The organism is Pedobacter sp. W3I1 (assembly GCF_030816015.1).
Classification (GTDB): domain Bacteria; phylum Bacteroidota; class Bacteroidia; order Sphingobacteriales; family Sphingobacteriaceae; genus Pedobacter.
The window spans coordinates 1,324,979-1,440,321 of the sequence record NZ_JAUSXN010000001.1 but is presented as its reverse complement, the minus strand read 5'-3'; the positions used below and the strand labels follow the sequence as shown (position 1 = coordinate 1,440,321).

Sequence of the window (115,343 nt, the reverse complement as noted above, 5' to 3'; positions counted from 1 at the left end):
TACAGTCTTTATTGTTTCTCTATTTTTCTGTTGATAACGAATAAGGGAAATCAGCTGGGTTTGAACCTCTGGTTTTATTTGGCATCGCTGTCATATTGAAATTTAACACTGCACCTTTTTGTAAACCACTATGGCTAATCCAGTTTTTAGAATATAGTTTACCATTCATCTGCAATGACTGAACATAACGGTTGTTATCGCTATTCGCTGCTGCATTAATTACAACAGTTTTACCATTTTCTAAAGTAATGGTTACCTTTTTAAACAAAGGAGCACCTAAAACATACTGATCTACCGCTGGTGTTACCGGATAGAAGCCCATTGCCGAGAAAACATACCAGGCAGAAGTTTGTCCGTTATCTTCGTCACCACAATATCCATCAGGTGTAGCTTTGTACATTCTGTTCATGGTTTCTCTTACCCAATATTGCGTTTTATAAGGAGCACCACCGTAGTTGTACAGGTAAATCATGTGTTGGATCGGTTGGTTACCGTGTGCATACTGGCCCATGTTTGCAATCTGCATTTCGCGGATTTCATGAATTACACCGCCGTAAGCACTTTCATCAAATACCGGAGGCATAGAGAAAACCGAATCCAGTTTGGTTACAAATTTACTATGACCGCCCATTAATTTGGCTAAACCATCAACATCCTGAAAAACAGACCAGGTATAATGCCAGCTGTTGCCTTCGGTAAATGCGCCGCCCCATTTAAATGGGCTGAATGGGCTTTGGAAAGTTCCATCCTGATTTTTCCCACGCATTAAACCCGAAGCCGGATCGAAAAGATTCTTATAATTCATGGCTCTTTTTTTGTAGATATCAATCTCAGATGCTGGTTTACCTAAAGCTCTTCCCAACTGATAAATGGTAAAATCATCATAAGAATACTCTAATGTTTTAGCCGCATTTTCGTTCTTTTTCACATCGAAAGGTACATAGCCCAATTCATTGTAATATTTAACACCATCGCGACCAACGGCTTCCATCGGACCTTCGTTGTTTGCACCATGTTTTAAAGCCTGCCATAGCGTTTCGATGTCGTAACCACGCAAACCTTTAATATAAGCATCAGAAACTACCGAAGCAGAATTATTACCCACCATAATATTTGCATAACCCGGGCTGCTCCACTCGGGTAACCAACCACCTTCTTTATAATCGTTGATTAAGCCTTGCTGCATTTCTTTATTGATTGAAGGATAAACCAGGTTTAAGAAAGGATATAATGCCCTAAACGTATCCCAGAAACCTGTTCCGGCAAACATGTATCCTGGTAAAACTTGTCCGTTGTATGGACTCCAGTGTACAATCTGGTTTTGTGCATCAACTTCATATAATTTATTAGGAAAGAACAAGGTACGGTACATTGCCGAATAGAATGTACGGGTTTGATCAATCGTACCACCTTCAACTGCAATTTTACTTAATGTTTTGTTCCAGGTTGCTCTGCCTTTTGCTTTTGTGGCATCGAAACCATCGTTAGCCAGTTCCCTATTTAGATTTAAATCGGCCTGCTCAAAACTGATAAATGAAGAGGCCACTTTTGCAATTACCTGCTCGCCTTTTTGTGTGGCGAAACCAATAACAGCGCCGGCATGATCTACAGTTAATTCTAAATCCTTATCATTAAGTTTTTTATCATCCCAGGTTTTAGCCAGCTTGAAATCCTTATTGAAATAGATTACAAAGTAATTTTTGAAATTTTTAGGCAGTGGACCACGGGCATATTTAGTAGTATAACCAATAATTTTTCTTTCTGCCGGAATAATTTTAATGTAAGAGCCTTTATTCTGTGCATCTACCACCACATAAGCACTATCCGTTCTAGGGAAAGTAAACCTAAACTGCGCCGCACGTTCTGTAGGGGTAATTTCGGTGGTTACATCAGCATCTGCTAAGTACACACTGTAATAATATGGCTTGGAAACCTCTGCTTTATGGCTGAACCAACTAGCACGATCATCATCTGTAAATCTTAATTTGCCAGTAACCGGCATAATGGAAAAAGCGCCATAATCATTCATCCATGGCGAAGGCTGATGTGTTTGTTTAAAGCCACGGATTTTATCAGCATCGTAAACATAGGCCCATCCATCGCCGCTTTTACCCGTTTGTGGCGTCCACATGTTCATTCCCCAGGGCAAACCAATTGCCGGGTAAGTGTTTCCGTTAGATAGTGATGGCTTGGATGCCGTTCCCATTAAAGGGTTTATCCAATCTACCGGATCTGTAATTTTGCCTATTGTTTGCGCGAAGCTGGTTGATGCCGCAACACTCAATAAGGCGATAAATAATCTTTTCATTTGTTGTGTTTGTGTTTTTTATGTGCTTATATTTATTTTAAACTTCCGAATTTTTAACGTAATCTGCCCAAAGTGCATCTAAATCTTTACCCGTTAATTTTGTCCAGATATCTTTGGTATAAGTATGGTCTCTTAAAGAAGCATCAACGGTTTTAATAATACCTGGCTTTACACTTTTCTCCATCCAGGCAAAAAAACCTGCTGTAATGCGGTAACTATTTTTATAGCTATGCTCTGGTTTTAATGCAGGCAGCGACCATTTAGCGCCGGCATTATCAACACCAAATTTATAACGGGCATAATCGGCAATACCTTCTGTTAACCAGCCCGGGCCAACGCTTCGGCCATAGTCTTGCACAATGTGCATCACCTCGTGGGTAACCACATCTATATCTTCAGGATGTTCTATCATCCACATTGAACTGAAGGTTACTTTGCCATCAGCAGTTGCCGCCACACCTTTGTAAGCCGTATCTACAAAAAATTTCACTTCTTTTATGGTAGCTGGATTATACTCTTTGGCCAGTTTTGGATAAACTTCGAAAAAAGTTTTAATTAATCGTTTCTTCAATTGAGGGTCTAATTCCTTAAAATTGCTCTCGAAAGATAAGGTATAACCACTCTTCTTTGTTATTTCCTGTGCCTTTAAATGAGCTGAAAAAGCCGAAACAAGCATTACGAAAATCGAAAAAGTAACTATTTTTTTCATCTGTTTATATTTTATTGGTGACGGGTTTTTAATTTGGTTAGCGTGTTTAGTTCTGCAAAATAAATATAATATGTAAAACGATTTAGTAAATGATCAAAAATTTTACTTTGGTCATGATTATTTTTACAAACACGCGCTAGAGGATGCAAGTTTATTTGCACATACCTTGTAAAACTTGGCTTCTTTGTAATTTTCTTTTAAGTGGTCGTCATTTCGAGCGGAGTGCAACGGAGTCGAGAACCCGAAGGCTCTGCGAAGCAAAATCTGTCTAGATGGATCTCTCCATTCCACTGCGTTTCAGTCGAGATGACGATCTTTCTATGTAGATAAATTTCTTATTTTTTACTGCTATAGGCAAGGCTTATTTTTTGGGGTTCTTTACTGTAATCTTCCCAAAGCTGATCGACAGTTTTTCCGGTTAGAGCTGCCCAGGACTGCTCGCTGTATTGGTGCGCTCTTAATTGTTGATCTAAAGTAGCAATTAAGCCCGGTTTAACATTTTGTTCTAACCAGGCAAAAAACCTTGCAGTAATGCGGTAGCTATTTTTATAACTCTGTTTTTCATTATAATCTGGCAAACTCCATTTCGAGCCCACATTATCAACACCATATTTATAGCGCACATAATCGGCAATGCCTTCAGTTAGCCAAACCGGTCCGGCGCTATAACCATAGCCCTGAACAATGTGCATGGTTTCGTGTGTTACTACATCAATATCGGTTGGATGTGCTTTCATATAACCAGCACTAAACAAAATTCTATTCCCGCTAGCTTCTGCCACCGCTTTATAAGCTGTATCCACCACAAATAACACATCGTGCGTAGATTTATCATTAAATGTTTTAACTAAGGTTGGATAGATTTCGAAATAAGTAGCAATTAACTTCTTTCTTACCGTTGGATCTAAATTTGGATCTTTGCTGATAAATGTTAATTCATAGCCCTTGTGTTTTTCTTTACTGTAAGAAACCCAGTTTTTTGAAAGTGCAGTAAACATTTCCTTCTGAATTTTCTTTTGCGATTTGTTTTTAACCCATTGACTGTTTACTTTAATTTCTCCGGCTTTGGCTTGTATTGTTGGTGTTTCTTCCGTTACCAAATCTAACACGACATTTCTTTTGGTACGGTATCCATCTGCCTGGGCAAATTTTGGATAAACCTGAAAAAAAGCAATCTTAAGTTTGGCATCTACAATGGCATTGGTTGTGCTGTCTTTATCATTGATGGTAATTTTGTATTCTCTTTCTCTATTTTGAGCGAAAGTATTAGCGCCTATAAAGGATATTGACACGAATATTAATAACTTCTTAATCATGATTTGTTGTGTGAGTTTTTGAAAAAGCAGAAATGATTCTGCTGTTGGCAAAATCATTTCTATTGGTTTATTGTATTGTAATTTAATAAGTGATGGCTGGGAAATCTGTTTTGGCTTTGGCCAGCATTGGAGCCCATTCTGCTCCTTTTTCGTCCTTTGGTCCAAAAGCCGTTAATGCAAGTGGTGCCAGATCTGCTTTCGCGGCACCGCTCCAAAAGTGAATAAACTCGCCAAAATTCATTTTTCTGGTGTATTGTTGATAGCTTTTGCCCTGCACTGTAATTTGTTGTTTAGGAAATTGTTGAGACAATAAGCTAAAGAAACCATTTAAAACCTTTGCTTTACCATAGTTATCATAAATTGGAAGAAACCAATTCTTGAACCATTGTGTTCCTGTCTTAGGATAATTATCGGTAACAGTCATCATTTTATTGTACCAACGTTGTGCATCGGTGGTTCTATTTAAGCCTAAATACACATCATATTGATAAATCTCCATCCACTTACTATCATGCCAGATATCGAAAGCCGGCGATTCTTTTACCCCTTTTGATGCTCCTTCTACGATGTGACCGATTTCGTGGGTAGACAAATCAATATCATTATCAACGCCGGTAGTCCAGGCATCGAGGCTGCTGGCACCGCAATCGGTTACGTTTCTATAGTCATGACTGCCATCAAGATATGTACTTGGGTGGCCGCCGCTATATTTGCCAGCATGATAAATTACAAATAAGCGGCTATCGTCTCCAAATTTGCCATAGCTTTTTTTGGTGTAATTCCAAGCCTCAGCCATATATGTTTTTGGCCATGCAATTGTTGGTTTAACATCACCATCATAATAAACAACTACACTGGTATCATAATAAACGCGGTTAAGCAATTGAACATGCTCAAACCAATGCTCTTTCCATGTTTTTGGTGGTGCATCCGGCGGATCTACAGCTTCTACAAGCGGAGGTGCAGGTTTTACAGTATCTAGTGGTTCTTTTTTGCCGTTGCAAGCAAGTACTGCAAATAGTACAATTGCTGATAAAGAGAAAATGTATTTCATAGCGTTAGCATTAATTGGTTAAAAAAAGCACCGGGTGAAACACCCGGTGCTATATGTATTTTACCAGCCTGTATTTTGTACAATTACAGGAACTTTTTGAATTTCGCCATTTGGTATAGGCCACAAATAGTGTTTCTTTTGGAAAACCCTATTTTCGGTAACAACCGGTGTATAAAATCCTGGTGCATTTTGGGCAATATTTAAACCTTTAATCTGCGTATCAGTAGTTTCTGCAATTTTCCACTCTCTGGTGTAGAAATAACGATCTAATTCGAAAGCCAACTCTACGCGTCGCTCTCTACGGATGGCATCTCTCATATCTGTTGGTACAGGTAATGCGCCAGCACCACTTCCATAAGGTGCAATGCCTGCTCTGGTACGGATTCTGTTTAGATAGATTAAGATATCAGGGTCTGAAGGATTTGACTCTTGTAATGCCTCGATGTAATCTAAATAAATCTCAGCCAATCTGATCGTGGTGAAAATAGTTCTACCAGATGTCCAGCCTGCAACCGTCAAATGCTTTCTTGAAGTGTAACCCGTTTTGGTATAATCGTTATTCGCGATAGCTCCTTTACCGGCATTACCACTATTGGTAAAATCGGTAATAATATTCGAAGATGTGTTAATCCATTTACGACCAGTATAGGTAATATCTGCATAAAAACGTGGTTCACGGTTAACAAACATATTGCTAATTGCCCTTGTCGCATTTTGATCGTTTGGATCTGGTGCCTGATAACTTGATGTTCCGTTAGCAGTATAAGCTGGATCGCTTTCGATAGGTAAACCATTTACGGTAAAGAATGCATCAACCAATTGTTGAGATGGTGATAAGAACGAGCCACCTTTATCGCCACCAGAAGCACCGTTATGATTAGGGGCTAATGAATATTGATAAAGTGTTACATCACCTCCTCTACCGAAAATGATCTCAGAGTTCCAACCATTTAAAAACACATCCCTTGTTGCGATAAAAGCTCTGTTGAATGCCGTATTTGGTAAACCAGCTGGTGTAGCGGCAACACTATAAAGCGCATAGCTAGAATAGTTTGGGTTATTTAAAAATGCTTTAGCAGCAGTAGCCAATCTAGTCCATTTTGCAGCACTAGCTGTTTGACTGATCAATTGTTTACCATCCTGATTTTTAAGACCCGCATAATCAGTATTACCGTTAAACAATGGGCGGGCAGCTGTTAACAACGCTTTGATTTTATAGGCGTCAGCAACAGATGATGTAATGTGTCCATAATCTTCACTTGCTTGTGGGGTAGCAGGAAGACGTGCGCTTGTAGCATCTAATTCACTTACAATGTAATCAATACATTCGTCCATAGAGTTACGTGGTTTACTTATTTCTACTAATGGAGCGTCAGATGCAATCGGATCATTTCCTAATAAAACAACCGGACCATATTGCCTAACCAAATGGTAGTAATAAATAGCTCTTAATGCCCTGGCCTCGTTGTAATAACGGTTAACAATATCTATACCTCCAAGATTACAATCTGTACACTTGGTTACATTTGCCATGAAGGAACTTGCGGCCTGGATACCACGGTAAAAGTTTTGCCAGTGGTAGTTTACTTGTCCGCTTGTTGCATCCCATGCACCTGTATTTACATTTTCACTAAAATTGGGCAGGGTATAATCTGCTTCATCAGAAGCAGCAGTCCATGGGCCAATATTTCCATTTACTGATGGTGCACGATCCTGATCCTGATCAGGGAGTGTAGAATAAACATTTGCTAATGCACGATCAACAGTAGCCTTTTTTTCGTACATCTGATCGAAAGTAAGCCTATCATCAGGTACTTGATTTAAAAATTTCTTACAGCCATAATTGCCTACTACCAGCAATGCGCCAACTGTATATATCAATATTTTTTTCATTCTTTTTATTTTAAAAATTAGCGGTAAGACCTAAAGAATAATTAGATGTTAATGGGTATCTGGTACCATTATTTGTACCAAGCTCTGGATCCCAAAGTTTGAATTTACTAATGGTAAAGACATTATAGCCAGTTGCATATATCCTTAAACGTTTTACACCAATAGATTTAATACCTTCCTTAAGGGTGTAACCCAAGTCTGCATTTTTTAATCTTAGGAAGCTGATATCACGTTTCCACCAGGTACTCGACTGATAATTGTTGTTATTGGTACCACCATAAGATAAACGTGGGTAAACAGCATCTTGGCGAGGGTTGGTTGGAGTCCAACGATCTGTAGCAACAGCAAGCATATTACCTAAACCACCTGAATTGGCGAATGAAGGTATATTTAAGAGAATATCTGCATTATCCTGTCCCTGGAAGAACAAGCCGAAATCGAAACTTTTGTAAGTTAACGAGAAACCGAAACCATAAGTTGTACTTGGAATATCGCCTCTACCGATTATAGTTTGGTCAAATGAATCAATTTTACCATCACCGTTTAAATCTTTATACTTGATATCTCCTGGCATTAATGTACCAAATTGTGTAGGGCTGGCATTAATTTCTGCCTGGCTATCAAACAACTTCTCGGCAATATAACCAACGCGTGTAGAAGCCAGCACATTAAGACCACGTTGCTCCATCCACGGATAAGCTTTTGGCGCCTGATCGTTCTCAATTACTTTATCTTTATTGAAAGTAAGGTTAGCTCTTAAATTAAGTGTTAAATCTTTACCTAACTTTGCATCATACTGCAAGGTACCATCAATACCTTTATTTTCTACAACACCTAAGTTACCAATCGGCGTGTTAGCCAAACCAATATAGTTTGGTACGGTACCTCTTGAGATAAATTGATCTTTTCTTCTTTCTTTAAAGAAATCGACAATTAAAGACAGGTTATTATTTAATGTTTTTAATTCGAAACCTAAATCCTGTTTACGTGTTTCGGCCCAGGTTACATCTACTCCATAAGCAGTTACACCTAATCCGTTATTCCCAAGATTTCCGTTCTGCCCAAATGTATAACCACCTGCATCACCTACTTTTGTTAAATAATAAAAACGATCGCCCTCACTACCAGCATAGCCAGAACCACTACCACCACTACCAACAATACCATCAGAGTAACGGAATTTAACCATTTGGAAGGTATTTTTAAGCGGCTCGAAGAATTTCTCGCTAGAAAGCAACCATCCAATACCTATTGCAGGGAAGAAACCATAACGTTTATCTGGCGCAAAGTTTTCTGAACCATTATAACCTACGTTAAACTCGAAAAAATACTTATTATCGTAAGCATAGGTTGCACGACTCGCAATACCTTGTAACCTGTATGGAAGGGAAAGAGTTAAATTACCTGCAAATGGATTGGTGTTATCATTTTGATTGTACAAAAACAAACCACTTACCGCATGTTTACCAAATGTACGGTTGTAGTTTACAGCAGCTTCAAAATACATTTTCTTATCACCACCATTGGCAATGCCATAATTTAAGAAATCTTGTCCCTGAAGAACTAAACCATATTTATAACCAGATGCAGCATTGCCCGCAACGTTATAAGGATCGTTAGGGTTAATTCTATAAATGGTTTCTCTCTTAGTTCTATTGATTGAATTGCTATTATTAACGTCAAAAGAGAACATTGTAGTAACCGATAAACCTGGAGTTACCTCTTTTAAATCTTGCGTTAAACGCATATTTGAATACAACTGGTTGCTGTAACCTACTCTATAGCCATTTCTGGTCACATCACCATAAGGATTACGTTGATCGGCCTGCGGACTAATACCTGGCAAGCTTCCATTTGGATAAAGTACTGGAAAAGAGGTTGGATTAATCAAAAAAGCCTGGCTAAAGATATCCTGTGCGCTGAAGTTACTTGGGTAGTTGTTTTGCGACAAAATACCTTTGATACCTAAATCTAATTTAGTAGTACCGGTAATATCCCAGTTTAAGTTTGCACTAACATTGTAACGGCCATAGTTTTGTTTAACTGCAGAATTCACGGCGTCGTCAGTTTTAAATAAACCATCTTCACCATAATAACCTAGTGATACATAGTATTTTGCATTACTTACACCACCCGATAGGTTAGCTGTTGCTGATCTGTTTCTACCAAAATCATTATAAATGGCATCAAACCAGTTTACGTTCGGGTAAAGGATAGGATCTGTACCGGCAGCTGTTTTCTGAACAGCATCTATAGAATATGCTGGTGTAAATGCACCTGCAGCACCACCTCTTAAATAATCTGAATATTTAGCCTCATTAGCTAAGTTCATGTAATCTACACCATCAATTAATTGTGGTCTTTTGGTGAAACGGCTCACGCCTTCATAATATTCCACATTAATTTTCGGCGTACCAATTTTACCTTGTTTGGTATTGATTAAGATTACCCCGTTTGCACCACGGATACCATATACCGCTGTTGCGGCAGCATCTTTCAGTACGGTGAAGTTTTCCACGTCATAAACACTGATATCATTCAGGTTACGGTTAGGAACCCCATCAATAATTACTAGCGGGCCCCTATCACCAGCTGTTAGTGAAGATATTCCCCGTATAAAAATGTCGGATCCTGTTGCGCCTGGTTCACCATTTCTAGAAACGTTAATCACACCTGGAATACGACCAGCCAATAACTGACTCATACTAGAAACTGGTTGTTTTAAATCAGCAACGTTTACTGATGATTGCGCACCAACCAAGCTTTCCTTCTTTTGTGTACCGAAACCTACAATGGCGACCTCTTGTAAATTAGCACCAACCGTTTCTTTCAAACGGATATCCAACACGGTTTGCGTGCCCACCGTAATCTCTTTAGAATCATAACCAACATAAGTTATAATTAAAACTGTATTTTGATCAGGAACGGTAATAGTAAATGCGCCATTCACATCTGCAGCCGCACTGGTAGAACTGCCTTTTACCTTAACGCCTGCTCCTGGTAGTGGTGCACCTGTTTCGTCTTTAATGATACCGCGTATCACAATATCGGCTTTAGCTTGAGTAACTGAAACCGAACTGCTTATATTAATAGCTGAAGCATTAGCTGTTGCATAAAAACCACTGCTTAAAGCTAAAGTAAAAGCGATAGCCTTAAAAGCACAATCTTTAAACTTGAGCCTGCCCTCAGTTAAATTTGTAATTCTTTTCTTCATAATTATTTTATTATTAACAGAATACTGTTATTAGGTCTATTGATCAGTTGAAATAAATTTTATTGTCCACCGGTTAAATTGGCAGACTATTGTTGCTCCTCTGGCACTTCAATTACACGCCACTCAGACAACTGGAACAGAGAACCGTTATTATTTGCCGTAATACTAAGTCTGTAGTATTTATACAGGACTTTGTTTTTGAAATTGTAGGTTTTGGTCAGGTTACGGCCAGAAAACGCTTCACCTGTCCTGGTATCAAGATCTACCCAGTTGCTACCATCTGTAGAACCGCTTAATTTCCAGTTTTTAGGATCCCTGTCAGGCGCATCGCCACCTGATGTTAAAGTATAAGATGCCACTTGTTGGGGTGAAGGAAAAGTTAACTGGAGATAAAGGCTAGACTGATAAGGATTGATCAGGAATTTCGAGTTAATATCATTATCCACGACCTTTAAAGATCCTTCTCCGGCAGAGGCCCCGCCAGCGTTTTCTACGTTAACAGAGAGTGTGGCTTTTGCCGTTACATCAACTTTGGCTTTCCAGGTAAAAAGATCTACTGAGGGGTATTCTTCTTTACCGCACCCAAGAAGCAAAACCAGGACCATACAAAGTCCGATAGCGCTCCTTGTAATTTTTAAAAGAGTCATAATTAATTAATTTAAGGTTTATTAGTTAGTAAAAAGTGTAATGATGGGGGCCAGAATAATGGATATTCTGGCAGTTAAATCGGTTTTTTGGAAGTAGTTACCTTCCTACAATTAGACCGAAATATTGTTGCAGGCTGTAGTACCTACCCATAGCTGGTTTAGTAATTTTTTGTTCATCTTGAGTTTTAGTTTGGTTTGTTATCCGCTGGGAACGGGATGGTTTTTTAATAGGTGTAAATTTTAGTTCATAGTAAGTCTTCTTTGTTTATTGATTAGCAAATAGTTATTTTAAATAATACTAAAACGTTTTAGTTACTTGTCTCAAAAAAAAGCCTCAATCATTAGATTAAAACTTTTCCTGATATATTAAATAAATGGGATGTAGCTAAAGTTAGTTTGTTAATAAGCTAAAACGTTTTATTAAACAATTATAAGAATATTATTGCAAATGAAAAATTAATTTCAATCTTTTTAAAAAAAATTACAATATAATTCTTGCATTTAGCTCTAAATGCGACAAAAACAGGCAATTATGATGGATTATATTACCTGTTTGTAAAAAAATGAAGGATAAATAAAGAAAAGCTACAGAATTATTTTATTAAGATTATAATTCCGTGGCTTTTGATAGAAATTTGCTTTAATAGTTTCGGCGCTTAAACCATATTTAAGTTAAGCTCAAATCGCAACAGCTTGCGGCACCAATTAATGCTGCATGTTCTTTTAGTTCTGAAATTTTTATTTGAGTATCTATTCCATTGCCTTTAAGTGTTGCGATTAATTCGGGAGCGAATGCACTAAAAGATTGTGCAATATTACCACCAACTATTACAGTATCTATTTTGTGTTCCTTAATAATAGGGATCAGGAACTGTGCCAGATTATAGCCGAATTCCATAAAAACCATGGTTGCATGATGATCGGTTTCTACAATTTCTACCAGCTCTTTAACCCCGGCAACTACTTTTCCACTTAGTTGATTAAAACGTTTTACGAACCAGCGCGTAGATAAGTAATCTTCAGCAATTCCGTCTAAAAATTCGGAGTTCCAGAGATCAGCATCAAAGGCTTTATAATTGAGACAAAGCGATGAGCCTAGTCCCGTACCAAGCGTTAAGCCCAATACACTGACATTTCCTTTGGCAGCACCAGCAAAAACTTCGCCCTGTAAAAAGCCAGCAGCGTCATTTATAAAATGAATATTTTCGACAGGAATATCCAATCGTTTAGCCAACTCTTCTTTCACATTAACCTGGTAAAGCGATTTAAACTTATCCTGATCTTTAATTAATGAAATTCCTTCTTCATAGTTAAATGGCCCGGGCATGGCTATGCCCACATTCCTAGTGCCGTTTATATTCTGAAAAGCTTTATTAATAATATCGCACCAAGCCGATAAAATCACTTCTTTGTTCTCCTGTGAGTTCACAGGGCTACGTTTGATAGAATTCTTCACCAAAGTTCTTGTTTCCAAATCCACCAATGCGGCTGTAATATGCGAGCCGCCAATATCTACACCTAATGCAACAGGCTTTTCCATTCTATATATATATTTCTGTTATCTATTCTTTATTAATCTGAATTAATTCGCCAAAAGTAGCAATTCAATATCTATTTACTGAGCGAAAATGGCTTATCTTCTTCCAATAACCCTCTATTTAACGAAGGTTTAACATTCATCTCTAATTTTAACACCCCTCCTTTTAACAAATCGCTATGGTTTATAAAATTTTTGGTGTAATTTTTACCATTTAAGTTTGCCGATTTTATATAAACATTGGTAATATTATTGGCAGGTGCCTCAATGACAAACTTTTTGCCATTTTCTAAATTAATGGTCGTTTTTTTAAACATAGGGCTTCCTAAAACATACTCTCCTGTACCCGGCGTTACACTATAAAACCCTAGTGCGCTTAACACATACCACGATGAAGTTTGCCCCTGGTCTTCATCTCCCGGATAACCATTTTCTGTAGCATTGTAAAGTTTACGCATCACCTCACGAGCATAAAATTGTGCTTTCCACGGCTGGTTAGCATAATTATATAAATAAACCATATGTTGTATAGGTTGGTTACCATGGGCATATTGCCCCATGTTAGCCATTACCATTTCGGTCATTTCATGAATCATCCCTCCATACGAACCTACATTTACTTTATTAGGTTCGCTAAAAACAGAATCGAGCTTTGCCGTAAAATTGTTGTATCCGCCCATCAGATTAATCAGGCCTTTGGTATCCTGAAAAACCGACCATTGCCAGTGCCATGCATTTCCTTCGGTAAATGGCCCTCCCCACTCTGTTGGGTCGAAATTTGGAGACCATTTTCCCTCCGCGTTCCTACCCCTCATAAAACGGGTAGATAGATCGTAAACATTTTTATAATTGAACATTGGTTTCTCAAAAACATCCATATAATGTTTATCGCCAATCATTTTAGCCAAATGGTAAGCGCAATAATCATCATAAGCATATTCTAATGTTTTAGCGGTAGCCTCCCGATATTTTGGATATGGTACATAGCCCAATTGATTATACTCGGTTACGCCATCCCTGCCATTTGCCGGGCCCCATGGCCCCTTGTTCATTGCTTCGTGATAATAAGCATCTAGCGCTTTTTTCGGATCAAATGTTCTGATTCCTTTTGCCCAGGCATCGGTCAATAAAGAAATAGCGTGGTTCCCAATCATGCTTCCTGCCTCGCTAGGAAAAGACCAGGACGGCAACCAACCGCATTGCTCGTAAGCATCGAGCATGGCCTGCATATAACGACCGTGCATTTCTGGCTGCACCAGTGTATTTAGTGGAAATTGTGCACGAAAGGTATCCCAGAAACCCGTATCAGTAAACATATATCCATCATGTACTTTACCATCATAAGGACTAAAATAATATGGTTTTCCGGCTTCATTTAGCTCGTAAAACTTCCTGGAGAACAGGCTTGCCCTAAAAAAGCAAGAATAAAAAGTTTCCATATCTGCTTTCGATCCGCCTTCTACTTCTACCTTACCCAGCGATTTATTCCATACCGCAGCGGCATTGGCTTTGGTATCTTCTAACGTTTTATCGTTGCCCAATTCTCTTTTTAAATTGAGTTCGGCCTGTTTTAAACTGATGTAGGATGAAGCCGTTTTAACCTGAACTTTTGATCCTGATTCGAACTGAACAAATGCACCTTTTCCCAACCCTTCGGCTGAGAGAGAGTCTTTATTTACCGTATTACGTTTGTTTTCCCAGGTGCCATAAGATTTAATTGGTTGATCGAACTGGATTACGAAATAACTTTTCCAACCTCTTTTAAAACCTTCGCCGTTGTTTATCCAGCCAGTTATTTTATTTTCTTTGGGATAGAGCTGAACGCCGCTCAATCTGGTATAACCATCTAAAATCAAAAAACTTCTTTTGCCTTTTGGATAGCTGAAACGGAGGTGCGCACCACGCTCTGATGGCGAAATCTCTGTGGTGATCTCGTTTTCGAACGTTACTTTATAATAGTTTGGTTTGGCAATCTCATCTTTATGGCTAAATTTTGCTTCGCGTTTATTTTCGTCAACTACTAGCTCATCAGCCATTGGCATTAAAGAAAATACGGCATAATCCCTTGTCCACGAGCTGCATTGGTGTGCCTGCTGAAAACCTCTGATTTTATCTTTAGCATATTGATATTTCCAGCCATCACCATTTCTACCGGTTTGGGGGGTCCAGGTATGCATTCCAAAAGGCAAGGCAGTTGTTGGGTAGGTATTCCCCCGCGTGAGTTCGTGTTTAGAATTGGTTCCCTGCAGTGTGTTAACATAGTGAACCCAATCCTTTTGCTGCGCCAATAACCCTTTGGCGGCAATGCAAAATAAGATTGATGTGATTAATTTAAGTTTCATTTGTGTGTGTTTGTGTTTATTATTTTAAGCTGATGTTAACGGTTACACCCTCGCTATAATTTTCGAATCCCAAAAGCAGTGTTTTCGATTGGTTATCCCACTCATTTTTACTGAGCACTAAATTTTTCCCATTAGTTTTTGCGGTAATTGCTACCGGTTTTGCAGGTAATAAAATGCGCATGATGTTGTTGGTATTTGCCGGACTCTTCGCGATAAAGCTGTATCCATTTTGATCAATAATCTCACCAGTTACTCTTGATGCGGCGGCTAAAACCTGTGGTTTATTTTTATTTTCGATTTTATTGAGGTCGAAAAGATAGGCTTGTGTTTTTGGATCGATTACTTTCTGGTTTAAGATCGGCAATTCAGGATTGAAAAGATCGATATAACTTCCAGATAGCTTTAATGGCTCTTTGCTTGGACTTTCATCTACTACAGCGGCAATAACAAAAGGCCCACGGTTTAACACAAAATTGTTTTTGATGATTAGTTCTCCAGCTTTTGCATCCGTTTCGTAAGCGGCTTTAAGTGTGGAGATGAAATCGGTATCTCCATTGGCTTTCATGACCAATTCTTTTGGATCTTTCCTGACCACATATACTTTACCATGACCCACTTTATAGGCCGAATCGGTAGTTGTTGGGTTTATTCCCAACATACCGAAAAGATGTTCAGATGGAGCCCTGAATGTATTTCCGTTTGTATTCCACCACTCTTTAATGTTTTGGAAAGGATCATTATCTCTTCCAAAATATAAAAGTACCCCCCCACTTTTAACCCATTTTGTCAATAGCTCATGATATTCGGCACTTAAAGGTTTCATGTTCGAATAACTCATGATCAATACCTTGATGTCTTTCAAGGTATTCTTATTGGCGAGGTTTTCGATGTGCACTGTTTCAACCGGAATACCATGTTTTAATAATGGAACAGCCAAGCCGTAAGTATTGGAAAGATAAGGATCGCTGTAGCCCTGGTGTGTTGGAAAATTCTGGAACATTAAAGAGTTTGATAGCAAAACACCTATCCCCTGACTACCGTTCAATTTATTTTTAGACAAGGGCATCTGGTTGAGCGAATTCACCATTACCTGCATTTGTGTGGCATAATCAGGCGAAATTGGTTGTTTTTCTTTCATGCCTTCTACAACAAACTTACCTTTATAAATGCGGTTTGGCCATGGCATTACCTCATAATTATCAACCATAGGGTACAATAGTTCTGCGGTAAAAGTGGCCTGATAATTCACTTTGTAATCGTCCCATGATCTTGCCCTATCCTCTATCGGGTCGGTTAAAAAGAATATTTTTCTTCCTGTTGGGGCGGTCATCGAAACCATCGATCCATATTCGAGAAAGGCGTTTTCGAAAACACGTTCTTTACTTTTTCCATTGTAGAAAACAGGCTCACGTGAAGTACCTGTCCATACCTGAGCGATATAACCATCCATGCCATCAAGATTAGCTAAACTGGCTTCGGGACTTACAATGTGCCAGGAAGAATAATTGAGTAAGGAATGGGTGGGCACGTAACATTTAACGCGTTTGCCCTTGCTTAAACTATAACTTTTAACATAGCTAAAAACCTCTTTTAAGGCATTAAAATAAAGCTGATATTTTAATTTTGAAGACAGATAGGTTGCTTCCGGCGATTCGTGCTGGGGCATCCAGGGCGTACCATAAAATTTTTGCCATTCTTTTTTGAAAGCTTCACCGTAACCTGCTCTTGCCCAAAACTCAGGTTCTTCCAGATAAATTGCACTTACACCAGCGTCAATTGCCCTTTTTACATGGGTTTTCATATAAGCCCGATAACTTGCCGATGGAACAGTATAAGGAACATTATTCCCATGCCAGATGGTTTCGCCATTCTGCATGACCTGGCCTTCATCTAAATGGTTTTTTCCATCCCACTCCCCCAGGAAATAATCTTGATACTGCCCCCAGGCAATACCCGTCATAAACTGAACTTCATACCCTTTATCCCGATAGCCTTTTACACGTTCTTCGAAACTCACCTTGCCATCATTTATGCCATAAACCATTGCAATATCCGATCTCACATCATAATCAGGACTCCAGGGTGCTGAAACCTGGAAAGAAGTTTTTTCTTTAGATTTTACCTGTGCAAAAACATCGTTATGCAAAGCAAAAGTAACAATGGATAACGAAATTAATGTACAGGATTTAAAGAAGATCATATATTTATACTTTAAGGTTTATGCTTGCAACGGCTATTTAATATTCCATTTATCGGCTAACATTTTGATAAAATAACCACCAACAACACTTCTCGCCTGAAAACCTGTCATTTTTCCATTGGTGGTTTCATGCCAGTCGCTCAACGGCACTTTACTTTCTGTTTCGGTAGCAAAACGGTATATCGGACTGATAAATTTTTGAAAATCGACTTCGTTATCGGCCAAAGTAGCAGTCCACATAATCCAGTCAGATTTGGTGTAAGTTCTACGACTATCCAATGGTAATCCGAAATCTTTTTGTTTGGTTAAATAAAAGTTAATCTCCTTTTTATAAACCTCTTTTGGAAAAAGATTCAGTTTTAAAAGTTTATCCCAAACCAAATTATATTTCTGGCTCCAGGTATTTTTATCATTGAAGGTTAAGGCATAATGGTCACCATCATCGGCCATTTTCATCCAATTCTGTGCCATTTGCAAAGCAGCAGATCTATATTTGGTTGCTACATCGGTTTTACCCAGTTGCTGTGCCATTTGTGCATAGGCACCCAATGCCACAATCGCCTTTACCGATAAATTTGCATTACGGGCTAAATGACCGGCAAAATCATCGGTACAAAGCTGGTTTGCAGGATCAAATCCTTCCCTTAATAAATAATTAGCCCATACCGACATTACCTCCCAATGTTTCTCGGCATATTTTGCATTACCTTCTGCCCTGGTAATTGCAGCAGTTAATATGATCATATTTCCAGCCTCTTCTACAGGCATATCTTCACCATAGGTTTGGCCGTTTGCTAATGGATAAGTACCTAAATCGTGTGCTGCAAACGGTTTCTTCCATTTTCCGCTTTCTGAATAATAGAAAATACCATTCAACATTCCTTTTAACAATTCAGGATTGTAAACTAAAAATTGTGGCGCTGATGGATAAGTTACATCTACCGTATTGATTGATCCATTACTAAAATTTTCTTTTGATAGGAACAGGATATCTCCATTAGGAGCGTATACGATTTTGTGCGCTGCAATAGCTTGTCTATAAGCTAATTTACACATATCAGCATATTCTTTTCCCCCTGCTTTTTCTGCGTCGGCATATAATTTAGCATCGAAAGTGGCGCACTTAGTTTTTAACAAAGGGTATTGAGCATTGGCCTCGGCCAATTGATCTTCAAACTGTTGACTACCCGAAAGTCTCCAAACTGGTGGCAGCTTTTCGCCAAAGTATTCAACCGATTTTAGGTCATCATAACCCAACATCATATACTTATCTACCGGGGTTGAAGAAACCGAACCGAAAGGAATAATACTGCTTAGGTTCAGGTTTTTCGAATTTAAAACCTGTGCTTGTGTAGGGTATTTGGAATCGACGAAACTTTTTAAGCTTTCGTTTTGCGTAGCTATAAATTGAGTGGCATTAAACCTGGCAGGAACGGCAACATATAAGTAGCCCCAATCAATACGCAAATCGTCTCCCCGTTTCTTTAACACCGGCTGCTCTACGGTTCCTATTTTTAAGATGGAGAGATTGTTTTTCGAATTCTTCCATGCCGAAACACTTTGGTTTGGCGTATTTACAGCCAGGTTAGATGATGCACCAAAGAAAATATCTACGCCGTGCGACTTACCATCTGTTGATTTTACAGCATAATTGATGTAACTGATTGGTCTGGCGGTTAATTTGATATCGTTAAGCAACAATGGCGAAGTAAAACTCACCTGCAATTCTATATTACCTGCCGCAAAAGTATATTTTGTAGTGGTAGCCTCGATGCTTACATGGGTTTGGGTAGCTGAAGCAATTTTTACATTCTGTGCATCTTCTTCTACAATTCCAGCATCTAAATGCCTGCCACCTGCTGTATTTTTACAATGGATTGCCAATACGTTTTTTCCTGTTTTTAAGATACCATCCTCAATGGGTAAGTAGATATAATCAGAAACCCATCCGTTCTTTTTGTAAATTACTTTACCGTTTAAATAAACAATTACATTATCATCATGATTGAGTTTAAGGTATTTTTTTGCAGCCGATACATTGGCTATATCGAAGGTTCTCCTAAAGTAAAGATCGTCGCTATTCCATTTTGTCCTGGCAGAATTATCGTCTCCAAAAGGGGCTTCAGCTTTTTTCCAGGCATTATCATTGTAACTGTTATTTTCCCAGCCCGCTTCAGGTTTATCGAAACTGTAACTAGCCTGGTATTTTAATGCATCAGCAGTTGGGAGTATTTCTTTAAAGGTTTTGCTTTCTTCGCCTAAAAACCGGTAAAATTTCCCATCTACCTTAATAATACCCAGCAAAGATTGCTCCTTCCCTGTCCAATGTTTAGTTACCGATTGATTAAGCCCATCACCAAAAGACCAAATACTGAAATAAGCATCGTGCGTAATTAACGGATAGGCAGGTGCCTTATCCTGAGCTTTTGTAATTAAATTAAAAAAAAGACAAAGCGCTACTAAGGAAAAGTTTCTCATAAATTAATATTTGGTTTCATTCATAAATCGTTTTACTTAAACCTGTCAGACAATTCTTTGTTCCGGAAAACAAAAAATTGTTAAAATGACCGCTAGATTAAGGATTACTACTGCTTGGCGCCGATTAAAGTAAAACGTTTTACTAATTCAATATTAGAGAAATAAAAATCATATTAAAACAGCTTAATGTAACATTTAAGTTACCAGCTTTTAATCCCTTATAATTAATTTAGCCGGAATAATGATTTCCTGTTTCTCCGGTTTAGTTTTGGTCGACAATTGTTTAAGAATTAGCTTAATTACATTTTCTGCAATTTCTTCGAGTGGTTGTTGAACCGTTGAGATACCAGGCGTATGCAGTTCAAAAGCTTCATGATCATCGTAGGCAATAACAGCAAAGTCGTCGCCTATTTTCTTATTGATCTTTTTTAACACTTTTAAGCCACTAATTGCCAAATAATTGGTTGCAAATAATACTGCATCGATTTGTTTATTTTCTAAGAGTTCTTTAATCTGAGCAATGGTCTCGCTCTCTTCCTGATTAAAATGAATCTTTAAAACCAGGCTGTCATCATATTTGATTCCGTTATCCTCTAATGCTTTTTTATAACCATCGTATCGCTCAATAATTTGTTCCACATTTATATCAGTGGTAACCAAGGCAATATTCTTTTTACCTTGATCGATAAAACTCTGTATGGATTGGTATGAAGCATTAAAATGATCGGCGCCAACGTAGCTGGTATTAATGTCCGGCAAATTTCTATCAAACAGGATTACCGGGTTTCCATCATCAAGAAGCATCTGAATATCCTCTTCTATTCCTTTTATGGGAGAGATGATATAGGCATCAACTTTTCGCGATTTGAACATGTTAATCAGTTCCTTCGCTTTTTCGATACTGTTTTCTGTGCTGGAATAAATGATTTTATATCCTCTTTTATAAGCTTTATCTTCGATTAACCTTGCAATCCTGGAGAAGAATGAATTGGAAATATCTTCGATAATTAGACCAATAATATTGGAGTTACCGGTTCTTAAACTTCTTGCAATCTGATTAGGCTTATAACCGCTTTCTTCGATAATTTTTTCTACTTTCTCTATTACTGCTTCGCTTATCGATTTCTCTTTTGCTTTACCGTTAATAATGAACGAAACTGTGGTAATGGATACATTTGCTTTTACGGCTATATCTTTGATAGAAAGCGATTTCATTTGGTTGGATTTCTTTTAAGTTAATCAATTCAAAGCTAAATAAAAATTGCAGCTTTTAAATTTTGCATATTATAGAAACGCAATTTAACATTTTTTATGTTAATCGTTTTAGAAACGCTTGTGAAAGGGCGGCACAGCCTAAATATGAAGGCTTAAAACAACAAAAGGCGCTATTTGAAGCGCCTTTTGTATCAAAATTAATATCCGGGGTTTTGGGTGAGTTTCGTATTTAAGTCTCTCTGTCTTTGTGGAATCGGATATAAATTCCTAAAAGCTGAGGATGGTCTATGGTCCCACCACTCAGCTGTAGTAAATTTGCCGAAACGGATCAGATCGTCTCTTCTAAATCCTTCGAAAATAAATTCTCTTCCCCTTTCGGCCAACAGTTCATCTAAAGATAATGAAGCAGTTGTATACTCATGAGATGGCCAGGTAGCTTCAGTATATGCCCTCTTTTTACAGGTATTGATTAATGCTACAGCATCGGCAGTTGCAACACCACCATTTTTACGCATGATTGCTTCTGCTTTGGCAAAATAAATCCAGGTAAGGCGGTAAATGTTCCAATCGGTATTGTTATAATTCGGATCGGGCTGAACGGCAACAGTATCTGCACCGTTAACTACAAAACCAGCAATTGAATTACCCAACCTATATTTATTAAAACGAACACCACTATTTTCTTCACCTTCGCTCATTGTAGAAACAGTTGAATTTTTTGAGTTCTTTTGAATATTATCAACAAAAACAAGGGGTTTACCAGCATATTCTACCGTTCCCTCTACAGGTTGCTTTGGATTAGAAAATTTAAACTGAGGACCAATAAGTAACCATTCTTTTTTTCTTAAATCTTCATTCTTAAAAGTGTTATAAACACCAGGAATCACAACCACCCCATCGTTACCATTTCGGCCACCACCATAGATATCTTTTTGGGCGAAGTGAAAAAAATCTGCAGCAAAAGCTGGTTCAAAATTGGCTCTTTTATAATCGTAAGCCACCGAAAAGATAACTTCCTTCGATAAATCGTTGGTATTCTTAAATTGATCTAAAATATTTGGATCCAAGGCCATAGCTCCGTTTTGACCACCAGCCTCACCGTTGATTAGCTTATCTGCCGCAGCAATACAATCATCCCAACGGGCAGTTCCGGTCCAGGCTTCAGCATTTAAATAGAGATCCACGAGCATCGCATAGCCCCCTGCCTGAGACATCCGGCCTAACATCTGCCTCGAGAGTTTAGGCGCCTTATCGATATTTTCTTTTATTTCTTTTTCAACAAAAGCAAAAACCTGTTGTCTGCTTGATGTTGCCGGGTAATCGCTCGTGGGTACACTACCAACAGGTACCGTGGTACTAATTGGAATATTCCCCCATAAATCCATCAGTTTCAAATAGTGAAATGCCCTCAGAAGTTTCAATTCTGCAATAAAAGAATCTTTTTCCGCTTGGGTAATCCCCATTTCGCTAATACTTCTGCTTTCCAAATTTTGAATCGGACTGTTACATAAGCCCATACCCCAGTACATTAAATTCCATGCATTGTTATATCCATCTTCGTCTACCGTCCAGGTATGATAATGTAACCTTTTCCACTGACCGCCATCTTCTCCATGCGGGCCTTTAGTGGGCCATGCAAGTTGATCGGCAGAAAGTTCGGCCATGCGCCACCATCCATTCTGTCCTGACGGTGTAACCCAGGCGTTGGCATGGGTATAAGGACGTAAAACAGCAGATAATACTTCATTTTTATTGGTATAAAATTTATCAGCTGGGATTTGATCGTAAGCGTTTTCATCAAGCTTTGTACAGGAAAATGTAAATCCCGCAAGCGCAAGCAATAAAATATATTTTAAATTAGTTTTCATAGTAGTAAGTTTAGAAGCCAAGGTTTAAACCAAACAAGAATGACCTGGTACTTGGATAAGCATTTCGATTATCAACACCTGGGCCTAAGCCGGTATCCAAAACAAAATCAGGATCGTTACCTGTATAGCCGGTTATGGTAATTAAGTTTTGTCCGGTGGCATAGAGGCGCAGGTTGCGGATAAGCTTCGTTTTTAATTTAAAGTTGTACCCAATAGTTATTTCATCGATTTTTAAGTTGGTACCGTTTTCCAGATAATAATCAGAGTACATGTAGGTATCGTTAATTTGGCTGTACTTATCAAAAGCTGAGGCTAGATAATTACTACCTTTTATAGATGGGTTTCCGTAAGAAAGTGCCGTAGTATTTAATATCTGATAATCAAATTTCCCTCTTACAAACATTCTGAAATCCCAGTTCTTATAAGCTAGATTAGCAGTAAACGAGGCATAATATTTCGGGATTGCATTACCAATCAGCGCTAAATCGGTAAGGTTCGGATCTTTTGAGTAATTAATCTGATCGTTATGTACTGCTTGCCCATTGCGGTTATAGAACAGCCATTTTCCAGCAGCATCGAAGCCGGCAAAACGTTTACCCCAAAACTCACCCAATGGTGCACCTTCGTAAGTGGTAATAGCATCACCTAATGCACCTGATCCACCAATACCTCCGAAAGTTTTGTACCGGACGTCGAAAATATCGTTAGAATAAGTTACCAGTTTGTTACTTAAGGTACTTCCGGTAAAGTCCATGCTAAAAGTAAAATCCTTATTTTTTATTGCCTGATAACTTAGGGCCAATTCAATACCTTTAGAAGATATGGTACCTACATTAGCATAAATGTTAGACAATACATACGGAGGTTGTGGAGTGGTGTACTGATCCAACAGATCTTTTGTTGTTCTGTTAAATAAATCCAACGCACCTGTTAATTTGCTGTTAAACAAAGTAAAATCGGCACCAATATTTAACTCTCTTTTGGTTTCCCACTTTAAATCAGGGTTAACATTGGTTGTTGGACCATAAGTTTCCCTGTACGAACCATCAGGATAAAGGTATCTTCCTCCACCACCTAAAACTACCCTCGAAGCATTGTTGGCAAAACCAGAATTACCGGTTACACCATAACCAGCCCTAAGTTTTAAGTAATTTACCCATTTTACATTTTTCATGAAGTTTTCGTCAGATATATTCCAACCAACCGAAACTGCCGGGAAATTTCCCCATTTGTTGTTTTCTCCAAATTTTGAAGAGCCTTCACGTCTCAATATCAATTGTAAAAGGTATTTATTGTTGAAGGCATAGTTAACTCTTCCAAAAAATGCAATTAAAGTATTGTCATTTTTAAAACTTGTAGCCGTTGCTCTCCCGTCAGTTAATGCAATACCTGTCGTTAAATTATCTTCATGAAACTGATCATTGATAAAACCACGGTTACTTGCCGACTGGCCTTCTTCTATATAATAGCGGTAACTATAACCAGCTACAGCAGAAATAGAATGTTTTTCTTTTAAAATGGTATTATATTGTAGTGTCGGTTCAAGTGCAAAACTTTGAGAAAGAAAATTACCTTTACTGGCATAGCCCCCGCCAGGATAATCAGCATCTTCTACAGAACGTTCAGAAAAAATTGATGCCCATGCGCCGTCGGTATAGCTATCACGCTGTACCGAACCAAATACTGATCCCTTTAATCCTTTCGCAAGGTCTATATCTGCTTTAATATCTGCCGAACTTGTTTGCTGTTTTCTTTTGTTCCGTTCTTGCTGTAATCTGGCATATTGATTGGTACTTTGATTATCAAAATAAAAAGTTCCGTTTGGGTTATAAATCCGTTTGGTTGGATTTTTAACCAGTTCTTCTTCCCAACCACTTCCACCTAATGTATTTGCATTGTTAAAGTTTGAAGCCAGGTTCATTTGAACATTCAGCTTATCATTAAAACCTTTCTGGTTTACATTTAACCTAACGGTGTATTCTTTTCGTCCATTTTCCAGTCCAATCCCTTGTAAATCCCGGTAGTTTAAACTTGCACGATAATTTGTATTGTTCGTACCTCCAGATAATGATAGGTTATGATTTTGTGACAAGTTATCTTTATTGATTAAACTTCCATACAAATCTTCGCTTGCTCCATAATCCTGAGCATCTAATACTCCTGAGCTAATTTTTTGCCTGAATTCATCTGCAGTTAAAAAGTCTAATCTATTTTGGATGAATTCTTTACGGAGATAAGATGAGTAATTAAACTGTGGCGCACCTGGTTTCCCTTTTTTAGTGGTGATCAGGATTACACCCGCATTTGCACTGGTACCATAAATTGCAGCACCAGAACCATCCTTAAGTACATCAACCGAGAGTATATCATCTTGCTGCAAGAGATCGGGGTTACCGCCAGGTATTCCATCGATAACAAATAAAGGGCTAGAGCTTCCTGTTACGGTTACTGCCCCACGTAGTTGTACATTAACCCCGGAATTCGGATTTGAACCACTCGTTCGAGTGAGGTTTAAACCAGCAACTTTACCCTGGATCAGATCGAGTGGATTCCGGGCGCCACTTTGCCTAAATTGGGAAGTATCTACGTGGGCAACGGATGAAGTAACTTCTTTTGTTTTTAATGTGCCATAACCAACCACCACTACTTCATCTAATTTTTGAGATTGCGACGGTACTAAATTGATGGTTAACGGCGTTGCTCCATTACCAGCCGGAACAGATTTAGTCTGGTAACCGATGTAGCTAAATAACAGCACATCGGTTGGGGCAGTAACATTGATACTGAATTTACCATTTTCTTGTGTTACGGTACCACCTGTTTTGCCCTGGATCTTAATCCCAACGCCGGGCAAACCGATTTTTTGCTCATCCACAACGGTACCGGTAATTGTTTTTTGGGCTGCCGATGCTGCAGGAGCAGTGCTCGCAGGCGTAGCAGGTGCTGTTGTAGTTGCGGCAGGTGCAGGGGCAGTCACCGGGCGCGAACCACCAAGCGGGTTTGGTGGTACTTTTACCGAATCAGCAGGTTTAGCCACCGGAACTTTTTTTGTTGTGTCTTGTTTTTTAGTTGTATCCTGCTGAAAATAGTAGCGGTTTAAATTCTTTTTTTCGCTCGTAATTTTCGCAAACAACTGGGGGCTTGAAAGTAGGACAAGGCATAGGAATCCTGTCGTCCTGAGTAAAATGTTTTTCATTGGCACTCACTAGTTTAGTTTATAATTAGTTACGCAATGCGGCCAAAATTTTACTAAATTAATAAGAGCTACGAGATTAATTAGTTATAGTTAAGATTTCCGCAAAACGATTTAGTAACGTCTTAAACAGGGTTTTGTTTTAAAAAAAATGAAAAACCCTTAAAATGTTACGTTTGCGGAAATATAAATTTACTGTAGATATGTAGAAATTAATCTGGCCGTTTTTGCTGAAGCACCTGGCTTGCCCATAAGTAAAAGAAGCTCATCGTAATGTTTTAACATCTCACTCCTGCCAGTTCCTGCCAGGATGACTTTAAGCTCTTCGTTTACTTTTTGAGTGCTACAATCTTCCTGGATGAGTTCGGTTACAATCTTCTTATTTACGATCAGGTTAACGAGTGAAATGAATTTAATTTTCACCAACATCCTGGCTATGGCAATTGAAATAGTTCCTCCCTTATAAACCACCACCTGCGGAACTTTAAACAAAGCAGTTTCTAGCGTAGCTGTTCCAGACGCCACGATTGCAGCATGGGCATGGCGCAATAAATTATAGGTATTGTTAAAAAGCAAGTGAATCTTTTTATCTCCTGTAAACTGGTGATAGTAACTTTCGGTAAAAGTTGGTGCAGCAGCAATGGCAAATACATAATCGGGATAACTTTCAGTAATGCTTAACATCACTGGCAATAAACGTTCTATTTCCTGCTTGCGGCTACCAGGCAAAAGGGCAATAATTTTCCCACCTCCCAATTGATGGTTTTCGCGAAAATTCAGCTCCGGTGTAAACTGCGCAATTTCATCTAACAAGGGATTGCCAACGTAATCTACCTTCATCCCCCATTCCTTATAGAAATCTACTTCGAAAGGTAAGATACAGAACATATGATCGACAACCTTTTTGATTTTAAGTACCCGTTTTTGGTTCCAGGCCCAAACTTTAGGCGAAATATAATAACATACTTTTATGCCATTGGCCTTTGCAAACTCCGCGATTTTTAAATTAAAACCTGGAAAATCGATCAGGATCAGCACATCAGGCCTCCATTTTAAAATATCATCTTTACAGGCTTTGAGGTGTCTGAAAATGGTTCTTAAATTTAGGATTACTTCAGTAAAGCCCATAAAAGCCATATCAGCATAATGTTTAACCAGCTCGCCCCCCTCGACTTCCATTTTATCACCGCCGAAATACCTGAACATAGCTTCACTATCCTCAGCTTTTAAGGCTTTCATTAAGTTGGCGCCATGTAAATCGCCTGAGGCTTCTCCGGCTACGAGGTAGTATTTCATAGTTATTATTTTACAGCAAATCTATCATTAGACGTAAGATAAAAAGTGATCGTCATTCCTGCGCAGGCAGGAATTTTAAAGCAAATAGCATTAGGATCCTGAAATGAATTCAGGATGACGAACTGACTTATATACTTCTGCATTTTTAAAAAACCTTATACGCAAAAAATACAAAAGCGCACAAAAACGTTGCGGCCAATATACCTCTACCTATATTTTCTTTGTTGTATTTAAAAAAGTATTGCATGGTATAAGCATTTATGGCAATACCCCCAATATATAACAGATCTGCTTTAGCAAGGGAAGCCACATGGTTAATAATGTACCAGGCAATAGCACAAAATATTGCTGGCACAAGTAAACCAATGCCTAAACCTATCCATACCGAATTATTTAATCTTTTTAACTGATCAATCATAACAGTTAGCGCTTAACCTAAATTAATGCCATCAGGCGCCGAAACTTTAGTACCCACAGGTTTCGAATCAGCATTACCAATAAATTCCCAACTGTTAAGGGTTTGTATGGCATGATGCGCCGTTAAATCGAACTGAACCGGAACGATAGAAACATAATTGTGTTCTAATGCCCAAACATCGGTATCTTCCCCTTTGTCAAAATTTTCAAAAACACCCGTTAACCAATAGTATGGGCGCTTGTAAGGATCTGTTCTTTCATCAAATTCTTCCATCCACTTGGCATTAGCCTGACGGCAAACTTTAACGCCTTTTAGGTGATCACCTTTCGGAAAATTCACGTTTAAAAGCGTTCCTTCTGGCAAACCATTCGTCAAAACCTGCTCGCAGATGTTTTTAATGTATTTTTTGGTATGACTAAAATCGGCATCGGCCGCAAAATCATCTAAAGAGAAACCAATAGATGGAATTTTTTCTATTGCACCTTCTACCGCAGCAGACATGGTACCTGAATAGAGCACATTAATCGAATTATTTAGTCCGTGGTTAATTCCTGATACGCACAGATCAGGTTTTTTACCTTTAAAAATCTTATTTACCGCAATTTTAACGCAATCAACCGGGGTTCCGCTGCATTTATACATTTCTACACCTGCATAAAGATCAACCTTATCAAAACGGATCGGTTTACCTATGGTAATAGCATGCCCCATTCCACTTTGCGGACTATCGGGCGCAACCACCACCACATTGCCCAGCTCCTGCATTACCTCCATTAAATTTTTGATGCCTGTAGCGGTAATCCCGTCATCATTTACAACCAAAATAGTTGGTTTTGTGCCCTGCTTTGTCATGCCGGTAAAAATACAGATTATAAATTCAAGGCACAATAAAGCATGGTTTATATGCAAAAATCATTTATTCCTATATTTTTAGTTCTGAAAGCAAAAATATTTCGTTAGATACGAGAAAGCATATATATTTGAATAAATAACTTATTAAAAATGAAGGCAGTATTTGAGATCAAGCTTAAACTACCAGATACGCACTCATGATCATAAACCAAAACCAAGCAATGAAATTTAAACTATTTACTTTGGCTTGTTTTCTAATTACAGGTTCTTTAGCGAAAGCGCAAACTACCTACCAATGGAAAACAGGAACTTCTGGTGGCTTTGCCTACAAGTATGTAACCAACGACCCGACCAAAACACGTTTTTATACTTTAAAAAACGGTTTAACTGTAATTTTATCTCAGAACAATAAAGAGCCGAATATTACTTATAAAATGGCGGTAAGAGCGGGTAGTAATACCGATCCACGTACCAATACCGGTTTAGCGCATTACTTGGAACACCTTTTATTTAAAGGAACGGATAAATTCGGAACGCTAAATTATGCCAAAGAAAAACCACTTTTAGATAAAATCGAGGCACTTTACGAAACCTACAATAAAACTACCGATCCGGCTAAACGTAAAGAGATTTATAAGGAAATTGATAAAACTTCGGGCGAAGCTTCTAATTATTCTATCGCAAACGAATACGATAAAATGATGAAATCGATCGGAAGTAATTCTACCAATGCCCACACCTCGGTAGAAGAAACCGTTTATGAAGAAGACCTTCCATCAAATGCCATTGATAAATTTTTGGCGGTACAGGCAGAACGTTTCCGCGCCCCGGTTTTCCGCATCTTCCATACCGAGTTAGAAGCTGTTTACGAAGAGAAAAACATCGGTATGGACAATGATGGCCGTAAAATGTATGAGAAAATGCTGTATGCTTTATTCCCAACACATAACTACGGACAACAAACCACTATTGGTACTATTGAGCATTTAAAAAACCCATCGTTAATCGAAATCAGAAAATATTACAACAAATATTATGTGCCCAATAATATGGCCCTAATTATGAGCGGCGATATTAATTATGATGATTTAATTAAAAAGATAGATAAAGAATTCGCCTTTATGGCACCTAAACCTTTGTCGCTTTATAATCCTGCACCAGAAAAACCATTAACGCAGGTTCAAACGGTTGATATTTACGGTCCAAGCGCCGAAAACTTATACGTTGCCTACAGAGGTTTTGCCCAAAATACTCACCAAAGTTTATTACTGGATTTAATCGGCAGTATCCTGGCAAACGGTAAAGCGGGTTTAATGGATATCAACATTAATAAACAACAAAAAATGTTGAGGGCCAGTGCCGGTTATAATTCCATGAAAGATTATGGAATCTTCATTTTATCTGGCTCGCCTAAAGCCGGACAAAGTTTAGAAGAAGCGCAAAAGTTATTGTTAGAGCAGGTAGAGTTGCTTAAAAAAGGTGAATTCGATGAAAGTTTGATTAAAGCAACTGTTTCCAACATTAAACTGGCCGAACTCCAAAGCTTTGACAATAATGATGTTCGTGCAGATTTCGCTATGAATGCCTTTATCCAAAACCGTGGTACAGAATGGGATAAAACCCTGGCATCAACTGATGCAATGGCTAAAGTAACCAAAAAGGAAATTGTAGACTTTGCCAACAAATTTTTCATTAACAATTATGTTTCTATCTTAAAACATAAAGGCGAAGATAAGAGCATTATTAAAGTAGAAAAACCAGCCATTACTGCAGTAAAAACCAACGTAAATGAGGTTTCTCCATTCACCAAAAATATTATTGCTGCTCCGGTAAAACCTATTGCACCTAAATTTTTAGATTATACAAAAGACCTTAATTTCGGTAAAGCAGGCATTGCTGATGTAATTGCAATTCAAAACACCGAAAACGGAATCTTCCGTATGAGTTACCGTTTTGATATGGGTTCTTACAACTACAAGCTATTGCCTTACGCTGCTCAGTATTTGGCTTTCTTAAGTACTGATAAATATTCGGCAGAGGATATTAGCAAAGCATTTTACAACATTGCCTGTAGTTATAGCATAAATGTAGGTACTGATGTAACAACAATTTCCATCAGCGGTTTACAAGAAAATTTTGATAAAGCTGTTGCCTTGGTAGAAGATGTTTTGGCCAATTGCAAACCAAACGAAAAAGCCTTAGAAGATTTGAAAGGTCGTTTGTTAAAATCGAGAGATAACGCAAAATTAAATAAATCATCAATTCTTGGTGGTTTAATGAGTTATGCACAGTATGGTGCAGATAATCCTTTTAATTATGGATTAACTAATGATGAGATCAAAAACATGAAATCGACAGATTTGATTTACATCTTACACAACCTTACCAATTACAAACACACCATTACTTATTACGGCCCTAAAACTTTAGCGGCATTTTCTGCTGATATTGTTAAAGCACACCCATTGGCCAAAGAATTTACAGATGCTGCACCAATTAAGAAATTTGTGTACACCAAAACCGATTCGAACAAAGTTTACTTTGCTGATTACGATATGGTTCAGGCAGAAATCCGCTGGGTACGTAATGGCGGGTTATACGACCCGGCTAATGCTGCAAAAATTGCTTTATTTAACAACTATTTCGGCGGTGGCATGGGTTCAGTTGTATTCCAAACCATTCGCGAATCTAAAGCCCTGGCTTATTCTACATTCGCAGTATATTCTTCTCCAAATACCAAAGAGAAAGAGAATACCGTTATCGCTTATGTAGGTACACAGGCCGACAAAATGAACGAAGCAGTTGCAGGTATGAATGAGTTGTTAACCACTTTACCAGAGTCGGATAAATCATTTGCCCTATCTAAAACAAATTCATTAAACGGCCTGGAAACCAGTCGTATAACTAAAGATGGAATTATCTATAGCTATTTGGCAGATAAAAAATTAGGTTTCGATCACGACTCGAGAGTTGATGAATACGCGAACTTAAAACCATTAACTTTTAATGATGTAAAATCATTCCATCAAACCAATCTTTCGGGCAAGCCATACAGCTATTGTATTGTTGCTTCAGAGAAAAAAATCAACATGGCCGATTTAGCAAAATTTGGTCCGGTAACTAAATTAAGCCTGGAGCAGATTTTTGGATACTAAAAAGGTGGAAGGTAAAAGGCAGAGGGTTTAAGGTAAGCCCAAAGCTTTAGATTAAATACTTACAAGCGATTCCCGAAAAACGGGAATCGCTTTTTTATTTAGTTGCTTAGTTCAATGTCTAAAGGGTTAATTGTTTAAACCAGTTAACTAAACGCCAGACGCTAACCGCTAAACACCAAACTTAAAATGTTTTCCAGATCATTGAACTGCAGGTTCTTAATCCTACCCTGGATTGGAAAAGCAGGGTCCCGAAAGTTTTATTAAGTGTTTCTTCCGGCTTTTCGATGCGATCTTTTTTGCCCAATACCCACGCACTTGGCCGCAAAAAAGGATCTCCCCTTCAATCCGGTTTAAAAACGAAATTTTGTGGTACTATTTAGGGCTGTAATGCGTATAAAAATACCACCCAGCCTAGCTAAAAATTCATTGATTCATTAGTTACAAATTATAGAAAAACGAACTTCGTATCTTGGTAAAAAAAAGTAAAACAATAAAATTCCGTGCTCATCCGTGCTTCTGTGGCAATAAAGTTCATTAATCATTAGTTCATTGGTTGCACGATACAAAAAACTGTGCCTTCATGTTTTAGTGGTAAAAAACCAGTGCCTCCAAAATCTCCTTTATCGAAAATTTAGCCCCACAAACAAATTCATCAGCCGCTCCATAGTAAATGGTTAGTTCATCACCGTTAACGATGTGACCGTTTGTAAACACAACCTCGCCAAAGAAACCATGCAGTTCGTAATCTGCTGCTGGTACCATAATCGGTTCTTCGGTTCTGGCCAATACTTCACCTGGATTATTTAAATCCATTAGAAATGCGCCTAAACAATATTGATGTTTTTCATTTGCGCCGTGATATATTTCGAGCCATCCTTCTGCGGTTTTTATGGGTGCTGCACCGGCGCCCACACGGGCACTATCCCAGAGGTTAGATCTGGTTTTAATAATACACCTGTGTTTGCCCCAATGGATTCCGTCGGGAGATTCGGCCAGCCAGATATAATTACCACCCAAAGCTACACTGCTAGGGCGATGCAAAGCATAAAATTTACCGTTAATGCATTCTTCAAATATCGCGCAGTCTTTATTATGGGGTGGGATAATCATGCCATAACGCCGGAAGTTTTTCCAGTCTTTTGTAGTCCGCAGCCCCACACCAACGCCATGCTCAGAAACGGCAGTATAAGTTAAATAATAGGTATCGCCAATTAAAGATACGCGGCAATCTTCTATTCCAAACGTTTCATCATTGCCTTCTCCCTGAAGTAAAGGGTGACCTTCTGGCTGATAAAAATGAATGCCATCATCGCTACAAACCAATCTTAAATGAGAAAGTGTGGTTAAGTAATCGGCACCTTTGTAATTAATTATCCTTGGATCGGTTGCATTTAAATATGGGTCATTTTCTTCAACCGCTAGAATTTCTATTCCGTGTTTCTTTAAAATAGGAAAAGAGATTATACCTTCCATTTGTTCAGGCCTTTCGGCTACACGGATCAGTAGCCATATTTTTCCTTCAAACTTAAAAACGCCGGGGTTTAGTAAACAAACGATCTCCAGGCCTTTCCTACTGGGTAGCAGATCTTTTGGAGATAATATCGGGTTTTGATGAAACCGTTGAGCAATATCGGCCATAAAAATATTTTTAAAGCAAACAGGCGACCAAAGATTGACCGCCTGTTTTATTATTGAATTGATATTATAATGAGTTTATCCACTTCACAAGTTCATCTCTTCCTTTTCCTGTTTTTTGTTGCAGTTTCCCCAACAATTCATCGTCTTGACCTTCTTCATGTTTTAAATCATCGTCAGTTAAATCACCATAAGCTTGTTTAACCTTTCCTTTTATTTCATTCCACTTTCCTTTTAATTCTAACTTATCCATGTTCGTATTTTTTTGATTTAAAAAAAGTAACTTCTAAATCTATGAACAGATTTTGCCACCTTTTGTTTTCATTTGAGTGCATTAAACCAAACAACGGCCTTATTTTATCTTAATCCGCAAGGTTTTCTACTTATTTTTAGTTACATTAAGAGTATCATTTCTATCAATTATCAAACATCATTAACTAAACTAACAATTTGATGAAAAAACTACTCTTATGTATGATTTTATCTCTTAGTGTAATTTCGTTTGCTTTCGCACAAGGCAAAGTAATTACCGGGAAAGTGACGTCAGCCTCAGGACCAATTCCTGGCGTCAGCGTATTTGTAAAAGACTCACCATCAACCGGTACGCAGAGCGATGCCACCGGAGCTTTTAAATTAACGGTTTCGGAAGACGCCAAAACACTCGTTTTTAGTTTTATCGGCTTCAAAACAAAAGAAGTACCCATTAGCGGACAAACCATCAATGTAAATCTGGAGGAGGAAAATAACACCTTATCTGATGTGGTTGTGGTGGGTTATGGAACACAGAACAAACGTGATGTAACAGGATCTGTAGCTTCTGTTAAATCGAAGGATCTGGAGAACCTGCCGGTAACAAGTTTCGAACAAGCCTTACAAGGAAAAGCAGCTGGTGTACAGATTGCAGCGCAAAATGGAAAGCTGGGTCAAGGCATAACGGTTAGGGTAAGGGGCGCTGCATCAGTAACTGCAGGTAGCGAGCCACTTTACATCGTTGATGGAATCCCAATTACCTCAGGAGATTTTTCTAGCACCACTGCACCAACCAGTGCTTTAGCAGATATAAACACTAATGATATCGAATCCATAGAAGTATTAAAGGATGCATCAGCATCGGCAATTTATGGGGCAAGGGCTTCAAACGGTGTGGTTTTAATCACCACAAAACAAGGTAAGGTAGGCAAAACACTAATTCAGTTTAATGCGCTGGGTGGAATAAGCTCACCTTCTAACCATAGGGATTTTTTAAACGCAGAGCAATATGTTCAAATAGAGCGAAGAGCTGGGCAAGGCCAGGCGAATCAGGATTTCCTTAATGGAGATTATGCAACCCTGCAAGAAGCGCTAGATGACTATAGCGCAAGTGTAGAAGCGCGTTTAAACCGGTATTCGGCTGGCAATAGCGATTATCAAACTTATAAGGTAAATTCTAACTGGGAAGCTGCGTCCTTTCAGGATAACCCGGTTACACAGCAGTACGACCTGAATTTAACAGGAGGAAATGAAAAGACAAAATTTTATATTGGCGGCCAGGCATTGGATCAAAACGGAATTGTAATTGGAAACAGTTACAAACGTTATAGCGGTAGATTAAACCTGACCAATAAAGTAACTGATTTTTTAGAAGTTGGCGTTAATCTTAATTTCTCAAATAGCATTAATAACAGGTTATCAAATGATAATGCTTTTTCAAGTCCGTTACAATCTGTTGCACTCTCACCTATCACTCCGTTTATCGATCCCAGATCGGGTTTAATTAGCGGGACCTTACCAGGCGCAGCGTCAAACTATCCAGTATATTACAATCCATTTATCAGCGTTGACAATGCTTTTTACAAAGCAACAGTCTACAGAACAATTGGTAAAGCTTTTGCGAATATCAACATTGCTAAAGGATTAAAGTTCAGTACTGATTTTTCTATTGATAACTTAAATCAAAACGAAGAAAGTTATTATGGTTCATTAACCTTTAGGAATACAGGTACCTCAAATGGCTATGGGCAAAATATTTCAACCTTTGTAATTAATGCCAATACCAATAATTTCTTTAGTTATAATACAACCGTTGGAAAGAGTGCTTTTGATCTTATTTTGGGCACGAGTTATCAGAAATCAACTACAAAATATAGTACCATCGAAGGGCAGGATTTCCCTAGTGATTCTTATATTAAACTGGGTTCTGCTGCAACAAAGGTGATTGCAACCAGCAATGAAGGTGCATTTAGCTTTTTATCTTATTTTTTTAGAGCTAATTATAAATACAACGACCGTTATTTGGTGGGCTTTAGTGTAAGGGCTGATGGTTCATCACGTTTTGGGGCAAATAATAGATATGGGTATTTCCCCGCAGGTTCATTGGCCTGGATTGCTTCTGAAGAAGATTTCTTAAAACAAAGTGAAACCATCAGTTTATTAAAATTTAGGGCAAGTTATGGTTTAACAGGTAATGCGGAAATTGGTAATTATTCTGCCCGTGGTTTATTCGCTGGAACAGGGGCATATGGTGGTTTGCCTGGGCAAGTACCTTCACGAATTGCCAACCCCGATTTAACCTGGGAAAAAACCAAACAGCTTGATATAGGCTTAGACTTTGGTATCTTAAAGAATAGAATTACAGGAGTTTTTGATTTCTACCAAAAGAATACCACCGATTTATTATTGGATGTGCCTGTTCCACAAACAACAGGTTTCTCTACCAAAACTCAAAATTTAGGCTCCTTAAAAAATACAGGTTTCGAATTAGGCATTAACACCGAAAATTTCGTAGGCGCTTTCAAATGGTCAACTGCCATAACTGGGGCAGTTAACAACAATAAAATCACCAATTTAGGTGGACAGATTTTAAACAGTAATGAAATAAATGCAGCCATTTCAGGTCAACCAATCGGTGTATTTTATATACCAGAATACGCAGGCGTAAATCCGGCAAATGGAGATGCGCTTTATTACCTCAACACTACCGATGCTTCGGGTAATGTAAATAGATCAACCACAACAGATATTAATCAGGCACAAAGAATATTTGCTGGAAACCCTAATCCTAAATATACGTTCGGTTTAAACAACACTTTTTCGTACAAGAATTTTGATTTAGGTATATTTTTTCAAGGCGTAAAGGGCAATAAAATTTTTAATGCCGGCGGTCAATACATGAGTGCTAATGCTTCAAATGGTTATGATAATCAAACTGCAGATCAAATGACCTATTGGGATAAACCGGGTGATATTACATCTGTTCCAGAGCCCCGTTTGTTTGCCGGTAACGGAATCGGAAACTCGACCAGGTATTTATCTGATGGTTCTTATGTCAGACTAAAAACCTTAACACTTGGTTATACTTTTCCCACTTCAGTATTAACTAAAATTAAATTAAGCAAATTAAGGTTATATGCTACGGCTCAGAATCTGCTTACCATAACTGGTTATAAAGGCTGGGATCCGGAGGTTAATGCCGATTATCAGTCAACAAACATTAATCAAGGGGTAGATTTTTATTCAGCACCACAACCACGTGTAATTTCATTTGGTATTAACATTGGCCTATAATTAAAAAAGAATCAAAATGAAAAAGACATATATAAATAATATCATATTTACTTGCATGTTTTTGATGGCTTTATCATCCTGCAAGAAAGCACTCGATATAAATCCTGTTGATACCATTGAGCAAAAGAATGCTTTACTCACCTCAAAGGATGTTGAAGGAGCCTTAGTTGGTGCATACTCAGATCTCGGTAGCCGTAATTTTTTTGGTGGCCGTCCGTTTTTAATGACTGATTTCTTAGCAAATACCGATGCCATTGAATGGTTCGGCACCTATGAGGAGCTAACCCAGGCAATCAACAAATCGTTACTAAAAACAAATACTTTTGTCGATAACGTTTGGGCATCAGGATATACCGCAATTAATGATGCCAATAACGTAATTGCTGCCCTTGATAAAGTAGAGGCAGCTAAAAAAACCAGAGTTGAAGGAGAAGCCAAATTTATTAGGGGCGCGGCATATTTTGAATTGGTTAGATTATTTGGGAAAGCCTATAATGATGGCTCTCCAACTACAAATTTGGGTGTACCTATAGTATTAACACCAACTAATCTCATAAGCGAAGCAAATTATGTAAGTAGGGCCACTGTAGCCGCTGTTTACAATCAAGCTATAACTGATTTAACGGATGCAGAAGCTAAACTTCCGGCCACTAATGGTTTTTTCGCAACTAAATCTGCAGCAGCTGCAATGCTAGCGAGACTTTATTTACAAATGGGTAATTATAGCGCGGCCGGAACAGCTGCAAACCGGGTGATTGCTTCTGGAAATTATCAACTAACAGGTACATACCTTGATGCTTTTCCTAAAATGCCAGAAAGTGGAAGACCCGCAAAACCTGGAGACAATTCTACTGAAGATGTTTTTGCCATACAGGTAACAACTTTAACCGGGTTTAATGGTTTTAATGAGTTTTATGGTTCATCAACATTTGGTGGCCGTGGAGATGCCGTGATATCACAAGATTGGATTGATGCAACTTATAGTACAGATGACGACAGGATTAATGCTTTTTATGACGATGACGATATGTTTACGGCCAAATTTGGAAATCAATTTGGGAATGTACCTGTAATCAGATTGGCAGAAATGTATCTAATCAGGGCAGAATGTAATGTCCGCTTAGCTCCGGCTGCTCCTATTGGAGGCGTAACACCATTGCAAGATTTAGCCACTGTTAGAAGCAGGGCTGGCTTAACAACACTAACTGCTACCCTGGCAAATATCCTTAATGAAAGAAAACTAGAATTTGCTTTTGAAGGCTTTTCATTACATGACGCGAAAAGAACTCAAACCAATATTGGTAGCCTACCCTGGAACTCTACCAGATTAGTATTCCCAATTCCACAACGTGAAATTGACGCCAACAAAAACTTAGTTCAAAACCCAGGTTACTAGAAATGTAGCATTATAACAGAAATGGCCTGAGAATTTCGGGGCCATTTCTGTTTCTTTAAAACTATGATTAAAGCTTTTTCGCTGCTGCTATAATTTCTTCTACAACTCCCGGATCAAGCAGCGTAGAAGTATCACCTAAATTACTGGTTTCCCCTTCAGCAATCTTACGTAGAATCCGACGCATAATTTTGCCCGAACGTGTTTTTGGTAAGCCTGAAACAAATAATATTTTATCAGGCTTTGCTATCGCACCAATTACACGGGTAACCGTTTGTAAAATATCTTTTTTAGATAATTCTGCTTCTCCATGCATTTCAGGATAAATAACAAAAGCATAAATGCCCTGCCCTTTTACATCGTGCGGATAACCCACAACAGCACTTTCTACCACGCCAGCATGCATATTAATGGCATTTTCTACCTCAGCGGTACCAATTCTATGTCCTGATACATTTAATACATCATCAACACGACCTGTGATTCGATAATAACCATCTTCATTACGCAAACAACCATCGCCCGTAAAATATAAATTCTCGTAAGTAGAGAAATAAGTCTGTTTGCAACGCTCGTGGTCGCCATAAGTAGTACGCAACATTCCCGGCCAGGGAAATTTAATACAAAGATTTCCCATCACCCCATTTCCTTCAATTTCATTACCATTTTCGTCTACCAAAATCGGCTGAATACCTGGCAAAGGCAGGGTAGCAAAACTCGGTTTGGTTGGTGTTACTGTCGCAATAGGCGAAATCATAATCCCCCCGGTTTCCGTTTGCCACCAGGTATCAACAATAGGTGCTTTGCCATGACCGATTTTCTCATCGAACCAATGCCATGCTTCTTCGTTAATGGGCTCTCCTACCGAGCCTAAAACGCGGATTGAGCTTAAATCTTTACCGTTAAGTGGATCTTCGCCATAACTCATTAAAGAGCGGATAGCCGTAGGCGCGGTATATAAGGTATTTACTTTATGTTTTTCTACAATATCCCAAAAGCGAGATGGACTTGGATAAGTTGGAATCCCTTCGAAAAGTACAGACGTTGCACCTTGCGAAAGCGGCCCATAAACAATATAAGAGTGGCCGGTAATCCAGCCAATATCAGCAGTACAGAAATAAACCTCACCAGGCTGATAATTAAACACGTTAGAGAAGGTGTAACCTGCATAAACCATATAACCGCCACAGGTATGCACCACGCCTTTAGGTTTACCGGTAGAGCCAGATGTATAGAGAATGAACAGCATATCTTCAGCATCCATTTCTTCCGCTTCGCAAATATCATTTACGTGTTTAACCTCATCTTCCCACCATACATCTCTACCTTTTAACATCGAAACAGGCGTACGGATATGGGTTAACACGATACATTTTTCTACAGTTGGGCAGCCGATTAACGCATCATCAATTACATCTTTTAAAGGAATCTGTTTATTACCACGATAAGAACCATCGGCAGTAATAACTACTTTACACTGCGAATCGTTAATCCGGTCGGCGATAGATTTAGCAGAAAATCCACCAAAAATAACCGAGTGAACGGCACCAATTCTGGCGCAGGCTAAAACAGCAATAGCCAGTTCGGGCACCATTGGCATATAAATACAAATACGGTCGCCTTTTTTAGCGCCATTACGTTTTAAAACGTTAGCAAAACGACAAACGCGTTCGTGCAACATTTTATAAGTATAAGTAACACTTTCTTCTTCAGGGTTATTAGGTTCCCAAACAATAGCTGGTTTATCTCCATTGGTAGCTAAGTGCCGATCTAAACAATTTTCGGTGATGTTAAGCTTTGCACCTTCAAACCACTTAATATTTGGTTCCTTAAAGTTCCAGGAGAGTACCTTGAACCACGGCTTGCGCCATTGAAAGTTCTGCGCTACTTCGCCCCAAAACTGCTCAGGGTTTTCTACGCTTTTCTTATAATCTTCTTCGTATTGCTTAAAAGATGTAATTTGCATTGCTCGTTCTATATTTTGGATTAGTTGCGGCTAATTTAAATAAATAATAATTAGGAGAAATAGTTTAATCGTATCAAAATGAATATCAAACGTTTGATCAGAAATATTTATTTTTAATATAGGCAGAATTTAATATTAGGCATGAACAAACATGACACAAACCTTTTCCGCTTATAATATTAATTGTAAAAATAATTAGCTAGGCTATTGCTGTTTACAATTATTATTCAGATATTTGCACACTCTTAAAAAAATTAAGCGGACGATATTAACAACTATATTTACAAGTCATGTCAAGAGTTTGTGATTTAACAGGAAAAAAAGCAATGGTAGGTAACAACGTTTCTCACTCAAACGTTAAAACCAAACGCAAATTTTACCCAAACCTACAACTTCAGAAATTTTATATTCCTGAAGAAAACCGTTGGATTACGTTGAAAGTTTCTACTTCAGCGATTAAAACCATCAATAAAGTGGGCATTAGCGAAGCAATTAACCGTTTCGTAAAAAAAGGATTTTTGTAAAAAACATTAACTGTTGAGATTAACAGTTTTCAATTTATATTAAAATGGCAAAAAAAGGTAACAGAGTTCAGGTTATTTTAGAATGTACTGAACATAAAGAAAGTGGCATGCCAGGTATGTCTAGATATATTTCTACCAAAAACCGTAAAAACACTACTGAGAGATTAGAATTGAAAAAATTCAATCCGGTATTGAGAAAAGTAACCGTACATAAAGAGATTAAATAAGACTGAAGGTAAAAGGCTTAAGGTTGGGGGTTTAACCGCTCATTCAATCCTTCTATCATTCAATCATTTAAAATTATAAGAACATGGCAAAGAAAGTAGTTGCAACCCTTAAAACAGGTACAGGTAAAGAATATTCGAAAGTAATTACAATGATAAAATCACCAAAAACTGGTGCTTACTCATTCAAAGAACTTATCGTACACAACGACCACGTAAAAGATGCTATTGCATCTAAATAAGGTTAATATTTTTTAATATTAAAAATATTAAAGGCCGTTCCGTTTTAACCGGAAGGGCTTTTTTTGTTATATAAAAATTTAGATATGGGTTTATTCGATTTTTTCAAAAAGAAAGAAACTGCACCTGAAGCTCAGGAAGCGCTGGATAAAGGTTTAGAGAAAACTAAAGACGGTTTCTTTAATAAAATTACCAAAGCCGTAGCAGGAAAATCTTCTGTTGATGATGAAGTGCTCGATAATCTGGAAGAAGTTTTGGTCACTTCTGATGTAGGTGTAAGCACTACATTAAAAATTATCAAACGTATCGAAGAACGTGTTGCCAAAGATAAATACCTCAATACCTCGGAGCTAAATTTTATCCTGCGTGATGAAATCCAATTGCTTTTATCTGAAAACAATAGTAACGATTTCCGTCAGTTCGAATACGGCGATCATAAACCTTATGTAATTATGGTAGTTGGCGTAAATGGTGTGGGCAAAACCACTACTATTGGCAAACTCGCACATAAACTTAAAGAATCGGGACTTAAAGTAGTATTAGGTGCTGCCGATACCTTCAGAGCTGCGGCCGTTGATCAGATTAAACTTTGGGGCGAACGCGTTGGCGTGAGGGTTGTGGCGCAGGCTATGGGTTCCGATCCTGCTTCAGTTGCTTTTGATACTTTACAATCTGCCGTGGCTAATGACGAAGATGTAGTAATTATCGATACTGCCGGACGTTTACACAACAAAATCGGCTTGATGAACGAGTTGGGTAAAATTAAACAGGTGATGCAAAAGGTAGTACCAGGCGCACCGCACGAAATTTTATTGGTATTAGATGCCTCAACCGGTCAAAATGCTTTTGAACAGTGCAAACAGTTTACCGAAGCTACTGATGTTAATGCATTGGCCATTACAAAATTAGATGGAACAGCAAAAGGTGGTGTAGTAATCGGAATTTCAGATCAATTCAGAATTCCGGTTAAATATATCGGTGTAGGAGAAAAAGTTGGCGACTTACAGCTTTTTGATAAGAAAGAGTTTGTGAATAGTTTGTTTAAGTAGCACTTCGTGGGTTGATTTCATCGAGGGTTCACTTCGTGGGTGATTACACAGATTTTTATTAATTTCAGTAATGGAAGAATATGAAAATCATGAACTTACGGGTATTATAATTGGTTGTTGCTACAGTGTCCATTCTCAATTGGGACCAGGATTTTTAGAGAAAATTTATGTCAACGCACTTAAAATAAAACTTAGCCAGGCTGGGCTAAATTTTGATGTTGAGAAAGAGTTTATAGTGATGTTCGAAGATCAAATCATTGGCAAATTTAGATGTGATTTAGTAGTGGAACAAAAAGTAATAGTGGAGCTAAAGTCAGTAACTGGATATCAGCCCAAATTATTCCAAAACCAACTTATCTCTTATTTGAAAGCCAGTAAAATTAAAACCGGATTATTGATTAACTTTGGCAACACAAGTTGTGAGGTCAAAAGAATATCTGTTTGATCCTTTAAAATTTCCACATTACAATCTGTGGAATCACCAAATCTGTGGAATCAAACCGCAAGGAAGGTGTAAATCATTATAATATGAATACCAAAATAGTAAAAAGTAAAAGCGCAATTAAGCAACCTAAAATTAATGTAATTACATTAGGTTGTTCAAAAAACATATACGATTCGGAAGTATTGATGGGGCAGTTGCGTGGCAACAATTTAAATGTTGTACACGAATCAGACAAAATGGGCAAAGATGATATCGTTGTAATCAATACCTGCGGTTTTATCGATAATGCTAAACAAGAATCAATCGATACCATTCTACAGTTCAGTGAACTAAAAGAAGCTGGTAAAATTGGCAAAGTAGTGGTTACAGGCTGTTTATCTGAGCGTTACAAACCCGAATTAGAAGCTGAAATTACAAACGTTGATGCTTTTTTCGGCACCAACGATTTACAAAATATATTACGTGAGTTAGGCGCTAATTACAAGCACGAACTTATTGGCGAGCGTTTATTAACCACCCCTTCTCATTTTGCCTATTTCAAAATTGCCGAAGGCTGTAACCGCCCATGCTCTTTTTGTGCTATTCCTTTAATGCGTGGCAAACACTTGAGTAAACCAATGGAAGAGTTGGTTAACGAAGCTAAAATATTGGCCAAAAACGGCACTAAAGAACTGATTTTAATTGCTCAGGATCTTACCTATTACGGTTTAGATCTTTATGGTGTGCGCAAGTTAGATGAATTGATGCGTCGTTTATCTGATGTTCCCGGCATCGAATGGATCCGTTTGCAATACGCCTACCCTTCTGGCTTCCCGATGGAAATTTTAGATGCCATGAACGAACGCGACAACATCTGCAAGTATCTGGATATGCCATTACAGCATATTACAGATAACATGCTAAAATCAATGCGCCGGGGCACTACCAAACAAAAAACCATCGATTTAGTGAACCAGATCAGAGATAAAGTGCCAAATATCGCCATGCGTACTACTTTAATCTGCGGTTACCCAGGCGAAACTGAACACGATTTCCAAGAAATGAAGGAATGGGTTGCAGAAACCAAATTCGACCGTTTGGGTTGCTTTACCTATTCGCACGAAGAGAAGACACACGCGCATACTTTGGTTGATGATATCTCCGATGAAATAAAACAACAACGTGTGGATGATATTATGGAAATTCAGCAAGGTATTTCTTTCGATATTAACCAGGAAAAAGTAGGTAAAACTTTTAAAGTACTGGTTGATAAAAAAGAAGGGGATTTCTTTGTCGGCAGAACTGAATTTGATTCACCTGAAGTTGATAACGAAGTTTTAATCGACGCAGCAACAGGTTATGCCGCTAATGGAAGTTTTGTTAATGTGAAGATAGACAGGGCTGAAGATTTCGATTTATACGGAACTATAGTATAAACTAAATAAACCTCGAGGTTTATCTAAAAAAAGAAGTCAAGTTTTTAAAACTTGACTTCTTTTAAAATTACACTTTACTATTTCTTAGGCTCAGGTCTGTTTTTAATCTGACTGGCTTTTAACCAAATTTTAGCACCTTTCGAGTTTACATAATATTTTTCATTTTTTGCATTGATATAAACATCAGAACCATCTGGTGCCATTTTACCTTTCCAGGTTTTATCAGCAACTTTCGAACTGCCTTTTACCGCTACTTCAGCAGTTTTATTACCTACAGATTTAGCACCTTTACCAATTGCTTTTCCGGTATGATCTAATGCTTTACCTACTTCAGTTTTTTTCTTTTCTTGTGCATTTACATTTAAGGCTACACCTCCAAACAAGGCCAGCGTTAATAAACCCATTACTAATTTCTTTTTCATGACAGCTATATTTTATTTACGTGATAACAGTTGACCGCAGCTTTTGTTTTACAGCTAAGTACTTATTAAGTAAATCTTATTGTAGGAATTGTTTGAAATTGAGAAACCTAAAGTTCAAAATCTTTTTTGAAGGGTAGCGTATCGATTCAGCTGTATTATTTTTTTGAGCGCAAGGGCAGTGACAACTATTAAAGGGTGTTCCCGTTCTCCGCTATATCCTTTCGCTACGCTTCAGGGATGCCGCTTCGACCGGGGCTAAAAAACTTCTGTACTGCAAGAAAAAGACAAAAATCACAACAAAGTAAGTATCGCAATTGTCAGTCTGAGCGTAGTCGAAGACTTCTAGAGGCTGATAAATTAAAAAAAGAGGCCCTTCGACTACGCTCAGGGTGACATCTTTTCTCGATTTCGCCCTAAATTAATAGCATTGGTCCGACCGGGGACGGCTAAACAGTTACCACTGTAAGGAAGCCACATGTAACAGCCCAGGCAAGAATTTATTCTGTTTCCTTATACTGACCTGATTTCAATAAACCTTATTGCAGCGGTTATCTTTTTTGCTGCAAGGCCAAACAACCAGCAATAACATTCACAAAAAGATAATAGCGGAAAGAAGGACTACCCGAACCGAAAAACTCAGAACCTTGCTTTACATAAAAATTAAAATCTTTTTTTGGAGCACAAGAACAGGGCAACTATTAAAGGGTGTTCCCGTTCTCCGCTATATCCTTACGCTGCGCTTCAGGGATGCCGCTTCGACCGGGGCTAAAAAGCTCATGGCTGCAAGAAAAAGACACAAATAACAACAAAGTATCGCAATTGTCAGTCTGAGCGTAGTCGAAGACTTCTAGAGGCTGATAAATTAAAAGAGGCCCTTCGACTACGCTCAGGGTGACTCTTTTCTCGATTTCGCCCTAAATTAATAGCATTGGTTCCGACAGGGGACGGCTAAACAGTTACCACTGTAAAGAAGCCACATGTAACAGCCCAAGCAAGAATTATTCTGTTTCCTTATACTGACCTGATTTCAATAAACCTTATTGCAGCGGTTATCCTTTTTGCTGCAAGGCCAAACAACCAGCAATAAAATTCACAAAAAGATAATAGCGGAAAGAAGGACTGCCCCAACCGAAAAACCCAGAACCTTGCTTTACATAAAAATTAAAATCTTTTTTTGGAGCGCAAGGACAGGGCAACTATTAAAGGATGTTCCCGTTCTCCGCTATATCCTTTCGCTTCGCTTCAGGGATGTCGCTTCGCCCGGGGCTAAACAGCAACCGGCTGCAAGAAAACATGAAGCTCGCGACAAATTTAAGTAGAGCGGTTGCCAGTCTGAGAAGAATAAATTAAAATAAATCCTTAGACTATATTGGCATTAATAGATTTCGATAGAAAAATCGTCATCTCGACCGAAGCACCGCGGAGTGGAGAGATCTTTAAACTTTATTGTTGAAATCAAATTTAAAGATTTCTCCACTACGGTCGAAATGACGATACTTCTAATTGACTCACCTCTTTAAATTCTCCTGTAATTTAAATTGATTTTTATAAAAAATTACCGCTCAGGGTGACATTAATTTAATTTCTCGGCTAATAATTTCATTTCGATATGGGGCGAACGGTTTTCGTAAATAATGCTATGCACTGCTTTACAAATTGGCATATCTACATGGTATGCCTGATTTTTGATATGCATGCATTTCACAGCATAATAACCTTCGGCAATCATGTTCATTTCCAACTGTGCAGATTTTACAGTATATCCCTTCCCCTATCATATTACCAAAGGTGCGGTTACGGCTAAATTGCGAATAAGCGGTTACCAATAAATCACCAAGGTATGCCGACTCCATAATATCTCTATTGATGGGATGAACAGCATCAACAAAACGTTTAATTTCGCGAATGGCATTGCTGATCAACACCGCCTGAAAATTATCGCCATAACCTATGCCGTGGCAAATGCCGCTGGCAACGGCATATATATTTTTTAAAACTGCTGCATATTCTGTCCCGAAAATATCGTCTGATACGTTTGTTTTAATATAACGGGTGTTTAAAAATGAAGCGAAAGTTGATGCCTTTTCTACATCAGTACAGGCTATGGTTAGGTATGATAATTTTTCTAAAGCTACTTCTTCGGCATGGCATGGTCCGCTAACCACCAAAATATCATCATATGGGATATTATAATTTTCGTGCAAAAATTCGCCGATAATCAGATTATCTTCGGGTACTATGCCTTTTATAGCTGAAATGATTTTTTTGCCCTTTAAATCTTCGGCGGTGATGGAAGCTAAAGTGTTTTTTAAAAATGCCGCCGGAACGTTTAAAATTACAAATTCGGCTGACTTTATTATGGAGTTGATATCTGAAGAGATATGGTCTTCTTGAGTAAGTTTAATCTCAACAGAACTAATATAATTAGGATTATGTTTAAATTTTTTAATGTGCGCTATAGCTTCCTCGTTGCGCATCCACCAAAAAATTTCCTTTTCAGATAAATTATCTGCAAGCATTTTTACAATGGCAGTCGCCCAGCTCCCGCCCCCTATCATTGCTATTTTAGGTACCATGTTTTAAAGAGGTATAAGGCTTAAGGTAAAAGGCATAAGGTTATTATGTCCTAAGTACTAAAGCTCAAGGTAAAAGATGTAAAGTTTGGTTGAAGAACTATATCCCACACCCAAAATCTTATATCTCAAGCTCGCAAGTTACTATTTCTTGTAGATATTTACGATAAAAAGTGTGAGGTGAATAGGCAAAACCCTACACCTCACACCTTTAACCTTACACCTAAAAAGGCTACTTCTTAGCGTCTTTGTTAAACAACTGGTCTTTAGATGTTTTCTCTACAACCATTCCGTCTTTTAATTTGTTTTGGATAGCCGAATAAGGGCCTGTTACAATTTCTTGCCCAGCTTTAACACCAGATTTTACAATAATGAACTGATCGTTTTGGATGCCAGTGGTTACCTCTGTTTTTTTAACCTTTTTGGTTTTAGCATCGTAAGCATAAATGTATTGTTTCACCTTTTTATCGGTTAATTTAGATTTTTGCTTGTCGGTATTTGCCTGGTTACCCTGGTTTTGGCTAGCATCAGCAGATTTTGCATTATCAGTAAATACCGCCTGGATTGGAATAGCCAAACCCGTTAACGATTCACTTTCGATATCAACCGTAGCCGACATACCCGGGCGGAAGATAGATTGTTGTTTACCCGCTAGTTCTTCTGTAATTCTGATTTTTACTGAGAAATTGGTTACCTGATCTACGGAAGTAGAAATCGCAGTACCAACAGCTGTTGATGAACTTGCAATTTCGGTTACTACACCTCTAAATTTCTTGTCAGAGAAAGCATCAACTTCAATCGAAGCTTTATCTCCCACTTTAACGCGGGTAATATCATTTTCATTAACATCAACGTTCACCTCCATTGTTGACAGGTTGGAGATACGCATTATTTCTGTACCTGCCATTTGCGAAGTTCCTAAAATACGATCGCCCAATTCGATTGATAGTTTTGAAACCACACCATCAACCGGAGCGTAGATTGTTGTTTTAGCTAAGTTTGCACCTGCTTCTTTAACGTTTGCACCCGTTTGTTCCAAGGTAAATTTAGCACCTGTTACATTCTCTTTTGCACTGGCTAAATTTGCTTTGGCTGTTAAATAGGCGGCTTTAGCTGCATCGAACTCAGATGCAGAGATTACTTTTTTATTAAACAGTTCAACATTACGTTTATAAGTTGCTTCGGCGTTTACGAAGTTGGCCTGGTTTTGTATCAATTGTTGTTGTGCTGCAGCCACACTAGCTCTCTGTGCATTAAATGTAGCCACCGTTCTTTCGTATCCCGATTGCAAAACATCCGGACGTACTTTACAAAGCAACTGACCGGCTTTAACAATGTCTCCTTCTTTTACTTTTAACTCTACTACCTCTCCCGATACCTCAGAACTTAATTTAACCTCGGTTTCTGGCTGTATTTTACCACTTGCGGTTACTGTTTCTACAACAGTTTTATCTGATGCCTTTTCTGTAGTTACTTTTTCGGTTTTATCTCCTCCAATAACTCCGGCCAGCTTTAGTATGACTAGAAGAGCTACGATAGCAACTACGGTAATAATAATATGCTTCAGTTTCATAATTTATTGTATTTCGTTTGTTTGTATTAAAGTTGTAATGCTTGAAAGTTTAAAAGTTAAACCTATCCCTTCTTTATTTATCCTATTTATTTATCCTAAAAAACAATTTGTTTACCTAAATAGTAATCAATTACTTTTGCCCTGAACAAAAGATCGTATTTAGCCTGGATAAAATCTATCTCCGCTTTATTTCTATTGGTTTGCGCTGTGCTGTAATCTAATGAGTTTACTAAACCAACATTATAACGCTGCTCAATTACATAAAAGGCATCTTTTTGCGCCTGAAATGCATTCTGAGTTGATGAATAACGGCTTTCTGCGGCCTTTAAATCATAAACTGCCTGCGAAATCACCTTACTTAAATTATTCTTGGTAAGCTGCTCCTGTACCTGTGTATTCTGATAGTTAATTTTTGCTTTTCTAACATTTGTTCTTGCCTGGAAACCATTAAAAATAGGAATCGAAAGATTTAATCCAACATATTGATTAAAGTTATCCTCTATTTGAGAACCGAATGCCTGTTTGCCTAAAACAGTCACAAAATCTGGTGTAACAACAGATTCGTTAGTCGTTAAGGTTCTTCCAATTTCAGAGAATCCATTTGGGGTAATAGAAACTACTTTACTCCTGCCACTGGAAAAGTTAGACCCTAAACCGGCACCGACAGATAGTCTTGGGTAATAAGAAGATTTAGCTACACTAATTCCTCTTAATGCAGCTTCGGTTCTTAACGATGCTAACTTAACATCAGGGAAACTAGTTACCGCACTGGTAAAAATTGTATTAATATCATAACTATTCTGTAAAGAATAGTTTTCTGCAATAACCGGTGCCTTTACCTCAAATCTATTTTCTGGTTGCATTTCCATCAATTGATTTAAAGTTAAATAAGATACCGATAATGTATTTTGAGCATTTGTAGTATTCAACTCGGCAGTAGCTACCTGAGATTTTGCCTGCGAAATATCGGCTAAGGTCTTATTACCCGCATCTAATAAGGCCTGCTCTCTTTTTAAGGTCTGCTTGGCAACTTCTAATTGTTGTTGTGATGCAGCTAATAAATCTTTGTTGTACAAAATCTGCATATATGAGGTAACCACCTGTAAAATTAAATCGTTTTTGATTTTCTCTACATTGGTTTGATCGGCAGCAAGCAAAAGTTTGTTCTGTCTGATCTGATTAATTTTCTGAAAGCCCTGAAAAAGATCGGCACTTGCACTTAAGCTACCGTTGGCTGATGAAAATTGTTGTGAAATAAACTGATTGGTTGATGGATCGATACTACGACCGAAGTTTTTATTATAACTTGCTGCTCCGTTAAGCGTTGGTAAAAGCGCATTTTTAGATTGACTTAGTGTTTCATTACTTAGAGCGGCACTAAAAGCAGCCTGTTTGATCTGTAAATTATTTCTAAGGGTATTATCTACTGCCTGTTGGATGGTTAAAACTTGCTGGGCATTAGCATTACTGGCAAAACCGAGCGCAATAACAAAAGCAAAACCGGTAACTAACTTATTCTTGGTAAACATCTTCATAATTTGTTTCAAATCTATATAAACAACTTTAATAATTTCAATCTGTACAGGCATTTAGTAACTTTGTAGCTAAAATGTACCTGATCAAATCACCGCTTCTGCTAAAATGGTATTATCCATCACTATTATGGAATAAATCCCGCACCGAAAAAGTTATTTATTTGACCTTTGACGATGGACCTATACCCAATGTTACAGATTTTGTATTAAAAACTTTAAAAGCCTTTAATGCTAAAGCTACATTTTTTTGCATTGGCGATAATATTGTAAAACACCCCGAAGTTTTTGAACGCATAAAATACGACGGACATGCAATTGGCAACCATACTTTCAATCATTTAAAAGGCTGGAAAACCGATAATGAAACCTATCTTCAAAATACGCTAAAATGCCAGAAACTTACGCAAACCCACCTTTTCCGCCCACCCTACGGACGGATTAGGAAGAGTCAGATTACAAGTCTGAAGTCTGAAGTCCGAAGTCCAAAGTCCATATTCCAAAGTCCAAAGTCTGACTCAGGACTCGAGACTAAAGACTCAGGACTGAACATCGTAATGTGGGATGTACTTAGCGGCGATTTCGACACTAAACTCCCACCCGAAAAATGTTATCAAAACGTGATTAAACATACCGAAAATGGTTCAATAATTGTATTTCACGATAGTTTAAAAGCATTCGACCGGTTATCTTACGCACTTCCCAAAGTATTGGCTTATTTTACTGAAAAAGGTTTTACGTTTTCATCATTGTAGCACTTAGCGATAGTTGTGCCATTATTGCCCATAACCTATGGTGATTTGGAAAGCGCGATTTAGCGACGTACCGTTAACAGGTTGCGTTCGTAATTGAACAATTCTGTTCGATAATGAACAGTAGCTTAGGTATTAAATTCTATCATTTGTAACTGCTTTTTACCTAACTAACAGCAGCCAACGCAATCGTCCTAAACTTGATTCATCTTTCCTGCTAGATAGGATCTGAAATGAATCCGATGGCTATTGGATCAGGGTGACGGTTATAATATAAGCTGTTAAAAATGGAGATTTTAAATTATGCCGGACATTCACAAAACACCTACTAATCATATAAACGCATCCATAATTTATACGTTTTTATGACCTTAAATTCATATCCTTTCTCGTAATTTAGAATAATTCCAAATTACTGAATCGCCTGCTTAAATTACATTTAAAGATTGCTTTTTGTTATTTTTGCTTTGACCATAAAACTCAGTTTTTATAGTTAATAACCACAAATTAAATGTAAACCACCGTATTCTTCTTGTCAAATTGTGCCTGTTTGTATGCACAACCTATAACAAAAGAATAAAATAGCTAAGATGAGTATTTATAACGATTATATCCAGGAGATTGAAGAAAGAAAAACACAAGGTCTTCACCCTAAACCTATTGATGGAGCTGAATTATTAAGTGAAATCATCGATCAAATCAAAAATGTAAATAATTTTAACAGAGCAGATGCTGTTAATTTTTTCATATATAACACCTTGCCGGGCACTACCGGAGCAGCTGGTGTAAAAGCAGAGTTTTTAAAAGAAATTATTTTAGGCGGAACTATCGTCGCAGAAATTACACCTGATTTTGCTTTCGAATTGTTGTCGCACATGAAGGGTGGATCTTCTATCAAAGTGTTATTAGACATTGCTTTGGCCGATAATGGTGATAAAGCCCATAAAGCCGCAGATGTCCTTAAAACGCAGGTTTACTTGTACGATGCCGATACGGATCGTTTAAAAGAAGCCTACAATAATGGCAACGATATCGCTAAAGAAATACTGGAAAGTTATGCCAGGGCTGAATTCTTTACTAAACTTCCTGAAGTAGCAGAAGAAATCAAAGTGGTAACTTTTATCGCGGGTATTGGCGATATTTCTACAGATTTATTGTCTCCAGGTAACCAGGCACACTCCCGTTCAGATCGTGAATTGCATGGTAAATGTATGATTACGCCAGAGGCACAAGAGGAAATCCAAGCATTGCAGGCACTACATCCGGATAAAAGTGTGATGCTGGTAGCTGAAAAAGGCACCATGGGTGTAGGTTCCTCACGTATGTCTGGTGTAAATAATGTGGCACTTTGGACGGGCAAAAGATCTAGCCCTTATATCCCATTTGTAAACATAGCCCCAATTGTAGGTGGTACCAATGGTATTTCTCCAATTTTCTTAACAACAGTTGATGTAACAGGCGGCATTGGTATCGATCTTAAAAACTGGGTAAAGAAAACTGATGAGAATGGAAATGTTATTCGTAACGAAAATGGCGAGCCAATTTTAGAGCAGGTTTACGCTATAGAAACGGGTACGGTGCTTACCATTAATACAAAAACTAAAAAATTATACAATGGAGATCAAGAGTTGATCGACATTTCAAAAGCATTGACACCGCAAAAAATGGAATTTATCAAAGCCGGCGGTTCTTACGCTATTGTTTTTGGTAAAAAAATCCAAACTTTTGCAGCCAGAACTTTAGGTATCGAAGCTTCAACAGTATTCGCCCCGGCTAAAGAGGTATCTATCGAAGGGCAGGGTTTAACCGCTGTAGAAAAAATATTTAACAGAAATGCAGTAGGTTTAACACAGGGCAAGGTTTTACATGCCGGTTCTGACGTTCGTGTAGAAGTAAACATTGTTGGTTCTCAAGATACAACAGGTTTGATGACCGCTCAGGAATTAGAGGCCATGGCCGCTACAGTTATTTCTCCAATTGTTGATGGCGCATATCAGTCAGGTTGCCATACCGCATCTGTTTGGGATAAAAAAGCACAGGCAAATATCCCTAAACTGATGAAGTTTATGAATGATTTTGGCGTGATTACTGCCCGTGACCCTAAAGGCGAATATCATTCAATGACCGATGTTATTCACAAAGTATTGAACGACATCACTATTGATGAGTGGGCAATTATCATCGGTGGTGACTCGCACACACGTATGTCTAAAGGTGTGGCTTTCGGCGCAGATTCTGGTACGGTGGCATTGGCATTGGCAACTGGAGAAGCTTCCATGCCAATTCCTGAATCAGTAAAAGTAACATTCAAAGGTCAAATGAAAGAACACATGGATTTCCGTGATGTAGTACATGCGACACAATTGCAAATGTTACAGCAGTTTGATGGCGAAAACGTATTCCAGGGTCGTATCATCGAGGTACACATTGGTACTTTATTAGCCGACCAGGCCTTTACTTTTACCGATTGGACAGCCGAGATGAAAGCAAAAGCATCTATCTGTATTTCGCAAGACGATACTTTAATCCAATCTTTAGAAATTGCTAAAAATCGTATTCAAATTATGATAGACAAAGGTATGGACAACCATAACCAGGTTTTACAAGGTTTGATCAATAAGGCAAATAAACGTATTGAGGAAATAAAAACGGGCATTAAGCCTGCTTTAATGCCAGATGATAATGCTAAATATTATGCTGAGGTTGTAATTGATCTGGATCTAATTGAAGAACCAATGATTGCTGATCCGGATGTGAATAATGTAGATGTTTCTAAACGTTATACGCACGATACCATTAGAGACTTAACTTTTTACGGTGGCGATAAAAAAGTAGATCTTGGTTTCGTAGGTTCTTGTATGGTACATAAAGATGACTTGAAAATCGTTTCTCAAATGTTGAGAAACGTAGAGACACTAACGGGTAAAGTAGAGTTCAAAGCACCATTGGTCGTTGCAGCCCCTACTTACAATATCATTGATGAGTTGAAAGCAGAAGGCGATTGGGAATACTTACAAAAATACTCTGGATTTGAGTTCAGCGATGCCTTACCTAAGGCTGCAGCTCGTACCGAATATGAAAACATCATGTACTTAGAGCGTCCGGGTTGTAACCTTTGCATGGGTAACCAGGAAAAAGCGGCTAAAGGCGACACTGTAATGGCCACGTCAACCCGTTTATTCCAGGGCCGTGTGGTAGAAGACAAGGACGGTAAAAAAGGAGAATCTTTATTGGCATCTACACCAGTAGTGGTTCTTTCGGCTATTTTAGGTCGTATTCCAAGTATTGAAGAATATAAATTAGCGGTAGAAGGTATTAATTTAACCAAGTTTACGCCAATTTCTACAAAACAATAAGAAACAAATAAGCATATTTTATTGTTAATAAAGCATCAAGGCTATCCGATAATCAGATAGCCTTTTTATTTACACTAATGATTGGATAGAATGTTTTTAAATAACACAATTTGACAATTCACAAAAACAAGTCTATTAAAAATTGTTTAATTTAGTCAGTGTTGTTATTGACAATAATATAAAAAAAACAAAGTATGGCTTTTGATATAGACATGATTAAAAAGGTTTATGCAAACTTTGGCAGCCGCGTTGAGGCTGCACGTAAAGTAGTTGGCAGACCTTTAACATTATCTGAAAAAATATTGTATGCCCACCTTTGGGATGGAGATCCTAAAACGGCATTTAAACGTGGTTCTGACTACGTAGATTTCGCACCAGATCGCGTTGCGATGCAGGATGCAACGGCTCAAATGGCTTTATTGCAGTTTATGCAGGCTGGCCGCCCGCAAGTGGCTGTTCCTTCTACAGTTCACTGCGATCACTTAATTACGGCTAAAGAAGGTGCTGCAATAGATTTACCGCATGCCAAAACCGAAAGTGCCGAAGTTTTTGATTTCTTATCTTCTGTATCGAACAAATACGGTATCGGTTTCTGGAAACCGGGTGCGGGTATTATTCACCAGGTGGTTTTAGAGAATTATGCTTTCCCGGGCGGAATGATGATCGGAACCGACTCGCACACGGTAAACGCAGGTGGTTTAGGTATGGTTGCGATTGGTGTTGGTGGTGCTGATGCCTGTGATGTAATGGCGGGTTTACCCTGGGAGCTTAAATTCCCTAAGTTAATTGGTGTAAAATTAACTGGAAAACTAAATGGCTGGACTGCTGCTAAAGATGTAATTCTAAAAGTTGCGGGTATCCTTACCGTAAAAGGTGGTACTGGTGCAATTGTAGAATATTTTGGCGATGGCGCTGTTAACTTAAGCTGCACAGGTAAAGGTACCATTTGTAATATGGGTGCCGAAATTGGTGCTACTACTTCAACTAACTTTCGGATATGATGAAAGCATGGAACGTTATTTACGTGCTACCGGTAGAAATGAAGTTGCTGATGAAGCAAATAAAATTGCGGCATATTTAACAGGTGATGAGGAGGTGTATGCTGATCCTGAAAACTATTTCGACCAGGTTATTGAGATCGATTTAGATACTTTAGAACCTTATTTAAACGGTCCTTTTACACCAGATTTAGCTACTCCGGTTTCTCAAATGAAAGTGGAGGCGGAGAAAAATGGCTGGCCTTTAAAAGTAGAATGGGGTTTAATCGGTTCTTGTACCAACTCTTCATACGAGGATTTATCAAGAGCAGCTTCAATCGTCAACCAGGCTATAGCAAAAGGTTTAGTTACAAAATCGGCTTTTGGGATCAACCCGGGATCTGAGCAGGTACGTTACACGGCAGATCGCGATGGTTTCTTAAAAACTTTCGAAGATTTAGACGCAACTATCTTTACCAACGCCTGCGGACCATGTATTGGCATGTGGGATCGTACAGGTGCAGAGAAAGCAGAAAAAAATACGATTGTACACTCGTTTAACAGAAACTTTGCTAAACGTGCCGATGGCAACCCTAATACTTTCGCTTTCGTAGCTTCACCAGAAATGGTTGCTGCAATTGCAATTTCAGGTAACTTAGGTTTTAATCCATTAACCGATACCCTAACAAACGATAAAGGCGAACAGGTTAAATTAGATCCGCCTACCGGTTTTGAATTGCCAACAAAAGGTTTCGCGGTAGAAGATGCAGGTTATCAGGCACCAGCGGCTGATGGTTCATCCGTTCAGGTTTTGGTTTCTCCAACTTCACACCGTTTACAATTACTAGATCCATTTACTCCCTGGGAAGGTACCGACTTAAAAGGTTTAAAACTTTTAATTAAAGCCAAAGGTAAATGTACAACAGATCACATTTCTATGGCTGGTCCATGGCTAAAATTCCGTGGTCACCTGGATAACATTTCTAACAACATGCTTATTGGTGCGGTTAACTACTTCAACGATAAAACAGATAACGTTAAAAATGAATTAACCGGTGAGTATGGCCCTGTTCCCGCAACCCAACGCGATTATAAAGCCGCTGGTTTAGGATCTATAGTTGTGGGTGACGAAAATTATGGCGAAGGTTCATCACGTGAACATGCGGCTATGGAGCCTCGTCACTTAGGTGTTCGTGCGGTATTGGTAAAATCTTTTGCCCGTATTCACGAAACTAACCTTAAAAAACAAGGCATGTTAGGTTTAACCTTTGCTGATAAAGATGATTACGATAAAATCTTAGAAGACGATACTATTGACATTATAGGTTTAACAGAATTTGCTCCAGATAAACCATTAACCCTGGTATTACACCATGCTGATGGCACTGAAGAGCAGTTTCCGGTTAACCACAGTTACAATGCGCAACAAATTGAGTGGTTTAAAGCGGGTGGTGCATTAAACATCATCAGGGCCGAAGCCGCAGCCAAAGCAGCGCTTTAATTAGTCTGAAAGTCCGGGTCGGTAGTCCGAAGTTTGGATGTTGATAATATCAATCCCGTTTTGTTAAATCAGAACGGGATTTTTTGTTCTTTTACTAGATACCGCTTAAAATGATGTCTATTTATCCAATTTGTCACATTGAGCTTGTCGAAATGCCTTAAAATCATTTTAAAAAGTCCTTCGACAGGCTCAGGATGACAAATCTATTATTTAGGATTAACCTCTTTCTTTTTTGGAAAGCAGTTGCAGTAGTTCTTGGGATGGGGTTAGTCCCGCTAATGCTGCTGCTGGTTGAAGAAACCAGCATTCGCGTATATCGGGTTTAGATGGCAGAGACAGGGTACTAATACATCCGAAAAATGCATTACCCCGTAAGGACATGATTAAATAGTATGGGGGGTAGATTTACCTTCCTTGCAGAAAATGAGCTTTCTAGCCCCGGGCGCAGCGGCATCCCTGAAGCGCAGCGTAAGGATATAGCGGAGAACGGGAACAAACTTTAATAATTGCCATTGCCTTTGCGCTCCAAAAAAAGATTTTAATTTTATGTAAAGCAAGGTTCTGAGTTTTTCGGTTGGGCAGTCCTTCTTTCCGCTACAATCTTTTTGTGAATGCAGTTTCTGCTTTCGACCTTGTACAACAAAAAGGATAGCCGTTACAATAGTTTATTTAATAAAGGCCTGTGCAATAAAGCCAGGGAAAACCGCGAGAGGATTTATCTAATGAATGGTCTTCCTTGTAGTATAGAAGTTCCTAGCCCCGGGCGTAGCGGCATCCCTGAAGCACAGCGTAAGGATATAGCGGAGAACGGGAACACCCTTTAATAGCTGCCACTGCCTTTGCGCTCCAAAAAAAGATTTTAATTTTTATGTAAAGCAAGGTTCTGAGTTTTTCGGTTGGGGCAGTCCTTCTTTCCGCTACTATCTTTTTGTGGGCGTTGTTGCTGCTTTCGAATTTGTACAACAAAAAGGATAGCCGCTACAATAAGGTTTATTTAACAGAGGCCTGTGCAATAAGCCTGAATACGATCGCTAACAGGTTTTATACATTTGGCCTCCTTGCAGTATAGAAGTTCCTAGCCCCGGGCGCAGCGGCATCCCTGAAGCGCAGCGTAAGGATATAGCGGAGAACGGGAACACCCTTTAATAATTGCCATTGCCTTTGCGCTCCAAAAAAAGATTTTAATTTTTATGTAAAGCAAGGTTCTGAGTTTTTCGGTTGGGGCAGTCCTTCTTTCCGCTACTATCTTTTTGTGGGCGTTGTTGCTGCTTTCGAACTTGTGCAACAAAAAGGATAGCCGCTACAATAAGGTTTATTTAACAAAAGCCTGTGCAATAAGTCTATAAACGACCGCTAACAGGTTTTATACATTTGATCTTCCTTGCAGGAAATGAACTTTCTAGCCCTGGGCACAGCGGCATCCCTGGAGCGTAGCGTAAGGATATAGCGGAGCACGGGAACAAACCTTAATAGTTGTCACTGCCCTTGCGCTTCAAATGATGTTTTAAATAATTGCTTTAATTTTTTTGGAATTATTCAAACTCATAACCGCAATCGTAGCAATGATGACATTTATTGGCTTTAATGGGTGTAGTTAGGGTTAAAAAGGCAAATATAGTTGCCCAAATACTATATTTTTTATCGGTAGCCATTCCATAACCTACATTAGTAGACCCACATTGCTCACAAACCGTTTTATCTTCCACTGATTCATCTTCACCAGCAATTTCATCTGATGATTCGAAGCCCAAACTATTGTCTTCAGCCAGTAGCGCATTAATAGCCTCTACATCTCTTTCAAAAACAATGAGTTTAACACCACCAATGGCCTGATTGTAAAGTGGATTTAAGGTTGCAACATTTTCATCAGCCAAAAAACAGGCAAATCCACTATCTTCCAATTTAGCCTTAATAATATTGGCCTCCATTGGATTGTAATAGGCGCTGTAAACTACTGTTCTATCGTTCATAAATCAAACTTAAGAATTTGTTTAATAATGAAGGAGAAAAACAGCAAACTATCAACTAACTTCTCAGGAAGTTTTGCCACCAATATCCAGAATCTTTAATGGTGCGTTCCTGAGTTTTAAAATCGTTATAAATCAGCCCAAACCGTGCTGTAAAACCCTCAGCCCATTCAAAATTATCCATTAATGTCCAGGCCATGTAACCGGTTACATTTATGCCTTCCTTTTTCAGTTTTAGCAGTGCATTTAAATAAAGTTTAAAATATTCAATGCGTTCAGGATCTTCTACCTTACCATTCATCAATTTATCGTGATAAGCAGCGCCATTCTCGGTGATCAGGATATTTTTGATATTTGGATAGGCTGCAAACTGTTTAACAATATTATAAAAGCTATCTGCGTTTACCTCCCATCCCATTGCCGTATGGGGCTTCTTTCTACTTTTAGCTTTTACCTCCCAGGCCTGAACAATGGGAATAAAGGCATTGTACTTAACCACCAAAGGAAAATAATTTTGAAGACCAATAAAGTCAAAATCGAATTTCATTCGTTCGTGAAGTCGCCAGGTACCATATTCGATCTGAAATTTCTCTAACACATCCCAATTGGCAGTCGGAAAACCCATACCCTGAGTGGGTTCTACAAAAAGACGATTCATTAAGCAATCAACCCTTTTGGCTGTAAGTATATCATTGTCGCTTTGTGTATTTGGAATCACCTCCGAACAAGAAAAAGTAGTTCCAATATTAGCCTTGCTAATTTCTGCTCTTAAAATTTTACCTCCATCTGCCTGGGCCAGTGCAGTATGTAATACTGCTGGAAAGAAATTGCTTAGCCCTGTTTTCCCCGGGGCATGAACCCCAAGCATATAACCTAAAGAAGTATAACCAAAAGGCTCATTTAACACGATCCAGTTTTTTACCTTATCGCCGTATGCTAAAGCGCAAATACTTACAAAAGCATTAAAGGCAGCGTTAATGCTAAAGCTTGTCCAGCCGCCCTCATCTTCTAAAGCCTGCGGTAAATCCCAATGATAAAGGGTTATGTAGGGCGTGATTCCATGGGTTAAACACTCATCAATAAGGTTGTGATAAAAACGGATACCTTCCTGGTTAATCTCTCCCCTACCTGCAGGTAAAATTCGCGACCAGGCAATAGAAAATCTAAAAACTTTAAAGCCCAGTAGTTTAACCAAAGCTATATCTTCGGCATACCGGTGATAAAAATCGCAAGCAGGATCTAATTTATGGTTCTTTTTTATCTTCCCGTTTTTCGCTGTAAAGGTATCCCAAATGGATGGTCCCTTACCATACTGTGTGGCAGTACCTTCTATCTGGGCTGCAGCAGTAGCTACACCCCACAAAAAATCTGAACCGAAATCGCTTGCCTTAATCATTGCTATTCATTAATTGCCATAAGTTCCGAGTTTAATATTAATAAATCATTAACAAATGAAATGATTCGAAATGAAAACAATTTTTAATATTTTTACCATATGCGCTACTTCTCATTAATTTCTTTTTTATTGGTATTATTAAACCTCACTGCCTTTGGAAAACTTATCCCACCTATTAATGACGAACTGATAAATGCCATAAATATGACCAATACCAGTGCATATTGTAGTGGCGATGCCGAATTTAATAATTTAGAAGCAACCCCGAGCAATTATAATAAAGCCTTAAACTGGCCGGCTGTGGGAAAAGATGTTTGGTTTAAGTTTACCGCATCTAAATTTGATGTAAATATTTCTGTTAGTGGTAAAATTAATGCCGGCAGTACAAACACTTTAATTGATCCATTGCTTGCTTTATATTCATTTGATGCCGCAACTGGTTTTATAAGCGAGTTACCTGGCACGCAAGCCACATCAAATAATGTTATTTCTTTATATAAAGGCGCTTTAACGGTTGGGCAGGTTTACTATGTTAGGGTAAGCGCGACGAACGATGTTACCGGTAGCTTTAAACTTTGCATCGATAATTATTTCCCACCAATACAACCAGGACAAGATTGTGGAACATTTTCAGTATTGTGCACAAAAGAAACATTTACCCAATTGAATGTAACTGGCTCAGGGGCAAACAATCACGAATCGGCAGGAACCTGCCTGGGTACAGAGTCGAACTCGGCCTGGTATATGTTTAAGGCATCTGCACCCGGCGACTTTACTTTTGTTATTACACCTACAGTAACCACAAACGACATTGACTGGATTTTTTACGATTTAGGCGTGAACGGGGATTGTAGTAAAATTGGTGCGGCAAATGCCATCCGGTGTGCCTCGGGCAGTGGGGTAACATGTAGCCCTGCCTATTATAAAACTGGCTTAAGTATGACTGAAACCGATTTAACTGAATCAGCGGGTTGTCCGCCTGGTCAAAATGGCTTTGTAAAATATGTAGATCTGGAACAGGACCATGTTTATGCCATATTAATCGATAATTATTCTGGAGGGAATAATGGCTTTACGATAGAATTTGGCGGTACTGCTGACTTTGCGGGCCCAACTGCCGAGATTGATGTTCAGAAACTAAATCCATGTACCGACAGCCAGGCGTACGTCTTCGAAAGCAGGGCGTCCAATTTTGCTTCTTTAAAATGGTCTTTTGGCGAAGGGGCAAGTTTGGTATCAGCTACCACAGCCGGACCATTTACCATCACCTATAACACCCCGGGAGAAAAAGTTGTGGTTTTAGAAGCCAAAGGCACAAACGGGTGCAATGTAGTGACTACTCAAACTTTTATTGTAGCAAACACACCCGAAAAACCTGCAATAATGGCTTCGAATGTTAATTTGTGCCAGGGAGACATATTAAAATTATCAACTCCTTTTTTAAATTTAGCAAGCTATCACTGGTCAGGACCAAATGGTTTTAGTTCAGCACAACAAAATCCTGAAATTCCAGTAAACGGACCAGAGCTAATTGGAACATACAAACTTTATGTTCAGGTTGGAGATTGTGTAAGTGAGGTAAATTCAATAAACATTTTATCAGTCGATTTAAAACCTGAGGCAATTTTTTCAATTGAGGTTAATAATAAATGCGAAATAAACCAGTCTTTTTCGTTTATCAATACTTCTAAAAATTACACGAAGCTTATCTGGGATTTTGGCACAGATGTAAAAAGTCAGGTTGCAACGAATAACGACAGCAAAATCTTAACCTTTGCATCGGTTGGGCTTAAAACAATCACATTAACCGTTGAAACCAATAATGGCTGTATTGCTACACTTAAAAAAGATATTTTGGTGGAATTGAAGCCGGAAAAACCAGAAATCACTAGCAATCAGGCTTTGTTTTGTTTAAAAGACGTAATAAAACTAACTGTGCCTGCACAAGAAGGTATTTCTTATGCCTGGAGCGGACCAAACAATTATTCCGCAAGCACAAATGCCATTGAAATTCCGGTAACAGACCTTAATCTGGCAGGACAGTATCAGGTTATATTAACATCGGGCACTTGTAATTCCGAACCAGCAACGATCGTTATTCCGGCCATTGCCAGAATTCCAATAGCTAAATTTTATACGGAACCTACCTTTGACGTTAAATTTTCTGCTCCAGTACCCATAACATTTACCAATACCTCACTCTATGGAGATTTTTATGAGTGGAATTTTGGCGATGGTTTTACCTCTTCAGAACAAAACCCTACCCACATTTATCAAACGGATGGATTATTCCGAATTACTTTAACTGCATTTTCTAAAAACGGCTGCGCTAATTCAATCACCCAAGGCGACCTCATTATCAAAAAAAATGCATCCACATTTGTTCCAAATGCATTTTCGCCAAATGGTGATGGGATTAATGATGAACTGGTTGTTGGTGTAACAAATCTCAAGAAATATAACATTCAGATTTTTAACCGCCTAGGCACCCAGGTTTTCTTAACCAATAACATATTCGAAAACTGGAACGGCACTTTTAAAGGCAACGCACTCCCTGTTGGCGTATACTATTATATCATATTAGGCACTAACCTATCAAATAACAATGTTAAATATTCAGGTTCGATAACGCTAATCAGGTAATTTAAAAATGTAACTCCCTATATAAACTTTAAGGTGCTTTAAATACTGTGGTATCTTGGGCAAGTTTGGGTAAAGTGTAATTTCCGGTATCTAAACTTACTTTAGGCAATAGTTTTTTTATGCTGGCCAGGTCTGTTTTATTTACCCCCGTTTGGTAGATATACAGAAATTTTAAATTTTTAAGTTTCTTTAATTGATTAATTCCTTTTGCCGTAATTTTTGTCCCAACCAAACTCAACGATTGCAACTGATCCAGATCTTTTAGCGATGCTAAACCAGCATCCGTTATCTGGGTATTATTTAAGTTTAACCTGGTTAAGTTTATGCAATCCTTTATTGCAGTTAAGGTTTGATCGTTTACCTTATTGTTTTCTAACTTAAGCCAAAGGAGCTGTTTTTCGATTGATTTTATCAGATCCAAAACATCTTTATCTAACGATTGTGCATTGATAAAATTGGCCGAAAGATAATTGGTATTCTGGGCAACCGGAAATACGCTAATCCCTGCATCGGTAAATTTTTTCAATACTTTATTATCAACTGCCGAAACCTCTTTGGCTGGAATATCGCTGGCTTTGATTTGCCCGGCCCCACTTTCACCTTTTTGCAGGCTGGCTAAAATTGTTTTTATATTTTCTGGTTGAGGGAGATCTTTAAATTTCTTTTTAAAATCGGCACCATTATCAATCCACCATTTTAACAAGGTAATTTCGTTGGGGGTGAGTTGAGGCTTTTCTTTTGGCGCCATATGATCTTCATCATTCAACGGCAATAAAATCCGCTTCATTAGCTCACTATCGTCGGCTTTACCCTTTACAATCGTGTGTCCATCTTCTCCGCCCTTTAAAATATATTCTTCCTGATCCAACCTTAGCTTGCCTTTCTGTTTTTCGCTGCCATGGCAACTATAACATCTATTTTGAAAGAGGGGTTGAATGGCATTTTGGTAAATAAAGGCTTCCTGAACATTGGGAATTGGTGGAATAGCTGCACCGCCTTTTGTACTGCCCGATTTTAACGGTGCGGTTAAATAATCAGAACCATGGGTTAAAGAACCGCCTAAATGCCCTGTAATTGAAATGAGCACGATGAGAACCACAGCTATTGTGCCTAATATTGCATTTGATTTAACCTTCAGGTAAATCATCCACAATATAAAAGATAATACAGCAACGCTGATCCCCATCCATTGGTGATTACTCACCAGTTTACCGTCATAATCGCCACCATTGGCCAATAAATAACCAGTGATGCAAGATACAACAGCACTTAACGCACCCAAAAGCAGCATAATAGGAATGGCTGGCTTTAAATTGATAAATTTTGCAGCAAATGATAAGAGAATACAAATACAGCCAAGTAACAAAATTCCAATAGGAAGGTGGACAAAGACTGGGTGAAAGCGGCCAAAAAATTCTAACATCTTATTTATATCTCTTTCTTAATAAATTCATCATGTAAACATTTATTGGCCATTGATCGGCAAGGGGTTGGCGCGTATAAGGCAGGGTAGGCATATAATCAGCCGGACCAAATTCGGTGAGAATAGTCATACGCTCGCCGTTTTTCTTTTTACGTGCTATAATTTTGTCCCACCAGGCCAGGTGTGCTTCTACCACTTTTGCCCATTCCGGTGCCCGCGGATCGTTTACCTGTGGCCCTTCGGGGTGCCCAACCCGCGAGTGGATATGTTCTGTCTTTCCTAAAATAAAATCGATGGTTTGTTTCTGGTCAGATAATAAACTCTCGTGCACATTGCACCAATGTGAAATATCTAAAGTAAACCTTAATTCTGGATTTTTCTCCGCAAAATTTTTGGCAACATGTACGGCGAACATCATGCGGCTACGATGCGTTTCGTGATAAACCGGTATACCGGACGATTTGCTTTTGGCCGTTGCGTAATCGATAATCTGTTTATTCTCTTCGTAACTGAAATAATCTTTTCCCGAATGGCAATTGATGTAAACTGGTTTTTGATAAGTATTAGCACAAATGGCATCTAAACTTTTTTTGAAGGAAGCTAAATGCTCAGTTATGTTCGACTCTGATCCGGCGCATAAAAACCCAATTTCCAGTTTATATTTCTTAACCGCATCAAAAAGTTCTTTTATCGCCTTATCCTCAGCTGGCCACCATACTTCAATACCTTCGTATCCTTCTTTTTTGGCTGCTGCGCAAAACTCATCTCTTGTGCCTCCAAAACCCCAATCGGTTTGCATAAATAATAATTCGTAGCCAGCTTTTGCTTTTATATTTTTAAGTTCGTTAGCACTCATGTTTTGGATGGGGGCTAAAATAGATGCTGCCGTTACGACAGCTGTATTTTGTAAGAATTTTCTTCTGGTTTGGCTCATTGGTTTATTAGTTCATTGGTTCACTGGTCATTCGTTCATTAGTCATTGCTAACTGCCCATTGAAAACTGGTTATTGGTTCACTGGTCATTCGTTCATTAGTCATTGCCAACTGCCAATTGAAAACTGGTTATTGGTTCACTGGTCATTCGTTCATTAGTCATTGCCAAATGCCAATTGAAAACTGGTTATTGGTACACTGGTCATTCGTTCATTAGTCATTGCCAACTGCCAATTGAAAACTGGCTTTACATCAAATTATCCATCTCTTTAAAGATCCTTCATTGCCTTCAGGATGACAGATCACTAGACTTTATCGCTTCCGACTTTGGACTCCGGACTTCCGACTCGCAGCTAAGCTACAATCTCTGAGATCACCTTACCTGCCACATCAGTTAACCTAAACGGCCTTCCCTGAAAAGGATAGGTAAATTGTTCGTGATCGAAGCCCAATTGATTTAAAATAGTAGCTTGAATATCGAAAGCATCAACTTTTCCACTTACAGCACTGTAACCAATTTCATCTGTTTCGCCGTGTGTAAATCCTTTTTTTATACCTCCACCGGCCATCCATATCGTAAACGCTTCTGTATGGTGATCTCTACCTTTAAATGGATTTTGAATACCATTTCTGTTTTCCATCATTGGCGTACGTCCAAATTCGCCGCCCCAAACCACCAGGGTTTCTTCTAATAAACCACGTTGTTTTAAATCGAGCAATAAAGCCGTAATGGGCCTATCTATGGTTCTGCATTTATTCTTCAGTCCGATGTTAAGTGAATTGTTTGGATTATCGCCATGCGCATCCCATCCCCAATCGAACAACTGCACATAACGTACCCCCTTTTCTACCAATTTACGGGCAAGCAACACATTATTGGCAAAACAAGCTTTACCGGGTTGTGTACCATACATTTCATGAATATAGGCCGGTTCATCATTGATATTCATCACCTCTGGTGCCGATATTTGCATACGGTAAGCCATTTCATACTGGGCTATACGCGATAAAATTTCAGGATCGTTATATTCTTGATATTGTTGCTCGTTGGCTTTATTAATGGCTTCGATAGATGCTTTTCTCAAATTCCGGTTCATTCCGTCCGGATCTTTTATAAACAGTACCGGATCTCCCTCGCTTCTACATTGTACACCTTGATAAACAGATGGCAAGAAACCACTTCCCCAAACACTTTTTCCGGCATCGGGGAAACTCCCTCCGCTGGTCAATACTACATACCCCGGTAAATTCTGGTTCTCTGATCCTAAACCATAAGTAACCCAACTTCCCATACTTGGCCTGCCCAACCGTGGTGAACCCGTATGTACCAACAGTTGCGCCGGAGCATGGTTAAATTGATCTGTTTTTACAGCTTTCAAAAAGCTTACCTCATCTACCATGGTAGAAAAGTGCGGTAAATTATCACTCACCAAGGCACCCGATTGGCCATACTTAGCAAAACTGGCCTGTGGACCCAGCATTTTAGGCACCCCTGTTATAAAAGCAAATTTTTTCCCGGCGAGTAATGATGGAGGGCAATCCTGGCCATCCATTTTCATTAATTCCGGTTTAAAATCAAACAATTCTAATTGAGATGGAGCACCTGCCATGTGCAAATAAATTACGCTTCGGGCCTTACCTACAAGTGGTGGCGATTTTGGTAGTAATGGATGTGCCGGATCGTAAGCAATTTTGGTTTGCGGACCCGAAAAAAGATTGCCACAGCTACCCAATAACGAACCCATTGCCAAAGCACCCAAACCCATCGCACTTTCTTTTAAAAAATGGCGCCGCGAGTTTAGGCGTGCATTTGCTTCATGTGCTTCTTTAATTAACCTATGCGCGTTTAATTCGTCTCTTGTCATAACCGATCAAATCAATTTTTGGTAACCACTTCATCCAGGTTAAGCATTGCATTGGCGACTAATACCATTGCCGCTTCTTCTGGCTTAAATTTCTTTTGTTTATCGCCCATAAATGCCGATACACTTGCCGAATTTTTTCTAAACTCCCCAAAAGCCTTGGCATACAGGTCTTCGAATACTTTTAACCTATTTTGAGGGATCGTTTTATATAAAATCAATTCATAACCCTTTGCAATTTTAGATTTGCTGGTGCTTCCCCCTACTTTTTCCATACGTACCGCCAGTTTCCTGGCCAGATCGATATAAACACTATCATTTAAGGTTACCAGCGCCTGTAAAGGGGTATTGGTTCGGATACGGCGCGGACTGCAAACCACTCGTGATGCACCATCAAAGGCGATAGCTGATGGATATGGGGCTGTTCTTTTCCAATAGGTATAAATTCCCCGGCGGTATTGTTCTTCCCCACCACTTGATACCCATTTGGCGCCATTATAAGGCGAAAACCAGATCCCTTCAGGTTGCCAGGGCATTACCGGTGGTCCGTACATTTTATTACTTAATACCCCACAAACAGCAAGACTCTGATCTCTTATTTGCTCAGCACTTAACCTGATCCGCGAACCCCTGGCGTAAAACTTATTAAACAGATCTTTTTCTTTCAGTTCTTCGGTTACCTTACTGTCCTGCCTGTAAGTAGCCATCATCACGAGTTCTTTCAACATCTTTTTAATGCTCCAGTTGTATTTGTACATCAACTGATAAGCCATAAAATCTAAAAGTTCCTGGTGGGTAGGCGCCATTCCCTGGGTTCCCATATCTTCTAAAGTTTCTACCAAACCTGCTCCATACAACTGCTCCCACAATCTATTCACCATTGTTCTCGATACGAGTGGATTTCTTTTATCGGTAAGCCACATGGCTAAACCCATTCTGTTATTGGGTGCATTTTCAGGCATAGCAAAAGCTAAGGAATTAGGTACACCTACTTTAACCTCTTTGCCCTTCGAAGTCCAGGCGCCACGCTCAAATACATAATTTTTACGTTGCATGCTCAATGGGTTTTCGACCATAATTGGCGTGGTAGGCACATTTGCATTCATTAAATCGGTAAATCTTTTTTTATTGGCCACATACTCAGGTTTGCCCTTTCCAGGAAACTGCCTGGTAAAATAAAACCAATCGAAGTACACCATAAATTCGTCAGGATTTTTTACCGAAGGGTTGGTGTACTTTAAATACACATCTTTTATCCCACTTTGCTTTGCAAAATCTATTTCTACATTCTCATAACCTTTAGTTTGGGCCAGTTTCCACGATTTTACAACAGGGCCATTTGGCGAACCTAAATGCAAGCTCATGGTACCATTCGGTTTACTGCAGTTGAAGCGTAAAATTAAATGATCAACATTATTAAGATCGACTGATTTTAATCTGGCTGAAGAGCTATTTTTAAAAAATAACGCAATGTTATGGTTCCCAATTACCGAATTATCCAATTCATCGGCCGTTGTAGAATTTATTGCTGGCTGACCGGTTTTTAAGAATAAATCAACTTCGGCAGCTCTTTCTTTACCCGCAGCAGTTTTGATCCAGTGGGTTAAATGATTGAGCTCGTTTTTAAGGCTATCATTAAAACTTTTAAGTAAAGGATATTCTGCTGAGACGTCTTCATCCCTCGTATTGTTAAAATACGACATGAATTTATAATACTCATCATGTTTAAAGGGATCGTAAGGGTGGCTATGACATTGTACACAGGAAAAAGTTGTACTCATTAACCCTTCCCAGGTGGCATTAACACGGTCTAAAACCGCCGCCGTTCTAAACTCTTCATTATTGGTACCACCCTCATCATTCGTTGGGGTATTTCTGCTGAAGGCTGTAGCGATGTATTGGGCATCGGTTGGATTTGGAAATAAATCTCCGGCAATCTGATCGGTAATAAATCGATCATAAGGCATGTCTCGGTTAAAGGCTTTAATCACCCAGTCACGATAGCTCCAGATGTTCCGATTAGGATCGCTTTCGTAACCTTTAGTATCAGCATAACGGGCTATATCCAGCCACATCGATGCCCAGCGTTCACCATATTTAGGCGAAGCCAGCAAACTATCAACCAACACATTGTAAGCCACCTGCTCGTCTTTACTATTTAAATAAAATTCGGCCAGTTTGTCTGAAGGATAAGTACCGATCAAATCTAAACTGACTCTCCTCAATAAGGTAGCTTTATCAGCAGGTTTAGAGGGTTCCAGTTTATTTTCTTCTAGTTTTGCAAAAATAAATTTATCCAGATCATTACGTACCCAATCATTATCAACATCTGGCAATTCGGTCGGTTTTACACTAACATAGGCCCAATGGTTGCCCCATTTTGCACCTTGTTTTATCCAACCAGTCAGAATATCAATTTCATCATTATTTAAAGCCGGGTGCTTATATGGCATTCTTTCTTCAGGATCGTTAGATTTTAAGCGTTTAATAAATTCACTATCCTCCGGATTACCTGGAATAATTGCCGGCTTACCACTTTTGGTTTTAGCCAACGCCTCATCCCTAAACAATACACTAAAACCACCTTGTTGTTTAACACCTCCATGGCACGAAATACACTTTTTATTCAAAATAGGTTTAACCTGTGAATTAAAATCAATTGGTTTCTCTGAAGAAAAAAGTGAAAAGGCAATTAAAGCGATTGCAACCAGCACAAAGCCAGCGGCAAATAGTATTTTCTTATTCAATAACATTTGGTTAAAAATAAACTTAAGTTAATTTTTAGCAGTTCTGTATTTATATACGAAGCTAAATATTAATCGAGGAGATAAGAATTAGCCTTAATCGCTAAATTGTTGTTTCCTTTAACCAAAGATGAAAAAAATATAAAACATAAAAATGTACTAACTTGCTCAAAAAATGGATTATATTACTTTTCATTAAGGATTAAACATGAAGAAGCCACCGGAAAAGCTGAAAAATAATTTTGATTTGCTAAAAGCCATCATCATTCCTAAAAATGTACTGATAAAACAATGCACGGAGAATGTAATCATAAGCAATATGTTCATTACCGATTTGGGCTATTACCGTAAGGCACTGAACCACTATGCACAAAGGAACAATGGTGCAGAACAACATATTTTAATTTATTGTGTTGAGGGAATGGGAACCGTAGAATTTCTGGGCACCGTATACCATATCGAAGCGGGAAATTTTATCATCGTCCCTAAAAAAACACCCCATACTTATCAAGCTGACCCCATCTTACCATGGACTATTTATTGGTTCCATTTTTCAGGGAGCGGAGCCGACCAGCTTGTGGCCTCCTCACAGCATTATAAAGCTTATGCCGGTTTTAGTGAGGAGCGGAACTTGTTGTTCGATATGATTTATAACCGGTTGGAAAGAGGATTTAGCAGAGAAAATATTATTTATGCCAATTTAAGTTTCCACCACTATATTGCTGAAATTATTTACACCGATAAACTTCCTAATAATGATAAGATTATGGAACCTGATAAAGTAGAAGAGGCCATAGACTTTATGCGGAATAACCTCGAAAAGGCACTTACCTTAAAGGAAATAGCTTTGGCTGTCTACCTTTCACCTTCCTATTTATCGGCCATTTTTAAAAAGAAAACCGGAACCTCACCCATCGATTATTTTAACCAGCTTAAAATTCAGAAAACTACACAATATTTGCTCTTTACCAACCTGCGGATTAACGAAATTGCACTAAAAATAGGTATTAGCGATCCTTATTATTTCAGCAGGCTTTTCTCCAGCGTGATGGGTATTTCACCAAAGCAATACCGTGATAATAGGTTTAATTGATGATTTTTGTGGACAGTCGGATATTCGATGTGTAGTCGGATGTTACCATCCGACTGAGTACTCTTATCATATTCATCATTTCAGTGCTTGCATATGTTTACCATCTGCCAGCATATTTATTTATAATTATCATTTACCTGTGCAGTCAGATGTTACCATCTGACTGGCAGTAAACACATGCGATTTAAAGCCTTAAACTTAGCATCAGTGTCAGATGGTAACATCCGACACCACGAATACACCACATCACTAAAATCAATCCAACGTTAAACCAATTTCTTTCAATAAAATAGCTGCATTAAAAGTCTTACAAGGTCCATGTTTTAATAAATAATCAAACTTCATTTCGCCTTCGGTAATCTGGATATCGAAATGAAAATTACGGACGGTTTCGGGGTAATCAACAATTAAATCAGCTAATTGTAAATCGTGGGTAGCAAAAAGGGCAGGTGTCTTTTCAGTAATTAGCTTCTGTACAAAAACCTTCGATCCCAAATATTTATCCCTGCTGTTTGTACCGCGCAGCATTTCGTCAATCAATACAAAAGTATCTTTGTCTTTAACCACGTTATCTAAGATCATTTTCAACCGGTTTAGCTCTGCCTTAAAGGTAGAGGTACTTTCGTTCAGCGAATCTTTAATCCGCATGTAGGTATTAATCGAAAAAACAGATAACTGCATGGCTTTGGCACAAACCGGTGCACCTGAATACGCCAATACCATATTAATACCCAAGGTACGTAGAAAAGTACTTTTACCCGCCATGTTAGAGCCCGTTACAATATCTACAGTTGGCTTCGCTTCTAAGTGAAAATCGTTATTCACTCGTATTTGCGCGCTAATAAGCGGATGACCAATTTGAGTGGTGGCTAATGCAAACTGATCCGTAAGCACCGGAAAAACCCAATCTGGTTGGTTATAGGCCGTTGTGGCCAATGAAATCAGCTCTTCAAAATCGCCTAAATGATCAAGGGCCGAAATCACATCCTTTGATGAAGATTTATACCAAATATCTAAACTGATGCAGCATTTTAAATCCCAAAGCAAAAGCGCATTCAATATACCACCAACCAGGATATTCAACCTGGCATCAAAATTCTGGATAATTTTAGACAGTGCTTTAATTTCTTTACTTACCGGAATTTTTGAGTCTAGTAAACTTAAGGTATACGAACTTTTCCAGCTTTGGTTTTCCGTCCATAAAATAGCGCTGGCATAACCATTTAACAAATTCGAACTTCCACCAAAGGTGTAAAAAACCTTGTTAATTTTTGAACCTAATAAAACGTTCCATCCTGTGTGGATTACAAATAAAAGTGCCAATATTTTCCAAAAAGCAGCGCTAATCAGAAGTGCCGCTAAAATTAAACCAACAGAAATATAAGGTACCAATTTAACGTAAAACCGCAAAAAACTGCCCTTTACAAATTCCAGTTGTACACCCAACTGGTGTTTTAGCTGTATTTTAATCTGCTCAATTTTATTAGGATCGTAACCATGCAGATTAGCCCTGAAACCATAAGTTTCTGTTATCTTATCTCTTATTTCTTTTATGGCTTCCTGACGGCGTAATATCTGATCTCTTGTCGATTTTTCTGCGAGATTTTTAGCCAGGAGGTTATTTCCGCTTTTAGTACTACAACGGTTAATCAAGGCAAACAGAGATGCGGCCCCAAAAATATCAAGATCGGAAGTGTAAGGATGCAGTTCAGATTCGAAAGCTTTACCATGGTCGTATCCGTTAGCAGTACCATTTAAAATATTCCATTCGTTCTGATAAACCCATAAAAGTTGTTTTTTATAATCGATTTCGCGGTCGAGCTGGCTTTGTCTGCGCACAATAAAGGCGAAAGCTAATACCGGCAGTAACAAACAAATCTGGATTAATGTACGCAGGCTGTCGTCTGCCGAGCGCAGCAGCAAAACGAAAAATAAAATTTCAGCTAAAAATAAACCTATGCGCAGGAAAGAAAGCTGATCAATCAGTTTTTTGGTTTGATCTATATCTGCAGTAACCTGCTTAATTTCCTGGTCGTAGTTGACTATTATTTTTGCTTGTTGTTTTAACATGGTATCGCTTCGGTATATCTATTTTCGAAGGTATAAGATCGATAGATTGTCTTTTTTGTTACAATTTTCTCTAAGTTTGAATCTCGAAATTCTAAAGATAGGCAAAATATTAAATGAAGATTACACTGATCGCCATTGGCAAAACAGAAGATAAATATTTAATTGAAGGAATTGATAAATATATCAACCGTTTAAAGCATTATATTAACTTTAGTTTTGTGGCTTTACCAGATGTAAAGAATGTTAAAAACCTGAGTGAAGCGCAACAAAAAGCAAAGGAGGCAGAACTCCTGCACAAACAAATTAATAATGGAGATGTTGTTATTTTGTTGGATGAGAAAGGAAAAAAATATTCATCCGTGGAATTTTCAAACTACTTAAATAAACAGATGATTGGTAGTGTGCAGCATTTAATTTTTATTATTGGCGGCCCATATGGATTTGATGAAAGCATTTACAAAAGAGCAAATGGCTTAATTTCGCTGTCTGATATGACCTTTTCACACCAAATGATCAGATTGTTTTTTGTAGAGCAGCTTTACCGCGGATTTAGCATTTTAAAGGGCGAACCTTATCATCACGCTTAGAGATGGAAAATGGTTGAGGTAAGATGGACAATGTTAATGATTATGGAAAAGCTGAACCAAAATCATCATAAAATAAAAGAATTATGTTACTAGATAAATATAAAAGGGAATACAGATATAAAAGCAATCAGAATGGCAACAATAAATACCTATGGATCAGCATTATTGCATCGCTGGTCATTGTAGCTTTGCTTTATTATTTCTTCGACTAAACCCCAAAAAAAACACCAGACAAATTGCCCGGTGTTCCCTATAATTTTGTAAATAAAGCTTAAACGCCTTTTTTACTCGTCATGCTTGCTTTTTTAGCTGGAGCTGAAGTTTTAGTACTTGCTTTAGCGCTTGCTGATGCTTTAGATCCTGTAGCTTTTTGTTTTTTATCTGAAGCTGCTTTTTCTTCTGATAACTTCACTTCTGCTGGTGTACCCGGAGTTTCCGGCGTTTCTTCCGTAAACAAAGGCAGGTCTTTTAACAAGTTATACCAGGTAATGATTTTCTTCATATCAGAAGCATAAACTTTCTCCTGATCGTGGCCTGGTGCTACTTCAAGGAAATAAGCACGTAAATCGCCTTTTAAATCAGGAGTAGATCCTTTTGCAGAAATTTTAGCAAAAATATCGGCCAGTTTAATTTCTTCATCTTCACCATACACGGTAATATCTTCTAATGAAGCTAATTTTGTGTTAGTGATATTGGCTACAACTTTAGTTTTTTGAGCATCTAAGCCCTCTAAGATGTAACCTACTTTATTTTGTCCAACCAGTTTAAATAACCCTGGTCTGCCAGATACGGCAACAATTCCTCTTAAATTCATATTTTTATGATTTTGCATGGTGCTTGGTGCTGAGAGCGCTATGCTCAAAACCCCATGCCCTTTGCTATTTAATCTTCTAAAACTTCAATGTTTAAAATCTTATCCCCCTGACGGATATCATCTACAAGGTCTACATTCTCAACAACTTTACCAAAACAAGTATGGTTACGGTCTAAATGAGCGGTATTTGTTCTGCTATGGCAGATAAAAAACTGTGAACCACCGGTGTTACGGCCGGCATGAGCCATAGATAAAACACCACGATCGTGATACTGATTTTCGCCGTCTAATTCGCAATCAATTTTATAACCCGGGCCACCGGTACCTGCTAAATGCGCTTTAGCCGGATCTTTTGAATTTGGGCATCCGCCCTGAACCATAAAGTTAGGAATTACACGGTGAAAAGTTACACCATCATAAAAGCCTTCTTTAGCTAATTTTTTAAAGTTTGCAACGGCTTTCGGCGCATCATTGTCGTAGAATTCTACAGTCATTTCGCCTTTTTCTGTTTTTATTATTGCTTTACTCATATCAATATCGGTACTAATTTTAAATTTTCTTCTCCTAAAAAACAATCGTATTTTTTTAGTAGAGGGCAAAAATAACAAAATTGTATAACTTATAACATCATTAAATTTTTCTATACAGTTTAAATGCGGTATTTTAGTGTTTTAAGCGTATCGATTTGATAAAGAAATATTATATCCTGCTCATTTGCCTGCTTTGTTCTTTGGGGTTAAGGGCTTCATCGTTGTTGATTTACATGGATGAAGACCAAAAAAACCACCTTAAAGCTTATGGAATTGCCTATTGGACAATCAGCAAACAGCTGGAGGTAGATTGGCTGCTAAATTACCGTGGCGGCAGCTTTTTAATTAAGTATAATAAGACTGTAGAAGATGAACTTAAAATCCGCGGGGTATCTTATGAAGTATTGGCCGATGGAAAGGTAACCAACCTTTTAAACGAAATCAGCGATCCTGCTGTAAATATGGAAATGGTTAAACTCGAGAAAACACCAAAAATAGCGGTTTACTCTCCAAAAAGCAAATTACCATGGGATGATGCCGTTACACTCGTTTTAACCTATGCCGAAATTCCATACGATGTAATTTATGATGATGACATTTTACAGGATAAATTGAACAAATACGATTGGCTACACTTGCATCATGAAGATTTTACTGGACAGTACGGCCGTTTCTGGGCTAATTTTAGGTATGCAACCTGGTACCAGGAAGATGTTAAAAACCAGGAAACTTTAGCCAAACGCATGGGCTATAAAAAGGTTTCGGAAATGAAATTAGCCGTTGCCAAACACATTAAAGAATATTGTGCTGGTGGAGGTTTCTTGTTTGCCATGTGCTCGGGCACTGATAGTTTCGATATTGCCCTTGCTGCTGATGGCGTAGATATTTGTGCCCAGATGTTTGATGGTGATGCTGCAGATCCAAATGCACAAAGTAAACTGGATTTTAACAAAACACTGGCCTTCCAGAATTTCAAGTTAGACAACAACCCGATGAACTATGAGTTTTCGGATATCGACGCTACTCAAACCCGGACACTAAACCAAACCAACGATTATTTTACTTTATTCGATTTTTCGGCCAAATGGGATCTTGTTCCAACCATGCTTACTCAGGATCATGATAAAGTGATTAAAGGTTTTATGGGACAAACCACGGCTTTCAGAAAGAGTTTAGTGAAAACAAGTGTAACTGTTTTGGGCGAAAATAAAGGTGCAGCAGAGGTAAGGTATTTACATGGAGAAATTGGCAAAGGGCAGTTTACTTTTTATGGCGGGCACGATCCGGAAGATTATCAGCACGCGGTAGGCGATCCGCCAACAGATTTAAATCTGCATCCAAATTCTCCAGGGTACCGCTTAATCCTCAATAATGTGCTTTTTCCTGCGGCAAAAAAGAAACCTCAAAAAACATAATCCGTCGGAGTTTAGCTTTTTGGCACTATTTCGTTCAGGTTTAAAAAATTGTTAATTCTCCGCTAAATTCCTGTTATGTATACAGTAAATCGCGCTTGATACCATTTCTGGTTCTTATCATAACTACACTTTATTATCACAAAAAGCTTACTGAAAACCAATGCGTTAGCCAATCAATTGTAACACAGTTGATACTTTGGCACAGCTTTTGGAATTGAGACTTGTAATTAACAACAGGTTAAAACCTGAAATTTTTAAACAAGATTCTTCTAAAAGAAAATATTATGAAAAAGTTACTATTAAGTGCATCAGTTTTATTATTAGCTACAGGTGCTTTCGCTCAAACAAAAATGACCGGGGAAACTTCGCGTTTTGGAATAAAAGCTGGCGTTAACCTTTCAAAGTTTCATGCCGGAGGCGATGATGCCGCAGCCAATGCTTTTAATGATAATGCAAAAAACAATGTTGGATTTAACGTGACCGCATTTGGTGATTTTGGCGTGGGAAATAATTTCTTTATCCAACCAGGTGTATCATTACAGAATAAGGGTAATAAATTTGAATCCGTAAACACAGCAACGGCTGGGAACAATACCATTACGACCACATCTTCTATTAAAACCAATTTAATGGCTATTGAGGTACCCGTTAATGCGGTATTACGAATCCCTACAGGCGATGCTGGTGCGGTTCAGATCAGTGCTGGTCCGTATATCGGTTTTAACATCTCTGGTAAAGATAAAGGTGAAACTACGGTTACAACACTTAACAACTCTAACAATACCAGTGCTACCGTTACTAATTCAAACGATAGAGACTTGTCATTTGGTAGTGCCAGCGATAAAAACTATAACAGTACCGAATTTGGTGCAAACTTTGGTTTAGCCTACCGCACAAATTCAGGATTTTTAGTGGGTGCCAACTATGGCTTAGGTTTAACAGATTTAACACCTAAAGACAGACAGGCCAATTCTAATAAATTAACTAACCGCGTGTTAGGATTTTCAGTAGGTTATTCATTCTAAAAAAAGCCTTAAAAACAAAAAACCTTCCTGATGTAAAATCAGGAAGGTTTTTTTATGCATTATTATTTAGTCGTAAAAATTCCAGCTTACCCCAAATTTTAATAGGGCATCTTGCATTGGGTATCTATTTACAGTGTAATAACCTGGCTGGAATAAGCCCTGATTTACAAAATCGTATTTAACAAAAATATTAGCCCTCTTTAAATTGGCCTTAAAAAAGACATCAATTACGGGTTTTGAAACCAGGTTTGTTGGATTGCGCTCATCGATATAAAACTGCGCCGTTGCAGGTGAATATAAATAGTTTGCATATTCAGAATTGTACCTCACATCAAATCCCACATTAGCCTTTAATACCTTGAAAAAAGTATTATCAAAATAAATACTGTTATAAGTATAAAGTTCTGGTGTTCTTAATACTGCATTTTTATCTGTTTTTTGATAAGCGACATAGTTTTCCATTACAAACTTACCAAACCTCGATTTCTTTGATACATCCAGTCTGATTAAGCTAATATCAGCAGTAGCTTGTTTCGGTAAAATGGCATTTGTACCATTGCTATGGTCGGCAGCAAAATAAACGTAGTTACTGGTTAAGAAATATTTGGCTCCGGCAGTAAAACCATACTTATCATTAATATAGTTAAATGATAAATTGGCAATTTTAGTGTTCTTAAAATCACTGTTTGTCCATTGGTAATGATTGCCATGATAGTAATTAAAAATAGCTGCTGGCGTTTGGTTTTGTAAATAGGCCCCCAACTCGATCCTTCCTATGGTTTTACCTAAAAGAATTTTACTTTTTGCCTCATATAAATAATCGCCTGCATTTTCACCCTGCAAAATTTGCTGTACATCTAAATTGAAATCGATATTGTTAGAGAACCGATAGCCCGCTGCGCCTAAAATGGTGATGTTTTGATAAGCAAATCTACTGTGTTCGTAATTGGTTGCATCTTGTTTTATCCCAAAATATTCATGCTTGTAATAATCGTGCCTTACGCCCGCATCAACCTTTAATTCATTTTTAATAACCGAACTATTTTTTGGCCTTAAAAAGAAACTGTAAATAAATTCATTTTTGATATGTTTTACATGGGTCGAGTCATTCGTGAATATGGTGCTCGCAATCCCGGGAGGCAGTACATGATTAACATCCGTTCCATTTTTGTAAAAATCGAAACTGTCGTTATTATACTCAAATGTATACGAAACCTTATTGGTTGGTAAAACAGCATTGTTCACATTTGCAGAGGTATCTATCCTGCCTACATAATAGGTTTGCTTTAAGAAAATGGTGTTTTTACGGTACATATTTCTGGAGTCTGATAAATTTACAGGCTCAGCCTCTCTCGCAATTTTAGAATAGCCAGGATCGAATAAACCTGTAGCGACTGTAGAACCATTCTCGTAGGCGCGCATGGTGTTAAAAATTGCCGATGCCCACATATTATAACGTTTACTTGGCGATTGGTACCATGAAAATACCGCAACATTCAAATTATCGCCACGCTGCCTTGCGTAAAAGCCTTTAGAATCACCACGGTTAAAATTAACCCCAACGTTCCAGTTTTTTTTAATATTCTGCGTGTGGATAGCCCTAAAAAGCTGTTCTTTTTGACCTGCACTAACAAAATACAGGCTGGTAAACGGCGTTCTGGCCTGATAGTAAATAATATCTTCGGGTGTTAAAGCATAATAATCAAGCGAATGAAATCCTGCATCAAAGCCAATCCTTTTACTAGGCTCGTACAATAAAGACCTGGCGGCCAGGCCCATGTTACCATTGCTAATGGTTGGGTGCAGGGGTTGTAAAAGCGGACTGTAATTCTGAATATTCGTGGTGGAAGTATCTAAAGGCAGCAATACAATACTATCTTTCGTTAGCGACAACTTGGTAAACCTGATATATTTTGCGGTAAAAACAACAGAATCCTTTCCCGAATCTAATTTTTTCCGGACAGAATCGAGTTCTTTATTGGTACCGACACTTGTTTTTAAATCTTGTGCAAAGGCTTTGTTAATGCCTAACAGCAGGAAGAGAAAAAAACAGATTTTAACGACTTTATGCATCTTATAGTTCAGAAATTAAGCGGGTTAAAATCTCGGTCATTTTAGGCTCGGCTTTAGCCGCTGCTGCTAAAATTTCATCTAAATTAAAAGGCTGCAGATCCTCCGGAAAACCCTCATCGGTTAACACCGAGATGGCAAAAACAGGTAAACCAGCGTGGTTGGCTACAATAACCTCAGGCACCGTACTCATGCCAACGGCATCAGCACCAATTAAACGCAAATACTTATACTCGGCTTTGGTTTCTAAATTCGGGCCAGAAACGGCTACATATACTCCTTTATGGCAATTAATATCAACATCTTTGGCTATTTCCAGTGCTTTGGCTATGATATCGCGTTTATAGGGCTGGCTCATATCTGGGAAACGGGGGCCTAATTCACTCTCCATTAAACCCCGCAATGGGTTATCTGGTTGCAAATTAATATGATCATCAATAATCATTAAATCGCCCTTTTTAAACTCAGGATTTAATGAGCCCGCAGCATTAGATACAATTAAGTTTTCGATACCCAAACCTTTCATTACCCTCACCGGAAAGGTGATTTGTTGCATGCTGTAACCTTCGTAATAATGTAAGCGCCCTTGCATCGCAATAATTTTCTTCCCGTTCAATGTTCCAAAAATCAGTTTCCCACTATGAAATTCTAAAGTAGAAATTGGAAAATTTGGAATATTAGAATACATCAACTGATGTTCAACTTCGATTTCTTTTACCAAGCCGCCCAAGCCAGTACCTAAAATAATCCCAATTTCTGGCTTAAAGTTCTCTGTTTTACGTTTTATATATTCAACGGTTTCTTCTATTGCTCTTAACATAGTTTAAAATGAGTTCGTCAAAGGTAATCTTATCTTTTTCAAATAATTCAACCTCAATGGGTAAATAATATACAGGTAAATCTACCAGTAAATCTTCAAATCCGGTAGCTCTTAAACGCTTGCTATCCTTTTCTGTTGTGATAATGATTTTATCTTTTTTAGCACTGGCCATAAAAACCGATTTAAACTTCTTAATATCATCATTTTTAAAAGCATAATGATCTGGAAATTCTTCGTGTTTAATGGTTTCAGCATATTTTTCAAGCTCTTCTATTAACGGGGCTGGATTTGCAATTCCGGTAAGCAGGAAAATTTCAAAACCTTTAATCGACTCGAGTGTGCGGCTTTCGTTGTGGTATAAATGGATAAGATCGCCATACTTTAAATAAGAATGTAATACGGGTTGATTTGCATTTGGCTGTAACTCATTTATAGAAGCCTGCTGCGCAATAGGTAACAACGGAACTGGCGATTTTGTGACCAATAATACATCGGCCCTTTTACGCGAGGAGAAAACATCTCTTAAATTACCGGCAGGCAATAAAAACTGTAAAGTACCCAACTTTCTAAACTCGAATAGCAAAACATTAAACCCTGCATTTACCGCACGGTGTTGAAAGGCATCATCAAGGATAATTAAATCATGACTGTCTTTCAATTGCTTAATCCCGTTCACACGGTCTTCACAAACCGCAACGGTAACAGCTGCAAATTTCTGATGGTACTGTAGAGGTTCATCCCCTATCGTTTCGGCAGTTGCAGCGCTATCGGCAACAATAAAACCTTTTGTTTTCCGTCCATATCCCCTACTTAATATGGCTATTTTATAATCGGCCAGCAACCTCACCAAATATTCCGTTGTTGGTGTTTTGCCCGATCCGCCAACGGCTAAATTGCCTACGCAGACTACCGGCAAATCGAACTTTACAGCACGCATCAATCCCCAATCGTAAAGTTTTTTACGGAGGATAATAGCCATTCCATAAATGATTGAAAAAGGAAGCAGTAAAAGACGTAGATAGTTAAGTAGCATATCGTGGTTTCAAAAATACTGATTATTTAAAAAAGAAAGGCATGGCTAAGCCGATACCCAATAAAGCAACCATTAGTCTGATGAAATGGTTTGTGGGAAAATGATTTAGCCTGGAGTCCGAAGTCCCGAGTCCATAGTCAATTAACGGATTAACCAGTTTAAAGTTGATCGTTTGGCATTTGGAGCCAGTTAACCGATTTAAACAATTAACCGATTAAATTCTAGTCAATAAAATTTAAAATTGTTCCAATATATCTTTATCTGATTTATACGTTTCTACAATTATCTGGGGAATTGTTAAATTATGTTTTTGATAAAGTGCTGCCCAAAACTCGGCATTGTTCTTTTTAGGATACTGATAAAAATCCTGTCTAAGTTTTAGAGTAGAATAGTTGTTACTGTTTTTTAGTTCCGGATCGATATTTTCCAGAAAAATCAGTTCCATCTCAGCCGAAGGTTCTCCTTGCGAAAATAACCCAGCCACTACATTACACTTTAAATACGTAGAAGATAACTTCGACAAACCATTATTGATGGTATAGTTTTGCCTGTTTATCCAGATCATGCTTTTGTTTATCGTAGCGATATTACTTTCCATTCCTTTAATCAGGTGTTTATCTACCGTGATATAAACCCAGCCATTCTTGCGTTTGTACAATGCATTTCTCTCTCTTGTGAAAGAGATCTTGTAACATTTCGTCCCTTCATATTCAACCTGTCCTTCAATTTCGTAATCATTATCCTCGCTGAGCATATTATCGTTAAGATTACTTACAAAATAAGATTTAAGCTCAATTCTTAAATCAACAGCGTAATTAATCTTCACACCTCCTGTTTTTTTGAGCTCCTTAAGCCTTCTTAGTCCCTCTAGCTGTAACCTGATATCATTTTTATATTCATCGGTATGAAGGTTAAATAACCCCTCGGCATAACTATAATATTTGCCATCTTTTACCATATACTGCCTACACAACAATTTTTCGCTCACCACACCGGTATCGGCAAGGTGCGCGACCGCATTTTTAATTAAGGCAGAAGCAAAATTGGCAGCATAAATATGCACATCGTCCAATTTAGTGTATTTGTCTTTTAGCTTAACAACAAGGCCAGTAACACTTGTTTGCTCATCAATTCTAACTGAACGGTTTTCGTAACCCACCGAACTAAATGAAAGGATTTGACCTTTATTTAACGAATCTACTTTAACAATAAAGTTTCCGTCAGGATCACTTAGGGCAATCAACTTCTGATGATTATAAATCGATACAGATGCGATGCCTTTATTGGCTTCATTAACAATCTGGCCCTTAATAATCTTTTGAGCCCAGACAGGTGGCAAGAAGAAAAAACAGCATACAAGAATGGGTAATATGATTTTTGAGCGATATGGCATAGATATTTGTGGCGTTATTTAGCTAGTATTTGGTTATTAAAGGTGTAATTTAATTATTCTCCTTAAATAACAAAAATATACAGGCGAACCAGACTAAGTTTGGAGTTGGGCGTTTCGAGTCAGTTAACCGATTTATTTCGACTTTCAAACTATCAGACCATAAACTATCAACCATTAACCAACTAACAAAAGTTATTCGATCATATTTTATCTTTTTTTATTATCATTGTTGTCTATCAAAACATATTTAATGTCTCCGAACAAACGATTAGTAGTGGGCCAAGGCCAGATTAGTGGGTATATTTCTATTTTTTTAGCTGTATTGGCACTTTTAGGGATCCTGTGTTTTCATTATCCAGAAAAGCTTACCACGCCCGAATTCCGCGAAATATACACGAAAAACAGCATGGAAGCTTTAATGCTCGGTGGCGTTATAGGGTGTTTCTTCTTTTCATTATTAAGCCTGATCCTCAGTAAAAAACTAAAATGGGCCTGGCCGGGCTTTGTGCTTGGCGCTTTAGCCGTAATATTAGGCGCTTTAAGTGTAGAAGGGAGAGATGTAGCCAAATCGGGCTGGCATTTTGGCTTAGATTGGATGATTTTAGATCTTCTTTTAATGGTTGCCATTTTTGTCCCCCTAGAATTATTCTTCCCAAAAAATAATGAGCAAACCAAATTCCACGAAGAATGGCGCACCGATTTAACCTATTTTGTAATCAGCCATCTTTTTATTCAGTTTTTTGGTATCGTAACCCAAAAACCTGCCGTATTATTTTTTGGTTGGATCGGTTTAGATAAATTGCACACCTGGGTACAGGGTCTCCCATTTATAGTGGCGCTCTTTTTGGCTTTTTTTAGTACCGATTTGTTTCAATATTGGGCACATCGTTTTTTCCATACCCGGGTATCCCTTTGGCGCTTCCATTCCATACACCATTCTACACAAAATATGGATTGGCTGGCTGGAAGCCGCACCCATTTTATCGACATCTTTTTCACCAGGGCAATGACTTTCATCCCGCTTTATGTTTTGGGCTTTTCGTCTACCGTTTTCAACGTGTACATTATATTTATTGCCATACATGCGGTGCTCATCCATGCCAATACCAGAATTAATTTTGGTCCGTTAAAATACATTTTTACTACGCCTCAATATCACCACTGGCATCATTGCGAAGATCCTAAATACTATGGACATAATTTCGCTTCCATATTTCCTTTTATTGATATGCTGTTCGGCACCTATTACTTGCCTGGCAAAGAATGGCCCGCCGGAACGGGCGTACATGAAGCTTCCTATCCGAAAGGTTTCGTTAAACAATCCATTTATCCATTTACAAAAAGCCCTTTTGATACCGATTTAAATATGGAAGAAAGAAGTGATAGATAGCTGCTAGCGCTTGTTTTTTAACGAGCGTTAATATCTCGTTGTTTTAAACGATGAACTCATATAGCTATTGATGCACACTTTTGGAAACAAGCGCAAGCAAGGTGATATATACCCTGAAGATTGTTTAGAAAAGCAGTGCCTGTAAACATCATTAATGTTAGTCGGGCTTTTCGCTAAATCTTTTGTTTTTGAAGCAAAACAAAAGTATATCGCTGCAATCCCGTTTAGTCAGTAATAGTGGTGCTACTATTAAAGGTTTTTGAACCTAATCAAAGAAAAGATAAAATAACAAAGCTATTTCTGCACGCATTTGAAAACAAGCCAATCGGGGTATTGCTAAGGCGATCGAAAGAGATTGTATCATAAAGACAATTTCTCTGCAAATTTGTTATGTTGAGCCTCCCGATGAAAATCGGGACTAGTAGTCGAAACACATACAGGAGTATTTAATTAAGCCCTTCGACAAGCTACCATTGACAGAATCCATTAGTGTGGTCGTCATTCTCGCGCAGGCGGGAATCTTAAAGCGCTTGCATTAAGATTCCCAATCGAGTTGGGAATGACGATCCCTCGCAGCCTATCAACCCACTAAAATCACGCTGTCATTTATATTAATTTTTATACAATGAATTATCCCTCAATATGATAATTTACATTTATGATACAGCCTCCAGGCCTCACTCTGCACCTCTGTGCTTTTTCTCTCCATGATCGCTGCTGTTAAAGACCTTTAAATGGAACAAACGCCCATTTAAAATGTTATATTAGGGTTCCATCTTATAATATGCAAGCCGAAACAGAAATTTTAATTATTGGTGGTGGATTGGCTGGTTTAACAGCGGCACTTCACCTGAATAAGCTGGGTTTAAATGTTACACTGATCGAGAAAGATACTTATCCGCACCATAAAGTTTGTGGCGAATATATTTCGAATGAGGTGCTCCCCTATTTTGAATGGCTCGGTCTGGATATCGAAAATCTTGCCCCTACATTTATCAGCGATCTGCTTTTCACCTCAAATCTTGGCAAAAGTATACAGACAAAATTGCCGCTGGGTGGTTTTGGTTTAAGCAGATATACCATTGATCATTATTTGTATACTGAACTGATCAGGAGAAAGGTAAACGTAATTCATAATCGCGTTGTAGAAATAAATTTTGCCAATAACCAATTTACAGTAACAACTGCAAACAATTCTTTTGTTGCAGCCTACGTTATTGGCGCTTATGGAAAAAGATCGTCCATTGATATTAAACTAAACCGCAGTTTTATCAATAAACAATCGCCCTATCTGGCCGTTAAAGCACATTATAAAGCTGATTTTCCGAATAATCTGGTTAGCCTGCATAATTTTGAAGGTGGCTATTGTGGCGTTTCAAAAGTTGAAAATGACCGGTTGAATATCTGTTATCTGGCCAACTATGAGCGTTTCAAAAAGTACAAAAACCTGCTTGCCTTCCAGGAAAACGTTCTTTATAAAAATAGCTATCTGAAAGCTATTTTCGAAAATGCCACCAGTTTATTCGATGTTCCGTTAACCATCGGTCAGATTTCTTTCGAGGGTAAAGAACCTGTGCATAACCATATTTTGATGATTGGTGATACTGCCGGGTTAATTCATCCACTTTGTGGAAACGGTATGGCCATGGCCATTCACAGTGCCAAAATTGTTTCAGCACTTTTGCATCAAAAAATCGAGGGTCAGATGAGTTCGCGTGCAGCACTGGAAAAAAGTTATACCGCACACTGGAACAGGGAATTTAAAAGCCGCTTAAAAATGGGTAGAGTGTTGTCTTCTTTGCTGAGCAACAATAAATTCGAAAGTTTAGCTATGAATGCGTTGATTAAAATGCCCTTTCTGCTCCATAAAATAATTAAACAAACACATGGCAAACCCATTAGAATTTCATTATAAATGCGAGTAGATACTACATATAGAAGCACAGCACCAGAGATTATGGATGATTTCGCTATGGAAGGTGAAATATTGCGCGATGCACTTGACAAAATAGCCAGCATTAACCAACTCCTTGGTGGTAACAAAGTTACGCTCGATGGGGTTAAAACCTTAATCGCCAGCAAACCATTGGATCAAGTTATACGTATTACTGATATTGGTTGTGGAAATGGAGATATGTTACGCACTTTGGCCGATTACGCAAAAAAACGAGGTTTACATTTTATTTTAAAAGGGATAGATGCCAATAGATTCACCATAAATCATGCGCAAAGTTTGTCTGCAAACTACCCGAATATAACCTATGCCTGTAGCGATATTTTTGACGATTTAAATAAAACAGAACCTTGCGATATTATGCTTTGTACCTTAACGTTACATCATTTTAAAGATGAAGAAATTATTAAGCTGTTAGAAAATTTTAAAAGATCAGCAACAATGGGTATTGTAATAAACGACCTACAAAGAAGTGCAGTAGCCTATTACCTGTTTAAAGCTTTATGTTATGTTTTCCGTTTAAATGATATGTCGCGAGAGGATGGCTTAGTATCTATTCTACGTGGATTTAAAAAAGCAGATTTGCTTAAATATACCAAACAATTAAAGCTAAAATCGAGTTCGATAAAATGGAAATGGGCTTTCCGCTACCAATGGATAATTAAAACAATATGAGCGTAACCGTAAAAGCAGTAAGTAAAGCCTTGCCCGAATTCTGGAGATCGACCGAAGAGATTTTACCTTTTCTGGATGTTTGGTTAAAAGATCAGGATGATCGCTTTATCAGGAAGGTAAAAAAGATTTTTGAAAGCGCCGCAGTAGATAAAAGATACTCGATCATGTCGCCCGAAGAGGTTTTTAGTGATTTAAGTTTTGAGGAGCGAAACAACATTTATGTAAGAGAAGGGATTAAGTTGGGTGCTAAATGTTTGGAAACCGCGCTCGAAAAAGCCAACTGGCACGCTCAGGATTTAGATTACATCATTACGGTAAGCTGCACCGGAATCATGATCCCTTCATTAGATGCCTATCTGATCAACTTACTAAAACTCCGCCAGGATATTGTTCGTTTACCGGTAACCGAAATGGGTTGTGCTGCTGGTGTATCAGGCATGATTTACGCTAAGAATTTTCTGAAAGCAAATCCAGGCAAACGCGCAGCAGTTATTGCGGTAGAATCGCCAACGGCAACCTTTCAATTAAACGACTTTTCGATGGCCAACATTGTAAGTGCAGCAATATTTGGCGATGGTGCCGCCTGTGTATTATTAAGTTCGAATGAAGAAGATACCGGGCCGGAGATTTTGGCAGAAGAAATGTACCATTTTTACGATGCTGAAGAAATGATGGGATTTAAACTCACCAATACCGGACTGCAAATGGTACTGGATGTAGCAGTTCCTGAAACCATCGCCAGTCATTTCCCCAACATCATCCATCCATTTTTGAAGAAAAACGGATTCGGGATTAACGATATAGACCATTTGATCTTCCATCCGGGCGGAAAAAAGATTATCCAGATTGTTGAAGAATTATTTAATCAGTTAAACAAAAATATAGATGAAACGAAAGAAGTTTTAAGGCTTTACGGAAACATGAGCAGCGCAACAGTTCTCTATGTTTTAGAACGGATTATGGACAAAAAGCCAATGCCTGGAGAAAAAGGACTGATGTTAAGCTTCGGCCCGGGCTTTTCGGCACAACGCATACTTTTACAATGGTAAAATTCAATAATTCATTCACGCTATCGTCCAATAAATCTGTCATTCAATCATTCACTCCTCCAACCATGACTACACAAGAAATAATAGATCAACTGCCTTACGGTAAATCTTTTCTTTTTGTTGATGAGTTATTGCATGTTGATGAAAATGGAGCGAAGGGAATATATACTTATAGGAAAGATCTTCCCTTTTACGAAAGTCATTTTAAAAATCACCCCCTTACCCCTGCAGTGATCCTCACCGAAACCATGGCACAGATTGGATTGGTCTGTTTAGGCATTTACCTGTTAAAAGATATTGATCAAAATGTATCCATTGCCATGACGTCAAACGTTATTGACTTTTTAAAACCGGTTTACCCTGGTGAGCAGGTTACGGTAACGAGTGAGAAATTGTATTTTAGGTTTAATAAACTGAATTGCAAGGTAAAAATGGAAAATGAAGCAGGCGAAATGATTTGCAAAGGAAATATTTCCGGAATGTTAATTTCGAAAGAAAATGGATAACAGGGTTGTAATTACAGGTTTAGGCGTATGCGCACCAAATGGTACTACTATCCATGAGTTTTCTGATGCGATAAAAAAAGGACTTTCTGGCATCCGCCATCAGCCCGATCTGGAAGCCTTAAATTTTTCTTGCCAGATTGCAGGTAAACCAGCACTTAGCGAAGAGCGGATCAGCCAATATTTTACACCGCTTGAATTACGAAACCTAAACAGTACAGGAATTATATATGGTGTTATTGCCGGTTTGGATGCCTGGAAAGACGCAGGCTTAACCATCGAAAATAATGACGAACCCGACTGGGATAGCGGTACCATTTTCGGAGCGGGTACTTCTGGTATAGATAAATTTAGATGGGCAATTAATAAAATAGATGCACTTGAAATTAAAAAATTGGGAAGTTCTGTAGTGATACAAACCATGGCCAGCGGCGTAAGTGCTTTTATCAGTGGCAAGCTCGGCCTGGGTAATCAGGTGACTACCAATTCATCTGCCTGCGCAACAGGAGCAGAAAGCATATTGCTGGCTTACGAAAGGATTAAAACAGGTCAGGCCACAAGAATGTTAGCAGGCAGTACCAGCGACAGTGGCCCCTACATTTGGGGCGGTTTTGATGCCATGAAGGTTTGCACCTTTAAACACAATGATGAACCGGAAAAAGGTAGCCGCCCTATGAGTGCAACAGCAAGTGGCTTTGTACCCGGAAGCGGGGCAGGAGCTTTGGTGTTAGAATCGCTCGAAAGCGCAGTGGCAAGGAAAGCCAAAATTTATGGCGAGGTGCTTGGGGGGCATATCAACTCTGGTGGTCAGCGTGGCCTGGGCACCATGACTGCACCAAACCCTGCTGCTGTACAGCGATGCATTCAAAAAGCATTAAAAAATGCAGGTATTGAAGCCCGAGAAATAGATGTGATTAATGGCCACCTTACCGCAACAACTAAAGATGCGCTCGAAATAGAAAACTGGAAAACAGCACTGCAATTACCTGTTGACGATTTCCCGTACATTAACTCTTTGAAAGGCATGGTTGGTCATTGTATTGCAGCTTCAGGAAGTATAGAATGTGTAGCCTCGATGCTTGAGCTTTCAGAAGGGTTTATTTTCCCCAATATTAATTGCGAAGACTTAAGCCCTGAAATTACCACTTTAATTAATCCGAAATGCATTCCACAAACCGTAATTCATAAACCATTTAATATCTTAGCTAAAGCCAGTTTTGGTTTTGGTGATATTAATGCCTGCATTATTTTTAAAAAATACGCCCATGAATAAAGAAGAGATCATCGAAGCTTTAAAAACAATTGTTGAACCTTACAGCGAAGAGGTAGCAGCCCTGGCAAATATTGACGAAAACACTGATTTTATAAACGATTTAAAAATAAATTCAGCCAACCTGGTTGATATTGTTTTAGATATTGAAGAGAAATTTAACATCGAAATAGACAACGATTCGATGGCTAAAATGCTTACAGTAAAAGCCACAACTGAAATTATAGCTCAAAAACTGGAAGCGCATGCTGGGTAACGATATCGTTGATCTGGATCTGGCTAAAATTCAAAGTAACTGGAAGCGCAAAAATTACCTCGATAAAATTTTCACGGCTGAAGAACAGTTACTGATTACATCAGCAAAAAAACCTGATGAAATGGTATGGCTGTTATGGAGCATGAAAGAATCGGCTTATAAAATCCATAACCGTAAAACAGGCATCCGAAATTTTGCGCCTAAAAGTTTAAACTGTACCATTCATTCGGATAGCGATCAGATACATGGTGCTGTAACTATTGATGAAAATACGTATTTCACCAAAAGCGATATACAAGTGGCATATCTTCATACCATTGCCTCCCCTGTTTATAGCAAGTTGGAAGAAATTAAAGTAGCCATTTACGAATCACCAGATCATCCATGTGATTATAAACGTACTCAACCAGGCTGTGTGAGTCACCATGGGCGGTATTTGGCTTTGGTTTATTAATTTCATAGTTGACAACTTTTCTTAACAACTTGCCCATAAAGTTATCAACTCATTAGAGAAATGAAGGTATTATCAAACTTGTTAAATCCTCATCACCAAATTGCTGTTTCCATAAATTAGCATAATGACCATTTGCGATCATCATTTCCGTATGACTTCCCTCCTCAACAACCTTTCCTTTATCTAATACAATAATCTGGTCAGCTTTTCTAACCGTAGGTAACCGATGTGCAATGATGATGATTGTTTTCTTTTGCATCCTTAACAAATCTATTGTTCGCTGCACATACTGCTCAGAAGCTGAATCTAAAGAGGAAGTAGCTTCATCCAGAATTAAAATTTCAGGGTTACGGTACAGGGCCCTTGCTATGGCGATCCTTTGTTTTTGTCCGCCCGATAAAGAGGCTCCGTTTTCACCTAAATAAGTCTGGAAACCTTCTGGCAAAGCTTCAATAAAATCGATGATCCCCAATTGCGTACAAATACTAATAATCTGTTGCATATTGGGTTCATAATCGCCAATGGCAATATTTTCAATTACATTACCAGCAAAAAGATCAATTTTTTGCGGCACAACGCTCAGTAAATTTCTTAAAGAGGCATTGTTCAAATATTTAAGCGCATGATTACCAATAAAAATATTGCCCGATTGTATGGGATAAATATTTTGAAGTAATGACATTAAGGTAGATTTACCAGATCCACTCTCCCCTACAATAGCCGTAAAACTCCCGGCCTTAATCTTTAGATTTAAATCTTCAAACACATTAACACGACTGCCATATCTAAAGGCTACATGTTCAAACCTGATATCGCCCATTAATTCTTTGGCCAGGAAAATACTCGATGAATTTTGTTCAATCTCCAGATCCATAATTTCGAACAAACGATCGGAGGCGATCATGGCATCCTGGATAGATTTATTCGCGCCAATTAACGAAGTAGCCGGACCAGTAAAATAACCAATAAGCGTATAGAAAGAAAATAATTCCCCTGGAGTAATCTCACCATCTAACACATAACCTGCACCCACCCAAAGCAAGATGATAGTAAGCATACGGGCAATAACCTCAGTTGATGTGCCAGAGAAAACTGAGTTTAATCCTGATTTATAAATTGTTCTAAGCAGGCCAATAAAGTGCGTTTCTGTTTTTTCGTTGGTAAACCTTTCCAAGCCAAATCTTTTAATTGTGGCGACGTTATTTAAACCCTCAACCAATTGCGATTCTAACTCAGCCGACTCCTCCATCAGCTTCCGTTGCATTTTCTTGTTTAGCTTATTACTGATGAAATAAATTAATAAATACAATGGAATAACTGCTAACATCATTAAGGCCAGTTTCCAATAATAACTGAACATTAAAAGAAAAGAGAATACCACAATAAAACCGTTCACCACCAGGTTAATGGAAACATCATTTATAAAAGCCCTTATTTTAACCGCATCGTTTACCCTTGAAATAATTTCGCCTACCCGCATGGTATCGAAAAATTGTTGAGGAAGCTTTAAGAGGTGTTTATAATACTCCAGTATCAATCGGGCATCGATCTGTTGACCTGTACGGATGGTAAAAATAGTTTTAGCGGTACCAATAAATAACTGTAAGGCCAAAATGGCCACCATCATTAAGCTCATTAAGTTGAGCAGGTTCCGGTTGCCATCAACAAGAACGTGATCGGTTATTTTTTGGACAAAAACCGAAGTAGACAGTCCCAGTATAGTATAAATTAAGGCCCCAAAAAGTGCCTGTACTACAATGCTTTTATGCGGTTTAATCAGGTTCCAAAAACGGCTTCCGGTATTAACCTCTTCATTTCCCTGTTTAAAACTTTCATCTGGCAATAACAAAACCAATACACCTGTCCACTCTCGTATAAATTCGGCAATGGTTTTACGGTGCTTTTTTCCATCACCAGGATCCATTATTTCAATGTATTTATCGGTTACCTTATAAATCACCACATAATGTTGCAACTGATTTTTAACCACAACATGGGCAATGGCTGGCAGTGGAATTTTAGAAAGACTATCTAAATTGCCCTTTACGCCTTTTGCTTCAAAACCCAGTTTATTTGCCGCTTCTATCAAACCTAAAACATTGGTTCCTTTTTGATCGGTACTGGCCAATTGCCGGATGCGCGCAACAGGCATTTTCAGCTTATAAAATGCAGATATAGATGCCAAACAAGCAGCACCACAATCGGTAATATCGCGTTGTTTTATGAGTGTAGACATTAGAGGTGAGATATTAGATTTGAGACTGGAGAACTGAGATTGGTGATTTGAGAATTTTCGGCTTTGGTCTTTCAGCTTTAACCTTTTAGCTTTTAACTCCATTCGGATTTAACCAATCGTCAACTTTATCATAAAGCAATTGATACAAATTTCGTTCTGCAATGGTAAAGTGTGCATTAAAGGTCATTCCCTTTTTCACCTGCCCTTTATAACCATTTTTTAACCTTAAATAATCTTGGTTCAGTTTACACTTCACTTTAAAATAAGGGTTCTGGTTAATCAACATAATATCGTCTGAAATGTCGGCTACAACACCATCAAGCAAACCCCATTGGTTATAGTTAAAAGCATCAATCTGAAATCTGACGGTTTGACCTGCTTTAATTAAGCCTATATCAGCAGGTTTAATATAACAGATGGCCAGCAAAGCACTATCAGGAGATATTTCGCCAATTTTCTGGTTAGCCGAAATAAAAGAACCCAGTTGTAAACCCGATAGGTTTTGTACCGTTCCGGATATGTGGGCGGTTAAATGATATAGTTTCTCCTGCTCTGTAAGTTGGATCTTTTGACCATCAAGATCTTTCAGTTCTTTTCTATATTGATTGGATTCTGTTTGCCATTGTGTTTTGTACTTTTTAGCTACCAGATTAAAATCAGACATGGCCTGATCATAGTTAAATTTAAACTGTTCATACTCTGCTTCGGTAACTACTTTCTTGCTATACAGTGTTTCGTACCTTTTATAAATTTTGTAGGCCTGCTCGCGGGCATTTAAAGCATTTTGAATTTGCTCTTCATATTGCTGCCAGCTGGCAGCATACAGGCCGGTTTGCAATGCAGGTTGCCCTGCATTGCTTAAATCGACCATTTTTAAGAGGAGGAGCGCATCATTTAATAAATCTTTTAATTCACGGGAGCGATTATTTAAAATCACATTTTGTGTTTCAGGTATAGTGGGGTCTATATTTAAAAGGAGTTGTCCTTTTTTTATTTTTTTGTTATCAGTTAAATTAATCAGCGTAATTTTCCCCGCCACTGGTGCCAGCAGTTCTGTTCGTTCGATATTACTCTGCAAAGAACCATTCCCCTTAACACTTACTGTAGTGTAAATAAATGGTAAGGCAGCAAAGGCAAGAAGGATAAATAATATCGTGGCAGAATAAATAATTTGGGTACGTACCCTGGTATGGTGTAAAAAAATGATAGAGTTATCTTCGAAATTTGCGTCTTCTGTTAAAGGCATAATCATCAATTGGCTTGGTTAGGCCAAGTTTGTGATTATTAATTTATACTGGAAAAAAGATACACGAAAAGGTGTATTGTAGGGATAAACCACTCTTTACTAAACAAAAAACCCGACCAGCATGAGATGCAGATCGGGAAATTATCTTTGAAGGATTTATTCTATAAACTTTTTTTATAAGCTCTGCCAGCCGACTCAGCAATTTCGCCAGCTAAGTAAATTACGCCTGCAACAGCGGCCAGTACTGCCCAGAAACCACCATTAACTTGCTTCACTTCTTCTGCTGTAAGCTCTTCTATTCCGAATTTATTAATTTCTATCTTCATAATTATTTAATTTAAAACGTTACACTCACAACCTTTTTCAAATTTCTCTACCAAATAGGCAGTTCCTGGAGCAACAAAATAAAGCCATAAAGGAACTTTTCCACCCTCTATATTTATTATTTCATGCTCACTTAGTTCAATAACTTCAAAAGATTCTAATTCGATTCTTTTCATCTGAGATTAATTTTTTCAAGCATTCTTACTCATTAAAGGCTTTTCAGATTCCGCCTATGTTGGCCTAACATAAAGCAAGTATCTAATTTTAGAATTTGTAGAGCAAAAAAGATACACCAAGGGGTATTTCCTAAGGACGAAAAAAATAGAGCATCGATCCGATTAACGGTATAGGTATAAGAGAAGAAAGTTCTTAATCACAAAGCAGAAAGTTAAGCTAAGAAGACTAGCCATAGATTAATTTAATAGATATAAAGGCTTTGGAATTGAGAGTCGAGGAATCTCCAATAAAAAACCTACGAAATATCTACGTATTTCATAGGTTACATACGTTCGTCAATCTAAATCGTTCTTTGAGAGAGAATATTACTTCTATCTACTCATCACTAATTTAGATTACATAACTCATTACTTAACAAAATCGTTTAACCCTGCAAGCACTCCATTAAAAAATTCCACCCTATTATCGTAGAGGAATATAAATAAGAGCGTGGCTATAAATATTGTGTTAATTAAATTTTGATTTCTCTTAACCAACGAATTTTCCATAAATTTTATTTTTATCTTTCTATTAAAAACCAAGTTGCAATTCATTTTAAATTTACAACTTGGTTTAATAAATTACAAATTATGTGCAATTAAATAAATTGTACTAGCTCCTCCGGTTAGAAAATGTGCCATTGTCCATACATATGATCTACCAATTAACTCTGCAGCGTCGCCTTTATCTCCACCATTAATATTTGTTAGCTCATGGTTTTCCAAAATGGACAGGCCCATAGAGTCAATTCGATTATTCTGTAAATTTTTCATTTCTTTTATCTTTTAATTAAAATCCTGCAACCCTTTTTTTACCCCTTCAATAAATCTTTCCCTATTATCATATAAATAAATTCCGTACCCAACTAACCACCAATTTCCGCCATCAATCTTATTGACTTCTTCAGCATCTAACTCCTGAACATCAAAGCTTTCTAATTTTAAGTTTTTCATTTTCGTTTAATTTAAATTTTTCGTTCTTACTCATTTAAGGCTTTTCAGATTCTGCCTATGTTGGCCTAACATGAAACAAGTATTGGATATTAAATTTCAATCAAAAAAAAAGATACACTAAAAGGCTTTTTATAAGGACAAAAAGAGATAATAACATCAAATGACAGCTTATATAGTTTAATATTGAATCAAGCTAGTGCCAATCCACACACGGCATTAACCCATACAGAAGATAAGACAATTATGTATTTTAAAATAGTTTTTCCTTTAAGTATAAATATCGACTATAATTGTAATTGAAAACTATAAAACCATCATGATTTTTCAAACCACAAATGGGATGAACGGTTCAAGCCTCCTTGAACATCGTTAAAACGTCTACATTGGTAAAAATCTGATCGCTTCATCACCTTTAAAAAACAAATTATCTATAGATGAAAAAAATAATCTTCTACTTATTGCTCTTATTTCCATTTTATAATTTACAAGCCCAGAATTGCAACTGCGGCGATAATTTTTCATTTATGGTGCAGCACATTAAGAAAAATTATGTTGGCTATACTGATAAGGTTAATCCAAAAACCCAAAAAAGATTCGAATACCTTACCGACAGCTTGCAAAAAGTTGCCCGCTATACGGCTAGCAATAAGTGCTTAGCTGTGTGTAGAGAATGGATTAGTTTTTTTAAGGATGGGCACATGAACATATCCTTTAACGAAAGTAGCCCGAAAGACGAGATCCGGGTTTTTTTTTCTAAAGAAGAAAAAACTATTTGGGACGAAGAGAAGCTAAAAACCTATCTGAGTAAGTATAAAAACCAAACTGATAACATTGAGGGGATTTGGCGCAACGTAGCTAAGACACATCAGTATGGCATTGTTCGCGACAGTTTAAACCAAAATGAATTTATTGGATTTGTTGTTAAAGCCGATGGTGTAATGTGGATTCCACAACAAATAAAATTTAGGGTAAGAAAAACAGAAGAGGTTTATAAATTCAGTTCTTTTTTTGCCAGAGATCATTCACCTTATCCTGCCAGGGTTACGCTAAACAAAGATACTATGGATCTCAAAGAAATAGGCAAATTTTACAAAAATGATTTGCCTGGAAAACCTCTATCCTCATCAAAAAGTCCGAAGTTTGAAAGATTAAGCGATAAAATCGCTTTATTAACAATACCTAGTTTTTATCTCGAATATAAAAACGAGACAGACAGTTTGATGATTAAAAATGCCCCAATAATAAAAAACATTGATCATTTAATTATCGATTTAAGGGATAACCGAGGTGGTGCTGTCGGCGCATTTGAAAAAATATTGCCTTACCTATATACAAACCCTATTTTTTCGGAAAAAGGCCAAATTTTAGCTACTGATGATAATATTAAAGATGGCTATGAAAAACCATTGCCTGACCTTCCGGAAGATTTACAGGAGTATTTCAAAAAAATCATAAGTAAATTAAAAGCACATCGCGGAGAACTATATTTAGCTTACCCGGCCGACACCATTAAATACGATAAGATATTTAAAAAGCCATCCCGTGTTTCTATTTTAATGAACGATGGATCGGCAAGTGCCTCCGAATTATTTATTTTACAGGCCAAACAAAGCAGTAAAGTTAAACTATTTGGTACAAATAGTTCCGGATCGGTTAATTATGTAGAGAGTGTAACAACCCAAATGCCCTGTAATTTCTTCAATTTAATTTACCCAGCAGCGCGATTAATGCGTGCAAGCAGTGATGGAACCGATCCCGGCATTAAGCCTGATATAGAAATACCTGCAAATGTTACCAATTGGATTGATTTTGTAAAGAAGTATAAAAATTAACAATGTTTAATATTTAAATATACAATCTATTGATTTCGTATAGGCAAAAGAGTATTTGGTGTATAATTTTTCGCTGATATACTAAGAAATAACATCTTTAAGCACATTTATTTTACCATCTAACATTACAATTATGAAAAACAAAAAATTAGAAAAAAAGACTTTATTTGTTTTTAAGAAAAACAACCTTACCAATTTGACAAAAGAGCAAATGAGAAGAATTTATGGAGGGGAGACAACAACAGGGGGAAGTGGTCTCTCAGGGGATCCAGCTTGCCCTAACAAAACAATACTTAATACAGTAAGCGACTAATGCGTTGATATTAAACTTATTTAGAATTAAATCAAATTTCTCATTACTTTACCTATTAATTACCACCCCCTATTTTTATCAATAATGAAGTATGTTGTTTGTTTTATTTGTTTATTTCATTTTACGCTTGCTCTAAAAGCACAAAATTGTAACTGTGATGATAATTTTCGATTCTTGGTAGAAAAAATCAAAAAAAATTACATTGGTTATGCTGATAAAGTAGACTCTTCAAATCAGTTACAATTCGAAAAGTTTACCGATAGTTTACAGCAAGTCGCTTCTCTATCCAGTTCTTACAAATGTTTAGGTTTAATGAGAGAATGGCTCAGTTTTTTTAAAGATAAACACATTGATTTCGGTATGGATTTTAGTAAACTTTCTCCTGATTCCGTGAGGATATTTTTTGCTAATGAAGAGAAAACAACTTGGACAGAAAATACCTTTAAATCTTATCTGCAACAAAACAATACAACACTAGATAGCATAGAAGGGATTTGGAATTATGGGATGTATGAAATTGGAATTGTTAAAGACCTTACCAAAAAAAAAGTTGAATTTATTGGTTTTGTAATAAAAGCAGATAGTGTAAGGTGGATGCCACAACAAATAAAATTTAAAATTAGTAAAGTCGACAATCAGTATAAAACCATTTATTTCAGTGGAGGTGACCATTCGATTAACTATCCCAACTTAGTTACACAAAAAGACCTGTTAGATTTCGGCTTTTTTGGAAAATGGAAAAGAGGGGAGAAAAAAACGAAAACGGTTTCTCCTGCTAAAATTAGTGTCCCAGAGTTAATCTCTAGCTTTAAAGTTTTAGATGAGCAAACGTCTTTACTTACACTTGCTTCATTTGATATTAAATATAAACGCAGTATAGATAGCCTCATTGATGGCAATAAAGATAATTTAGCACATACCAAACACTTAATTATTGACGTAAGGGATAACCCTGGCGGGACTACGAGTTGTTTCGAAAAACTTATCCCATATTTATATACGAACCCTATTCATATTGATGGTGGTATTGTATTAGCCACTGAAGATAACATTCGTGATTGTTATGAAAAGGATTACTCATTATCAAGTACAGCTACAAAGAAAAAAATACAAGAAAATAACAAAAAATTAAGAGCACACTTAGGGGAACTCTATTATTTATACAAACCAGAAACTATAAAACTATCCAAAAGGTTGAAAAATCCGGAGCGTATTTCAATTCTAATTAACGGAAACACGGCAAGTAGTGGAGAGTATTTTATTTTAAGAGCAGAACAGAGTAAAAAAGTTACCCTATTTGGTCAAAATACCGCTGGAATGGTTGACTATGGTGAAATTGCTATTACACACACACCTTGTTCTATTTTTACACTTATTTATCCAGTAGCAAAATCATTGCACGCTATAAAACGGCCACTAGATAATATAGGAATAGCTCCAAATATTAGCATACCTGAAAGTGAAAAGGATTGGATAAATTTTGTAAGAAGCTATAAAAATAATTAGTTGTGAAAAATAAAATACAAAGTAATCGCCTATCACATCTTGTTTTGGGTAGCATATATGTTGTTAGGCAATATTTTAGAGTATGCGCAAGATCCTGTTAACTATTTTTTTAGTATAGCAGATGTATTTTTCACACAGTTCCCAAATATTTGTACGGTTTACTTATGTATATTGGTTTGTTATAAATATGGCAACCCTCTAAAACCCTTCCAGTTAATATTAGGGATAATCCTGGCCTTTGCCTTCTCTTTCAGCAACTGGTATATTACAGGTCATCATATAAGGCCGCTTATAAGTGCAGTTGGTCCTCCCCCACCCTCATTTAATTTCATACATTTTGGTGCCTCAGTATTATGGGTTTTTATTAGATATTCTATTTTAGGTATCGGCTATTATTTTGCGACAGAAGGCATCAAACACCAAAAAAAACTACGCCTCATCGAAAAAGAAAAACATGAAGCAGAATATGCTTTCCTCCGAGCGCAAATTAATCCTCACTTTTTAAATAATACGCTGAATTTCTTTTTTGCGAAGTCTTTACCCTTATCAGAAGAATTGGCCAATGGCATCATGACGCTTAGTGAAATCATGCGCTACTCCTTAGAAATAGATAAAGATGATCGAATGACTTTAATAGACGAGGAAATTGAGCACATTAAAAATGTAGTTAAAATTAATCAGCTTCGTTTCAATAATAAGTTACAGATCGATTTTAGTGTAAATGGAAATACCGACAATGTAAGATTGATTCCATTAATTCTAATTACCATTGTAGAGAATATCTTAAAACATGGCGATTGTACAGATAAGTTGCATCCCGTTAAAATAGCCTTAAGCATTAACGAAATCGATCATCATATCCGTTTAAGCACCTGGAACATAAAGAAAAACGGGCCTAAAGAACTCTCGAGTGGTATAGGTATGGAAAACATAAAGAAACGACTCACCAATCATTACAAAAAAGGTTTTGCACTAACCATTAATGAAACCGAGGTTGATTACCGCCTTGAATTAACTTTACCTTATAACAAGGCTACTGATCATCAAGAAAAACCAAGTTCATTTGATAATTTAGGTTTTTTAGAACATTTCAAATTACCGCCAATTAAACCTCAACCATACACCTCATGATTAACTGCATTATAGTTGATGACGAAGACCATGCCATTGAAGTAATACAACATTACCTAAAATCTGTTGCGGCAATACACATCACCGCAACATTTATCAATCCCATTGATGCACTAAGCTTTTTAAGTAGTAACCCGGTAGATCTCATTTTTTTAGATATTCATATGCCAGAGATATCAGGAATTGATTTCATCCAAACGATGAATAACAAAGATGTACAGGTGATACTTACTACCGCCTATAAGGAGTTTGCTACTGCTGGTTTTGATCTTGATGTGGTGGATTATTTAGTTAAGCCAATCCCGCTGCCTCGTTTTCTACAAGCTATAAATAAAGCCCAAAAGATAATCAACACCAAAAAAGCAAACGTACCTGCCAACCAGCAGGATGATGATTATTTTATGGTTAAAACAGAGGCTAAAGGCAAAATGCTGAAAATTAATATCGCCGAAATTGATTTTGTTGAAGGCATGAAAAACTATATCGCTTTTCATCATAATGGAATTAGAACACTGGCACTCCTGACGATGAAGGATGTAGAAGAAAGATTGCCTAAAGCGCAATTTATCCGGGTGCAGAAATCGTTTATAGTAGCGCTTAATAAAATCACCTCAATAGACGGAAACAGGATCATTCTAAAAGGAATTTCAGCAGAAATATTAATAGGCGAGACTTACCGTAAAGATTTTTTGGATATGATGAAACAAAAGCTGCTTTTATAACCAGAGTTGACAACTTTCTTGCCGCCCCACTAGCAAAGTTGTCAACTCTGCATGCAGCGCCCAAACCACTCAGATTTTAACCATAACTTCTTTAAAAGTACCTGCTCACGGCCTTCGATCTTCAGACTTCCGACTCCTGACTATTCCAGTCAAACGTTTGCCCTATTTTCTTTACAGAATAATAGAATTGCCTACCTCAAAAAGCTTTATCTTTGCACAAATCATAAAAAATAAAATATGCTTAAAGGATTTTTTAACGTACCTACCCCGGTTAACGAGCCCATAAATAGCTATGCACCAGGAACAAAAGAGCGTTCGCTTTTAAAGGAGGCTATTGCCGATGCGCGTGCTAAACAATTGGATATTCCGATGTTTATTGGCGGACAAGAGGTACATACTAAAAATAAAAAGAAAGTGGTAGCTCCACACGATCATCAACATGTACTGGCTACCTTTAGTTATGGAGATAAAAGCCATGTAAAACAAGCCATAGATGCTGCTTTGGGTGCCAAGGCAGATTGGGAAGCTTTAGCCTGGGAACATAGAGCTGCTATTTTTATGAAAGCTGCTGATTTGTTTGCTACAAAATACCGCTACCAAATTAATGCGGCAACCATGCTTGGGCAAAGTAAAAATGCCTATCAGGCTGAAATTGATGCGGCTTGTGAGCTGGTTGATTTCTTACGCTTTAACGTAAGTTATATGCAGGATATTTATGGCCAACAGCCACCAGTATCGCCAAATGGCATGTGGAACAGAACGGAACAACGTCCTTTAGAGGGTTTTATATTTGCTTTAACACCTTTTAACTTTACCGCAATTGCTGGTAATTTACCTGCTTGTGTAGCCATGATGGGTAATGTGGTGGTTTGGAAACCTGCAGATACGCAAGTTTATGCGGCTAATGTAATTATGCAGGTTTTCCGCGAAGCAGGCTTACCTGACGGCGTAATTAATCTTATTTTTGCAGATGGTCCTGAAGTTGGTGATGTGGTTTTTAATCATGCTGATTTTGCAGGCATTCACTTTACAGGCTCAACAAAAGTTTTTCAGGAAATCTGGAAAACAATCGGAACAAACATCCATAAGTACAAATCATATCCACGCATAGTGGGCGAAACTGGAGGTAAAGATTTTATTCTGGTTCACCCAAGTGCAGACGTTGCTGCTTCAGTTACTGCAATTGTTAGGGGCGCGTTCGAATATCAGGGGCAAAAATGTTCTGCAGCCAGCCGTACTTATATCCCAAAAAGTCTGTGGCCTGAGATTAAAAAATTAATGATCAGAGATTTAGCTTCATTTAAAATGGGCGGAACAGAAGATTTCAGCAACTTTATTAATGCCGTTATTGATGAGCGTTCTTTCGATAAACTGGCTAAATATATCGATCAGGCTAAAAAAGATAAGGGAGTTGAAGTTATTGCCGGTGGCAACTACGATAAGAGCAAAGGTTATTTTATCGAACCTACTGTCTTAGTAGTTGATGATCCGAAATATACCACCATGTGTGAGGAACTTTTTGGTCCGGTATTATCTGTATACGTATACCAAGATCAGGAATTTGATCAGATTTTAGAAATAATCGATACCACTTCGCCTTATGCATTAACAGGAGCTATTTTATCACAAGATAGATATGCTATAGAAAAAGCCAGTTATGCCTTACGCAACTCAGCCGGTAATTTTTACATTAACGATAAATGTACAGGTGCCGTAGTTGGTCAACAACCATTTGGTGGAGCAAGAGGATCAGGTACGAATGATAAAGCTGGGGCAATGATCAATTTATTGCGCTGGGTTTCTCCACGTACCATTAAAGAAACTTTTAATCCTCCAACTGACTACCGTTATCCATTCTTAGCAGAAGATTAACTTTTGCATTATTAATGTTATAAATATGAAGAAAAACCGCTGAGCAATCAGGGGTTTTTCTTTTTTAAAGAGAATTTGCAAAGTTGTCTTCTTAATCTACTTTAATTAAAAGATAGGCCACAGCTGTTCAGAGTGTTAACATAACTATAGTGATAAACACATCTGCAACGAAAATTTCATTCTTTAATTTTCACAACGCGTAAACACTTTTAAAACCATCTCTGGTTCTTGCTGTTCTACTTATATAAAGTTAAAATATCATGGAAAATATAAAAGATAACAACGAAAATTTGGGCGATAAAAATGCAGATAACAGCGCTGATAAAACCAACATGCCCGATCAGCAGGTGCCACGCCATCGAAGTAACGACAATGAAAAGAAAAACACGGTAGAAAGCGATGCTGGAAATCTTAGCCGGGATTTTGGAGGAGGCGATTTTGGTTCTGAAGAAGCAAGAACAGATGCTGAAAAAGGAAATAAGGGTGAAGCAGGAAACATACCCAATACCACAAAAAAATAAAAGCCCCCGATGTAAAATCGGGAGCTTTTCCTAACAACTAAAAAATAACACCTTTGTGGTGTTTTTATCCTACTTTAAATGCAGGGGCAACATCATCAAGACAAGTACAAGTTACTTTAAGGTCTTTGATGATTCCTGTTTTTATGCTGTAAACCCAGGCATGTACGGCTAGCTCCTGGCCATTGGCCCAGGCGCTTTGTACAATTGATGTGTTGGTTACATTTGCAGCGCCCTCAATAGCATTTAATTCCACTAATCGGTCAAATCGCTGATCAGGATCTTTGATTGTAGCCATTTCACGTTCGTGAGTACGGTATACATCGCGGATGTTTCTTAACCAGTTATCAATAATTCCAACCTGTTTATTGCCTAATGCAGCTTTCACACCACCACAACCATAGTGACCGCATACAATTACATGCTTTACTTTTAACACATTAATGGAATAATCCAGTACTGAAAGTAAATTCATATCGGTATGCACCACCACATTGGCAATATTTCTGTGAACGAAAATATCGCCTGGTTTAGTGTTGGTTATTTGGTTTGCAGGTACACGGCTATCAGAACAACCAATCCACAATACAGGTGGACTTTGGCCTTCAGAAAGTTTATCAAAAAAGGCAGGATCATTGTCGATCATATCTTTAACCCAGTCCTTATTACCCTGTAACAGGCTATCGTATGTTATATCTTTCGTATCTATTGTTTTTGCGCACATAACTATAATTTATTAATATCTTCTTCTACTTTAATATTTAATTTTGGTACTGTATAATGTTTTTGGATATTCTCCAATGTGACGATAATACCCTTGGTATAGGCATTATGTTTGTAATTATAAATCGTTTCCAATACGTCAGGATCGATATACCTGGCATTCGAACCATCAATAATTACATCTGTTTCTTTCGGAATATTCGTTAAAACTACTTGTATCGCTGCTTTATTTAAGAAAGAAACTTCCTCTGCCAGTTTAATTCTGATATGCTTTTTGTCGCCTTCGTTTGTAATCCTGTAAAAGAACGGGTTACGCATATTGGTACGGAGTAAATAGAAAATAGAAACCAACATACCAACGGCCACTCCTTTTAGCAGATCGGTAAATAATACCGCCAACACTGTAACTACAAATGGGACGAACTGATCCCAGCCTTTGTGATACATGTGTTTAAATAAACTAATCCGGGTTAATTTGTATCCAGTTACCAAAAGGATTGCAGCTAAACACGATAGTGGAATCATGTTAATTAATCCAGGGATAAACAACAAGGATAACAGTAACCAACCACCATGAAAAATAGCCGACATCTTCGTTCTGGCACCAGCATTTACATTTGCCGAACTCCGTACAATTACCGACGTCATAGGTAAACCACCCACCATACCGCTGGCAATATTACCTAAACCCTGAGCCATTAACTCTCTGTTTGTTGGCGATACGCGTTTAATCGGATCTATTTTATCTACAGCCTCTATACTTAATAAAGTTTCTAAACTTGCTACAACAGCAATGGTTGCAGCTGTAATATAAACATTTTTATTAGCTAACTGAGAGAAATCAGGCATGGTAAATAGGCCTAAAAATTCGCCGAAACCATTAACTACCGGGATTTTAACCATCTGATCGGGGCGCAATGGGTGATCTGTACCCGCAAAAAGGATAGTGCCGAGAACCCCTAAAGTTACCACCAATAATGGAGCAGGTACAACTGCTAATTTTGGAAACTTAGGCCATACGATCAGAATAGCTATCGATAATAAACTGATAACTACCGCAGCCAAACTAAAATGGCTTACCGCTGCTGTAATCGCAGAAAAAGTATTTTCGTGATCTTGTTGAAAGAACCCTTCATCGCCACTAAAATCGGTATCAACACCTAAAGCATGTGGCAACTGTTTTAAAATCAAAATCAGTCCGATTGCTGCAAGCATGCCCTCAATTACACTCGATGGGAAGTAATTACCAATGGTTCCGGCTTTAACCAGGCCTAAAATCAATTGCAATACACCTGCCAGTACAACTGCAAGTAAAAAGGTTTGGTAACTGCCCAAAGAGGTTATGGCGCCCAAAACGATAACGGTTAAACCCGCAGCAGGGCCACTAACGCTCAATTGCGAGCCGCTAAAAGAGGCAACCACTACCCCTCCTATAATACCTGTAATTAATCCAGCAAATAATGGTGCACCTGAGGCTAGTGCAATACCTAAACATAATGGCAATGCCACTAAAAACACTACAATACTTGCAGGTAAATCTTTCTTTAAATTCTTTTTAAGAATATATTTCTTCACATCCGAGCCTGAAAAGGCCGGGTTAAACTTTTGCATAACGATATAATTATCTAGTAAATTTTAACGAATAAATCGCGAGGGAAATCTTAAACCATCTCAGAATAGCCATAACACTACGGTGTGAAAATTTTAAACACAGCATTTATGCTCAGTTCATTGAGTAGGCACAATAATTACCCCAATAAAAAAGACTAGATAAAGTTAGGTGGCGGTGTTGGCACCGTAGGGTGATATGGATCTACATATCTTTTGAAATGTTCGATGAAACTGCTCTTCAGAAAGAAATGGCTTGAAGAGAACTCGTAAGAAAAGATAGGATGATTAAGTTCAACGAGTTTGAAATCGGTAAATTTTGCAGTGTCTTTGGCGGTATCCTTCCCGCCGTCATGCTCTAACTCAATTTGCATGATTACAGCGTTCATGATTTCCTTGTCAATACTCGTACAAAATACCGGCGCACCAGATATACCCATCTTCGCCATGAAGATGAACATGAATGAGGCAACGATTAAATACTTGTATTTCCTTAAAAACATCTAAAATTCTAATGTTGTTTTAATACTAACGGTTACAAAAATAAACGGATTATTGGTTTTTCAATGCTTTAAGCTGTAAAAAAAATGTAATTTAACAGAAATAAAGCCATCCTTTGCACAAAAGCAGGTTCGTTAAAGGTTTTAGAAAACAATTGGTTCTGCTACTATCGGTAAGTGCAGTCCTGCCATTCGCTAAATCTTTTTGGAAATATCTATTATAAAAACAAAATTAACCGAAGCCAAAAAGGATAGCGCTGCTGTCAGGTTTAGTTAACAAAAGCCGGTTCCAAATAGCACAATTTTACCTATAAGTGGACAAAAGACTTGGGTTTCTTGCACCGACCTAAGTTAAATAAACCCGATTGCCGGGAAGAGCTTCCGATCTTTCATCGGAACTCGTACCAAAAAGCAGCACTGAAATGACCAAAAGCAAGGAACCAAACCGTTTCTTAATAATCTTAAATATTTTTTCTTTCAGGAAATGAAAGGGCTGCCTTTCATAGGTGCTGTAGCCCTGCCATCCGCTTTATCCCGATAGAAAAAAATCGGGATGTTCGCTCCTGTCGGGTTTATTTAACAAAAGCCTGTTCAAAACGCCAAAATCTTATCTAATGGCGGATGAAAGGTTTGGATTTCTTGCACCTACTCAGTTAGATAAACCTGATTGTCGGGAAGAGCTTCCGATCTTTCATCGGAACTCGTACCAAAAAGCAGGACTGAAATAGCCAAAAGCACAGAACCAACCGTTTTCTAATAATATAATTATTCTACTTGGAAATGAAAGGTCAGTTTCATAGGTGCTGTAGCCCTGCCATCCGCTTTATCCCGATAGAAAAAAATCGGGATGTTCGCTCCTGTCGGGTTTATTTAACAAAAGCCTGTTCAAAACGCCAAAATCTTATCTAATGGCGGATAAAAGGTTTGGATTTCTTGCACCGAACTCAGTTAAATAAACCTGATTGCCGGGAAGAGCTTCCGATCTTTCATCGGAACTCGTACCAAAAAGCAGGACTGAAATGGCCAAAAGCACAGAACCAACCGTTTTCTAATAATATAATTATTCTACTTGGAAATGAAAGGTCAGTTTCATAGGTACTGTCGCCCGCCATTCGCTTTATCCCGATAGAAAAAAATCGGGACGTTCGCTGCTGTCGGGTTTATTTAACAAAAGCCTGTTCAAGATGCCAAAATCTTACCTAATGATGGATGAAAGGTTTGGATTTCTTGCACCGAACTCAGTTAAATAAACCTGATTGTCGGGAAGAGCTTCCGATCCTTCATCGGAACTCGTACCAAAAAGCAGGACTGAAATTGCCAAAAGCAAGGAACCAACCGTTTCCTAATAATCTTAAATATTTTTTCTTTTCAGGAAATGAAAGGGCAGTCTTTCATAGGTGCTGTAGCCCCGCCATTCGCTTTATCCCGATAGAAAAAAAATCGGGATGTTCGCTGCTGTCAGGTTTATTAACAAAAGCCTGTTCAAAAAGCCAAAATCTTACCTAATGGTGGATGAAAGGTTTGGATTTCCTGCACCTACTCAGTTAAATAAACCTGATTGTCGGGAAGAGCTTCCGATCTTTCATCGGAACTCGTACCAAAAAGCAGCACTGAAATGACCAAAAGCACAGAACCAACCGTTTCCTAATAATATAATTATTCTACTTGGAAATGAAAGGTCCGTTTCATAGGTGCTGTAGCCCCGCCATTCGCTTTATCCCGATAGAAAAAAATCGGGATGTTCGCTGCTGTCGGGTTTTATTTAACAAAAGCCTGTTCAAAACGCCAAAATCTTACCTAATGGTGGATGAAAGGTTTGGATTTCCTGCACCTACTCAGTTAAATAAACCCGATTGCCGGGAAGAGCTTCCGATCTTTCATCGGAAATCGTACCAAAAAGCGGGACTGAAATGGCCAAAAGCACAGAACCAATCATTTCCAAATGTTTTAAAAGGCTTTTATCTTTTGCAAATTACTGTTAGCATTTCATTGCTACTATAGCCCTACCATTTGCTTTACTCCACATCGTGTTTAGTTCGAGAATAAATAACATTCCGTTGGCCTTGCATTACCGCTAGTAATTTTTAATTTTAAAATCTCATAGCTTCAGCAATGGATAAAAAAATAGCATTACTTAAAGATAAAATAAACCAGGCAAACCTTGGCGGCGGACAAGCTCGAATCGATAGTCAGCATAAAAAAGGTAAACTTACTGCCCGCGAACGCATTCATTTTTTAATGGACGAAGGGAGCTTTGAAGAAATTGGCATGATGGTTACCCACCGAAGTACAGACTTTGGTATGGAACGCGAAAAATATCTGGGCGATGGTGTAGTAACAGGTTATGGAACAATTAATGGCAGGCTAACTTATGTATTTTCTCAGGATTTTACTGTGTTTGGTGGCTCACTCTCTGAAACCCATGCAGAGAAAATTTGCAAGCTTATGGATATGGCCATGAAAAACGGCGCTCCGTTAATCGGTTTAAACGATAGTGGTGGCGCCCGCATTCAGGAAGGTGTTGTTTCTTTGGGTGGTTATGCCGATATCTTTTACAAAAATGTACAGGCTTCGGGTGTAATTCCACAGCTATCGGCCATAATGGGCCCATGTGCAGGTGGTGCTGTTTATTCTCCAGCCATTACCGATTTTATTTTAATGGTAGAAAATACGTCTTATATGTTTGTTACCGGCCCAAATGTGGTTAAGACGGTAACGCACGAAGAAGTAACTTCTGAAGAATTAGGAGGCGCCAGTACACATGCTACAAAGTCGGGGGTTACCCATTTTGCCTGTGCCAATGAAATCGAAGCGATTAACCATGTAAAGAAGCTACTGAGCTATATGCCGCAAAATTGCGAGGAAATAGCCGGTCATTTACCTTACGAAATAACCGATGAAAGCCGGCCAGAACTAAACACTTTTATGCCCGAAAATGCTTCGCAACCTTACGATATACGTGAAGTGATTGCTGCTGTAACCGATACGGATAGCTTTTTAGAAGTTCATGCAGCTTATGCTGAAAATATTGTGGTGGGCTTTGCGCGCCTTGCAGGGAGAAGTATTGGTATCGTAGCCAATCAACCGGCCTATTTAGCAGGTGTTTTGGACAGTAATTCTTCAACCAAAGCAGCCCGATTTGTCCGTTTTTGCGATTGCTTTAATATTCCATTATTGGTATTTGAAGATGTTCCTGGTTTTTTACCTGGTACAGATCAGGAGTGGAATGGTATTATCACCAATGGTGCAAAATTATTGTATGCTTTTAGCGAAGCCACGGTGCCACGTATCACGGTGATTACCAGAAAGGCTTACGGTGGCGCTTACGATGTAATGAACAGCAAACATATTGGTGCAGATATGAATTACGCCTGGCCAAGTGCAGAAATTGCCGTAATGGGCGCGAAAGGTGCCGCAGAAATTATTTTTAAAAGAGAAATTACTTCAGCAGAAAACCCTGAAGAAAAATGGCTGGAGAAAGAAAAATTATATTCAGATATCTTTGCCAACCCTTATCGTGCTGCCGAACGTGGTTTTGTTGATGAAGTGATTGAACCAGTTCAAACCCGTTCAAAGTTGATAAAAGCCTTTAAAATGTTGGAAAATAAGGTGGTGAATAATCCAAGAAAGAAACATGGAAATATACCTTTGTAGAATATAGCCTATAGTCATTAGTCCATAGTCAGATCGTACATCAATCTAAGCCACTAAGACTCATGACTGAAGACTCCCGACTTAAGACTAAGATGCAGATTACTCAGAAATTATCACGCGCCGATATCCTCCTCATGGCTTTTTGCACGGGCCTAATTGTTGCAAATATTTACTACTGCCAACCTTTAGTCATCTTAATTGCAAAAGATTTTAATCTCACCGAAACCGATGCCGGACGGATTACCTACCTCACGCAGATCGGTTATGCTTTAGGTCTTTTCCTTTTAGTGCCACTGGGTGATATGTTTGAGCGTAAAAAACAAATCCTCGTAATTACCGGTCTCGCTATCCTGGCCTTATTAATTGCTGCTGTTTCGCGCACTTTCTTTGTATTAGAAATTGCCTCTGTTTTAATTGGTGGCTGTTCAATTGTTCCTCAGCTTATTTTGCCCTTAGCGGCTAATTTAAGTAGCGATGAAAACCGAGGAGCCAATATTGGCATGATTATGAGTGGTTTGCTGGTTGGGATCTTAGCCTCGCGGGCAGTAAGTGGGAGCATTGGCTTTTGGTTAGGCTGGAGAGCCGTTTATTATATGGCCGCCGGAATTTGTGGCTTGCTTATTCTTTTAATGTCCAAACGTTTTCCACAAAGCTATCCTGCTTTTAAAGGGACTTACAAAGAACTCATGCGCTCGATGTTCAGTTATATCAAAACCCAACCTGCTTTAAGGGAGACTTCGATTATTAACTTTCTGGCTTTCGCCATTATTAGCGCATTCTGGACTACAATGGTATTATATCTAGCTAACCCTCCCTTTAATTTCCAGACTTTACAGATTGGGTTATTTGGAATTGCTGGTGCTGCAGGCGCATTGGCGGCACCATTGGTTGGGAAATTAAGCGATGGTAACAACCCACGCAAAAATTTAATGATTGGTTTTATATTACAAATTATTAGTATCGCCTTGTTTTATTTTACAGGCAGCCATTTATACTTGTTTGTAATCGGTATTGTACTTATCGATATCGGTCAGCAGGCCATCCATGTAACCAACCAAACCCGGATTTACACCTTAATACCGGAGGCCAGAAACAGACTGAACACCATTTTTATGTCAGTTAGTTTTATTGGTGCCAGCTGCGGCTCTGCATTAGGCTTATGGCTTTGGGACCAAGGCGGATGGGCATTGTTCTGTTATGGAATGACGGCCATAATCGTCTTGAATATGTTAATCTATCAGTTTTACGGAAGAAAAAACAAATAACTAATCAATAAAAATTTTATGAAATCTAAAAACGCAATCAAAACATTTTCAGCTCTACTTATTTGCCTGGCCATTTTCGGTAAAGCAAAAGCTCAGGACAGTACAAAAGTAGCGCAACCAACAGAAGTAAAATCATTAAACAAAATCAGGTTGACCTTATTGGGACTTAGTTACGAAAGAGAACAAAAGATAGGAAAACTAACTACCGTTTATACAGGTGCAGGTTTAGCCGGAACCTTTTTGATAGAATATAATTACAATTATATCGATGGAGGTGAAACCAAAACTTATTTTGATCTTGCACCAAACCTGTATGCCGGCATCAGAAAATATTACAATTTTGAAAACAGGATAAAAAAAGGAAAAAAGACAATTAATAATGCGGCTAACTATTTCGGACTTGATATAAGCAGTTATTTTTCTCCTTTAATTAAATCAGGCAACATCAGTCAATATAATGTGATAGATTGGGAAATTGGAATCACACCAAACTGGGGGTTTCAGCGTAGCATTGGCAAAAAAACAAATTTTGAACTTTCATTGGGTCCAACTGTACGCATCAATAAATATGAAACCTATTATGGTGTTGATGGAAGAATCGGCTTTAGCTTTTTATTATAGTATGGTTCAAATTGAGCAAATATTCCCTTCTCTAACCTGGCGGATCAGGCACGAAGCCATGTATCCTGACGAGCCATTCGACATTGTAAAACTGCCTGATGATTTTGATGGCATCCATTTTGGATTATACCTCGATCATAAATTAACGGGAGTAGTTTCTCTATTTCAAGACGGGGATGTTTATCAATTCCGCAAACTTGCCATTATGCCCGATACTCAAAAAGCAGGTTATGGCTCACAACTAATGGCCTATATCCTTGATTTTTGTAAAATTCAGAAAGCGACAAAACTATGGTGCAACGCACGTGTAAATGCTAAGGAATTTTATTTTAAATTTGGCTTCCACGAAACAGATAAAACCTTTTTTAAAGATGGTTACGGTTTTGTGGTAATGGAAAAAAGAACTTTAAATTACCAACCGTCATGCTGATCCGATAGCTATTGGATTAGTTCAGTATCTCTTTAACTAGATCCTGAATCAAGTTCAGGATGACGAACAATTATAGAATAACATTATGGCTAAGAAAAAAGACGACGAAAAGAAAAAACATGTTGCTGTGGTTACTAAAAAATCGCTGCAGTTTCTTGAAGAATACATCAATAATCCTGCTCCTACGGGTTACGAATGGGAAGGACAAAAACTTTGGTTAAATTATTTAAAACCATATATCGACGAACATTTTATCGATAATTACGGCACTGCTGTAGGTGTTATTAACCCTAAAGCTGCTTTTAAAGTTGTTATAGAAGCGCATGCCGATGAAATTTCGTGGTATGTAAATTACATCACTGCAGATGGTTTAATTTATGTAATCCGCAATGGGGGTTCAGACCATCAGATTGCACCTTCAAAACGTGTAAATATCCATACCGAGAAGGGCCTGGTTAAAGCAGTATTTGGGCTGGCCGGCAATTCACACCCGCCATGGCGAAAAAGAACAGGCACCAGAATTAAAAAATATCTTTTTAGACTGCGGCTGTACTACAAAAGAAGAAGTAGAAAAATTAGGCATCCACGTAGGCTGTGTAATTACCTACGAAGATGAGTTTATGGTTTTGAACGACCGTTATTATGTTGGCCGTGCCTTAGATAACCGTGTTGGTGGCTTTATGATTGCCGAAGTTGCACGTTTATTAAAAGAAAACAAGAAAAAACTTCCTTTCGGCTTATATATTGTAAACTCTGTACAAGAAGAAATCGGTTTACGCGGCGCTGAGATGATTGCCCAGCGTATTAAACCAAATGTGGCCATCATTACCGATGTAACACACGATACGACTACACCAATGATTAACAAAAATATACAAGGCGATTTATCAGCCGGTAAAGGTCCTGTAGTTTCATATGCTCCAGCTGTTCAAACCAATTTAAATAAATTATTAATTAAAACCGCTGAGAAAAATAATATTCCATTCCAACGTCAGGCATCTTCGCGTTCTACCGGAACCGATACCGATGCATTTGCCTATTCGAATGGCGGCGTACCATCAGCATTAATTTCACTACCGTTACGCTATATGCATACTACCGTAGAAATGGTACACAAAGAGGATGTTGATAATGTAATCAGCCTGATTTACGAAAGCTTGTTAAATATTACCGACGGTCAGGATTTCAGAGAATTTAAATAATGGAAAAAGTAAACCACCAAAAAATCATCATCAGGACCTTGCTAAAGGTTTTGCTGATGATTGTTATTATTATCATTCTTAACTCCTGGCCAAACATTAAACAGAGTTTTAGTGGTCATGTACCACCGTTTAGTTATTGGCTTGACCACAGTTTTAAAATAAGTAACATCATCCTCATCTTAGGATTTGGTGGTTATTTCTATTATAAAGATTTAACCGATCAAAAAGAACTGATCGAAAAGGCAAATAACACCAACGAGCATTAAGTCAGTATAGAATAAATCTGAAGTCAAGTTTTTAAAAAACTTGACTTCTTTTGTTCTGCGCCGGGCCTGACGGAGAAATCAGGTGGATTAAAGCGGACGTAATACTATCACAACAGCATGGCGAATGCTTAAAATTAGTAGGAACAACTTTAGATATAACCTATTTAAAGAGATAAGCCCATAATTACACCTCGCTTATTTCAATCCACACCGGACCATGATCGCTTGTTTTTTCCCAGCCTCTTACGTGTTTATCTACTCCGGCAGACTTTAAGCGATCACTAACCTGAGGACTTAGTAAAAAATGATCTATTCTTAATCCCGCATCTCTACCATATGCATTTCTAAAATAATCCCAAAATGTGTATATCGTTTCAGTAGGATACAATTTTCTGATTGCATCTGTCCAACCTTGTGCCATTAAATTTTGAAATGCCAAACGTGTTTCAGGACGAAATAAAGCATCTTCAACCCAACGTTCTGGTTTATATGCATCCAGCTCCGTAGGTATTACATTATAATCACCACATAAAATTACTGGCAAATTATATTCCAATAGCTTTGCTGCATGGGCTGTAAAACGTTCAAACCAACGTAACTTATATTCGAATTTAGGCCCTGGCGCCGGATTTCCGTTCGGAAGGTAAAGACAACCGATTATCACATTATTAACCATCGCTTCGATGTATCGGCTATGCAAATCTTCAGGATCACCATCCAGATTTCTTTTTAGCTCTTTTATTTCCAGATTCCGAGCCAATATAGCAACGCCATTCCAACTTTTCTGGCCATGCCAAACGGCATTATAACCAATAGCTTTAATAGCCTGCTCAGGGAATTTTTCTTGCGGAGCTTTTAATTCCTGTAAACACACTACATCAGGTTGGGTTTCTTCCAGCCAACGTAACAGAACCGGTAAGCGTCCATTTATTCCATTTACATTATATGTTGCTATTTTCATCTGTATAATATGTTTTATGGTGATGAAACCCTTCCTGCGCAGTCAGGTATCATCATTAAACTGCAGCAAGATTTTTGAAAATCATGATGGTTTCATTTTATAAATCTCAGCAATAAAACTCAAAAATGAAACTCAGGGATTCTACAAAGTAAACTAAACTGGCACAAACGTACCTATAGCATATGTAATCTTTGGCTACTTACACTATTTTTAAAACTAATAATAAACTAAAATGTTTAATTTTGAAGATTCATTCATGTTTGAGCGCATGTTTGAGTTTAGATATAGGGATAGGCTGTTAGTCTGTCCCTTTTTTTATCCCTAACATTACCGGTTTATATTTTAGCCATTAGTCGACTTATATGAATTTTCAATGTCTTATATAGTGAGAAGGATTTGAAAATTAACGTTCTGTGCTATTCCATTGGTGCAGCCCCGCCATTCGCTTTAGCCCTCATAATTCCGATCTAAAATCGCAACAGGCTCTCGCTCCTTATCGGCTTATATGGAGCATTTTGTACTTTTTGTATAAGTTTTAATAGCAATTGGATTTGAAAGCAAATCCAATTGCTATTATGTATTATGTAGCCAAACCAGACTTATAATTTTTAAGCATCTTTTTTAAAAGGCCTCTTGCTACGTGTATTTTGGTTTTTACAGTGCCCAGGGGAATATCGAGCTCAGCAGCAATTTCATGATACTTATACCCTTCAAAGTAGCGGCAAAAACAAAAGCGGCAATCCTCCGGCAAGGCATTTAGCGATTTCTGGATATCTTCCATCATAAACTTTGCGGCACCACCATTCGATGATGCGCTTGGAACCAATTGAACGGAAGTTAAATCTTCTTCCTGCTGGATCATTTCATTTTTACGTTTTACCTTATAGTAATGATTAAGAAAGGTATTTCTTAAGATGGTAAAAAGCCAGGCTCGTACATTACTTCCCATTTCAAACTTAGCTGAAAACCTAAACGCCTTCATAAAGGTGTCTTGAACTAAATCAGCAGCATCGTCTTCATCACGCGTATAGGCTAATGCACGATCAAAAAGTGGTTGCCT

85 protein-coding genes and 3 pseudogenes (1 of these 88 cut by a window edge) are annotated in these 115,343 nt (G+C 38.1%); 40 read left to right on the top strand and 48 right to left on the bottom strand.

Annotated features, from left to right (window positions below; all coding sequences use genetic code 11):
* Positions 1 to 19: 19 nt before the first annotated feature.
* The 17 genes from QF042_RS06190 to surE all read right to left on the bottom strand — a co-directional run bounded on the left by QF042_RS06190 (position 20) and on the right by surE (position 28,540).
* Complete coding sequence (locus tag QF042_RS06190; RefSeq protein ID WP_307526357.1) at positions 20 to 2,308, bottom strand: GH92 family glycosyl hydrolase; 2,289 nt, start codon at positions 2,306 to 2,308, stop codon at positions 20 to 22.
* Positions 2,309 to 2,345: 37 nt separating this feature from the next.
* Positions 2,346 to 3,017 carry a basic secretory protein-like protein gene (locus QF042_RS06185; protein WP_307526356.1) on the bottom strand — a complete coding sequence of 224 codons (672 nt, stop codon included), beginning with the start codon at positions 3,015 to 3,017 and terminating at the stop codon, positions 2,346 to 2,348.
* A gap of 335 nt (positions 3,018 to 3,352) precedes the next feature.
* The gene (locus QF042_RS06180) at positions 3,353 to 4,333 is read right to left on the bottom strand and encodes a basic secretory protein-like protein (RefSeq protein WP_307526355.1); all 981 of its coding nucleotides are present in this window, start codon (positions 4,331 to 4,333) and stop codon (positions 3,353 to 3,355) included.
* A gap of 82 nt (positions 4,334 to 4,415) precedes the next feature.
* Positions 4,416 to 5,387 carry a hypothetical protein gene (locus QF042_RS06175; protein WP_307526353.1) on the bottom strand — a complete coding sequence of 324 codons (972 nt, stop codon included), beginning with the start codon at positions 5,385 to 5,387 and terminating at the stop codon, positions 4,416 to 4,418.
* 60 nt (positions 5,388 to 5,447) lie between these two features.
* A complete protein-coding gene (locus tag QF042_RS06170) occupies positions 5,448 to 7,280 on the bottom strand; it encodes a RagB/SusD family nutrient uptake outer membrane protein (RefSeq protein WP_307526350.1) in 1,833 nt (610 codons plus the stop codon).
* A gap of 10 nt (positions 7,281 to 7,290) precedes the next feature.
* Positions 7,291 to 10,494 (bottom strand): TonB-dependent receptor, encoded by a 3,204-nt coding sequence (locus QF042_RS06165; protein ID WP_307526348.1) that lies wholly within the window; start codon positions 10,492 to 10,494, stop codon positions 7,291 to 7,293.
* Between the two features lie 86 nt (positions 10,495 to 10,580).
* The gene (locus QF042_RS06160) at positions 10,581 to 11,141 is read right to left on the bottom strand and encodes a discoidin domain-containing protein (RefSeq protein WP_307526345.1); all 561 of its coding nucleotides are present in this window, start codon (positions 11,139 to 11,141) and stop codon (positions 10,581 to 10,583) included.
* A gap of 667 nt (positions 11,142 to 11,808) precedes the next feature.
* Positions 11,809 to 12,681: an ROK family protein gene (locus tag QF042_RS06155; protein ID WP_307526343.1), complete on the bottom strand. Its 873-nt coding sequence runs from the start codon at positions 12,679 to 12,681 to the stop codon at positions 11,809 to 11,811.
* A 71-nt stretch (positions 12,682 to 12,752) separates the two neighbouring features.
* Positions 12,753 to 15,020 carry a GH92 family glycosyl hydrolase gene (locus QF042_RS06150; RefSeq protein ID WP_307526341.1) on the bottom strand — a complete coding sequence of 756 codons (2,268 nt, stop codon included), beginning with the start codon at positions 15,018 to 15,020 and terminating at the stop codon, positions 12,753 to 12,755.
* Positions 15,021 to 15,039: 19 nt separating this feature from the next.
* Complete coding sequence (locus tag QF042_RS06145) at positions 15,040 to 17,220, bottom strand: hypothetical protein (protein ID WP_307526339.1); 2,181 nt, start codon at positions 17,218 to 17,220, stop codon at positions 15,040 to 15,042.
* 33 nt (positions 17,221 to 17,253) lie between these two features.
* Entirely contained in the window at positions 17,254 to 19,698 is a 2,445-nt protein-coding gene (locus QF042_RS06140; protein WP_307526337.1) for a glutaminase family protein, read from the bottom strand.
* 210 nt (positions 19,699 to 19,908) lie between these two features.
* Positions 19,909 to 20,913 carry a LacI family DNA-binding transcriptional regulator gene (locus QF042_RS06135; protein ID WP_307526335.1) on the bottom strand — a complete coding sequence of 335 codons (1,005 nt, stop codon included), beginning with the start codon at positions 20,911 to 20,913 and terminating at the stop codon, positions 19,909 to 19,911.
* Positions 20,914 to 21,110: 197 nt separating this feature from the next.
* Positions 21,111 to 22,781, bottom strand: coding sequence for a RagB/SusD family nutrient uptake outer membrane protein (locus tag QF042_RS06130; protein ID WP_307526333.1), 1,671 nt, complete (start codon positions 22,779 to 22,781; stop codon positions 21,111 to 21,113).
* A gap of 10 nt (positions 22,782 to 22,791) precedes the next feature.
* On the bottom strand, positions 22,792 to 25,977 hold the full coding sequence (locus tag QF042_RS06125; RefSeq protein ID WP_307526332.1) for a SusC/RagA family TonB-linked outer membrane protein: 3,186 nt from the start codon (positions 25,975 to 25,977) through the stop codon (positions 22,792 to 22,794).
* A 189-nt stretch (positions 25,978 to 26,166) separates the two neighbouring features.
* Complete coding sequence (gene lpxB, locus QF042_RS06120) at positions 26,167 to 27,270, bottom strand: lipid-A-disaccharide synthase (RefSeq protein WP_307526330.1); 1,104 nt, start codon at positions 27,268 to 27,270, stop codon at positions 26,167 to 26,169.
* Between the two features lie 145 nt (positions 27,271 to 27,415).
* Positions 27,416 to 27,688 carry a stationary phase survival protein SurE gene (locus QF042_RS06115; RefSeq protein WP_307526328.1) on the bottom strand — a complete coding sequence of 91 codons (273 nt, stop codon included), beginning with the start codon at positions 27,686 to 27,688 and terminating at the stop codon, positions 27,416 to 27,418.
* Between the two features lie 12 nt (positions 27,689 to 27,700).
* Positions 27,701 to 28,540, bottom strand: coding sequence for a 5'/3'-nucleotidase SurE (gene surE, locus QF042_RS06110; RefSeq protein ID WP_307526326.1), 840 nt, complete (start codon positions 28,538 to 28,540; stop codon positions 27,701 to 27,703).
* A 221-nt stretch (positions 28,541 to 28,761) separates the two neighbouring features.
* On the opposite strand from surE, the gene QF042_RS06105 reads away from it, so the two are divergent.
* Entirely contained in the window at positions 28,762 to 31,695 is a 2,934-nt protein-coding gene (locus QF042_RS06105; RefSeq protein WP_307526324.1) for a pitrilysin family protein, read from the top strand.
* A gap of 585 nt (positions 31,696 to 32,280) precedes the next feature.
* Here the strand turns inward: QF042_RS06105 and QF042_RS06100 are convergent.
* Both QF042_RS06100 and QF042_RS06095 read right to left on the bottom strand, forming a co-directional pair.
* Positions 32,281 to 33,333, bottom strand: coding sequence for a glycoside hydrolase family 130 protein (locus QF042_RS06100; protein ID WP_307526322.1), 1,053 nt, complete (start codon positions 33,331 to 33,333; stop codon positions 32,281 to 32,283).
* A gap of 64 nt (positions 33,334 to 33,397) precedes the next feature.
* Positions 33,398 to 33,583, bottom strand: a complete 186-nt coding sequence (locus tag QF042_RS06095; RefSeq protein WP_121283788.1) for a CsbD family protein — start codon at positions 33,581 to 33,583, stop codon at positions 33,398 to 33,400.
* A 200-nt stretch (positions 33,584 to 33,783) separates the two neighbouring features.
* On the opposite strand from QF042_RS06095, the gene QF042_RS06090 reads away from it, so the two are divergent.
* Both QF042_RS06090 and QF042_RS06085 read left to right on the top strand, forming a co-directional pair.
* Positions 33,784 to 36,873, top strand: a complete 3,090-nt coding sequence (locus QF042_RS06090) for a TonB-dependent receptor (protein ID WP_307526316.1) — start codon at positions 33,784 to 33,786, stop codon at positions 36,871 to 36,873.
* Positions 36,874 to 36,889: 16 nt separating this feature from the next.
* Entirely contained in the window at positions 36,890 to 38,269 is a 1,380-nt protein-coding gene (locus QF042_RS06085; protein ID WP_307526313.1) for a RagB/SusD family nutrient uptake outer membrane protein, read from the top strand.
* A gap of 67 nt (positions 38,270 to 38,336) precedes the next feature.
* On the opposite strand, the gene acs is transcribed toward QF042_RS06085, so the two are convergent.
* Positions 38,337 to 40,232 carry an acetate--CoA ligase gene (acs, locus tag QF042_RS06080; protein ID WP_307526312.1) on the bottom strand — a complete coding sequence of 632 codons (1,896 nt, stop codon included), beginning with the start codon at positions 40,230 to 40,232 and terminating at the stop codon, positions 38,337 to 38,339.
* A 290-nt stretch (positions 40,233 to 40,522) separates the two neighbouring features.
* On the opposite strand from acs, the gene rpmB reads away from it, so the two are divergent.
* The 6 genes from rpmB to rimO all read left to right on the top strand — a co-directional run bounded on the left by rpmB (position 40,523) and on the right by rimO (position 44,129).
* A complete protein-coding gene (rpmB, locus tag QF042_RS06075; protein WP_025145121.1) occupies positions 40,523 to 40,756 on the top strand; it encodes a 50S ribosomal protein L28 in 234 nt (77 codons plus the stop codon).
* A 44-nt stretch (positions 40,757 to 40,800) separates the two neighbouring features.
* The gene (gene rpmG / locus QF042_RS06070; protein ID WP_010599807.1) at positions 40,801 to 40,983 is read left to right on the top strand and encodes a 50S ribosomal protein L33; all 183 of its coding nucleotides are present in this window, start codon (positions 40,801 to 40,803) and stop codon (positions 40,981 to 40,983) included.
* An 83-nt stretch (positions 40,984 to 41,066) separates the two neighbouring features.
* Positions 41,067 to 41,222, top strand: a complete 156-nt coding sequence (locus tag QF042_RS06065; RefSeq protein ID WP_082491331.1) for a DUF4295 domain-containing protein — start codon at positions 41,067 to 41,069, stop codon at positions 41,220 to 41,222.
* An 84-nt stretch (positions 41,223 to 41,306) separates the two neighbouring features.
* On the top strand, positions 41,307 to 42,269 hold the full coding sequence (ftsY, locus tag QF042_RS06060; protein WP_307526308.1) for a signal recognition particle-docking protein FtsY: 963 nt from the start codon (positions 41,307 to 41,309) through the stop codon (positions 42,267 to 42,269).
* 70 nt (positions 42,270 to 42,339) lie between these two features.
* Positions 42,340 to 42,714: a GxxExxY protein gene (locus QF042_RS06055; RefSeq protein ID WP_307526306.1), complete on the top strand. Its 375-nt coding sequence runs from the start codon at positions 42,340 to 42,342 to the stop codon at positions 42,712 to 42,714.
* Between the two features lie 83 nt (positions 42,715 to 42,797).
* Positions 42,798 to 44,129, top strand: coding sequence for a 30S ribosomal protein S12 methylthiotransferase RimO (gene rimO / locus QF042_RS06050; protein WP_307526304.1), 1,332 nt, complete (start codon positions 42,798 to 42,800; stop codon positions 44,127 to 44,129).
* 77 nt (positions 44,130 to 44,206) lie between these two features.
* On the opposite strand, the gene QF042_RS06045 is transcribed toward rimO, so the two are convergent.
* The 4 genes and pseudogenes from QF042_RS06045 to QF042_RS06030 form a co-directional block, all read right to left on the bottom strand.
* Positions 44,207 to 44,551, bottom strand: coding sequence for a hypothetical protein (locus tag QF042_RS06045; RefSeq protein WP_307526302.1), 345 nt, complete (start codon positions 44,549 to 44,551; stop codon positions 44,207 to 44,209).
* Between the two features lie 1,573 nt (positions 44,552 to 46,124).
* Positions 46,125 to 47,127, bottom strand: a pseudogene (locus QF042_RS06040) (NAD(P)H-dependent glycerol-3-phosphate dehydrogenase).
* Between the two features lie 229 nt (positions 47,128 to 47,356).
* Complete coding sequence (locus QF042_RS06035; RefSeq protein WP_307526299.1) at positions 47,357 to 48,697, bottom strand: efflux RND transporter periplasmic adaptor subunit; 1,341 nt, start codon at positions 48,695 to 48,697, stop codon at positions 47,357 to 47,359.
* Between the two features lie 95 nt (positions 48,698 to 48,792).
* The gene (locus tag QF042_RS06030; RefSeq protein ID WP_307526297.1) at positions 48,793 to 50,232 is read right to left on the bottom strand and encodes a TolC family protein; all 1,440 of its coding nucleotides are present in this window, start codon (positions 50,230 to 50,232) and stop codon (positions 48,793 to 48,795) included.
* 74 nt (positions 50,233 to 50,306) lie between these two features.
* On the opposite strand from QF042_RS06030, the gene QF042_RS06025 reads away from it, so the two are divergent.
* The 4 genes and pseudogenes from QF042_RS06025 (at position 50,307) to QF042_RS06010 (ending at position 57,639) form a co-directional block, all read left to right on the top strand.
* A complete protein-coding gene (locus QF042_RS06025) occupies positions 50,307 to 50,984 on the top strand; it encodes a polysaccharide deacetylase family protein (protein ID WP_307526295.1) in 678 nt (225 codons plus the stop codon).
* A 587-nt stretch (positions 50,985 to 51,571) separates the two neighbouring features.
* Positions 51,572 to 54,337, top strand: a complete 2,766-nt coding sequence (locus QF042_RS06020; protein WP_307526294.1) for a bifunctional aconitate hydratase 2/2-methylisocitrate dehydratase — start codon at positions 51,572 to 51,574, stop codon at positions 54,335 to 54,337.
* A 194-nt stretch (positions 54,338 to 54,531) separates the two neighbouring features.
* A pseudogene (locus tag QF042_RS06015) lies at positions 54,532 to 56,815 on the top strand (aconitate hydratase).
* Between the two features lie 611 nt (positions 56,816 to 57,426).
* Positions 57,427 to 57,639 carry a hypothetical protein gene (locus QF042_RS06010; RefSeq protein WP_307526292.1) on the top strand — a complete coding sequence of 71 codons (213 nt, stop codon included), beginning with the start codon at positions 57,427 to 57,429 and terminating at the stop codon, positions 57,637 to 57,639.
* Between the two features lie 708 nt (positions 57,640 to 58,347).
* On the opposite strand, the gene QF042_RS06005 is transcribed toward QF042_RS06010, so the two are convergent.
* Positions 58,348 to 58,785: a DUF2007 domain-containing protein gene (locus QF042_RS06005; protein ID WP_307526290.1), complete on the bottom strand. Its 438-nt coding sequence runs from the start codon at positions 58,783 to 58,785 to the stop codon at positions 58,348 to 58,350.
* Positions 58,786 to 58,840: 55 nt separating this feature from the next.
* Positions 58,841 to 60,178: a GH1 family beta-glucosidase gene (locus QF042_RS06000; protein WP_307526288.1), complete on the bottom strand. Its 1,338-nt coding sequence runs from the start codon at positions 60,176 to 60,178 to the stop codon at positions 58,841 to 58,843.
* A 99-nt stretch (positions 60,179 to 60,277) separates the two neighbouring features.
* Between QF042_RS06000 and QF042_RS05995 the strand changes: the two genes are divergently transcribed.
* Positions 60,278 to 62,821, top strand: a complete 2,544-nt coding sequence (locus QF042_RS05995) for a PKD domain-containing protein (RefSeq protein WP_307526286.1) — start codon at positions 60,278 to 60,280, stop codon at positions 62,819 to 62,821.
* A gap of 28 nt (positions 62,822 to 62,849) precedes the next feature.
* Here the strand turns inward: QF042_RS05995 and QF042_RS05990 are convergent, their stop codons facing one another.
* From QF042_RS05990 to QF042_RS05975, 4 genes are all read right to left on the bottom strand, one after another.
* A complete protein-coding gene (locus tag QF042_RS05990) occupies positions 62,850 to 64,244 on the bottom strand; it encodes a c-type cytochrome domain-containing protein (RefSeq protein ID WP_307526284.1) in 1,395 nt (464 codons plus the stop codon).
* A gap of 1 nt (position 64,245) precedes the next feature.
* On the bottom strand, positions 64,246 to 65,178 hold the full coding sequence (locus QF042_RS05985; RefSeq protein ID WP_307526282.1) for a sugar phosphate isomerase/epimerase: 933 nt from the start codon (positions 65,176 to 65,178) through the stop codon (positions 64,246 to 64,248).
* Positions 65,179 to 65,530: 352 nt separating this feature from the next.
* Complete coding sequence (locus tag QF042_RS05980) at positions 65,531 to 67,042, bottom strand: DUF1501 domain-containing protein (protein WP_307526280.1); 1,512 nt, start codon at positions 67,040 to 67,042, stop codon at positions 65,531 to 65,533.
* An 11-nt stretch (positions 67,043 to 67,053) separates the two neighbouring features.
* Entirely contained in the window at positions 67,054 to 69,792 is a 2,739-nt protein-coding gene (locus QF042_RS05975) for a DUF1553 domain-containing protein (protein WP_307526278.1), read from the bottom strand.
* 199 nt (positions 69,793 to 69,991) lie between these two features.
* Between QF042_RS05975 and QF042_RS05970 the strand changes: the two genes are divergently transcribed.
* The gene (locus tag QF042_RS05970; protein WP_307526275.1) at positions 69,992 to 70,876 is read left to right on the top strand and encodes an AraC family transcriptional regulator; all 885 of its coding nucleotides are present in this window, start codon (positions 69,992 to 69,994) and stop codon (positions 70,874 to 70,876) included.
* Positions 70,877 to 71,131: 255 nt separating this feature from the next.
* Here the strand turns inward: QF042_RS05970 and QF042_RS05965 are convergent, their stop codons facing one another.
* Positions 71,132 to 72,946 carry a DNA mismatch repair protein MutS gene (locus tag QF042_RS05965; protein WP_307526273.1) on the bottom strand — a complete coding sequence of 605 codons (1,815 nt, stop codon included), beginning with the start codon at positions 72,944 to 72,946 and terminating at the stop codon, positions 71,132 to 71,134.
* 113 nt (positions 72,947 to 73,059) lie between these two features.
* Here QF042_RS05965 and rlmH point away from each other — a divergent pair, with 113 nt between their 5' ends.
* Positions 73,060 to 73,533 carry a 23S rRNA (pseudouridine(1915)-N(3))-methyltransferase RlmH gene (rlmH, locus tag QF042_RS05960; protein WP_086547679.1) on the top strand — a complete coding sequence of 158 codons (474 nt, stop codon included), beginning with the start codon at positions 73,060 to 73,062 and terminating at the stop codon, positions 73,531 to 73,533.
* Positions 73,534 to 73,616: 83 nt separating this feature from the next.
* The gene (locus QF042_RS05955; RefSeq protein ID WP_255352031.1) at positions 73,617 to 73,745 is read left to right on the top strand and encodes a hypothetical protein; all 129 of its coding nucleotides are present in this window, start codon (positions 73,617 to 73,619) and stop codon (positions 73,743 to 73,745) included.
* 59 nt (positions 73,746 to 73,804) lie between these two features.
* Here QF042_RS05955 and QF042_RS05950 read toward each other — a convergent pair whose 3' ends face one another.
* Together QF042_RS05950 and QF042_RS05945 are read right to left on the bottom strand one after the other, a co-directional pair.
* The gene (locus QF042_RS05950) at positions 73,805 to 74,347 is read right to left on the bottom strand and encodes a DUF5606 domain-containing protein (RefSeq protein WP_307526269.1); all 543 of its coding nucleotides are present in this window, start codon (positions 74,345 to 74,347) and stop codon (positions 73,805 to 73,807) included.
* 68 nt (positions 74,348 to 74,415) lie between these two features.
* Complete coding sequence (locus tag QF042_RS05945) at positions 74,416 to 74,877, bottom strand: peptidylprolyl isomerase (RefSeq protein ID WP_029275450.1); 462 nt, start codon at positions 74,875 to 74,877, stop codon at positions 74,416 to 74,418.
* A 233-nt stretch (positions 74,878 to 75,110) separates the two neighbouring features.
* Between QF042_RS05945 and QF042_RS05940 the strand changes: the two genes are divergently transcribed.
* Together QF042_RS05940 and QF042_RS05935 are read left to right on the top strand one after the other, a co-directional pair.
* On the top strand, positions 75,111 to 76,292 hold the full coding sequence (locus tag QF042_RS05940; RefSeq protein ID WP_307533260.1) for an asparagine synthetase B: 1,182 nt from the start codon (positions 75,111 to 75,113) through the stop codon (positions 76,290 to 76,292).
* A 284-nt stretch (positions 76,293 to 76,576) separates the two neighbouring features.
* Positions 76,577 to 77,317, top strand: a complete 741-nt coding sequence (locus QF042_RS05935) for an outer membrane beta-barrel protein (RefSeq protein WP_307526267.1) — start codon at positions 76,577 to 76,579, stop codon at positions 77,315 to 77,317.
* A 66-nt stretch (positions 77,318 to 77,383) separates the two neighbouring features.
* On the opposite strand, the gene QF042_RS05930 is transcribed toward QF042_RS05935, so the two are convergent.
* The 4 genes from QF042_RS05930 to QF042_RS05915 all read right to left on the bottom strand — a co-directional run bounded on the left by QF042_RS05930 (position 77,384) and on the right by QF042_RS05915 (position 82,633).
* A complete protein-coding gene (locus tag QF042_RS05930) occupies positions 77,384 to 79,390 on the bottom strand; it encodes a putative porin (RefSeq protein ID WP_307526265.1) in 2,007 nt (668 codons plus the stop codon).
* Position 79,391: 1 nt separating this feature from the next.
* On the bottom strand, positions 79,392 to 80,207 hold the full coding sequence (locus QF042_RS05925) for a purine-nucleoside phosphorylase (protein ID WP_307526263.1): 816 nt from the start codon (positions 80,205 to 80,207) through the stop codon (positions 79,392 to 79,394).
* Positions 80,179 to 81,240, bottom strand: coding sequence for a tetraacyldisaccharide 4'-kinase (lpxK, locus tag QF042_RS05920; protein ID WP_307526261.1), 1,062 nt, complete (start codon positions 81,238 to 81,240; stop codon positions 80,179 to 80,181). Before lpxK ends, QF042_RS05925 begins: the two co-directional genes overlap by 29 nt.
* A gap of 235 nt (positions 81,241 to 81,475) precedes the next feature.
* Positions 81,476 to 82,633, bottom strand: a complete 1,158-nt coding sequence (locus tag QF042_RS05915) for a hypothetical protein (RefSeq protein WP_307526259.1) — start codon at positions 82,631 to 82,633, stop codon at positions 81,476 to 81,478.
* A gap of 250 nt (positions 82,634 to 82,883) precedes the next feature.
* Between QF042_RS05915 and QF042_RS05910 the strand changes: the two genes are divergently transcribed.
* The 8 genes from QF042_RS05910 to QF042_RS05875 all read left to right on the top strand — a co-directional run bounded on the left by QF042_RS05910 (position 82,884) and on the right by QF042_RS05875 (position 90,184).
* The gene (locus tag QF042_RS05910; protein WP_307526255.1) at positions 82,884 to 84,023 is read left to right on the top strand and encodes a sterol desaturase family protein; all 1,140 of its coding nucleotides are present in this window, start codon (positions 82,884 to 82,886) and stop codon (positions 84,021 to 84,023) included.
* Between the two features lie 784 nt (positions 84,024 to 84,807).
* The gene (locus QF042_RS05905; RefSeq protein ID WP_307526253.1) at positions 84,808 to 85,938 is read left to right on the top strand and encodes an NAD(P)/FAD-dependent oxidoreductase; all 1,131 of its coding nucleotides are present in this window, start codon (positions 84,808 to 84,810) and stop codon (positions 85,936 to 85,938) included.
* A complete protein-coding gene (locus QF042_RS05900) occupies positions 85,939 to 86,652 on the top strand; it encodes a methyltransferase domain-containing protein (RefSeq protein ID WP_307526251.1) in 714 nt (237 codons plus the stop codon). It abuts the gene before it with no gap.
* Entirely contained in the window at positions 86,649 to 87,701 is a 1,053-nt protein-coding gene (locus QF042_RS05895; protein WP_307526249.1) for a type III polyketide synthase, read from the top strand. Before QF042_RS05900 ends, QF042_RS05895 begins: the two co-directional genes overlap by 4 nt.
* Positions 87,702 to 87,766: 65 nt before the next feature.
* On the top strand, positions 87,767 to 88,207 hold the full coding sequence (locus QF042_RS05890; protein WP_307526247.1) for a 3-hydroxyacyl-ACP dehydratase FabZ family protein: 441 nt from the start codon (positions 87,767 to 87,769) through the stop codon (positions 88,205 to 88,207).
* Entirely contained in the window at positions 88,200 to 89,477 is a 1,278-nt protein-coding gene (locus QF042_RS05885; protein ID WP_307526245.1) for a beta-ketoacyl synthase, read from the top strand. The genes QF042_RS05890 and QF042_RS05885 overlap by 8 nt, the downstream gene beginning before the upstream one ends.
* Positions 89,470 to 89,730 (top strand): acyl carrier protein, encoded by a 261-nt coding sequence (locus tag QF042_RS05880; protein WP_307526243.1) that lies wholly within the window; start codon positions 89,470 to 89,472, stop codon positions 89,728 to 89,730. The genes QF042_RS05885 and QF042_RS05880 overlap by 8 nt, the downstream gene beginning before the upstream one ends.
* Positions 89,720 to 90,184 (top strand): 4'-phosphopantetheinyl transferase superfamily protein, encoded by a 465-nt coding sequence (locus tag QF042_RS05875; protein WP_307526241.1) that lies wholly within the window; start codon positions 89,720 to 89,722, stop codon positions 90,182 to 90,184. The genes QF042_RS05880 and QF042_RS05875 overlap by 11 nt, the downstream gene beginning before the upstream one ends.
* Positions 90,185 to 90,236: 52 nt before the next feature.
* Here QF042_RS05875 and QF042_RS05870 read toward each other — a convergent pair whose 3' ends face one another.
* The 6 genes from QF042_RS05870 to QF042_RS05845 form a co-directional block, all read right to left on the bottom strand.
* A complete protein-coding gene (locus QF042_RS05870; RefSeq protein ID WP_307526239.1) occupies positions 90,237 to 92,420 on the bottom strand; it encodes a peptidase domain-containing ABC transporter in 2,184 nt (727 codons plus the stop codon).
* An 85-nt stretch (positions 92,421 to 92,505) separates the two neighbouring features.
* Positions 92,506 to 93,666, bottom strand: coding sequence for an HlyD family secretion protein (locus QF042_RS05865; protein WP_307526237.1), 1,161 nt, complete (start codon positions 93,664 to 93,666; stop codon positions 92,506 to 92,508).
* A 161-nt stretch (positions 93,667 to 93,827) separates the two neighbouring features.
* Positions 93,828 to 93,992: a class IIb bacteriocin, lactobin A/cerein 7B family gene (locus QF042_RS05860; protein WP_307526235.1), complete on the bottom strand. Its 165-nt coding sequence runs from the start codon at positions 93,990 to 93,992 to the stop codon at positions 93,828 to 93,830.
* Between the two features lie 6 nt (positions 93,993 to 93,998).
* The gene (locus QF042_RS05855; protein WP_307526233.1) at positions 93,999 to 94,166 is read right to left on the bottom strand and encodes a hypothetical protein; all 168 of its coding nucleotides are present in this window, start codon (positions 94,164 to 94,166) and stop codon (positions 93,999 to 94,001) included.
* Between the two features lie 621 nt (positions 94,167 to 94,787).
* The gene (locus QF042_RS05850) at positions 94,788 to 94,979 is read right to left on the bottom strand and encodes a hypothetical protein (RefSeq protein WP_307526232.1); all 192 of its coding nucleotides are present in this window, start codon (positions 94,977 to 94,979) and stop codon (positions 94,788 to 94,790) included.
* Positions 94,980 to 94,991: 12 nt separating this feature from the next.
* On the bottom strand, positions 94,992 to 95,159 hold the full coding sequence (locus QF042_RS05845) for a ComC/BlpC family leader-containing pheromone/bacteriocin (protein WP_307526230.1): 168 nt from the start codon (positions 95,157 to 95,159) through the stop codon (positions 94,992 to 94,994).
* A 434-nt stretch (positions 95,160 to 95,593) separates the two neighbouring features.
* On the opposite strand from QF042_RS05845, the gene QF042_RS05840 reads away from it, so the two are divergent.
* The 7 genes from QF042_RS05840 (at position 95,594) to QF042_RS05810 (ending at position 103,056) form a co-directional block, all read left to right on the top strand.
* The gene (locus tag QF042_RS05840) at positions 95,594 to 96,991 is read left to right on the top strand and encodes a S41 family peptidase (protein WP_307526228.1); all 1,398 of its coding nucleotides are present in this window, start codon (positions 95,594 to 95,596) and stop codon (positions 96,989 to 96,991) included.
* A gap of 133 nt (positions 96,992 to 97,124) precedes the next feature.
* On the top strand, positions 97,125 to 97,304 hold the full coding sequence (locus QF042_RS05835) for a hypothetical protein (RefSeq protein WP_307526226.1): 180 nt from the start codon (positions 97,125 to 97,127) through the stop codon (positions 97,302 to 97,304).
* 84 nt (positions 97,305 to 97,388) lie between these two features.
* Positions 97,389 to 98,810, top strand: a complete 1,422-nt coding sequence (locus tag QF042_RS05830; RefSeq protein WP_307526224.1) for a S41 family peptidase — start codon at positions 97,389 to 97,391, stop codon at positions 98,808 to 98,810.
* A 39-nt stretch (positions 98,811 to 98,849) separates the two neighbouring features.
* Positions 98,850 to 99,941 (top strand): sensor histidine kinase, encoded by a 1,092-nt coding sequence (locus QF042_RS05825; RefSeq protein ID WP_307526222.1) that lies wholly within the window; start codon positions 98,850 to 98,852, stop codon positions 99,939 to 99,941.
* Positions 99,938 to 100,663 carry a LytTR family DNA-binding domain-containing protein gene (locus QF042_RS05820; RefSeq protein WP_307526220.1) on the top strand — a complete coding sequence of 242 codons (726 nt, stop codon included), beginning with the start codon at positions 99,938 to 99,940 and terminating at the stop codon, positions 100,661 to 100,663. Before QF042_RS05825 ends, QF042_RS05820 begins: the two co-directional genes overlap by 4 nt.
* A 237-nt stretch (positions 100,664 to 100,900) precedes the next feature.
* Complete coding sequence (gene pruA / locus QF042_RS05815; protein WP_307526218.1) at positions 100,901 to 102,535, top strand: L-glutamate gamma-semialdehyde dehydrogenase; 1,635 nt, start codon at positions 100,901 to 100,903, stop codon at positions 102,533 to 102,535.
* A 260-nt stretch (positions 102,536 to 102,795) separates the two neighbouring features.
* Positions 102,796 to 103,056, top strand: a complete 261-nt coding sequence (locus tag QF042_RS05810; protein ID WP_307526216.1) for a hypothetical protein — start codon at positions 102,796 to 102,798, stop codon at positions 103,054 to 103,056.
* 64 nt (positions 103,057 to 103,120) lie between these two features.
* On the opposite strand, the gene can is transcribed toward QF042_RS05810, so the two are convergent.
* The 3 genes from can to QF042_RS05795 all read right to left on the bottom strand — a co-directional run bounded on the left by can (position 103,121) and on the right by QF042_RS05795 (position 105,845).
* Complete coding sequence (can, locus tag QF042_RS05805; protein WP_307526214.1) at positions 103,121 to 103,777, bottom strand: carbonate dehydratase; 657 nt, start codon at positions 103,775 to 103,777, stop codon at positions 103,121 to 103,123.
* Positions 103,778 to 103,779: 2 nt separating this feature from the next.
* Entirely contained in the window at positions 103,780 to 105,387 is a 1,608-nt protein-coding gene (locus QF042_RS05800; RefSeq protein WP_307526212.1) for a SulP family inorganic anion transporter, read from the bottom strand.
* 155 nt (positions 105,388 to 105,542) lie between these two features.
* The gene (locus QF042_RS05795; RefSeq protein ID WP_235526092.1) at positions 105,543 to 105,845 is read right to left on the bottom strand and encodes a hypothetical protein; all 303 of its coding nucleotides are present in this window, start codon (positions 105,843 to 105,845) and stop codon (positions 105,543 to 105,545) included.
* A gap of 2,151 nt (positions 105,846 to 107,996) precedes the next feature.
* On the opposite strand from QF042_RS05795, the gene QF042_RS05790 reads away from it, so the two are divergent.
* From QF042_RS05790 to QF042_RS05765, 6 genes and pseudogenes are all read left to right on the top strand, one after another.
* Positions 107,997 to 109,538: an acyl-CoA carboxylase subunit beta gene (locus tag QF042_RS05790; protein WP_307526208.1), complete on the top strand. Its 1,542-nt coding sequence runs from the start codon at positions 107,997 to 107,999 to the stop codon at positions 109,536 to 109,538.
* 92 nt (positions 109,539 to 109,630) lie between these two features.
* Positions 109,631 to 110,803, top strand: a complete 1,173-nt coding sequence (locus QF042_RS05785) for an MFS transporter (protein WP_307526207.1) — start codon at positions 109,631 to 109,633, stop codon at positions 110,801 to 110,803.
* Between the two features lie 18 nt (positions 110,804 to 110,821).
* Positions 110,822 to 111,424, top strand: a complete 603-nt coding sequence (locus tag QF042_RS05780) for a hypothetical protein (protein WP_307526205.1) — start codon at positions 110,822 to 110,824, stop codon at positions 111,422 to 111,424.
* On the top strand, positions 111,372 to 111,854 hold the full coding sequence (locus tag QF042_RS05775) for a GNAT family N-acetyltransferase (RefSeq protein WP_307526203.1): 483 nt from the start codon (positions 111,372 to 111,374) through the stop codon (positions 111,852 to 111,854). Before QF042_RS05780 ends, QF042_RS05775 begins: the two co-directional genes overlap by 53 nt.
* Positions 111,855 to 111,939: 85 nt before the next feature.
* A pseudogene (locus QF042_RS05770) lies at positions 111,940 to 113,056 on the top strand (M42 family metallopeptidase).
* Positions 113,056 to 113,322 carry a hypothetical protein gene (locus QF042_RS05765; protein ID WP_307526201.1) on the top strand — a complete coding sequence of 89 codons (267 nt, stop codon included), beginning with the start codon at positions 113,056 to 113,058 and terminating at the stop codon, positions 113,320 to 113,322. Before QF042_RS05770 ends, QF042_RS05765 begins: the two are co-directional and overlap by 1 nt.
* A gap of 184 nt (positions 113,323 to 113,506) precedes the next feature.
* Here the strand turns inward: QF042_RS05765 and xth are convergent, their stop codons facing one another.
* Entirely contained in the window at positions 113,507 to 114,283 is a 777-nt protein-coding gene (gene xth, locus QF042_RS05760; protein WP_307526199.1) for an exodeoxyribonuclease III, read from the bottom strand.
* A 580-nt stretch (positions 114,284 to 114,863) separates the two neighbouring features.
* Positions 114,864 to 115,343 carry the 3' portion of an RNA polymerase sigma factor gene (locus tag QF042_RS05755; protein ID WP_307526197.1) on the bottom strand. Its footprint extends 39 nt past the window's final position, so only the last 480 of its 519 coding nucleotides appear in the window; its start codon lies beyond the right edge, outside the window; its stop codon occupies positions 114,864 to 114,866.

What these genes read in the sequence shown, in the direction of transcription:
- can (WP_307526214.1), bottom strand. Translation starts at nt 103,777, where the DNA reads ATGTGCGCAAAAACAATAGATACGAAAGATATAACATACGATAGCCTG.
- QF042_RS05800 (WP_307526212.1), bottom strand. Translation starts at nt 105,387, where the DNA reads ATGCAAAAGTTTAACCCGGCCTTTTCAGGCTCGGATGTGAAGAAATAT.
- QF042_RS05820 (WP_307526220.1), top strand. Translation starts at nt 99,938, where the DNA reads ATGATTAACTGCATTATAGTTGATGACGAAGACCATGCCATTGAAGTA.
- QF042_RS05925 (WP_307526263.1), bottom strand. Translation starts at nt 80,207, where the DNA reads ATGTTAAGAGCAATAGAAGAAACCGTTGAATATATAAAACGTAAAACA.
- QF042_RS06025 (WP_307526295.1), top strand. Translation starts at nt 50,307, where the DNA reads ATGTACCTGATCAAATCACCGCTTCTGCTAAAATGGTATTATCCATCA.
- QF042_RS05950 (WP_307526269.1), bottom strand. Translation starts at nt 74,347, where the DNA reads ATGAATTTAAGAGGAATTGTTGCCGTATCTGGCAGACCAGGGTTATTT.
- lpxB (WP_307526330.1), bottom strand. Translation starts at nt 27,270, where the DNA reads ATGAAATACTACCTCGTAGCCGGAGAAGCCTCAGGCGATTTACATGGC.
- QF042_RS06095 (WP_121283788.1), bottom strand. Translation starts at nt 33,583, where the DNA reads ATGGATAAGTTAGAATTAAAAGGAAAGTGGAATGAAATAAAAGGAAAG.
- QF042_RS05915 (WP_307526259.1), bottom strand. Translation starts at nt 82,633, where the DNA reads ATGCCATATCGCTCAAAAATCATATTACCCATTCTTGTATGCTGTTTT.
- QF042_RS06175 (WP_307526353.1), bottom strand. Translation starts at nt 5,387, where the DNA reads ATGAAATACATTTTCTCTTTATCAGCAATTGTACTATTTGCAGTACTT.
- QF042_RS06125 (WP_307526332.1), bottom strand. Translation starts at nt 25,977, where the DNA reads ATGAAAAACATTTTACTCAGGACGACAGGATTCCTATGCCTTGTCCTA.
- QF042_RS06185 (WP_307526356.1), bottom strand. Translation starts at nt 3,017, where the DNA reads ATGAAAAAAATAGTTACTTTTTCGATTTTCGTAATGCTTGTTTCGGCT.
- rpmG (WP_010599807.1), top strand. Translation starts at nt 40,801, where the DNA reads ATGGCAAAAAAAGGTAACAGAGTTCAGGTTATTTTAGAATGTACTGAA.
- lpxK (WP_307526261.1), bottom strand. Translation starts at nt 81,240, where the DNA reads ATGCTACTTAACTATCTACGTCTTTTACTGCTTCCTTTTTCAATCATT.
- QF042_RS05895 (WP_307526249.1), top strand. Translation starts at nt 86,649, where the DNA reads ATGAGCGTAACCGTAAAAGCAGTAAGTAAAGCCTTGCCCGAATTCTGG.
- QF042_RS06145 (WP_307526339.1), bottom strand. Translation starts at nt 17,220, where the DNA reads ATGATCTTCTTTAAATCCTGTACATTAATTTCGTTATCCATTGTTACT.
- rlmH (WP_086547679.1), top strand. Translation starts at nt 73,060, where the DNA reads ATGAAGATTACACTGATCGCCATTGGCAAAACAGAAGATAAATATTTA.
- xth (WP_307526199.1), bottom strand. Translation starts at nt 114,283, where the DNA reads ATGAAAATAGCAACATATAATGTAAATGGAATAAATGGACGCTTACCG.
- QF042_RS05940 (WP_307533260.1), top strand. Translation starts at nt 75,111, where the DNA reads ATGGATGAAGACCAAAAAAACCACCTTAAAGCTTATGGAATTGCCTAT.
- QF042_RS06165 (WP_307526348.1), bottom strand. Translation starts at nt 10,494, where the DNA reads ATGAAGAAAAGAATTACAAATTTAACTGAGGGCAGGCTCAAGTTTAAA.
- QF042_RS05885 (WP_307526245.1), top strand. Translation starts at nt 88,200, where the DNA reads ATGGATAACAGGGTTGTAATTACAGGTTTAGGCGTATGCGCACCAAAT.
- QF042_RS05785 (WP_307526207.1), top strand. Translation starts at nt 109,631, where the DNA reads ATGCAGATTACTCAGAAATTATCACGCGCCGATATCCTCCTCATGGCT.
- QF042_RS05865 (WP_307526237.1), bottom strand. Translation starts at nt 93,666, where the DNA reads ATGCCTTTAACAGAAGACGCAAATTTCGAAGATAACTCTATCATTTTT.
- QF042_RS05880 (WP_307526243.1), top strand. Translation starts at nt 89,470, where the DNA reads ATGAATAAAGAAGAGATCATCGAAGCTTTAAAAACAATTGTTGAACCT.
- QF042_RS05835 (WP_307526226.1), top strand. Translation starts at nt 97,125, where the DNA reads ATGAAAAACAAAAAATTAGAAAAAAAGACTTTATTTGTTTTTAAGAAA.
- QF042_RS05945 (WP_029275450.1), bottom strand. Translation starts at nt 74,877, where the DNA reads ATGAGTAAAGCAATAATAAAAACAGAAAAAGGCGAAATGACTGTAGAA.
- QF042_RS06190 (WP_307526357.1), bottom strand. Translation starts at nt 2,308, where the DNA reads ATGAAAAGATTATTTATCGCCTTATTGAGTGTTGCGGCATCAACCAGC.
- QF042_RS05795 (WP_235526092.1), bottom strand. Translation starts at nt 105,845, where the DNA reads ATGTTCATCTTCATGGCGAAGATGGGTATATCTGGTGCGCCGGTATTT.
- rpmB (WP_025145121.1), top strand. Translation starts at nt 40,523, where the DNA reads ATGTCAAGAGTTTGTGATTTAACAGGAAAAAAAGCAATGGTAGGTAAC.
- ftsY (WP_307526308.1), top strand. Translation starts at nt 41,307, where the DNA reads ATGGGTTTATTCGATTTTTTCAAAAAGAAAGAAACTGCACCTGAAGCT.
- QF042_RS06030 (WP_307526297.1), bottom strand. Translation starts at nt 50,232, where the DNA reads ATGAAGATGTTTACCAAGAATAAGTTAGTTACCGGTTTTGCTTTTGTT.
- QF042_RS06055 (WP_307526306.1), top strand. Translation starts at nt 42,340, where the DNA reads ATGGAAGAATATGAAAATCATGAACTTACGGGTATTATAATTGGTTGT.
- QF042_RS06150 (WP_307526341.1), bottom strand. Translation starts at nt 15,020, where the DNA reads ATGAAACTTAAATTAATCACATCAATCTTATTTTGCATTGCCGCCAAA.
- QF042_RS06105 (WP_307526324.1), top strand. Translation starts at nt 28,762, where the DNA reads ATGAAATTTAAACTATTTACTTTGGCTTGTTTTCTAATTACAGGTTCT.
- QF042_RS05970 (WP_307526275.1), top strand. Translation starts at nt 69,992, where the DNA reads ATGAAGAAGCCACCGGAAAAGCTGAAAAATAATTTTGATTTGCTAAAA.
- QF042_RS05975 (WP_307526278.1), bottom strand. Translation starts at nt 69,792, where the DNA reads ATGTTATTGAATAAGAAAATACTATTTGCCGCTGGCTTTGTGCTGGTT.
- QF042_RS05790 (WP_307526208.1), top strand. Translation starts at nt 107,997, where the DNA reads ATGGATAAAAAAATAGCATTACTTAAAGATAAAATAAACCAGGCAAAC.
- QF042_RS05845 (WP_307526230.1), bottom strand. Translation starts at nt 95,159, where the DNA reads ATGAAAAACTTAAAATTAGAAAGCTTTGATGTTCAGGAGTTAGATGCT.
- QF042_RS05900 (WP_307526251.1), top strand. Translation starts at nt 85,939, where the DNA reads ATGCGAGTAGATACTACATATAGAAGCACAGCACCAGAGATTATGGAT.
- QF042_RS06090 (WP_307526316.1), top strand. Translation starts at nt 33,784, where the DNA reads ATGAAAAAACTACTCTTATGTATGATTTTATCTCTTAGTGTAATTTCG.
- QF042_RS05910 (WP_307526255.1), top strand. Translation starts at nt 82,884, where the DNA reads ATGTCTCCGAACAAACGATTAGTAGTGGGCCAAGGCCAGATTAGTGGG.
- QF042_RS06000 (WP_307526288.1), bottom strand. Translation starts at nt 60,178, where the DNA reads ATGATTAAGGCAAGCGATTTCGGTTCAGATTTTTTGTGGGGTGTAGCT.
- QF042_RS05840 (WP_307526228.1), top strand. Translation starts at nt 95,594, where the DNA reads ATGAAAAAAATAATCTTCTACTTATTGCTCTTATTTCCATTTTATAAT.
- QF042_RS06005 (WP_307526290.1), bottom strand. Translation starts at nt 58,785, where the DNA reads ATGAACGATAGAACAGTAGTTTACAGCGCCTATTACAATCCAATGGAG.
- QF042_RS05965 (WP_307526273.1), bottom strand. Translation starts at nt 72,946, where the DNA reads ATGTTAAAACAACAAGCAAAAATAATAGTCAACTACGACCAGGAAATT.
- QF042_RS05985 (WP_307526282.1), bottom strand. Translation starts at nt 65,178, where the DNA reads ATGAGCCAAACCAGAAGAAAATTCTTACAAAATACAGCTGTCGTAACG.
- pruA (WP_307526218.1), top strand. Translation starts at nt 100,901, where the DNA reads ATGCTTAAAGGATTTTTTAACGTACCTACCCCGGTTAACGAGCCCATA.
- QF042_RS06160 (WP_307526345.1), bottom strand. Translation starts at nt 11,141, where the DNA reads ATGACTCTTTTAAAAATTACAAGGAGCGCTATCGGACTTTGTATGGTC.
- QF042_RS06020 (WP_307526294.1), top strand. Translation starts at nt 51,572, where the DNA reads ATGAGTATTTATAACGATTATATCCAGGAGATTGAAGAAAGAAAAACA.
- QF042_RS06035 (WP_307526299.1), bottom strand. Translation starts at nt 48,697, where the DNA reads ATGAAACTGAAGCATATTATTATTACCGTAGTTGCTATCGTAGCTCTT.
- surE (WP_307526326.1), bottom strand. Translation starts at nt 28,540, where the DNA reads ATGACAAAGCAGGGCACAAAACCAACTATTTTGGTTGTAAATGATGAC.
- QF042_RS05875 (WP_307526241.1), top strand. Translation starts at nt 89,720, where the DNA reads ATGCTGGGTAACGATATCGTTGATCTGGATCTGGCTAAAATTCAAAGT.
- QF042_RS05830 (WP_307526224.1), top strand. Translation starts at nt 97,389, where the DNA reads ATGAAGTATGTTGTTTGTTTTATTTGTTTATTTCATTTTACGCTTGCT.
- QF042_RS05890 (WP_307526247.1), top strand. Translation starts at nt 87,767, where the DNA reads ATGACTACACAAGAAATAATAGATCAACTGCCTTACGGTAAATCTTTT.
- QF042_RS06010 (WP_307526292.1), top strand. Translation starts at nt 57,427, where the DNA reads ATGCAGTTTCTGCTTTCGACCTTGTACAACAAAAAGGATAGCCGTTAC.
- rimO (WP_307526304.1), top strand. Translation starts at nt 42,798, where the DNA reads ATGAATACCAAAATAGTAAAAAGTAAAAGCGCAATTAAGCAACCTAAA.
- QF042_RS05870 (WP_307526239.1), bottom strand. Translation starts at nt 92,420, where the DNA reads ATGTCTACACTCATAAAACAACGCGATATTACCGATTGTGGTGCTGCT.
- QF042_RS06045 (WP_307526302.1), bottom strand. Translation starts at nt 44,551, where the DNA reads ATGAAAAAGAAATTAGTAATGGGTTTATTAACGCTGGCCTTGTTTGGA.
- QF042_RS06180 (WP_307526355.1), bottom strand. Translation starts at nt 4,333, where the DNA reads ATGATTAAGAAGTTATTAATATTCGTGTCAATATCCTTTATAGGCGCT.
- QF042_RS05980 (WP_307526280.1), bottom strand. Translation starts at nt 67,042, where the DNA reads ATGACAAGAGACGAATTAAACGCGCATAGGTTAATTAAAGAAGCACAT.
- QF042_RS05930 (WP_307526265.1), bottom strand. Translation starts at nt 79,390, where the DNA reads ATGCATAAAGTCGTTAAAATCTGTTTTTTTCTCTTCCTGCTGTTAGGC.
- QF042_RS05905 (WP_307526253.1), top strand. Translation starts at nt 84,808, where the DNA reads ATGCAAGCCGAAACAGAAATTTTAATTATTGGTGGTGGATTGGCTGGT.
- QF042_RS05935 (WP_307526267.1), top strand. Translation starts at nt 76,577, where the DNA reads ATGAAAAAGTTACTATTAAGTGCATCAGTTTTATTATTAGCTACAGGT.
- QF042_RS05860 (WP_307526235.1), bottom strand. Translation starts at nt 93,992, where the DNA reads ATGAAGATAGAAATTAATAAATTCGGAATAGAAGAGCTTACAGCAGAA.
- QF042_RS05990 (WP_307526284.1), bottom strand. Translation starts at nt 64,244, where the DNA reads ATGTTAGAATTTTTTGGCCGCTTTCACCCAGTCTTTGTCCACCTTCCT.
- QF042_RS05850 (WP_307526232.1), bottom strand. Translation starts at nt 94,979, where the DNA reads ATGAAAAATTTACAGAATAATCGAATTGACTCTATGGGCCTGTCCATT.
- QF042_RS06155 (WP_307526343.1), bottom strand. Translation starts at nt 12,681, where the DNA reads ATGGAAAAGCCTGTTGCATTAGGTGTAGATATTGGCGGCTCGCATATT.
- QF042_RS05765 (WP_307526201.1), top strand. Translation starts at nt 113,056, where the DNA reads ATGGAAAAAGTAAACCACCAAAAAATCATCATCAGGACCTTGCTAAAG.
- QF042_RS06065 (WP_082491331.1), top strand. Translation starts at nt 41,067, where the DNA reads ATGGCAAAGAAAGTAGTTGCAACCCTTAAAACAGGTACAGGTAAAGAA.
- QF042_RS06130 (WP_307526333.1), bottom strand. Translation starts at nt 22,781, where the DNA reads ATGAAAACTAATTTAAAATATATTTTATTGCTTGCGCTTGCGGGATTT.
- QF042_RS06085 (WP_307526313.1), top strand. Translation starts at nt 36,890, where the DNA reads ATGAAAAAGACATATATAAATAATATCATATTTACTTGCATGTTTTTG.
- QF042_RS06135 (WP_307526335.1), bottom strand. Translation starts at nt 20,913, where the DNA reads ATGAAATCGCTTTCTATCAAAGATATAGCCGTAAAAGCAAATGTATCC.
- QF042_RS06170 (WP_307526350.1), bottom strand. Translation starts at nt 7,280, where the DNA reads ATGAAAAAAATATTGATATATACAGTTGGCGCATTGCTGGTAGTAGGC.
- QF042_RS06140 (WP_307526337.1), bottom strand. Translation starts at nt 19,698, where the DNA reads ATGAGAAACTTTTCCTTAGTAGCGCTTTGTCTTTTTTTTAATTTAATT.
- acs (WP_307526312.1), bottom strand. Translation starts at nt 40,232, where the DNA reads ATGCAAATTACATCTTTTAAGCAATACGAAGAAGATTATAAGAAAAGC.
- QF042_RS05995 (WP_307526286.1), top strand. Translation starts at nt 60,278, where the DNA reads ATGCGCTACTTCTCATTAATTTCTTTTTTATTGGTATTATTAAACCTC.
- QF042_RS05780 (WP_307526205.1), top strand. Translation starts at nt 110,822, where the DNA reads ATGAAATCTAAAAACGCAATCAAAACATTTTCAGCTCTACTTATTTGC.
- QF042_RS06100 (WP_307526322.1), bottom strand. Translation starts at nt 33,333, where the DNA reads ATGGCCGATATTGCTCAACGGTTTCATCAAAACCCGATATTATCTCCA.
- QF042_RS05955 (WP_255352031.1), top strand. Translation starts at nt 73,617, where the DNA reads ATGTTACTAGATAAATATAAAAGGGAATACAGATATAAAAGCAATCAG.
- QF042_RS05855 (WP_307526233.1), bottom strand. Translation starts at nt 94,166, where the DNA reads ATGAAAAGAATCGAATTAGAATCTTTTGAAGTTATTGAACTAAGTGAG.
- QF042_RS05775 (WP_307526203.1), top strand. Translation starts at nt 111,372, where the DNA reads ATGAAACCTATTATGGTGTTGATGGAAGAATCGGCTTTAGCTTTTTAT.
- QF042_RS06115 (WP_307526328.1), bottom strand. Translation starts at nt 27,688, where the DNA reads ATGATTGATCAGTTAAAAAGATTAAATAATTCGGTATGGATAGGTTTA.
- QF042_RS05810 (WP_307526216.1), top strand. Translation starts at nt 102,796, where the DNA reads ATGGAAAATATAAAAGATAACAACGAAAATTTGGGCGATAAAAATGCA.